Origin of the sequence: Campylobacter sp. 2352 PW (genome assembly GCF_024723575.1) — a bacterium.
Taxonomy (GTDB): Bacteria; Campylobacterota; Campylobacteria; order Campylobacterales; family Campylobacteraceae; genus Campylobacter_D.
In genome coordinates this window covers 57,672-171,886 of sequence record NZ_JANQCX010000001.1, presented here as the reverse complement: position 1 = coordinate 171,886, position 114,215 = coordinate 57,672, and the positions used below count along the sequence as shown (strand labels likewise).

124 protein-coding genes, 1 pseudogene and 1 riboswitch (2 of these 126 cut by a window edge) are annotated in these 114,215 nt (G+C 29.2%); of the genes and pseudogenes, 92 read left to right on the top strand and 33 right to left on the bottom strand.

The window, feature by feature from the left end; all coding sequences use genetic code 11:
• Positions 1–785: the 5' portion of an apolipoprotein N-acyltransferase gene (locus CAMP5121_RS00895; protein WP_337214527.1), read on the bottom strand. 538 nt of this gene lie to the left of the window's left edge; 785 of the gene's 1,323 nt are visible here — the first part of the coding sequence; it begins with the start codon at positions 783–785; its stop codon lies beyond the left edge, outside the window.
• Between CAMP5121_RS00895 and yajC the strand changes: the two genes are divergently transcribed.
• The 13 genes from yajC (at position 755) to hpf (ending at position 14,824) form a co-directional block, all read left to right on the top strand.
• Positions 755–1,030: a preprotein translocase subunit YajC gene (gene yajC, locus CAMP5121_RS00890; protein WP_012661754.1), complete on the top strand. Its 276-nt coding sequence runs from the start codon at positions 755–757 to the stop codon at positions 1,028–1,030. The genes CAMP5121_RS00895 and yajC overlap by 31 nt on opposite strands.
• On the top strand, positions 1,023–2,603 hold the full coding sequence (gene secD / locus CAMP5121_RS00885; protein ID WP_337214526.1) for a protein translocase subunit SecD: 1,581 nt from the start codon (positions 1,023–1,025) through the stop codon (positions 2,601–2,603). The genes yajC and secD overlap by 8 nt, the downstream gene beginning before the upstream one ends.
• A complete protein-coding gene (secF, locus tag CAMP5121_RS00880) occupies positions 2,603–3,574 on the top strand; it encodes a protein translocase subunit SecF (protein ID WP_337214525.1) in 972 nt (323 codons plus the stop codon). The genes secD and secF overlap by 1 nt, the downstream gene beginning before the upstream one ends.
• A gap of 2 nt (positions 3,575–3,576) precedes the next feature.
• Entirely contained in the window at positions 3,577–3,918 is a 342-nt protein-coding gene (locus CAMP5121_RS00875) for a DUF6394 family protein (RefSeq protein WP_039618681.1), read from the top strand.
• An 8-nt stretch (positions 3,919–3,926) separates the two neighbouring features.
• Positions 3,927–6,356, top strand: a complete 2,430-nt coding sequence (leuS, locus tag CAMP5121_RS00870) for a leucine--tRNA ligase (RefSeq protein ID WP_337214524.1) — start codon at positions 3,927–3,929, stop codon at positions 6,354–6,356.
• Positions 6,353–6,850, top strand: coding sequence for an LPS assembly lipoprotein LptE (lptE, locus tag CAMP5121_RS00865; RefSeq protein ID WP_039668573.1), 498 nt, complete (start codon positions 6,353–6,355; stop codon positions 6,848–6,850). The genes leuS and lptE overlap by 4 nt, the downstream gene beginning before the upstream one ends.
• 1 nt (position 6,851) lies before the next feature.
• Positions 6,852–8,219 (top strand): hypothetical protein, encoded by a 1,368-nt coding sequence (locus tag CAMP5121_RS00860; RefSeq protein ID WP_173787453.1) that lies wholly within the window; start codon positions 6,852–6,854, stop codon positions 8,217–8,219.
• A 1-nt stretch (position 8,220) separates the two neighbouring features.
• Positions 8,221–9,390 carry a Mur ligase family protein gene (locus tag CAMP5121_RS00855; RefSeq protein ID WP_337214523.1) on the top strand — a complete coding sequence of 390 codons (1,170 nt, stop codon included), beginning with the start codon at positions 8,221–8,223 and terminating at the stop codon, positions 9,388–9,390.
• A complete protein-coding gene (locus CAMP5121_RS00850) occupies positions 9,377–10,288 on the top strand; it encodes a M23 family metallopeptidase (RefSeq protein ID WP_263678820.1) in 912 nt (303 codons plus the stop codon). Before CAMP5121_RS00855 ends, CAMP5121_RS00850 begins: the two co-directional genes overlap by 14 nt.
• Positions 10,216–10,620, top strand: coding sequence for a bactofilin family protein (locus tag CAMP5121_RS00845; RefSeq protein WP_263682088.1), 405 nt, complete (start codon positions 10,216–10,218; stop codon positions 10,618–10,620). Before CAMP5121_RS00850 ends, CAMP5121_RS00845 begins: the two co-directional genes overlap by 73 nt.
• Positions 10,610–13,549 carry a DEAD/DEAH box helicase gene (locus CAMP5121_RS00840; RefSeq protein WP_337214522.1) on the top strand — a complete coding sequence of 980 codons (2,940 nt, stop codon included), beginning with the start codon at positions 10,610–10,612 and terminating at the stop codon, positions 13,547–13,549. The genes CAMP5121_RS00845 and CAMP5121_RS00840 overlap by 11 nt, the downstream gene beginning before the upstream one ends.
• Positions 13,546–14,226, top strand: a complete 681-nt coding sequence (locus CAMP5121_RS00835) for a 3-methyladenine DNA glycosylase (RefSeq protein WP_337214521.1) — start codon at positions 13,546–13,548, stop codon at positions 14,224–14,226. Before CAMP5121_RS00840 ends, CAMP5121_RS00835 begins: the two co-directional genes overlap by 4 nt.
• Positions 14,227–14,305: 79 nt before the next feature.
• Positions 14,306–14,824, top strand: coding sequence for a ribosome hibernation-promoting factor, HPF/YfiA family (gene hpf, locus CAMP5121_RS00830; protein ID WP_012661742.1), 519 nt, complete (start codon positions 14,306–14,308; stop codon positions 14,822–14,824).
• A gap of 29 nt (positions 14,825–14,853) precedes the next feature.
• On the opposite strand, the gene CAMP5121_RS00825 is transcribed toward hpf, so the two are convergent.
• Positions 14,854–17,397 carry a hypothetical protein gene (locus tag CAMP5121_RS00825; RefSeq protein ID WP_337214520.1) on the bottom strand — a complete coding sequence of 848 codons (2,544 nt, stop codon included), beginning with the start codon at positions 17,395–17,397 and terminating at the stop codon, positions 14,854–14,856.
• Between the two features lie 162 nt (positions 17,398–17,559).
• Between CAMP5121_RS00825 and groES the strand changes: the two genes are divergently transcribed.
• The 3 genes from groES (at position 17,560) to CAMP5121_RS00810 (ending at position 20,157) form a co-directional block, all read left to right on the top strand.
• Entirely contained in the window at positions 17,560–17,820 is a 261-nt protein-coding gene (groES, locus tag CAMP5121_RS00820; RefSeq protein ID WP_337214519.1) for a co-chaperone GroES, read from the top strand.
• Between the two features lie 13 nt (positions 17,821–17,833).
• Positions 17,834–19,471: a chaperonin GroEL gene (gene groL, locus CAMP5121_RS00815; protein ID WP_070256698.1), complete on the top strand. Its 1,638-nt coding sequence runs from the start codon at positions 17,834–17,836 to the stop codon at positions 19,469–19,471.
• 116 nt (positions 19,472–19,587) lie between these two features.
• Positions 19,588–20,157, top strand: a complete 570-nt coding sequence (locus CAMP5121_RS00810) for an NUDIX domain-containing protein (RefSeq protein ID WP_337214518.1) — start codon at positions 19,588–19,590, stop codon at positions 20,155–20,157.
• 7 nt (positions 20,158–20,164) lie between these two features.
• Here CAMP5121_RS00810 and CAMP5121_RS08115 read toward each other — a convergent pair whose 3' ends face one another.
• From CAMP5121_RS08115 to rpmB, 5 genes and pseudogenes are all read right to left on the bottom strand, one after another.
• Positions 20,165–20,512 carry a CZB domain-containing protein gene (locus CAMP5121_RS08115; RefSeq protein ID WP_442863277.1) on the bottom strand — a complete coding sequence of 116 codons (348 nt, stop codon included), beginning with the start codon at positions 20,510–20,512 and terminating at the stop codon, positions 20,165–20,167.
• Positions 20,513–20,611: 99 nt separating this feature from the next.
• A pseudogene (locus CAMP5121_RS08110) lies at positions 20,612–20,896 on the bottom strand (methyl-accepting chemotaxis protein); the annotation flags it as partial.
• A gap of 429 nt (positions 20,897–21,325) precedes the next feature.
• Entirely contained in the window at positions 21,326–21,541 is a 216-nt protein-coding gene (locus CAMP5121_RS00800; protein ID WP_012661736.1) for a YdcH family protein, read from the bottom strand.
• 47 nt (positions 21,542–21,588) lie between these two features.
• Positions 21,589–22,716 carry a potassium channel family protein gene (locus CAMP5121_RS00795; RefSeq protein WP_263706359.1) on the bottom strand — a complete coding sequence of 376 codons (1,128 nt, stop codon included), beginning with the start codon at positions 22,714–22,716 and terminating at the stop codon, positions 21,589–21,591.
• Between the two features lie 26 nt (positions 22,717–22,742).
• Complete coding sequence (gene rpmB / locus CAMP5121_RS00790; protein ID WP_039664221.1) at positions 22,743–22,937, bottom strand: 50S ribosomal protein L28; 195 nt, start codon at positions 22,935–22,937, stop codon at positions 22,743–22,745.
• A 143-nt stretch (positions 22,938–23,080) separates the two neighbouring features.
• Between rpmB and rpe the strand changes: the two genes are divergently transcribed.
• From rpe to thiC, 3 genes are all read left to right on the top strand, one after another.
• Positions 23,081–23,728: a ribulose-phosphate 3-epimerase gene (gene rpe / locus CAMP5121_RS00785; protein ID WP_337214516.1), complete on the top strand. Its 648-nt coding sequence runs from the start codon at positions 23,081–23,083 to the stop codon at positions 23,726–23,728.
• A complete protein-coding gene (locus CAMP5121_RS00780) occupies positions 23,725–24,489 on the top strand; it encodes a 3'-5' exonuclease (protein WP_337212336.1) in 765 nt (254 codons plus the stop codon). The genes rpe and CAMP5121_RS00780 overlap by 4 nt, the downstream gene beginning before the upstream one ends.
• Positions 24,490–24,521: 32 nt before the next feature.
• A riboswitch (TPP riboswitch) is annotated at positions 24,522–24,625 on the top strand.
• A 45-nt stretch (positions 24,626–24,670) separates the two neighbouring features.
• On the top strand, positions 24,671–25,969 hold the full coding sequence (gene thiC, locus CAMP5121_RS00775; protein ID WP_337214515.1) for a phosphomethylpyrimidine synthase ThiC: 1,299 nt from the start codon (positions 24,671–24,673) through the stop codon (positions 25,967–25,969).
• Positions 25,970–25,996: 27 nt separating this feature from the next.
• Here the strand turns inward: thiC and CAMP5121_RS00770 are convergent, their stop codons facing one another.
• A complete protein-coding gene (locus CAMP5121_RS00770; protein ID WP_263663115.1) occupies positions 25,997–27,814 on the bottom strand; it encodes an ammonia-forming cytochrome c nitrite reductase subunit c552 in 1,818 nt (605 codons plus the stop codon).
• 16 nt (positions 27,815–27,830) lie between these two features.
• Positions 27,831–28,325 (bottom strand): cytochrome c nitrite reductase small subunit, encoded by a 495-nt coding sequence (gene nrfH / locus CAMP5121_RS00765; protein WP_012661729.1) that lies wholly within the window; start codon positions 28,323–28,325, stop codon positions 27,831–27,833.
• Between the two features lie 229 nt (positions 28,326–28,554).
• On the opposite strand from nrfH, the gene CAMP5121_RS00760 reads away from it, so the two are divergent.
• The gene (locus CAMP5121_RS00760) at positions 28,555–30,648 is read left to right on the top strand and encodes an RNA degradosome polyphosphate kinase (RefSeq protein WP_337214514.1); all 2,094 of its coding nucleotides are present in this window, start codon (positions 28,555–28,557) and stop codon (positions 30,646–30,648) included.
• A gap of 20 nt (positions 30,649–30,668) precedes the next feature.
• Here the strand turns inward: CAMP5121_RS00760 and rpoD are convergent, their stop codons facing one another.
• A complete protein-coding gene (gene rpoD, locus CAMP5121_RS00755; protein WP_337214513.1) occupies positions 30,669–32,546 on the bottom strand; it encodes an RNA polymerase sigma factor RpoD in 1,878 nt (625 codons plus the stop codon).
• Positions 32,547–32,681: 135 nt separating this feature from the next.
• Between rpoD and CAMP5121_RS00750 the strand changes: the two genes are divergently transcribed.
• The 14 genes from CAMP5121_RS00750 to purU all read left to right on the top strand — a co-directional run bounded on the left by CAMP5121_RS00750 (position 32,682) and on the right by purU (position 44,542).
• Positions 32,682–33,494 carry a flagellar hook-basal body protein gene (locus CAMP5121_RS00750; protein ID WP_039668554.1) on the top strand — a complete coding sequence of 271 codons (813 nt, stop codon included), beginning with the start codon at positions 32,682–32,684 and terminating at the stop codon, positions 33,492–33,494.
• A 17-nt stretch (positions 33,495–33,511) separates the two neighbouring features.
• Entirely contained in the window at positions 33,512–34,306 is a 795-nt protein-coding gene (flgG, locus tag CAMP5121_RS00745) for a flagellar basal-body rod protein FlgG (protein WP_039626513.1), read from the top strand.
• 169 nt (positions 34,307–34,475) lie between these two features.
• Entirely contained in the window at positions 34,476–37,250 is a 2,775-nt protein-coding gene (napA, locus tag CAMP5121_RS00740) for a periplasmic nitrate reductase subunit alpha (RefSeq protein WP_337214512.1), read from the top strand.
• A 2-nt stretch (positions 37,251–37,252) separates the two neighbouring features.
• On the top strand, positions 37,253–38,002 hold the full coding sequence (gene napG, locus CAMP5121_RS00735) for a ferredoxin-type protein NapG (protein WP_337214511.1): 750 nt from the start codon (positions 37,253–37,255) through the stop codon (positions 38,000–38,002).
• Complete coding sequence (gene napH, locus CAMP5121_RS00730) at positions 37,999–38,790, top strand: quinol dehydrogenase ferredoxin subunit NapH (RefSeq protein ID WP_337214510.1); 792 nt, start codon at positions 37,999–38,001, stop codon at positions 38,788–38,790. Before napG ends, napH begins: the two co-directional genes overlap by 4 nt.
• Positions 38,780–39,298 (top strand): nitrate reductase cytochrome c-type subunit, encoded by a 519-nt coding sequence (locus CAMP5121_RS00725; RefSeq protein WP_263663122.1) that lies wholly within the window; start codon positions 38,780–38,782, stop codon positions 39,296–39,298. The genes napH and CAMP5121_RS00725 overlap by 11 nt, the downstream gene beginning before the upstream one ends.
• Before the next feature lie 4 nt (positions 39,299–39,302).
• A complete protein-coding gene (locus CAMP5121_RS00720; protein ID WP_337214509.1) occupies positions 39,303–40,229 on the top strand; it encodes a WD40 repeat domain-containing protein in 927 nt (308 codons plus the stop codon).
• A complete protein-coding gene (locus CAMP5121_RS00715) occupies positions 40,216–40,551 on the top strand; it encodes a chaperone NapD (RefSeq protein ID WP_263702116.1) in 336 nt (111 codons plus the stop codon). Before CAMP5121_RS00720 ends, CAMP5121_RS00715 begins: the two co-directional genes overlap by 14 nt.
• A gap of 2 nt (positions 40,552–40,553) precedes the next feature.
• Positions 40,554–40,721 (top strand): hypothetical protein, encoded by a 168-nt coding sequence (locus CAMP5121_RS00710; RefSeq protein ID WP_337214508.1) that lies wholly within the window; start codon positions 40,554–40,556, stop codon positions 40,719–40,721.
• Between the two features lie 2 nt (positions 40,722–40,723).
• Positions 40,724–41,896 carry an MFS transporter gene (locus tag CAMP5121_RS00705; RefSeq protein ID WP_337214507.1) on the top strand — a complete coding sequence of 391 codons (1,173 nt, stop codon included), beginning with the start codon at positions 40,724–40,726 and terminating at the stop codon, positions 41,894–41,896.
• Positions 41,897–41,957: 61 nt separating this feature from the next.
• Complete coding sequence (locus CAMP5121_RS00700; protein WP_087699331.1) at positions 41,958–42,206, top strand: hypothetical protein; 249 nt, start codon at positions 41,958–41,960, stop codon at positions 42,204–42,206.
• Positions 42,203–42,640: an effector protein CiaD gene (gene ciaD, locus CAMP5121_RS00695; RefSeq protein WP_337214506.1), complete on the top strand. Its 438-nt coding sequence runs from the start codon at positions 42,203–42,205 to the stop codon at positions 42,638–42,640. Before CAMP5121_RS00700 ends, ciaD begins: the two co-directional genes overlap by 4 nt.
• Positions 42,609–43,718 (top strand): CCA tRNA nucleotidyltransferase, encoded by a 1,110-nt coding sequence (locus tag CAMP5121_RS00690; RefSeq protein WP_337214505.1) that lies wholly within the window; start codon positions 42,609–42,611, stop codon positions 43,716–43,718. The genes ciaD and CAMP5121_RS00690 overlap by 32 nt, the downstream gene beginning before the upstream one ends.
• Positions 43,715–44,542: a formyltetrahydrofolate deformylase gene (gene purU, locus CAMP5121_RS00685; protein WP_257938485.1), complete on the top strand. Its 828-nt coding sequence runs from the start codon at positions 43,715–43,717 to the stop codon at positions 44,540–44,542. The genes CAMP5121_RS00690 and purU overlap by 4 nt, the downstream gene beginning before the upstream one ends.
• A gap of 28 nt (positions 44,543–44,570) precedes the next feature.
• Here the strand turns inward: purU and glnA are convergent, their stop codons facing one another.
• Positions 44,571–46,001: a type I glutamate--ammonia ligase gene (glnA, locus tag CAMP5121_RS00680; RefSeq protein ID WP_337214504.1), complete on the bottom strand. Its 1,431-nt coding sequence runs from the start codon at positions 45,999–46,001 to the stop codon at positions 44,571–44,573.
• 201 nt (positions 46,002–46,202) lie between these two features.
• Here glnA and CAMP5121_RS00675 point away from each other — a divergent pair, with 201 nt between their 5' ends.
• From CAMP5121_RS00675 to CAMP5121_RS00590, 18 genes are all read left to right on the top strand, one after another.
• Entirely contained in the window at positions 46,203–46,910 is a 708-nt protein-coding gene (locus tag CAMP5121_RS00675; protein WP_240379224.1) for a protein phosphatase CheZ, read from the top strand.
• Positions 46,907–48,163, top strand: a complete 1,257-nt coding sequence (locus CAMP5121_RS00670) for a peptidase U32 family protein (RefSeq protein WP_337214503.1) — start codon at positions 46,907–46,909, stop codon at positions 48,161–48,163. Before CAMP5121_RS00675 ends, CAMP5121_RS00670 begins: the two co-directional genes overlap by 4 nt.
• Positions 48,160–48,654 (top strand): 5-(carboxyamino)imidazole ribonucleotide mutase, encoded by a 495-nt coding sequence (gene purE, locus CAMP5121_RS00665; RefSeq protein WP_263663130.1) that lies wholly within the window; start codon positions 48,160–48,162, stop codon positions 48,652–48,654. The genes CAMP5121_RS00670 and purE overlap by 4 nt, the downstream gene beginning before the upstream one ends.
• A gap of 9 nt (positions 48,655–48,663) precedes the next feature.
• Positions 48,664–49,170 (top strand): DUF3972 domain-containing protein, encoded by a 507-nt coding sequence (locus CAMP5121_RS00660; RefSeq protein WP_039668539.1) that lies wholly within the window; start codon positions 48,664–48,666, stop codon positions 49,168–49,170.
• The gene (gene glyQ / locus CAMP5121_RS00655) at positions 49,167–50,027 is read left to right on the top strand and encodes a glycine--tRNA ligase subunit alpha (RefSeq protein ID WP_039668538.1); all 861 of its coding nucleotides are present in this window, start codon (positions 49,167–49,169) and stop codon (positions 50,025–50,027) included. The genes CAMP5121_RS00660 and glyQ overlap by 4 nt, the downstream gene beginning before the upstream one ends.
• Entirely contained in the window at positions 50,017–50,742 is a 726-nt protein-coding gene (locus tag CAMP5121_RS00650) for a Nif3-like dinuclear metal center hexameric protein (protein WP_337214502.1), read from the top strand. The genes glyQ and CAMP5121_RS00650 overlap by 11 nt, the downstream gene beginning before the upstream one ends.
• A gap of 11 nt (positions 50,743–50,753) precedes the next feature.
• Positions 50,754–51,473 (top strand): zinc ribbon domain-containing protein, encoded by a 720-nt coding sequence (locus CAMP5121_RS00645; RefSeq protein ID WP_149062431.1) that lies wholly within the window; start codon positions 50,754–50,756, stop codon positions 51,471–51,473.
• Complete coding sequence (gene waaA, locus CAMP5121_RS00640; RefSeq protein ID WP_337214501.1) at positions 51,470–52,654, top strand: lipid IV(A) 3-deoxy-D-manno-octulosonic acid transferase; 1,185 nt, start codon at positions 51,470–51,472, stop codon at positions 52,652–52,654. Before CAMP5121_RS00645 ends, waaA begins: the two co-directional genes overlap by 4 nt.
• Positions 52,635–53,387: a pseudouridine synthase family protein gene (locus tag CAMP5121_RS00635; RefSeq protein WP_337214500.1), complete on the top strand. Its 753-nt coding sequence runs from the start codon at positions 52,635–52,637 to the stop codon at positions 53,385–53,387. The genes waaA and CAMP5121_RS00635 overlap by 20 nt, the downstream gene beginning before the upstream one ends.
• Before the next feature lie 64 nt (positions 53,388–53,451).
• Complete coding sequence (ffh, locus tag CAMP5121_RS00630) at positions 53,452–54,789, top strand: signal recognition particle protein (RefSeq protein WP_263678739.1); 1,338 nt, start codon at positions 53,452–53,454, stop codon at positions 54,787–54,789.
• A gap of 71 nt (positions 54,790–54,860) precedes the next feature.
• Positions 54,861–55,088 (top strand): 30S ribosomal protein S16, encoded by a 228-nt coding sequence (rpsP, locus tag CAMP5121_RS00625; protein ID WP_012661702.1) that lies wholly within the window; start codon positions 54,861–54,863, stop codon positions 55,086–55,088.
• Positions 55,089–55,090: 2 nt separating this feature from the next.
• The gene (locus CAMP5121_RS00620; protein ID WP_012661701.1) at positions 55,091–55,336 is read left to right on the top strand and encodes a KH domain-containing protein; all 246 of its coding nucleotides are present in this window, start codon (positions 55,091–55,093) and stop codon (positions 55,334–55,336) included.
• Positions 55,326–55,850 carry a ribosome maturation factor RimM gene (gene rimM / locus CAMP5121_RS00615; RefSeq protein ID WP_337214499.1) on the top strand — a complete coding sequence of 175 codons (525 nt, stop codon included), beginning with the start codon at positions 55,326–55,328 and terminating at the stop codon, positions 55,848–55,850. The genes CAMP5121_RS00620 and rimM overlap by 11 nt, the downstream gene beginning before the upstream one ends.
• Entirely contained in the window at positions 55,847–56,551 is a 705-nt protein-coding gene (trmD, locus tag CAMP5121_RS00610; protein WP_337214498.1) for a tRNA (guanosine(37)-N1)-methyltransferase TrmD, read from the top strand. Before rimM ends, trmD begins: the two co-directional genes overlap by 4 nt.
• A gap of 11 nt (positions 56,552–56,562) precedes the next feature.
• Positions 56,563–56,919, top strand: coding sequence for a 50S ribosomal protein L19 (gene rplS, locus CAMP5121_RS00605; RefSeq protein ID WP_012661698.1), 357 nt, complete (start codon positions 56,563–56,565; stop codon positions 56,917–56,919).
• A gap of 2 nt (positions 56,920–56,921) precedes the next feature.
• Entirely contained in the window at positions 56,922–57,275 is a 354-nt protein-coding gene (locus CAMP5121_RS00600) for a cupin domain-containing protein (RefSeq protein WP_263674636.1), read from the top strand.
• 52 nt (positions 57,276–57,327) lie between these two features.
• The gene (locus tag CAMP5121_RS00595; RefSeq protein WP_337214497.1) at positions 57,328–58,668 is read left to right on the top strand and encodes a class II 3-deoxy-7-phosphoheptulonate synthase; all 1,341 of its coding nucleotides are present in this window, start codon (positions 57,328–57,330) and stop codon (positions 58,666–58,668) included.
• Positions 58,662–58,991 carry a Spx/MgsR family RNA polymerase-binding regulatory protein gene (locus CAMP5121_RS00590; protein WP_263668432.1) on the top strand — a complete coding sequence of 110 codons (330 nt, stop codon included), beginning with the start codon at positions 58,662–58,664 and terminating at the stop codon, positions 58,989–58,991. The genes CAMP5121_RS00595 and CAMP5121_RS00590 overlap by 7 nt, the downstream gene beginning before the upstream one ends.
• Here CAMP5121_RS00590 and CAMP5121_RS00585 read toward each other — a convergent pair whose 3' ends face one another.
• From CAMP5121_RS00585 to fliP, 7 genes are read right to left on the bottom strand one after another with little or no spacing between them, the layout of a single operon-like run.
• A complete protein-coding gene (locus CAMP5121_RS00585; RefSeq protein ID WP_337214496.1) occupies positions 58,992–62,006 on the bottom strand; it encodes an efflux RND transporter permease subunit in 3,015 nt (1,004 codons plus the stop codon).
• Between the two features lie 2 nt (positions 62,007–62,008).
• A complete protein-coding gene (locus CAMP5121_RS00580) occupies positions 62,009–62,749 on the bottom strand; it encodes an efflux RND transporter periplasmic adaptor subunit (RefSeq protein ID WP_337214495.1) in 741 nt (246 codons plus the stop codon).
• Positions 62,746–64,002 (bottom strand): TolC family protein, encoded by a 1,257-nt coding sequence (locus CAMP5121_RS00575; protein WP_337214494.1) that lies wholly within the window; start codon positions 64,000–64,002, stop codon positions 62,746–62,748. Before CAMP5121_RS00575 ends, CAMP5121_RS00580 begins: the two co-directional genes overlap by 4 nt.
• Before the next feature lie 44 nt (positions 64,003–64,046).
• The gene (locus CAMP5121_RS00570) at positions 64,047–64,610 is read right to left on the bottom strand and encodes an anthranilate synthase component II (protein WP_337214493.1); all 564 of its coding nucleotides are present in this window, start codon (positions 64,608–64,610) and stop codon (positions 64,047–64,049) included.
• A complete protein-coding gene (locus CAMP5121_RS00565) occupies positions 64,607–66,355 on the bottom strand; it encodes a bifunctional anthranilate synthase component I family protein/class IV aminotransferase (protein WP_337214492.1) in 1,749 nt (582 codons plus the stop codon). The genes CAMP5121_RS00570 and CAMP5121_RS00565 overlap by 4 nt, the downstream gene beginning before the upstream one ends.
• Before the next feature lie 8 nt (positions 66,356–66,363).
• Positions 66,364–67,275: an AEC family transporter gene (locus CAMP5121_RS00560; RefSeq protein ID WP_263678730.1), complete on the bottom strand. Its 912-nt coding sequence runs from the start codon at positions 67,273–67,275 to the stop codon at positions 66,364–66,366.
• A gap of 9 nt (positions 67,276–67,284) precedes the next feature.
• Positions 67,285–68,019 carry a flagellar type III secretion system pore protein FliP gene (fliP, locus tag CAMP5121_RS00555; protein WP_337214491.1) on the bottom strand — a complete coding sequence of 245 codons (735 nt, stop codon included), beginning with the start codon at positions 68,017–68,019 and terminating at the stop codon, positions 67,285–67,287.
• Positions 68,020–68,155: 136 nt separating this feature from the next.
• Between fliP and glmU the strand changes: the two genes are divergently transcribed.
• From glmU to truA, 7 genes are read left to right on the top strand one after another with little or no spacing between them, the layout of a single operon-like run.
• Positions 68,156–69,448 (top strand): bifunctional UDP-N-acetylglucosamine diphosphorylase/glucosamine-1-phosphate N-acetyltransferase GlmU, encoded by a 1,293-nt coding sequence (gene glmU, locus CAMP5121_RS00550; RefSeq protein ID WP_337214490.1) that lies wholly within the window; start codon positions 68,156–68,158, stop codon positions 69,446–69,448.
• Entirely contained in the window at positions 69,445–70,608 is a 1,164-nt protein-coding gene (gene coaBC / locus CAMP5121_RS00545; protein WP_337214489.1) for a bifunctional phosphopantothenoylcysteine decarboxylase/phosphopantothenate--cysteine ligase CoaBC, read from the top strand. The genes glmU and coaBC overlap by 4 nt, the downstream gene beginning before the upstream one ends.
• Entirely contained in the window at positions 70,605–71,225 is a 621-nt protein-coding gene (locus CAMP5121_RS00540) for a hypothetical protein (RefSeq protein ID WP_337214488.1), read from the top strand. The genes coaBC and CAMP5121_RS00540 overlap by 4 nt, the downstream gene beginning before the upstream one ends.
• Position 71,226: 1 nt before the next feature.
• Complete coding sequence (gene uppS, locus CAMP5121_RS00535; RefSeq protein ID WP_263674584.1) at positions 71,227–71,895, top strand: polyprenyl diphosphate synthase; 669 nt, start codon at positions 71,227–71,229, stop codon at positions 71,893–71,895.
• Entirely contained in the window at positions 71,892–72,641 is a 750-nt protein-coding gene (locus CAMP5121_RS00530) for a prepilin peptidase (protein ID WP_337214487.1), read from the top strand. Before uppS ends, CAMP5121_RS00530 begins: the two co-directional genes overlap by 4 nt.
• A complete protein-coding gene (locus CAMP5121_RS00525; RefSeq protein ID WP_337214486.1) occupies positions 72,638–73,663 on the top strand; it encodes an LptF/LptG family permease in 1,026 nt (341 codons plus the stop codon). Before CAMP5121_RS00530 ends, CAMP5121_RS00525 begins: the two co-directional genes overlap by 4 nt.
• Positions 73,663–74,397 (top strand): tRNA pseudouridine(38-40) synthase TruA, encoded by a 735-nt coding sequence (gene truA / locus CAMP5121_RS00520; RefSeq protein WP_337214485.1) that lies wholly within the window; start codon positions 73,663–73,665, stop codon positions 74,395–74,397. Before CAMP5121_RS00525 ends, truA begins: the two co-directional genes overlap by 1 nt.
• Here the strand turns inward: truA and CAMP5121_RS00515 are convergent.
• Positions 74,351–75,229: an EamA family transporter gene (locus CAMP5121_RS00515; RefSeq protein ID WP_337214484.1), complete on the bottom strand. Its 879-nt coding sequence runs from the start codon at positions 75,227–75,229 to the stop codon at positions 74,351–74,353. The genes truA and CAMP5121_RS00515 overlap by 47 nt on opposite strands.
• Before the next feature lies 1 nt (position 75,230).
• Positions 75,231–75,683, bottom strand: a complete 453-nt coding sequence (locus tag CAMP5121_RS00510; protein ID WP_337214483.1) for a methylated-DNA--[protein]-cysteine S-methyltransferase — start codon at positions 75,681–75,683, stop codon at positions 75,231–75,233.
• Between the two features lie 109 nt (positions 75,684–75,792).
• Between CAMP5121_RS00510 and CAMP5121_RS00505 the strand changes: the two genes are divergently transcribed.
• From CAMP5121_RS00505 to CAMP5121_RS00455, 11 genes are all read left to right on the top strand, one after another.
• Positions 75,793–77,040: an ankyrin repeat domain-containing protein gene (locus tag CAMP5121_RS00505; RefSeq protein WP_337214482.1), complete on the top strand. Its 1,248-nt coding sequence runs from the start codon at positions 75,793–75,795 to the stop codon at positions 77,038–77,040.
• A complete protein-coding gene (locus CAMP5121_RS00500) occupies positions 77,037–77,783 on the top strand; it encodes an SDR family NAD(P)-dependent oxidoreductase (RefSeq protein WP_263678716.1) in 747 nt (248 codons plus the stop codon). Before CAMP5121_RS00505 ends, CAMP5121_RS00500 begins: the two co-directional genes overlap by 4 nt.
• Before the next feature lie 16 nt (positions 77,784–77,799).
• Positions 77,800–79,512, top strand: a complete 1,713-nt coding sequence (locus tag CAMP5121_RS00495) for a Na+/H+ antiporter NhaC family protein (RefSeq protein WP_263706314.1) — start codon at positions 77,800–77,802, stop codon at positions 79,510–79,512.
• Positions 79,513–80,553 carry a tRNA (uridine(54)-C5)-methyltransferase TrmA gene (gene trmA, locus CAMP5121_RS00490; protein ID WP_337214481.1) on the top strand — a complete coding sequence of 347 codons (1,041 nt, stop codon included), beginning with the start codon at positions 79,513–79,515 and terminating at the stop codon, positions 80,551–80,553. It begins immediately after the preceding gene.
• A gap of 54 nt (positions 80,554–80,607) precedes the next feature.
• The gene (locus CAMP5121_RS00485; protein ID WP_337214565.1) at positions 80,608–81,030 is read left to right on the top strand and encodes a MarR family winged helix-turn-helix transcriptional regulator; all 423 of its coding nucleotides are present in this window, start codon (positions 80,608–80,610) and stop codon (positions 81,028–81,030) included.
• A gap of 11 nt (positions 81,031–81,041) precedes the next feature.
• Positions 81,042–82,214: an MFS transporter gene (locus tag CAMP5121_RS00480; protein ID WP_337214480.1), complete on the top strand. Its 1,173-nt coding sequence runs from the start codon at positions 81,042–81,044 to the stop codon at positions 82,212–82,214.
• Positions 82,215–82,282: 68 nt separating this feature from the next.
• The gene (locus CAMP5121_RS00475; RefSeq protein ID WP_337214564.1) at positions 82,283–82,642 is read left to right on the top strand and encodes a CoA-binding protein; all 360 of its coding nucleotides are present in this window, start codon (positions 82,283–82,285) and stop codon (positions 82,640–82,642) included.
• A gap of 2 nt (positions 82,643–82,644) precedes the next feature.
• Positions 82,645–83,856, top strand: coding sequence for a threonine ammonia-lyase (ilvA, locus tag CAMP5121_RS00470; protein ID WP_263663163.1), 1,212 nt, complete (start codon positions 82,645–82,647; stop codon positions 83,854–83,856).
• A gap of 47 nt (positions 83,857–83,903) precedes the next feature.
• Positions 83,904–84,395: a PAS domain-containing protein gene (locus CAMP5121_RS00465; protein WP_337214479.1), complete on the top strand. Its 492-nt coding sequence runs from the start codon at positions 83,904–83,906 to the stop codon at positions 84,393–84,395.
• A gap of 79 nt (positions 84,396–84,474) precedes the next feature.
• Entirely contained in the window at positions 84,475–84,966 is a 492-nt protein-coding gene (locus CAMP5121_RS00460; protein ID WP_263678711.1) for a PAS domain-containing protein, read from the top strand.
• Between the two features lie 4 nt (positions 84,967–84,970).
• Entirely contained in the window at positions 84,971–86,350 is a 1,380-nt protein-coding gene (locus CAMP5121_RS00455; protein ID WP_442863276.1) for a methyl-accepting chemotaxis protein, read from the top strand.
• Between the two features lie 14 nt (positions 86,351–86,364).
• Here the strand turns inward: CAMP5121_RS00455 and lon are convergent, their stop codons facing one another.
• Both lon and bamD read right to left on the bottom strand, forming a co-directional pair.
• The gene (gene lon / locus CAMP5121_RS00450; protein ID WP_337214477.1) at positions 86,365–88,743 is read right to left on the bottom strand and encodes an endopeptidase La; all 2,379 of its coding nucleotides are present in this window, start codon (positions 88,741–88,743) and stop codon (positions 86,365–86,367) included.
• The gene (gene bamD / locus CAMP5121_RS00445) at positions 88,743–89,399 is read right to left on the bottom strand and encodes an outer membrane protein assembly factor BamD (protein WP_263663167.1); all 657 of its coding nucleotides are present in this window, start codon (positions 89,397–89,399) and stop codon (positions 88,743–88,745) included. The genes lon and bamD overlap by 1 nt, the downstream gene beginning before the upstream one ends.
• 176 nt (positions 89,400–89,575) lie before the next feature.
• Between bamD and fliW the strand changes: the two genes are divergently transcribed.
• The 6 genes from fliW to CAMP5121_RS00415 are packed head-to-tail and all read left to right on the top strand — an operon-like array spanning position 89,576 to position 92,122.
• Positions 89,576–89,971, top strand: a complete 396-nt coding sequence (gene fliW / locus CAMP5121_RS00440; RefSeq protein WP_263663168.1) for a flagellar assembly protein FliW — start codon at positions 89,576–89,578, stop codon at positions 89,969–89,971.
• Positions 89,971–90,699: a pyrroline-5-carboxylate reductase gene (locus tag CAMP5121_RS00435; RefSeq protein ID WP_263678707.1), complete on the top strand. Its 729-nt coding sequence runs from the start codon at positions 89,971–89,973 to the stop codon at positions 90,697–90,699. The genes fliW and CAMP5121_RS00435 overlap by 1 nt, the downstream gene beginning before the upstream one ends.
• Entirely contained in the window at positions 90,696–90,992 is a 297-nt protein-coding gene (locus CAMP5121_RS00430) for a hypothetical protein (RefSeq protein ID WP_039618527.1), read from the top strand. The genes CAMP5121_RS00435 and CAMP5121_RS00430 overlap by 4 nt, the downstream gene beginning before the upstream one ends.
• A complete protein-coding gene (locus tag CAMP5121_RS00425; protein ID WP_337214476.1) occupies positions 90,976–91,446 on the top strand; it encodes a prepilin-type N-terminal cleavage/methylation domain-containing protein in 471 nt (156 codons plus the stop codon). The genes CAMP5121_RS00430 and CAMP5121_RS00425 overlap by 17 nt, the downstream gene beginning before the upstream one ends.
• Complete coding sequence (locus tag CAMP5121_RS00420) at positions 91,446–91,703, top strand: hypothetical protein (RefSeq protein ID WP_337214475.1); 258 nt, start codon at positions 91,446–91,448, stop codon at positions 91,701–91,703. The genes CAMP5121_RS00425 and CAMP5121_RS00420 overlap by 1 nt, the downstream gene beginning before the upstream one ends.
• Positions 91,700–92,122, top strand: coding sequence for a hypothetical protein (locus tag CAMP5121_RS00415; RefSeq protein WP_263678705.1), 423 nt, complete (start codon positions 91,700–91,702; stop codon positions 92,120–92,122). Before CAMP5121_RS00420 ends, CAMP5121_RS00415 begins: the two co-directional genes overlap by 4 nt.
• Here CAMP5121_RS00415 and CAMP5121_RS00410 read toward each other — a convergent pair.
• The 6 genes from CAMP5121_RS00410 to CAMP5121_RS00385 all read right to left on the bottom strand — a co-directional run bounded on the left by CAMP5121_RS00410 (position 92,104) and on the right by CAMP5121_RS00385 (position 96,963).
• Positions 92,104–92,745, bottom strand: coding sequence for a MarC family protein (locus tag CAMP5121_RS00410; RefSeq protein ID WP_337214474.1), 642 nt, complete (start codon positions 92,743–92,745; stop codon positions 92,104–92,106). The genes CAMP5121_RS00415 and CAMP5121_RS00410 overlap by 19 nt on opposite strands.
• Positions 92,746–92,796: 51 nt before the next feature.
• Positions 92,797–93,057, bottom strand: coding sequence for a 30S ribosomal protein S18 (rpsR, locus tag CAMP5121_RS00405; protein WP_039618521.1), 261 nt, complete (start codon positions 93,055–93,057; stop codon positions 92,797–92,799).
• Positions 93,058–93,067: 10 nt separating this feature from the next.
• Positions 93,068–93,595, bottom strand: coding sequence for a single-stranded DNA-binding protein (locus CAMP5121_RS00400; protein WP_263663174.1), 528 nt, complete (start codon positions 93,593–93,595; stop codon positions 93,068–93,070).
• A gap of 3 nt (positions 93,596–93,598) precedes the next feature.
• Positions 93,599–93,973, bottom strand: a complete 375-nt coding sequence (rpsF, locus tag CAMP5121_RS00395; protein WP_263663175.1) for a 30S ribosomal protein S6 — start codon at positions 93,971–93,973, stop codon at positions 93,599–93,601.
• Between the two features lie 91 nt (positions 93,974–94,064).
• Positions 94,065–95,030, bottom strand: coding sequence for a DNA polymerase III subunit delta (holA, locus tag CAMP5121_RS00390; RefSeq protein WP_337214473.1), 966 nt, complete (start codon positions 95,028–95,030; stop codon positions 94,065–94,067).
• A complete protein-coding gene (locus CAMP5121_RS00385) occupies positions 95,023–96,963 on the bottom strand; it encodes a ribonuclease R family protein (RefSeq protein WP_337214472.1) in 1,941 nt (646 codons plus the stop codon). Before CAMP5121_RS00385 ends, holA begins: the two co-directional genes overlap by 8 nt.
• A gap of 107 nt (positions 96,964–97,070) precedes the next feature.
• Between CAMP5121_RS00385 and ilvC the strand changes: the two genes are divergently transcribed.
• From ilvC to CAMP5121_RS00360, 5 genes are read left to right on the top strand one after another with little or no spacing between them, the layout of a single operon-like run.
• The gene (gene ilvC / locus CAMP5121_RS00380) at positions 97,071–98,093 is read left to right on the top strand and encodes a ketol-acid reductoisomerase (protein ID WP_337214471.1); all 1,023 of its coding nucleotides are present in this window, start codon (positions 97,071–97,073) and stop codon (positions 98,091–98,093) included.
• A 1-nt stretch (position 98,094) separates the two neighbouring features.
• Positions 98,095–99,162, top strand: coding sequence for a divergent polysaccharide deacetylase family protein (locus CAMP5121_RS00375; protein WP_337214470.1), 1,068 nt, complete (start codon positions 98,095–98,097; stop codon positions 99,160–99,162).
• The gene (locus tag CAMP5121_RS00370) at positions 99,149–99,916 is read left to right on the top strand and encodes a DNA-processing protein DprA (protein ID WP_337214469.1); all 768 of its coding nucleotides are present in this window, start codon (positions 99,149–99,151) and stop codon (positions 99,914–99,916) included. The genes CAMP5121_RS00375 and CAMP5121_RS00370 overlap by 14 nt, the downstream gene beginning before the upstream one ends.
• On the top strand, positions 99,913–100,299 hold the full coding sequence (ruvX, locus tag CAMP5121_RS00365) for a Holliday junction resolvase RuvX (RefSeq protein WP_337214468.1): 387 nt from the start codon (positions 99,913–99,915) through the stop codon (positions 100,297–100,299). The genes CAMP5121_RS00370 and ruvX overlap by 4 nt, the downstream gene beginning before the upstream one ends.
• Positions 100,286–101,179 carry an RsmB/NOP family class I SAM-dependent RNA methyltransferase gene (locus CAMP5121_RS00360; RefSeq protein WP_337214467.1) on the top strand — a complete coding sequence of 298 codons (894 nt, stop codon included), beginning with the start codon at positions 100,286–100,288 and terminating at the stop codon, positions 101,177–101,179. Before ruvX ends, CAMP5121_RS00360 begins: the two co-directional genes overlap by 14 nt.
• 189 nt (positions 101,180–101,368) lie before the next feature.
• On the opposite strand, the gene rpsO is transcribed toward CAMP5121_RS00360, so the two are convergent.
• Positions 101,369–101,641 carry a 30S ribosomal protein S15 gene (gene rpsO, locus CAMP5121_RS00355; protein WP_012661650.1) on the bottom strand — a complete coding sequence of 91 codons (273 nt, stop codon included), beginning with the start codon at positions 101,639–101,641 and terminating at the stop codon, positions 101,369–101,371.
• A 175-nt stretch (positions 101,642–101,816) separates the two neighbouring features.
• Here rpsO and CAMP5121_RS00350 point away from each other — a divergent pair, with 175 nt between their 5' ends.
• From CAMP5121_RS00350 to CAMP5121_RS00330, 5 genes are read left to right on the top strand one after another with little or no spacing between them, the layout of a single operon-like run.
• Entirely contained in the window at positions 101,817–102,221 is a 405-nt protein-coding gene (locus CAMP5121_RS00350; RefSeq protein WP_263663184.1) for an Rrf2 family transcriptional regulator, read from the top strand.
• The gene (gene flhA / locus CAMP5121_RS00345; RefSeq protein WP_263678690.1) at positions 102,214–104,373 is read left to right on the top strand and encodes a flagellar biosynthesis protein FlhA; all 2,160 of its coding nucleotides are present in this window, start codon (positions 102,214–102,216) and stop codon (positions 104,371–104,373) included. The genes CAMP5121_RS00350 and flhA overlap by 8 nt, the downstream gene beginning before the upstream one ends.
• A gap of 9 nt (positions 104,374–104,382) precedes the next feature.
• Positions 104,383–105,435, top strand: a complete 1,053-nt coding sequence (locus tag CAMP5121_RS00340) for a DHH family phosphoesterase (RefSeq protein ID WP_039618500.1) — start codon at positions 104,383–104,385, stop codon at positions 105,433–105,435.
• Positions 105,419–105,655 carry a hypothetical protein gene (locus CAMP5121_RS00335; RefSeq protein ID WP_263692475.1) on the top strand — a complete coding sequence of 79 codons (237 nt, stop codon included), beginning with the start codon at positions 105,419–105,421 and terminating at the stop codon, positions 105,653–105,655. Before CAMP5121_RS00340 ends, CAMP5121_RS00335 begins: the two co-directional genes overlap by 17 nt.
• Positions 105,652–106,281, top strand: a complete 630-nt coding sequence (locus tag CAMP5121_RS00330; RefSeq protein WP_337214466.1) for a hypothetical protein — start codon at positions 105,652–105,654, stop codon at positions 106,279–106,281. Before CAMP5121_RS00335 ends, CAMP5121_RS00330 begins: the two co-directional genes overlap by 4 nt.
• Here CAMP5121_RS00330 and CAMP5121_RS00325 read toward each other — a convergent pair.
• Positions 106,270–106,401, bottom strand: a complete 132-nt coding sequence (locus CAMP5121_RS00325; RefSeq protein WP_256374638.1) for a hypothetical protein — start codon at positions 106,399–106,401, stop codon at positions 106,270–106,272. The genes CAMP5121_RS00330 and CAMP5121_RS00325 overlap by 12 nt on opposite strands.
• Positions 106,402–106,639: 238 nt before the next feature.
• On the opposite strand from CAMP5121_RS00325, the gene CAMP5121_RS00320 reads away from it, so the two are divergent.
• The 3 genes from CAMP5121_RS00320 to dnaK are packed head-to-tail and all read left to right on the top strand — an operon-like array spanning position 106,640 to position 109,813.
• Positions 106,640–107,422 carry an HrcA family transcriptional regulator gene (locus tag CAMP5121_RS00320; RefSeq protein ID WP_337214465.1) on the top strand — a complete coding sequence of 261 codons (783 nt, stop codon included), beginning with the start codon at positions 106,640–106,642 and terminating at the stop codon, positions 107,420–107,422.
• A complete protein-coding gene (grpE, locus tag CAMP5121_RS00315; protein ID WP_263708155.1) occupies positions 107,419–107,928 on the top strand; it encodes a nucleotide exchange factor GrpE in 510 nt (169 codons plus the stop codon). The genes CAMP5121_RS00320 and grpE overlap by 4 nt, the downstream gene beginning before the upstream one ends.
• 22 nt (positions 107,929–107,950) lie before the next feature.
• Positions 107,951–109,813: a molecular chaperone DnaK gene (gene dnaK / locus CAMP5121_RS00310; protein WP_039628415.1), complete on the top strand. Its 1,863-nt coding sequence runs from the start codon at positions 107,951–107,953 to the stop codon at positions 109,811–109,813.
• Between the two features lie 30 nt (positions 109,814–109,843).
• Here the strand turns inward: dnaK and CAMP5121_RS00305 are convergent, their stop codons facing one another.
• The 3 genes from CAMP5121_RS00305 to CAMP5121_RS00295 are packed head-to-tail and all read right to left on the bottom strand — an operon-like array spanning position 109,844 to position 111,907.
• On the bottom strand, positions 109,844–110,497 hold the full coding sequence (locus tag CAMP5121_RS00305) for a DNA/RNA non-specific endonuclease (RefSeq protein ID WP_337214464.1): 654 nt from the start codon (positions 110,495–110,497) through the stop codon (positions 109,844–109,846).
• The gene (locus tag CAMP5121_RS00300; RefSeq protein ID WP_257928420.1) at positions 110,494–110,937 is read right to left on the bottom strand and encodes a GatB/YqeY domain-containing protein; all 444 of its coding nucleotides are present in this window, start codon (positions 110,935–110,937) and stop codon (positions 110,494–110,496) included. The genes CAMP5121_RS00305 and CAMP5121_RS00300 overlap by 4 nt, the downstream gene beginning before the upstream one ends.
• Positions 110,938–110,947: 10 nt before the next feature.
• Positions 110,948–111,907 carry a Ppx/GppA phosphatase family protein gene (locus CAMP5121_RS00295; RefSeq protein ID WP_337214463.1) on the bottom strand — a complete coding sequence of 320 codons (960 nt, stop codon included), beginning with the start codon at positions 111,905–111,907 and terminating at the stop codon, positions 110,948–110,950.
• Positions 111,908–111,962: 55 nt separating this feature from the next.
• Between CAMP5121_RS00295 and CAMP5121_RS00290 the strand changes: the two genes are divergently transcribed.
• The 3 genes in view from CAMP5121_RS00290 to CAMP5121_RS00280 are tightly spaced (at most 46 nt apart) and all read left to right on the top strand, a layout consistent with a single transcriptional unit that may run on beyond the window.
• On the top strand, positions 111,963–112,730 hold the full coding sequence (locus tag CAMP5121_RS00290; protein ID WP_263702061.1) for a pyridoxine 5'-phosphate synthase: 768 nt from the start codon (positions 111,963–111,965) through the stop codon (positions 112,728–112,730).
• A complete protein-coding gene (gene pdxA / locus CAMP5121_RS00285; RefSeq protein WP_337214462.1) occupies positions 112,727–113,827 on the top strand; it encodes a 4-hydroxythreonine-4-phosphate dehydrogenase in 1,101 nt (366 codons plus the stop codon). The genes CAMP5121_RS00290 and pdxA overlap by 4 nt, the downstream gene beginning before the upstream one ends.
• Before the next feature lie 46 nt (positions 113,828–113,873).
• Positions 113,874–114,215, top strand: the 5' end (the start) of a protein-coding gene (locus CAMP5121_RS00280) for an inorganic phosphate transporter (protein WP_263702059.1). 1,179 nt of this gene lie beyond the right edge of the window; only the first 342 of its 1,521 coding nucleotides appear in the window; it begins with the start codon at positions 113,874–113,876; its stop codon lies off the right edge, out of view.

The following is a 114,215-nucleotide window of genomic DNA, read 5'->3' as shown; positions in this document are numbered from 1 at the left end:
AAGGCAAAAGCTGTTTCAGGAAAAATAATTGCTTCTTTGCTTTCTTTTATGGCCTGATTGATTTGATAAAATATATCTTTAGAATGAGTTTGTAAATTTTCTTGTATGAATTTTTGATCTTGGGAGATATTAGTTTGAATTAATTTATAGTCTAAATTTAGTGTTTGTGGTTGTTTTTGATTATACTGAGCTCCGATTAAAATAAGAATTAGAATAATTGCTATTTTATAATATCTTGAAATGTATTTTTCATAATAAAAATAAGCAATCAAAAACATAGCTACAATGCCTTGATAACTTGCATCAAAGATTCCATATACACTTAAAACACCCCAATTTAGCCAATCAAATCCAAAAGGATGAACAAAACTAAGTAAAAAAATTCCACAAAGTCTTAAAAAATCATATTTAAGAAAAAAACATACTAAAAATAATAATCCATAAATTAATCCGATTAAGATAATTTCTAAAGGAATTAAATAAGCTAAATTAAAATAAATTGATGATAAAGCTATCCACCAAAACCATAAAATTCCTATAAAAAAACCGGTGTAAAAATATCCTGCTTTACTTTTGTTTCTTAGTAATAAAATTAAACCATATATGCTTAAAAATGGTGAAATAAATTCAAAAAGTAAATTTTCAAAAAAAGAAAAATAAATAAAATTTGACAATAAAAGTGCAGAAAAAAAGGCTTTTATTATTTTAAAAGTGGTAGAATTAGAATTTATGAACTTTAAAAAAAGGGGAAGAAATGGCAGAAAACGGAAATATTTGGACTTCATTGTTGCCTCTCATTGTGCTTTTTGCGATTTTTTATTTTTTGGTTATCAGACCACAACAAAAACAAGCAAAAGACCACAAATTAATGGTTTTATCTTTAGAAAAAGGAGATAAAATCATCACAAATGGTGGGATAATTTGCGAGGTGGTAAAACCAGAAGAGGATTTTATCAAAGTTAAGCTTAATGATGAAAATGTAGTTGTAAAAATTTCTAGAGATTTCATAGCAAAGAAAATTGATGCGTAGTGGAAAAATTACTTATAGAAGTATTATTTTCTTTGTAGTTTTTCTTATAGGATTAATTTTTTCCATACCTTCTTTTATGCAAACCCAAAGTGGTGCTAAGATCAACCTGGGACTTGATTTGCAAGGTGGTTTGCATATGTTATTAGGTGTAGAAGTAGAAGAGGCGGTTAAATCAAAGGTTAAATCCATAGCCTCTTCTCTTAGTTATTCTATCAATAAAGAAGATATTATTGTTGATAAAATCAAAGTAAATGATGCTAGTATTGAATTTAGTTTATTAGATGAAAATGATATAGCTAAGGTTGATTTGTTATTAAAAGACATCAAAGGCTTGGCTATTACACATGAAAATTTACACTACACACTTTCTTTAACCCAAGAAGAAATTAAATTAACTCATGAGCAAGCTATTTTACAAGCTGTAGAAACCATTAGAAACAGACTTGATCAATTTGGCCTTGCAGAGCCAAATGTAGCAAGATCAGGTGAGGATAAAATTTTAGTCGAACTTCCAGGTATTAAAACTGCTGCAGATGAGGCTAGAGCTAGAGAGCTTATCGCAAAAGCTGCACATTTGCAATTAATGGAAGTGGATGATGTTAGAATGGATCAGGTAAATAATCTTACTCCAGCTCAAGCTGCTGAATATGGAGATTTGATTTTTGAAGATGCAAAAAATCCTCAAATTAAATATCTAGTAAAATCTATACCTATTCTTGATGGCTCTATGTTAACAGATGCAAAAGTAGGCTTTGCACAAAGTAATAATCTTCCTGTGATTAATTTTACCTTAAATTCAGAAGGTGCTAAAAAATTTGGAGACTATACAGGAAATAATGTAGGCAAACGCTTAGCTATAGTTTTAGATAATAAAGTATATTCAGCTCCAAGAATTAATGAAAGAATAGGCGGGGGTAGTGGTCAAATTAGTGGTAGCTTTACTGTAGAAGAAGCTCATGATGTGGCCATTGCTTTAAGAAGTGGGGCACTTTTAGCACCGGTTAAAATGCTTGAAAAAAGAAGTGTTGGACCATCTTTGGGTGCTGATAGTATTAAAATGAGTATGATAGCCCTAGCAGGTGCTTCTATATTAGTTATTGCATTTATGGTGATGTATTATGGTATAGCAGGAATTTTTGCTAATATTGCTTTAGTGGCAAATATTTTAGTGATTATTGCTGTAATGGCTATGTTTGGTGCAACCTTAACTTTACCTGGTATGGCAGGACTTGTGCTTACTGTGGGTATGGCAGTAGATTCTAATGTTATTATTAATGAAAGAATTAGGGAGTTATTGCGAGAAGGTGCTAGTATAAGGCAAAGTGTTGAAAATGGTTATAAGCATGCAATGAGTGCGATTTTAGATTCTAATATTACTTCGCTTATTACTTCAGTGGTGCTTTATGCTTATGGAACAGGTGCGGTAAAAGGTTTTGCGGTGACTTTAAGCATTGGAATTTTAGTTTCAATGATTACTTCTATTGTTGGAACTCATGGTATGTTTGAAATGTTTATGAACCGTATGGAAAAAAGCAATAATACAAGATTATGGTTTGGATATAGGAGACCTTAATGCAATTTTTTAGTCAAAAACATGTTTATGATTTTATGAGAATGAGATTTGCAGCCATCTCTTTGTCTTTTATTTTATTTTTTGGTTCTATTTTTGTCCTTTTTACTAAGGGTTTGAATTTTGGTATTGATTTTACCGGTGGAACTTTGGTACAACTTCAATATGAGCAAAAAGCACCCTTGGCTGAAATTCGTAAAGCTTTATCTATAAATGAAAATTTAAAAGGAGCTAGTGTTACCGAATTTGGTAGTGCTAATGAAGTGATTATTCGTTTTTCAGGAAGTAGCGATAGCTTGGGAAGTGATATTGGAGTAAGTATTGCAAATTTGTTAAAAGATACAGGTAAATTTGAAGTGCGCCGCGTGGATGTAGTAGGTCCAAAAGTAGGAGATGAACTGCGTAATAAAGGTCTTATGGCGGTTGGAATTTCTTTGATTGCTATTTTGATTTATTTGGCAGTGAGATTTGAATGGCGTTTTGCTATGGCTTCTATTGTGTGTGAAATTCATGATATAGTCATTACTTTGGGTGCTATTGCATTATTTGAAATAGATGTAAATTTAGATATTTTGGCGGCTGTTTTAACCGTACTTGGGTATTCTTTAAATGATACGATTATTATTTTTGATAGGATTAGAGAAGGTATTAAAACAAGTAAAAATTCAAAACTTGATCTAATTATCAATGAATCAGTTTCAGCTACTTTATCAAGAACTACTTTAACAACGGGTTTAACTTTAATCACCGTTGTAGTGCTTTATTTCTTTGGTGGATCTATGATAGAAGGTTTTGCTCTAACTATGATAGTAGGTATTGTAGCAGGTACTGCAAGTTCTATATTTGTAGCAAGTCCGGCGCTTTTATGGTTTAAATTCAGCGTTGCGCAGTATCGCCAAAAAGAATTAGAAAAAGTAAAGAAAAAACAAGAAAAAGAGAAATTAAGAGCAATGTATGAAAAAGGAATGGTATAAAAATGAATTGGGGTAAGGTTATTTATATCTTTTTTGCTCTAATGAGCTTAACTACAACCGCAGGATTTTTATATGATCAAAATGAAGTTGCTTTATTTATTGCAGCTTGTGTGAATTTAATTTCTACTTTATTGAAAATTGGGGTTAGAAATTTCTTAGCAGCTGAATTATTTGCTAGTTCTTTGGTAGCTGATTTGCATTTAATTCCAGCTTTTGCTTTAATACAAATTAATCCAGAAGCTAATGTTATGGTTTATACTTTAGCAATTGGTGCTTTGATAGCTAATATCTTTTCAATGATTTTAGTTATAGTTGATTCAGTAAAAAATCAAGAAGAAAATTAGGAGTTAAAATGGCATATGAAGCAGGTAAAATAGAAAAAAAATGGCAAAAAATTTGGCAAGAAAAAGAATATTTTGAACCAAAAGATGATTTTTCTTTACCAAAAAAATACATTTTATCTATGTTTCCATACCCAAGTGGTAGAATTCATATGGGACATGTGAGAAACTATAGCATAGGTGATGCTATGGCTAGGTATTATAGAAAAAAAGGTTTTAATGTCTTACATCCTATAGGTTTTGATAGTTTTGGTATGCCTGCTGAAAATGCTGCAATTAAACATGGTATCCATCCTAAAAAATGGACTTATGAAAATATTGATTATATGCAAAATGAACTTGCATCTTTGGGCTTTTCTTTTTCTAAAAAAAGAATGTTTGCTACTTCTGATCTTTTATATACTAAATTTGAGCAAGAATTTTTTATCAAAATGTATGAAAAAGGACTTGTTTATACTAAAGAAGCTGAAGTTAATTGGTGTGAGAATGATAAAACAGTCTTAGCAAATGAGCAAGTTGAAGATGGCAAATGTTGGCGTTGTGGACATGAAGTCATTAGAAAAAAAATGCCAGGATATTATGTAAAAATCACTGCTTATGCAGATGAATTATTGCAAGATCTTAAAAAATTAGAAGGAAAATGGCCAAGTCAAGTTCTAACTATGCAAGAAAATTGGATAGGTAAAAGCACAGGGCTTAGTTTTGATTTTGATATAGAAGAAAATGATAAAATCAGTGCAAAAAAAATCAATGTTTTTACCACAAGAGCTGAGACTATTTATGGAGTGTCTTATATTGCTTTAGCACCTGATCATGAAATAGTAAATGAATTAATTGATAAAAAATTACTAGATCAAGATGTTATAGCTAAAATTCAAAATATACAAAACCAAACACCGCGCCAAAGACAAGCCGCACCAAAAGAAGGATATTTTTTAAATCTTTATGTAATCCATCCACTAAGCAAAGAAAAAATTCCTTTATGGGTAGCTAATTTTGTTTTAAGTGATTATGGTAGCGGCGCTGTTATGAGCGTGCCTGCTCACGATGAAAGAGATTATGAGTTTGCAAAAACTTATAATTTGGCTATAAAAAAAGTAATTTATAAAGATGAAAATGACGCACAATGCTACACTTTAAAAGAAGGTGTTTTAACTAATAGTGACGAATTTGATCAACTAGAATGCAATGAAGCTAGGGAAAAAATTAGTTTAAAAATTGAATCTTTGGGTATTGGTAAAAAGGTTACCAATTTTAAAATTCGTGATTGGGGTGTTTCTAGACAAAGATATTGGGGAGCTCCTATACCAATGATTAAGTGTAACTCTTGTGGCATAGTCCCTCAAAAAATAGAAAATTTACCTATTACCTTGCCTGAAGATGTAGTGATAAATGGAGAAGGAAATCCGCTTGATAAGCATGAAACATGGAAAGAGTGCGTTTGTCCAAAATGTGGTAAAAAAGCACAAAAAGAAAGCGATACTTTAGATACTTTCTTTGAAAGTTCTTGGTATTTTGCGCGTTTTGCAAGTGATGATAAAACATGGCAAGAAAAAGCAGTAGATGAAAAAAGTGTTAATTATTGGATGAATGTTGATGAATATATTGGTGGGATTGAACATGCAATATTACATTTACTCTATGCTAGATTTTTTCAAAAAGCACTTAGAGATTTGGGTTATTTAAAAGATGATGAGCCTTTTAATAGGCTTTTAACCCAAGGAATGGTCACTAAAGATGGTGCTAAAATGAGTAAGTCTAAGGGCAATGTGGTTGATCCTGATTATATTATAGAAAAATATGGTGCAGATAGTGCAAGATTGTTTATATTGTTTGCTGCACCACCTGCTAAAGAACTTGAATGGAATGATAGTGCATTAGAGGGCGCGTTTAAATTTATCAATAGGCTTTATGAAAAGGCTATGAGTTTAGAATGTGGAAAATTGCAAGAGATTGATCATCAAAGTTTAAATAAAGAAGAAAAATATGCTAGATTAAAAGTATATGAGGCTTTGAAAAAATCTTTTGAAGTTTATGAAGAAAGCTTTGCCTTTAATACCTTAATAGCTGCATGTATGGAAGCTTTAAATGCCTTAAATACTATAAATCATAAAGAAGTTTCAAAAGAAGCTTTTTATATTATTTTAAATATCTTAGAGCCTATCATCCCTCATGTTTGTTTTGAGCTTAGTGAGTATTTGTTTAAATGTGAAAATTTTAAAGTATTAAAAATAAAAGATGAAGTTTTTGTAAAAGATAGTTTTAATATAGCTATTAGTGTTAATGGTAAAAAAAGAGTACAAATTGAAATAAATTCAGAAGCTAAAGAAGATGAGATTTTAGCTTTAGCTAAAGAAAATGTCGCAAAATGGCTAGAAGGAAAAACTATAGTAAAAGAAATTTATATTGATAAGAAATTGGTTAATTTGGTGATTAAATGAAAAAATATCTAGTGCTGTTTTTTGCTTTTTTCATCATAGCTTGTGGATATATTCCCTCTTCGCAGATGGCAAGTAGGGTTTTGGGTGAAAATGTATTTTTAAAAATCAATATTAGCAAACAAGATCCTGAAAACAGTGTTTACATAACAGACATTCTAAGAGAAGCCATGCTTAATAAGCTTGGTAGAAAAATCACAGATGAGTATAATGCAGATAGTTCTATTATAGTCACGATGAAAAAGTTAGAATTTCATCCTATGGTTTATGATAAAAATGGTTATGTGATTAATTATAAAGCAGAGCTTTATTTGGAGTTTGTGTTGCGTTATAAAAATGGCAAGGAAGAAATTGTAAATACTAAAGGAAGTTATAATTTTGATATTAATCCAAACTCTATCATCAGTGATCAAGCAAGATTTGAAGCGATTAAAAATGCATCAAGTGAAGCTTTTGATGAATTTGTTTCTATTATAGCTATTAGGGGTTATAAATAAAATGGCAAGTCATATCAATGAAATTGCAAAAGAAACATTGATAAAACTAAAAGAGCGTAAGTTATATCCAACTCCTGAAAATTATAGCGAGGTGTTTGAAGAGTGTGCTAAAAAAGCAGGAGTGATGAGTTCAAATAAAGCCAGAATAGAAAAATACACCAATCTTTTAGATGATTCTTACAAGCAAGAATTAAAAGGAAAAAGTATTCGAACTATTGATGAGTTTTTGATGTTTTTAGTCTCTAGGCTCAATAGACAGGTAAGTAGAAAATATGAAGATGTTTATGCTTTGCTTGGCTTAATCATTCAACAACTTAGTATTAGTAAAGATAAAAAAATCAAAGAGCTTGCTCAAATTACTCAACACAGATTATCCCAAGCTATGGATTTAGAAACCATATATCTTTTAAGAGCTAAATGGAAAGAACTTGAAAAATCTTATGAAGATGGAGAACTTTTAAAAAAATTAGAAGAATTTAATATCCGAGCTTTTTTGGATTTTCATGCTTTAATAGAAAAACTTATCACTATGCTAAAAGAACGTTCTTATGAAAAACAAGCTGAACTTTTACTAGCTTCTTTAGAACCTTTATTTGGTGAGAGTAAAGAAGTAGAGCAATTTAAGCAAAAATTAAAAGAAAATCCTAGATTGATTGCTAGAAAAGAATTTGCACATGAATATTGTTTGATGCTACAAAAAAAAGAAGCAATAGATAAATACTATATACAAAAAAATCTTTCTTTTTTCAATCAGCATTTAGAAAGCCTAAATGAAATGGTTTCAAAGCTTTATGATAATAGCCAAGAAGATGTGAAATTTATTAATGCTTTAACTAAAGATGAAAATGGTAATGTGCAGGTTAATTTTGATACATTAAAAGATAAGCTTTTGTATGCAAACGAGCAAATAGCTCAAATTAAAACTCAAATTCAAGCTACAAGCGATGATGAGCAAAGAGAACAATGGAGTCTTGCTCAAGAGCTTAAAAAACTTGATGAAAATTATAAGCTTTATGCGGTTAATTATGCTTTATCTTTCTTTAAAATCAATAATATAGAACATGTTATTAATGCTTATGGCATTGATAGTTTTAAAACTATTAGTGGGAAGTTTAAAAAAATCCTCAAAGATTTATGTAAAAATTTAGCTGAAATTTGGATTTTAGATGAAAGTTCTTATTTAATTGTTTTTCCGGGTAAAAGCTTAGAAGATGCTCAAATCTTTACGGAAAAAGCTTTGAAACTTATAGATGATTATAAATTTATTTATAAAGAAGAAGTAGTTAGACTTGTTTTATCATCTTCTTGTATAGAAAAAAAAGAATTTCCAGATGGCGATATTTTAAAAGAATTAATGCAAAAAGCTTAGTATGAATTTCCAGCAAACACTTTCACAAAAAACCATGCATGTGCAAAAAATCAGTAGATTTTTTATGTTTAGTATGTATGAAAAATATAAAAAATTTATCCCAAAAACTAAAAATATTCAAATTATTGGCACTAATGGCAAAGGAAGCACAGGTAGATTTTTAGCCCTTTTACTCTTAGAGCAAGGATGTAAAGTAGGGCATTATACAAGTCCACATATTTTTGAATTTAATGAAAGATTTTGGTTAAATGGAAAAATTACAGGCAATGAGCTTTTAGAAAAAGCACACGAAGAATTAGAAAGTGTTTTTTTAGATGATGTGAAAAAACTTAGCTATTTTGAGTATGCTACATTTTTAGCATTTTTTGTTTTTAAAGATTGTGATTATGTGATTTTAGAAGCTGGAGTAGGTGGAGAGTACGATGCTACAAGTGTTTTTGAGATAGATTTTAGTATTTTTACTAAAATAGGTTTTGATCATCAAGATTTATTGGGTAAAAACTTAGATGAAATAGCAAGAACAAAATTAAAAGCCATGAGTGCTAAAGCTTTAATTAATCATAAGCAAGAAACAAAAGTATTAAATTTGGCTCAAAAAATAGCAAAATTAAAACAAGCTAGTTTAGATATTAGTGCGTTAGATGAAAACAAGGCTATTTATCCTTATGTGCAAAAATATATTCAAAAATATAATTTAGCAACTTTTTTAAAAGATAATCTTTTTTTAGCCTTAGAAGCTTTTTCTAAAATTTGTGCCAAAAATGAAAAAGAATTGATTTGCAGCATTAGTAATTTGCCAAAACTTGATTTAAAAGGAAGGTGTGAGCAAATAAGTCAAAATATTTTTGTTGATGTAGGCCATAATGAAATGGCAGCTTTAACTTTAGCTGAAATTTTCAAGGAAAAAAAAGTTCATTTGGTTTATAATTGCTTTTTAGATAAAGATTCTTATAAAATTTTAAGAGCTTTAAAGCCTATAATAAAAATAGTTGAAATTTATGAATATGAAAGCAAAGACAGACCTTTAGCAGGCTCTGTTTTGCTAGAAAATTTAGAAAAATTAGATATTGCTTATCAAAAATTTGAACAAATAAAAAAAGATGAGTTGTATTTAGTTTTTGGTTCTTTTGTATTGGTAGAAAATTTTTTAAGAGGCTATAATGAAAGATAAATTTACGTTAACTATCACAGATGTAAATGGTTCTAGACATTTTTTATTAAGTCAGATCATAAAAAAAGTAATTATTTATTTTACTACTTTTGTTTTTGTTGTTATAGTTTTGGGTGCTTTATATATTAATTATTTGGCAGATAAGCGTTCAGAGCTTTTAAAAGAGCAAGAAACATTGTCAGCAAAAAATACTAAATTATTTTCTCAAAATGAAAGTATGCAAAAAAGTTTAGAGGAAAAAACAGCCTTGTATGATGAACTCCAAACTCAACTTGCAGATATTGAAGAAAATTTAGGTTTAAAGCAAGATGAGGGTTTGGATATACCAGAAAGATTGGAAAAAGTTAAGCTTACTAACGATCAAGCCTATTTATTTTTAACACAAATTCCAAATGGCCATGTGATAGAAGATAATGGAGTCACAGGTAATTTCGGATGGCGCCATCATCCTATATTAAATAAAAAAGAGTTTCATCCAGGTATTGATTTAAGAGCAGCTTTAAATACTCCTATTTATGCACCGGCAAATGGAGTAGTTGAATATGCTGCATATAGTAATAATGGTTATGGTTATTCAGTGATTTTGATCCATAATTTTGGCTTTAAAACGGTATATGCACATATGATGCGCAAAGATGTTGTTAAGGCAGGGCAATTTGTAAAAAAAGGTGATTTGCTTGGATATACAGGAAATACCGGTCTTTCTACGGGACCACATTTGCATTATGAGGTTAGATTTATTAATAAACTTTTAGACCCTAAAATTTTTATAGATTTAAACCGAAAAAATTATGAACAAATATTTGATAAAGAAAGGAGAGTTCCATGGCAATCTTTAATAAAGGCTCTATTGCTACAGTATCCGAAACTACAGTCATTTCAAACGGAGCAAAAATAGAAGGAAAATTTTATTTTGACTCTATGCTTCATTTAGATGGAGAGATTACAGGTGTGATTGATTCTTCTAATGTGATAGTGATAGGTAAAAGTGGTGTTTTAAAAGGACAAGTTAAGGCAAGTAAGATAGTGATTAATGGGGTTTTTGAAGGAGAAATGCAAGTTGATTCTTTGGAAATTTTATCCGGTGGTGTGCTTAATGGTAATATCATAGTTAAACAATTAAGCATTGAAAATGGTGGAAAATTTAATGGAAGCAGTAAAATAATTGAAAAAGACGAAGAACTTGCAACTATTGATGTGAGCATAGAAAATTCAGAAAATGCAAGCTAAATTATATGAATATTTATTAAGTAACAAAACTGAGTTAATAGTTTGTGAGAATGATAAAGAAGCAGATGAGTTAGCTCAAGTTTGTTTATTTTTAAATTTAAAAACTTTCGTTTTACCTGATTTTAGAGCAGAATTTGGTAGTGACTTGCGCTCTTTTTCTAAAGAGCTTTTTGAAATTTGTAAAGTTTTAAATGCTTATCACAAAGAAGATGAAAATAAAATTTTAATTTCTCCTATAAAAACAATTTTGCAAAAACTCCCCGGAAAAAAGCATCTAAAAAACATTATTCTTAAAAGAAATTCACTTCTTGCTTTAGAGAAATTTAAAGAAGAAATTTTACATAGTGGGTATGAGTTTGTAGATATAGTTCAAGATAAGGGTGAGGTTTCAATACGCGGGGATATTATAGATATTTTTGCGATTAATGAAGAACAACCTTTTAGAATTTTGCTTTTTTCAGATGAGATAGAAAGTATAAGATATTTTGATATACATACGCAAAAATCAATCCCAAATGAACTTTCAAAAATTGAGATTTGTCCATTTTTAAGTGCTTTTAATCAAGAGCAATATGAAAATCTACAAGAAAAAATTCAAAATTTTCAAAGTCAAAGCATTGTTAATGATGTTAATTCTTTAGGCTTTTGGTGTGTTGATGATTTTTGTGATTATTTAGATTTAAATTTTGTGAGTATAAAAAATTTTGATATAAATGATTTTGAAGAAGATATTAGTAAAATTAATCAAAATATTTTACCTGAACCAAGATTTTGTAAAGATTTAGTAAGTTCTTATAATCATGATTTTTTCACTTTTCACAAAGATAAAAAAATTACTATTTTGGCAAAAAATGAAGCTTTGTTTAAAGCTTTAAATTTACAAGAATTTTCAAATATTAAATTAAAAATATCTCAAGAAAGAATCAACCTAATCACTCAAGATGAGCTTATTATCTCTTTAAATAAAAAAGAAAAAAGTAAAAGAGTTAGAAAAGCAAGTTTGGTAATAGATGAGCTTAGAGTCGGGGATTTTGTTGTACATGAAGATTATGGTATAGCTAAATTTTTAGGTCTTGAGATTATTATAATTGCAGGAGCAAAAAAAGAATTTGTCGCTCTTGGGTATTTAAATAACGATAAGCTTTTATTGCCTGTTGAAAATTTATATATGATTGATAAATATATCGGTGCAAGTGGTGGCGTGCCTTTACTTGATAAGCTTGGAAAAGGAAGTTTTCTAAAAATCAAAGAAAGATTAAAAGAAAAATTATTTGCCATTGCTTCAAATATAGTTTCTTTAGCAGCGACTAGAGCTTTGATAAAAGCAAAAGAATTAAAAATTTCTCAAGAATTACAAGATGAATTTATCAATAAAGCAGGATTTTTTTACACTAAAGATCAAAGTCAAGTTTGTCAAGAAATCACTCAAGATTTAAAAAGTATGCAGGTGATGGATAGGCTTTTAAGTGGCGATGTGGGTTTTGGTAAAACAGAAGTTGCTATGAACGCTATATTTACTTGTGTAAAAAGTGGTTATACGGCTTTATTTTTTGTGCCAACTACTTTGCTTTCAGCCCAGCATTTTAAAACCTTAAAACGAAGATTTGATTCTTTTGATATAGAGGTTTTTAAGCTAGATCGTTTTACTAGTGCTAAAGAAAAAAAACAAGTTTTAGCATTTTTAAAAGAAAATAAGCCTTGTGTAGTGGTAGGAACGCATTCTCTTTTAGGGGTTGAGTGTGAAAATTTAGGTTTAGTTGTGATAGATGAGGAGCATAAATTTGGTGTAAAACAAAAAGAAAAACTCAAAGAATTAAGTAAAAATTCACATATTCTATCTATGTCGGCAACGCCTATACCAAGAAGTTTAAATCAAGCTCTTAGCTCTTTAAAGTCATATAGTGTTTTACAAACTCCACCTGAGGATCGTTTGGATGTGCGTACCTTTGTTAGAGAAAGTCATGACGCTTTGATTAAAGAAGCTATTTCAAGAGAATTAAGAAGAGCAGGACAGATTTTTTATATACACAATCATATAGCAAGTATTGATGGGTGTAAAAAATATCTTTTAGATTTGTTTCCAAATTTAAAAATTTTAATCTTGCATTCTAAAATTGATGCAAAAATTACTGAAGAAGAAATGATTAAATTCGAAAATAAAGAATATGATTTATTGCTTTGTACTTCTATAGTTGAAAGTGGTATTGATTTGGCAAATGCAAACACTATCATAGTAGAAAATTCAGATAGTTTTGGTATGGCTGATTTGCACCAACTTAGAGGAAGAGTAGGGCGTAGTGCTAAGCAAGGATATTGTTATTTTTTGATTGAAGATAAGGAAAAAATCACAAAAGATTCTTTAAAAAGACTTACGAGTTTGGAGAGTAATTCTTATTTAGGCTCAGGAAGCGTACTTGCTTATCATGATTTAGAAATTCGTGGTGGTGGAAATTTATTAGGTGTGGATCAAAGTGGACATATAGAACAAATTGGTTATAGTTTATATCTTAAAATGTTAGAAGATGAAATTAATAAGCTAAGCAAAAAAGAAGAAATTAAAGAGAAAAAAATAGATCTAAAGCTTAATATCAATGCCTTTTTAAATAGTGAGTATATTGGTGAAGATCGTTTGAGATTAGAGCTTTATAGAAGACTTAGTAAATGTATGAGTGTTAATGAAGTCTATGAAATAGAAAGTGAGATGAATGATCGTTTTGGTAAGCCTGATATTTTTACTAAGCAGTTTTTGGATTTAATCATCATAAAAATTTTAGCTAGCAAGCATTATAAACTAGTGAGTAATTATGAGCAAAATATTTGTTTTGTAAAAGATGATGAGAGTAAGGAAGTCATTAAGGCAAAAAGCAAAGACGATGATGATGTGATCGAGGCTATTTTGATGCATTTAAGAAAGAGTGAAAAAGCATGAGCGGATATGAAATTTTTAAAGCTTTAGTTAATGCAAATATCAACTATAACGATTTTGAATGGCTAGAAAATAATACTTTAAGCGAGTTTGAAATTTTAATTTCTGTAGTTTTAACCCAAAATACAAACTGGAAAAATGTATTAAAAGCTTTGACAAATTTAAAACAAGCAAATATTACTAAGATAGAAGATTTATTAACTTTAAGCACTCAAGATTTAGCGCTTTTAATAAAGCCAAGTGGATTTTATAATACCAAAGCAAAATATATTAAAAATTTCGCTCAAAAATATTTCCAAGATTTTAATTCTTTTGAACTTTTTAAAGAAGAAGTAGATAGAGAATGGCTTTTGAGTGTTAAGGGTTTTGGTCAAGAAAGTGCAGATGGAATTTTAAATTATATATGTAAAAAAGAAGTTTTGGTAGTTGATGCTTATAGTGCAAAAATAGCTAATTATTTAGGTTATGAGTGTCAAAGTTATGATGAATTAGCAGATTTTTTAAAAAAAGGCATAGCTAAAAATCAACAAGAATTATGTGTTTTACTAAAAAAAGAATGTAAACTATACGAGCTTTATCAAATTTTTCATGCTTTAATTGTTTCTTTTTGTAAAACACACTTTCAAGGTAAAAAACTTTCAGTAGATGGCGCACTTATTTTAGATCCTTTAAAATTTTAAATTTATTTTTTATTTAAAAAGTTATTTTTTTTACGATTAAAGTGCTATAATGTATTTAACTTCATAAAAAGGAGAAGTAATGAATACAAGTATAGTTGGAAAGCAATTTGAGCTAACTGAGTCTATAAAAGAGTATGTGGAAAAAAGCTTTGATGCTTTAAGTAAATATGGCTTAGATGTGATTTCTGCGCGTTGTGTTATAAGTGCTGATGAAAGGCATGGAAAGAAAGGATTTTGGGCTGAATTTAGCATTAACTTAGCTGGTATTAATACAGTGGTTGTAAAGCAAAAAGATAAAGACTTATACGCTGCTATAGATTTAGCTATTGATAGAATTTCTAAGGTTTTAAGAAGATTACATGATAAAAACATTACCCATAAGCATCAAGATGAGATAAAAGAAAATTTAGTATTGCCAAGTGTGATTGAGGAAGATGAGATAGTTCCAACAGAACTTGAGCTATATAAACCTTTAGAAATTGAAGAAGCATTAGAAAAGCTAAAAGCAAGTAAGGATATATTTTTAGTTTTTAATGACATAGATGCAAAAATGAGGGTGCTATATAAGAAAAAAGATGGTAAATTTGGTTTATTTTAAAAAATCTAGCCTTTTTAAGGCTAGATGTATTAGAAGAGTTTGTTAAAGATTTTATCTATTGCTTGATCTACTTTTTTACCTGTGTTTTTAGCACCATCACTAGCATTTCCACCTATTGTATTAACAATAGAATTTACAACACTTTTTGTATCAAGACTTACTTTAGGATCTTGTGTTGTTCCTTTTATAATTCCTTTGAAATTTACTCTATCAATAACGATATTAAAAGGAATGTTTAATTTAGTGCTTTTTGTATCAACTTTGCCTTTGCTGATGTTTATATTACTTCTATCAGCCACTAGGTTTAAATTTAAATCTATAAGATTTTTATTGATATTTATTTTAGCTTCACCGTTGCGATATACATCTTGAGTGATATCTTTTTGTAAAAGTAGCATTAAAGCACTTGTGATGAGGTTTTTCTTAAGTTGTCCATCGGCTAAGTTCATTAGCACCACACCACTTTCTTTTAAAAGATTATAGTCAATACTTAAATTTGATTTTGCTTGGTAATAATCAGGCAAATCTAAGCTTTGAGCTAAATTTGAAAGATCAGTATTTTGCATTTTAGCGTTAAAAATATTATTTTTTAAAGTTGCATTTAATGAGCCGTTAAATATATTTTTACTATTAACGCTTGCATCAATTAAAGCGTTTTTAAAATCAAATTTTCCTTCAAAATCAGCCTTGCCTTTTAAGTTTCTATCGACTAAAAATCCTAGTTTAGAAAAATCTTGCAATGAAATATTATAAGTACTTGCTAGAGCCATTTGATTAAGATCAAAATTTCCTTTTAATGAGTTAATATTTGCAAATGAACTTAGAGCTTTAGCGTTAAAATTAATGATTGATTTAGAAATTTTTCCATCAAGATTGATTTTTGCTGAAGTATTCTTTGGAAATTTTTTATCCAAAAGCTTGGATAATTCTACTTCATTAAAAGAAGAATTGATAGTGGCTTTAAAATCACCGTTAATATTGTTAAAATCAAGTGTTTTTAAATCAATATCAGCATTTACATCGCCAAATGCTAAAACTTTTTGTCCAATTAAAGGGAAAAGTTGTTCTAATTTTATATTATCAATCTTTGCTTGTAAACTTTTTCCATTAGATTTTGCATTGATAAGTCCTTGCATGATTTTAATATTTGCATCAAGATTTTGAATTTGATTTGCCTTAAGATCAACTTTGGCATCTAAATTTAAAGGTCCATTGAGATCTTGTTTGGTTAAAGGTTTTAATTTGTTAAGATTATCTACAAAAGCACTAATTTGTGCTTTTAAATCTTTGTTTGTAAGATTATAAGAGCCTTTTAGCTGAGGTATTTTTGCTATGTTTGAATCAAGCAAAGCTTCATAATCAATCAAAGAATTTTTCGCATTTGCTTTAGCTTGTAGATTAAAAGTTGTTTTTGGAAAATCAATATTGCTTAGTTTTTTAAATTCTACAACATTTATATTTGCATTGTTTAACCTAGTATTTAGATTGAAATTTTTAAAATCAAGTCCTTGCGCTTTTAAATCTAAAATTAATTTAGAATTAATAAAAGCAGGCATAGAGATAGTCTTTAAAAGCTCTGCTACTTCAATATTAGTTGTATTGATATTAAGATTATTATTTTCTAAAATAGTTTTTAAGCTACCACCAAATCCCAGCAAGTTAGCATCTAATTTTTGTAATTGATTGTTTGCAAAAAGTAAATTACCTTGAATTTGACTTTTGCCTTGGAGTTTCATTTTAGCTAAAGATGAAAATTGATTAAAATCATCTATTTTGATGTCAAAATCACTAGCTAAGCTTTGTTTTGCTATATCATAAATACTTTTTTGTGTATAAAGTTTGAAGAAGTTGCTTAAAATTTCACTTTTAGATATAACTTCATTGTTTTGGATTAAAGATCTTATTTCACCTTTTATATAGCTTTGTTTTGGTAGGCTTAGATTGAAATCTTTTTCAATGAGAGTATTGTTGATAGAACTTGTGTAAAAATTAATCAAAGCATTACCATTTGGTTTTAAATCTTTAGCTTGTATATCACTTATAATACTAATTTTTCCTTGAGCATATCTTGGTAAATTAGCAAAATCTAAAATTTGAGCTAAATCTATATTTTTTCCAATAAATTCAAGATTTATAGGAGAAAAATCAACGATTTTTGCATCTAAACTAAGATTAGAATCAAACAAAAATCCATTACCTTTTACTGAAAAATCGCTACTTTTACCTACAACATTACCCTTAAATGTAAAATCTTTATCGCTTTTTAAGCCAAGTTCTTGAATATAGTTTTGTTTAAGTCCTAAAAGATAGTTTAAATCAAATCCTAGTCTTAAAGGCGATATACCACCTTCTATATTAGCAAAAAATTTATCATCAATATTTGCTTTAATGTCAAGTTGCGAAAAACTAATTTTGAAATTTTCAAATTTAACATTTATACCACTTTTTTGAGCAATTATCGTTTCGATTCTTGGCTTTAAAAAAGCATTACCCATACTTGTAAATAATAATGTATATATAGCTAGCAATGCCACACATACTACGCCTAAAAGAATGTAAAGAATTTTTTTCATGAGAAACCTTTATAATGATATATCATAAAAATTTAGTGTAATAGACTAAACTTATATGATATATTTTACTTAATTTATTGACAATTAACTTTCTTTAATGTATAATTCTATCACTCAAAAACAAAGAGTGCTAAAAATGGCACATTTTAGAAAGGATAAAAAATGAATTTTCAACCTCTAGGAAAGCGTATTTTGGTAAAACGCTTAGAAGAAATGAAAACTACTGCTTCTGGGATTATTATACCAGATAATGCTAAAGAAAAACCATTAAATGGTGAAGTTGTTGCAGTAAGCAAAGAAATAGAAGATGTTAAAGTAAATGATAAAGTAATGTTTGCAAAATACGGCGGAGCTGAAATTAAACTTGATAATGAAGAGTATTTGGTTCTTAATATTGATGATGTTTTAGGGATTATTAAATAAAAAAGGATAAAAAATGGCAAAAGAAATATTTTTTTCAGATGAAGCAAGAAATAAACTTTATGAAGGTGTTAAAAAATTAAATGATGCAGTAAAAGTTACTATGGGACCACGTGGTCGTAATGTATTAATTCAAAAAAGTTTTGGTGCTCCAACTATCACAAAAGATGGTGTGAGTGTGGCTAAAGAAGTAGAATTAAAAGATTCTTTAGAAAATATGGGTGCTTCTTTAGTTAGAGAAGTAGCTAGTAAAACAGCTGATCAAGCAGGCGATGGAACAACAACGGCAACAGTTTTAGCGCATGCTATTTTTAAAGAAGGTTTGAGAAATATCACAGCAGGTGCTAATCCTATCGAAGTTAAAAGAGGTATGGATAAAGCTTGTGAAGCTATAGTAGCTGAACTTAAAAAACTTTCTCGTGAAGTTAAAGACAAAAAAGAAATCGCTCAAGTTGCAACAATTTCTGCAAATTCAGATGAGAAAATCGGAAATTTAATCGCTGATGCTATGGAAAAAGTTGGAAAAGATGGTGTTATCACTGTTGAAGAAGCAAAATCAATCAATGATGAATTAAATGTAGTTGAAGGTATGCAATTTGATAGAGGTTATTTAAGCCCATATTTCATTACAAATACTGAAAAAATGACAGCTGAATTGCAAAATCCATTTATTTTGTTATTTGATAAAAAAATTGCTAATTTAAAAGATTTATTACCAATTTTAGAGCAAATTCAAAAAACAGGAAAACCACTTTTAATTATAGCTGAAGACATTGAAGGTGAAGCTTTAGCAACTTTAGTTGTAAATAAATTAAGAGGTGTTTTAAATATTTCAGCAGTTAAAGCTCCTGGATTTGGCGATAGAAGAAAAGCTATGCTTGAAGATATCGCTATTTTAACAGGTGGTGAAGTGATTTCTGAAGAGCTTGGAAGAACTTTAGAAAGTGCTAGTATCCAAGATTTAGGTCAAGCTTCAAGCGTGATTATTGACAAAGATAATACAACTATTGTAAATGGTGCAGGTGAAAAAGCAAATATTGATGCAAGAATTAATCAAATCAAAGCTCAAATTGCTGAAACAAGCTCAGATTATGATAGAGAAAAACTACAAGAAAGACTAGCTAAGTTAAGCGGTGGTGTAGCGGTAATTAAAGTTGGTGCTGCTACTGAAACCGAAATGAAAGAGAAAAAAGATAGAGTTGATGATGCATTAAGCGCTACAAAAGCTGCTGTTGAAGAAGGTATAGTAATAGGCGGTGGTGCTGCATTAATCAAAGCAAAATCAAAAATCAGCTTGAATTTGCAAGGTGATGAGGCTATTGGTGCTGCTATTGTAGAAAGAGCTTTAAGAGCACCTTTAAGACAAATTGCTGAAAATGCTGGATTTGATGCTGGTGTAGTTGTTAATACAGTAGAAAATAGCAAAGAAGAAAATACCGGTTTTGATGCTGCAAAAGGTGAATATGTAAATATGCTTGAAAGCGGTATTATTGATCCTGTTAAAGTAGAAAGAGTGGCTTTACTTAATGCAGTTTCAGTAGCTAGTATGCTTTTAACAACTGAAGCTACAATTAGTGAAATCAAAGAGGATAAACCTGCTATGCCTGATATGAGTGGCATGGGCGGTATGGGAGGCATGGGCGGTATGATGTAATACCATTTTTTTGCTGCTTTTGAGTTGCTTTTTATATAAAGCAACTCACTCTTTTTTATTTTTCTGCACTGATTTTTATTTTTGTTATAATAGATGTAAAATTATAAGGATTTTACATGAAAAACTTACAAGAAGAACAATTTTCCAACTCAAAATACATTAAACCTAAAAGATATACTTATATAGGCAAAGATAATAAAAAATATACTTGGGATTTTATAGAAGCATTAGATAGTGTTTCTGTTTTTTTATATCATACTCAAAAAGATTCTTTTGTCTTTGTAAAACAATTTAGAATTCCTTTATGGGATTATCAAAAACGTAATAACTTAAAATTAGATGAGATGGGATTTAGCATAGAGCTTTGTTCAGGACTTGTTGATAAAAATTTGAGTTTAGACGAAATAGCTAAAGAAGAATGTATTGAAGAGCTAGGTTATGCTCCTAGGGTTGTAGAAAAAATAGGAGAGTTTTATACAGGTTTTGGTTCAGGTGTAAGTAGACAGTTTTTATTTTATGCTGAAATTACCGAAGATGATAAAACTGGTCATGGCGGTGGAATTGATGGAGAGGATATTCAAGCAGTATGGATAAAAAGAAAAGACTTTGAAAAATTTTCCAAAGAAAATCCTATCAAAACCCCTTTACTTGAATATGCGTATTTGTGGTTTAAAGGTAAGAATTAATCTTACCTTATTTTTCTTCTTTATTTTCAATGTTTGGGTCTTTTTCATCAAGCATTTCTTTAAAGATTACAAATAAATCTTCAGAGGCTTTTTCAGCATTTGAGCATTTATCTAGAATTTGATTTTGAACTAATTCATTACCTGTGTTTTCATTATGTGCCAAGGCAACAGCTTGGTTGATATTTTCATGCACCTTTTGGTGTGGTAAATTTAACTTACCAAAAGCTCTTCCACCAGAAAATCTTTCTTTGCCCACACCTACAATCCATTTTGCAAGTCTACAACTTAAATGATCAGAGAGTGCTTTGCCTGAAGCATGAATGATTTCATTATAGCCATTTAGTTTAAATGCGATATGATCTAATTTTGCTAAAGATATAAAAATTTCAGATGTGATACTTTTAGCGTGTGAGCTAGTTGAATTTGCATTAGAGATTAATTGAGCAAAATTACTAGAGAATTTTATAATATGTTCATTTGATTCTAATGATACTTTTTCTACTTGTTCACTTTGTCCATACATTTCATCTGCATTTTGTTTTAATAGATTAATATTTAATTCTACTTCAGAGGTTGCTTTTTGTGTTTTTTCAGCAAGTTTTCTAACTTCATCAGCAACAACAGCAAAGCCTCTTCCGTGCTCTCCTGCTCTAGCAGCTTCAATAGCAGCATTTAGCGCTAATAGATTGGTTTGATCAGATACATCTTTGATTAAATTAATAACATTAGTGATCTCATCAACACTGCGGTGTAAATTACCCGCTGTATCTCTTGAGCGATTGGCTGATTCAATAATGCTTTGAAGTGAAGATATAATTGAATGCGTAATTGCATTTAATTCTTGCATATCTTTTAATGATGAGTCAGAATACTGGGAGATCATTTCAGCTTTATTTACATTTTCTTGCATATCGCCTTGCACATTTGAAATGCCTTTTAATACTCCATTTAACAACATCTCCAAAAGACGAGTTTCAAGTGCAGTTTTTCCATAATCTTCTTGAAGTTGCTTTTCGTATTTTTCAATCAGTTCTTGTTTTTCTAAAAGAAGTTTTTTGTTTTCTTCTTCTAGCTCTTTGATTTTATTTTGTAAGTCTTCAAAGTCTTGTTTTGATTGACTTTTTTTTCCAAACATAGTTTTTCCTTGAAAGTTAAAATTAGAAAGAAATTATTTTTTATAATTTGATAAATAAGTGTTTAACTCATCTTTTAATCTTAATTTCTCTTTTTTAAGATTTGCAATTTCCAAGCTATCTAGATGAATTCTACCTTCTTCTGCGTCTTTGATTTTGTGATCAAGTTCATTGTGCTCTTCAAACAATTTATCAAAGTGCATGTCTTTACCTTTTAGCTCAGTAATTAAATCTCTAAATTCATGTAGCATATAAGCCTCCTTTTTAAAATTAATATTTGATTATAGCTTAAAATAAGTTAAATATATTTTAACTCATCGGGTTTTTGCTTGTTTTTTATAATCTTTTTGGCTATTTTTATGCTGTCTGCTGTACCTACGATTAATAATTTTGCTCCAGTACCTATTAAAGTATCACCTCTTGGCATAGGTGTGAATTTTTTATTTTCTAAAATTCCTACTATACTTACGTTTGCCATATCTCTTAAATGAATTTCTTTTAATCTTTTAAATCTCACCCACGATTCATCAGGAATTTTAACCTCTTCTAAATCAATAGGACTATTTTTTTTATAAAGATAATTTTCTAATAAATTTTCCATATCTGGTCTTGCTGACATCGCACTAAGTCTTTGTGCGACTAATTTTGTAGCAGAAACAATAGAATTTGCTCCAAGTTTTTTAAGTTTTTCTGTTTCATCTTCATTGCTTGAACTAGCTAGTATAAAATAAGGATTAATTCTTTGTAGTTCTTTTTCAAATAATCTTACTGAGGCAATGATAGCAATATTATCTGCTATGTTATTACTAAGGGTTATTACGCCTTTTGCGCTAGAAAGATTGGTTTTTAAAAAGGCTGTATTAGTATGAGGTGCGCTTTCTATATAATAAGGATAATTATATTTTTCGGCAATCTCGCTGAAATTTTCAACTTCATCAACCACAACAAAAGGAATATGATTTTCTCTAAATTGCTGTGCTAATTCTATGGTAAAATCATTATGGTAGCATATTACAAAATGATTTTTTAATCTTGCAACTTTATGCAGCATTCTTCTTTCCTTGATGATTTTAGACAAAACACCTTTTTTTACTATTTCTATTACTAAACCCATACAAAAAGTAAATATTGTAAAAGTTAATAGTACATATACAACAGTAAAAATTCTACCTGCTGTTGGTATGGGATTAACTTCAGTATAACCCAAAGTGGTAAAAGTCATACCGGCTTGATAAATAGCATCGTTAAGGTTATAATTACTTGTGAGCATATAACCAAAAGCCCCAATTAATGTCATAACAACAACGGCAATAAGAGGAATTCTTAAAAATTTAAGTTGCTCATAAAGCTCATCATTGAGATTAATTGGAGGTTTTGGAGAGGGAGACCAATTGAGGAATTTTTGTAGCTTTTTTAAAAAAGACATAGTAATTCCTCATTTATATTTAAGGATTATTTACTACTTTGCTTTTTAAGTGTTCTTAAAGTTGAAGCAGCAACTCTAACTTTTCTAGTGGTTCCATCTTCTAAAGTAATACGAACTGTTCTTAAATTTGGCAAAAAGCGTCTTTTTGTTTTATTGTTAGCATGGCTAACATTGTTACCTACCATAGGTCTTTTTCCTGTAATTTGGCAAATTCTTGACATAAATTTTTCCTTATGAAATAAAAATAATTTTTAACATTGTATCTAAAACAAGCTTAAAAAAATCAAATATTATCAAAAATACATAAAGAAAATTTGATAATAAGTATGATAAAATTATTTTTTACTTTTATTGGAGATATAAAATGTATGTAGCGCCAAGTTTATTGTCTGCAAATTTTTTAAATTTGGAAAATGAGATTAAAGATGTGTGTGAAGCAGGGGCTGATTTGTTGCACATTGATGTGATGGATGGGCATTTTGTACCAAATCTTACTTTTGGTCCTTGTGTGATTGAAAATATTTCAAAAATTACTTCAGTACCTTTAGATGTGCATTTAATGGTGCATAATGTTAGTAGTTTTGTAGATTTATTTATCCCAATAAAGCCAAAATTTATTAGTTTTCATTTAGAAGCTGAAAATCATCCTATTAGGGTGTGTGAGTATATAAGAAAAAATAGTATTCACCCTGCTATTGTTTTAAATCCACATGCTCCGGTTTCAAATATAGAGCATATTTTAGAATTTGTAGATATGGTGCTTTTAATGAGTGTTAATCCAGGCTTTGGCGGGCAAAATTTTTTACCTTTAGTGTATGATAAAATTAGACAGTTAAGAGAAATGATAGATAGGAAAAATCTTAAAGTTTTTATAGAAGTAGATGGTGGGGTAAATGGTTTAAATGCGCCTGATTTAGATGAAGCAGGAGCTGATATTTTAGTCGCAGGTAGTTATATCTTTTCCTCACAAGATAAAAAAACAGCAATTAATTCTTTAAAGCTTGAATTTTGAGTCAACAACAAATCGATGATTTAATCATCAAGCTAAGTAAAGAAAACAAACCTTTTCCTTGGGTTTTAAAAGAACTTGCAAAAATAGAAGAATTAAATCATTATGAGTTTGATTTATATATTTTTGAGCTTTTAGGACTAGGAGTGGAGCTTAATGCGCAAAATTGCTTGTGCTTAAAAAGTAAAAATACAAAAATAAAAGATGAGATTTTTTGTGTAGTAGATATCGAAAGCACTGGTGGGATAAAAAGTGGTCAAATTTTAGAAATAGGTGCGGTTAAAATTCAAAATTATAAAGAAATTGATAGATTTGAGAGTTTTATAAAAGTAGAAAGCATACCTGAAAATATTACAGAATTAACCGGGATTAGTTTGGATATGGTAGAAAATGCACCTTCTTTAAAAACTGTGTTAAATGATTTTAAATTGTTTTTAAAAGATAGTATTTTTGTAGCACACAATGTGCGTTTTGATTATCATTTTATATCTAAAGCTATGTATGAAAATGATTTTGGGGTGCTTTTAAATAGAAGATTATGTACTATTGATTTAGCTAAAAAGTGTATTGAAAGTCCAAAATACGGTCTTGATGCGCTAAAAGAGTTTTTGTGCATTGAAAGTAAGCATCATAGAGCCTTAAGTGATGCTTTGGCTGCAAGTGAAATTTTAAAATACTGTCTTAAAAAAATTCCTTTTTATATAAAAACTACCGAAGAATTGTTACATTTTAGCAAGCAAGCTAAAAATCAAATAAAAAAATAAACTTTGTTTTGTATTTATTGCTATACTTGCTTTGCATAAATGACGGGAGCTTGTGATACAGGCTGAGAGTAAGCTAAAAGCTTAGACCGCACCAGAACTAGGTAATGCTAGCGTTGGGATAATTTATCAACTACTCACATACCCTTCATTTATCCAAATTTTATTTTAAGGATAAATTTAAATGAAAACTCAAATGTCTTATGCAAAAGAAGGAATTTTTACAAAACAAATGCAAATTGTTGCGCAAAAAGAGCAAGTAAGTGAAGATTTTTTGCTTGAAAATATAGCATGTGGAAAAATTATCATTCCTGCAAATATCAACCATAAAGTACTAGACCCAAATGGTATTGGCTATGGACTTAAAACAAAGGTAAATGTAAATTTAGGTGTTTCAAATGATTGTGTAGATTATAGTGAAGAAATGAAAAAAGTAGAATTGGCTCATAAATTTAATATAGAAGCTATTATGGATCTTAGTAATTATGGTAAAACTAGTCGTTTTAGAGATGAGTTAATTGCTACTTCAAAAGCTATGATAGGCACTGTGCCTGTTTATGATGCGGTTGGATTTTTAGAAAAAGATTTAAAAGATATTAAGGCAAAAGATTTTTTAGATGTAGTATATCATCACGCTAAAAGTGGAGTGGATTTTATGACAATTCATGCAGGGATAAATTCTCGTGCTGCTAGGGTTTTTAAAGAGTGTGATAGGATTACTAATATAGTTTCAAGAGGAGGTTCAGTTCTTTATGCTTGGATGCAAATGAATGATGCTGAAAATCCATTCTATGAATATTATGATGATTTACTCGCTATATGTAAGGAATTTGATGTGACACTTTCTTTGGGCGATGCGCTAAGACCTGGTTGTACTCATGATGCAAGTGATGGAGCTCAAATTGCTGAACTTATCGAACTTTCGTTATTAACTAAAAGAGCATGGGCTCAAGATGTGCAAGTAATGATAGAAGGACCTGGCCATATGGCTATTAACGAAATAGAAGCTAATATGCAACTTGAAAAAAGAATTTGCAACGGCGCGCCTTTTTATGTCTTAGGACCATTGGTTACTGATATAGGTGCAGGATATGATCATATAAGCGGAGCGATCGGTGGAGCAGTTGCAGCGGCAGCTGGTGCTGATATACTTTGCTATGTAACTCCTGCTGAGCATTTAAGACTTCCAAATTTAGAAGATGTAAGAGATGGTATAGTAGCGACTAAAATAGCAGCTCATGCAGGAGATATAGCCAAACTTCCTAAAGAAAGAAAAATAGATGATGAAATGAGTAAAGCTAGACAAGATATTGATTGGGAAAAAATGTTTAAATTGGCAATTGATGGAGAAAAGGCTAAGAAAATGTTTAATGAAAGAAAGCCTGAAGAACTTAATTCTTGTTCAATGTGTGGAAAAATGTGTGCTATGAACACTATGAATAAAATTTTAAAAGGTGAGGATGTAAGTTTGATAAAAGAATAAACCCTCGATTATGAGGGTTTAGTTTGATTAATCTATTACTTTATAATTATAAGGTTTTAGATTTTTATCATCTTCAAGAAGTTTTGCTGGTGGATTACCATTTACTTCTTGGTGTTTATAGTAGCGGTCTCCTGCTTTGTTGCCATTTAGATCTACTTTATAGTGAATTTCACCTGGATTTAATTTTTGAATATCTTCAAAACCTAAATTTGAAGTTTTGAAATCTTTAATACCATTTTTGGCCGCAATTTCTACTAATTTAGTTTGTCCTTGTCTTGACATATCAACTGATTGTAAAAGCATTCTTGAAGCTTCTCTAGGATTGTGGAATCCTGTTGAGTTTTCAGCACCTACAAAGTCTGCTCTTACTTGAGATTTTCTATGAAGTTCTAATACTTCTTTTAATTCAGCTGAAATTTTAGCATCATCTGCTTTGCCATTAGTTTGGAATTTAGGCATTTTTCCAAGCTCTGCGCGAATAGTTTCTACATCTTTAATCAAGCTTACTAAAGAATATTCAGCTGTTCTTAAATCATGAGCTACTGAATTTTGAATATCTTTTACTTGTTTAGCTAGATAGCTTTCGCTTTGAGTATGGCAAGTTTTACAAGCTGAATTAATATCAACTAAAGGCGAGGTGATGTTATGGTTGGTAACTTTTTTTGCACCTTTTCTAATATAAGGCATGTGACAATCTGCGCAACTTACACCATTTGCAGCATGTACTCCACCACTATAAAGCTCGCTTTCTGGGTGTTGAATTTTCAACATAGGTGCTTTAGTGATTTTATGAACCCAATCACTTGGGAAATTTTCTCTATTTTTTTCATAATAATCATCAAACATTTCTATTCTAAATGGCTCACCTTTTTTCCACTCACTCCATGGATAGGTTAACTCTATACCATCAACCTCAATTTCAATTGGTTTATTTCCATCTCTCCAAGAGTCAAATTCATCATAAGTTTTTTGTGTACCATTCCACCATTTTTTAGAACTATCATTAGCAATACTTTCACCGATAGTTTTTACTTTAGTACCTGTTGGTTTGAAATAATACTCAACGTGACATTGAGAGCATACTAAAGTTCTCATCTCGCTTCTTGAAGCTTTAATGCCTTGTTTTTCATCTGCCTCATAGCCTCTTGAAATTAATGCGTTGATTAAAGCTGGTCTTGTAAGTCTTAAACTCATATCTGTTGGGTTGTGACAATCTGCACATGTTACACCCATTCTTTTTCCACCATGAGGTCCACTGTGCTCAGGTGAGTTTTCTTTAGCTCCATTTACCGCAGGAACTGTTTTAATCATAGTCCAATATTTTGCAGAGTTAAATGCCACCCAATCACCTTTTGCAGTGTTGTTTAAAAGCCAAGGAGTCCATCCGCTATGACAATTCATACAAGCTGTTGGTTGACCACCAAATCCTGCAAAGCCATGTGCATTTAAGAAATCTTTGTTATTTCTAGCTGTATCCATTTGATCTACTTGAACCCAAAAGTGTCCTCTTTCTTCATTTGCATCAATGCTAAATGGATAACCCGCCCAAAGAACAGTTAGTTGTGGATAGCGGATTAGTTTTGAATAAGCTAAATTTCCACCAAATTCTGTTGCATTAGGTGCTTGTTTTTCCACTGCTGTATGCATATCTAAATAATCAGGAAAATTCTTTCCCCAATAATCAAAAGTAGGGTTTTCATCGCCAAGTTTTACAATTTCTTGAGAAATGATTCCACCTACTGAATCATTTGTTTTAGCTGTGATATCTTGATTTAACCACAATACGCCCGCAATAGCTACTATAGTAGCACTTATAGCACTATATAAAATGCCTTTATTATTCATTAATTACTCCTTTCATTTAAAATCCTCTCTTATGACCAACACCTTGGTGACAAGATACACAACTTAAGGAATTATCTTTATGTGGATCTAGAGTAGGGTTGATAGTGTTGCTCGCAATTTCTTTATGACATTCTATGCAGTTATTTTGGACTATTTCTTTACTTTTTGCATTTGCACTTAAATGTGTAGGTAAAGAATCAAGTTTAAAAGTAAATGCATAAGCATGTCCTAAACCACTTTGAGCTTTAGCAATCCATTTTTCAAAAAAGCTATGTGGTAAATGACAATCATTACAGGTTGCTCTTGGTTTACCATCAACTTCTTTAGAGTGTGAAGCTTTTAAATAATCATTATAAACTTCGTTCATAATATGACAATTATTACAGCTTTCACTAGCATCGCTAAAATAAGAAGTGCCTTTAGCATTATGGAAAGTATACATTCCAACTCCTGCTAAAATTACAAGCAAGAAGAGGAAAACAGCAAAAAGTTTTGAGTTTGCTTTTTTCAAAGTCTCTCCTTTGAATGAAGTTTAAGTTACAAGAACTTAAGTATAATTATATTATACTATAAAATCTTAAAAAGTAAATATAAATTTATTATTCATTTATAATTTTTTTAATAAGATAAAAAAAGTATTATTTTTTATATAAATTTATTTACTATTATAAAAATAAAATAAATTTTAATAAAAGAAATACTAAAATATTACATACTAGAAAATAAGGCAGGTGTATATTATGCAAATTCAACCATCAATGTATATTAATAGAGAACTTTCTTGGCTTGCATTTAACTCCCGTGTTTTAGATCAATGTTCTAAAGATCTTCCTTTGCTTGAAAAACTTAAATTTATAGCTATATATTGTACAAATTTAGATGAGTTTTATATGATAAGGGTAGCTGGATTAAAACAGCTTTTTATAGCAGGAATAAGCACAGCAAGTAATGATGAAATGACCCCACTTGCACAGCTTAAAGCTATTAGAAATTATTTACATGAAGAAAAATATGTAGTAGAACAGTATTTTACTAAAATAACTCAAGATTTAGAAAAAGAAAATTTATTTATTCGTTTATATGAAGAACTTGATGAGGATTTAAAACAACAATGTAATGAGCATTTTTTCTCTAATATTTTTCCTGTAATAGTGCCTATTGCGGTTGATGCAACTCATCCTTTTCCGCATTTAAATAATCTTTCGTTTTCTTTAGCGGTAAAGCTTTGTGATCCTATGCATCCTGAACTTTTAAAATTTGGTATGATACGTATACCTAGGGTTTTACCAAGATTTTATCAAGTAAGCTCTAATATTTATGTGCCTATAGAAAGTATAGTGCGTCATCATACTGAACATATTTTTCCTGGTTATAAGCTTTTATCGTCTGCTGCTTTTAGGGTAACTAGAAATGCAGATATGGAAATAGAAGAAGAAGAGGCTGATGATTTTATGTTGATTTTAGAGCAGGGTTTAAAGCTTCGTAGAAAAGGTGCTTTTATACGCTTGCAAATAGAAAAAGGCGCAGATGAACAGTTGATTGAATTTTTAAGTTCTCATATGAATATTTTTCATAAAGACATTTATGAATACAGCATACTTTTAAATTTACCATCACTGTGGCAAATCATTTCTAATAAAGAATTTACACACTTGCTAAACCCTGTGTATACGCCAAAGATTTTACCACCTTTTGGAGATAATGTATCTATTTTTAGTGCAATTGATAAACAAGATATATTGGCTATACAGCCTTATGAAAGTTTTGAGCCTGTGTATCAATTTATCAAAGAAGCAAGTAAAGATCCTAAGGTTATTTCTATAAGAATGACTCTTTATAGGGTAGAAAAAAATTCAAACATAGTCCAAGCTTTAATTGATGCAGCAAGTGATGGTAAGCAAGTTACAGTAATGGTGGAATTAAAAGCACGCTTTGATGAGGAAAATAATTTGCACTGGGCAAAATCATTAGAAAATGCAGGAGCTCATGTGGTATATGGAATCACTGGTTTTAAAGTGCATGCAAAAGTAGCTCAAGTGATTAGAAAAGAAGGGGATAAATTAAAAATTTATAATCACTTAAGTACAGGCAATTATAATGCAAGTTCAGCTAAAATTTATACTGATGTGAGTTATTTTACTTCTAAAGAAGAATATTCTCAAGATACTACAACTTTTTTTCATATACTTTCAGGATATAGTAAAAGCCGTCGATTAAAGACTTTATCAATGAGTCCAAAGCAAATCAAAGAACGAATTTTAGATATGATAGCTACAGAAGCAAGTCATGGAAAAGATGGGGTAATCATAGCCAAAATGAATGCTTTAGTAGATGGTGATGTGATTAAAGCTTTATATGATGCTTCAAACAAGGGTGTTAAAATAGATCTTATTGTGCGTGGAATTTGTTGTTTAAGACCTGGAGTAAAAGGGTATAGTGAAAATATAAAAGTTAGAAGTATAGTTGGAAAATATTTAGAACATGCTAGAATTTTATATTTTAAACACACTGAGCCAAATTATTTTATTTCAAGCGCTGATTGGATGCCAAGAAATTTAGAAAGAAGGCTAGAATTAATGACTCCTATTTTTGATGAGCATTCGCGTGCAAAATTAGCCCAAATTTTAAAACTACAATTAAGCGATAATGATTTAGCTTATGAGTTAAACAGTGAAGGAAGATATCGTAAGATTACTTTAAATGAAGCAGAAAAAATTAATAATTCTCAACAAATTTTAGAAGAATATATTAGTAGAATTTTTAATACCTTGAAAAAAGATACTGATCATAGTAGAGCAGCGCATTTAGCAACGAAGCTTTTTAGGGATAGCTAATCCTTGCTTTTTAGCAAGGATTATTTCCAACCTTCTATATAATTTTTAAGTTTTCTACCAACTTTTGGGTGTTTGAGTTTTTTTATGGCTGAGCTTTCTATTTGTCTTACTCTTTCTCTTGTGACATTTAGTTCTTTGCCGATTTCTTCTAAGGTTCTATCACTTTCATCATCCATTAAACCAAAACGCATTCTAATAACAGCTTTTTCTCTGTCATTAAGCTGATCTAAAACTTCATCAATTTGTTCTTTTAAATCATCTTTTAAGATGTGATCCATAGGTGAAATTGAAGTTCTATCTTCTACAAAATCTCCAAATTTACCATCATCTTCATTGCTAATAGGTGCTTCTAGAGAAATTGGTTCTTTAGTGATTTTAATCACTTGTTTTACTTTATCTACGCTAAGTCCTACTTCTTTAGCAATAATACTTACATCAGGTTCTTTACCTTCTTTTTGTAAATATTCACGAATGATTTTATTGATTTGATTAATAGTTTCTATCATATGAATAGGAATTCTAATTGTTCTTGCTTGATCAGCAATAGCTCTTGAAATGGCTTGTCTAATCCACCAAGTTGCATAGGTTGAAAATTTATAACCGCGTTTGTATTCAAATTTATCTACCGCTTTCATTAAGCCTATATTGCCTTCTTGGATCAAATCTAAAAACGGTAATCCACGGTTAGTATATCTTTTAGCAATGCTTACAACCAAGCGTAAATTTGATTTTGCCATTCTGGTTTTAGCTTCATCTGAGATTTTTTTACCGCGCTTTATTTGCTCTAGAATTTCTTTTAGTTGATCTTTTTCTAAATCAAAAGAATTTTGGCTAGCCTCTTTAGTTTGAATGAGTTTTTTAATCTCCATATAAGTGCTTACCATCGTAGTTTCTAGTGCGCGTTCAGCGATTTCTTCTTTGCTAAGTTTTGTAATATCTTTTAAGATATCTTGGTGTCTTTGTTTTAATTCTTCTGAAAACATTGGCAAGCGATATTCTAAGCGTTTTAATTCTTTGTCAAATTCCTCATCGCTTTTTAAAGCTGTTTCCATGGATTTTACTATTTCAGAGATAAGTTTTGAAGTTGGACCTAGATCCATTAGTTTTTCTTTTAATATATTTTTCTTAAAAGCAATTATGAGTTTATCTAACAATTCATCATCATTTTTTTCTGCATTAATAGTAGATATGGTTTTTAACCATTCTTTTTTTGCTTTTTCTAAGGCCTTAAAACTTTCTATAACTTTTAAGGTTCTTTCGTCTTCTTTTTTACTTGCTTTTTTAGGTTTTTTTTCACTTGAGCTTTCATTTTCCTCGTTTTCATTTTCTTCTTCAGAGTCTATTTCGTCATCACTTTTATCATCATCACTTTTATCATCATCTTCAAAGCTTTTAAAAAGCTCTTTTACTCTTCTTTCTCTATTGATTAAAGGTTCTTTATAATCAAGTATAAAATCTATCAAATAAGGCACAGAACAAAAAGCATCAATGATAATGTCTTCACCTAGCTCAATTTTTTTAGAAATTTCAACTTCCTCGTCCTTGTTTAAAAGAGCAATTTGTCCCATTTCTCTTAAATACATTCTAACAGGAGAGTCTGATCTACTCCATTCAAGCAAATCGTTTTCATTGGCTAAATCAAATTCATTTTCTAAACTTGTATCTTGTAATTTTTGTTTTTCTTCTTGTAGTTTTTTTGCTTCTTCTAAATTTCTTTTTTTAGCAATTTCAGCTGAAGAAATTAATTCTACTTTATGTTTATCCATTAAATCGCGGATTTTTTTTGCACTTGTTGCATTTGGAAGCTTTGCAAAATACTTGACAAGTTTTTCATATGTGATATAATCTTTGGAATTTTCTTTGAAAAGTTCTTCTAAAACATTAGTTTCATTAGCCATGGATACCCCTTGTATTTAAGTAATGAGTGTAAAACTAAATATTATGCCTAAAAATTAATTAAAAACAAATAAAAACATTTTGGAATAGCTTTTGCTTTATCGTGTAGAAAATTAAGATTTTAGTTAGGAAAAACAATGCAAAATGGGTATTATCAAGCCACTGGTGCTATGGTTACGCAGTTTAATCGCTTAGATGTTGTAACTAATAACCTAGCAAATGTAAATACAAGTGGCTATAAAAGAGATAATGTTGTTATTGCAGATTTTAAAAGGATTTTTAAAGAAACTCAAGATGAGTTACCTATACAAAATCATACAAGAGATGCTGCAAGATTTGTAAATACAACTATAGATAGGGTTCCACAAGTTAATCACGTCTATACAAATTTTAGCGTAGGTTCTATGAAAATGACGCATAATCCTTTGGATTTAGCTCTTACTCGTGAGGATACTTTTTATTTAATTAAAACAAATAATGGTGAGGTAAGATTGAGTCAAGATGGAAATTTCCAGCTTGATGATGAGGGATATTTGGTAAATCGTCAAGGGTATAGAGTTTTAAGCAGTGATTATTTTAACAATCCTGAAAACGATGGTATACGCATAGGAAATTCCACTTCTTTTATTAATGTGGATAAAAATGGAATCATCAGTGCATCTAATCAAGATATAGCAAGATTATTCGTAGCGCAAGTTGATGATTTAAGAGATTTGCAAAAAGATGGCGATAATATGTATAAAATCGATAATTTAAACAAAATTAGAGATTTGCCAAATTCAAATGCCATTAAGCAAGGTTTTACTCAAGGTTCAAATGTTAATCCAGTTACAGAAATGGTAGGATTAATCGAAGCAAATAGAATGGTTGAGATGTATCAAAAAGTTATGACATCTCATATGGATGATTTAAATCAAGAAGCTATTAATAAATTAGCAAGTACTAAATAAAACTAAGGATAGATAAAATGTTAAGATCATTGTACACAGCAGCATCAGGGATGGTATCACAACAAACACAAATTGATGTAACTTCAAATAATATTTCAAATGTTAATACAGTAGGTTACAAAAAATCGCGTGCGGAATTTGCAGATTTGATGTATCAAACGATGAAATACGCAGGTACTTCAACCTCAAGTACCACAAAACACCCAAGTGGTATAGAAGTGGGTCTTGGTTCAAGAGTGACAGCTGTGAGTAAAATTTTTAGTGAAGGTAGTTTAAAACAAACATCAACTTCAGGTCTTGATATGGCAATCGCTGGTAATAATGGCTTTTTCCAAATTCAAATGCCTGATGGAACTATAGCTTATACTAGAAATGGTCAATTTACCAAAGATGCTGAAGGAAATATTGTAAATTCAGATGGTTATAGACTTTTGCCGGAAATGACTATACCTGAGGATGCTACAGCTATTAACGTAGCAAGTGATGGAACGGTTTCTGTTATGCAACCAGGAAATACAGCTGAAACTCAAATAGGTCAAATTGAGCTTGTAAATTTTATTAATCCAGCGGGCTTGCATGCTTTGGGAGATAATCTTTTAGTAGAAACTGATGCAAGTGGAGCGCCTATTGCAGGTATAGCTGGAGAGAATGGATTTTCTGTAATCAAACATGGCTTTGTAGAGCTTAGTAATGTTCAGCTTGTAGAAGAAATGACAGATCTTATCACAGGGCAAAGAGCTTATGAGGCAGGCTCAAAAGCAATCACTACAAGTGATGATATGCTTGGTATAGTAAATCAATTAAAACGCTAGAATTAACTAGCGTTTTATAATATGCAAAAAATATTAAAAAATACTAAAAAACTCCTATTTATAAATACTTGTAAAATATTCTCTATTATAATTTAAATTTAAACTAATCATAGTAATATTTTATTTATGTATTCTTTATATACATAAATAAACAATAACGAGGGATATAATGAACAGAAGGGACTTCATTAAAAATACCGCTATTGCTAGTGCTTGTGGTGTTGCAGGCCTTAGTGTTCCAAGTAGTGTACTTGCAAATACTGAGAATAAATGGCGTTGGGATAAGGCTGTTTGTAGATTTTGTGGTACAGGCTGTGGAATTTTAGTTGCAAGTTTAGATGGTAAAATTGTCGCTGTAAAAGGAGACCCAGCAGCTCCGGTAAATCGTGGATTAAATTGTATTAAAGGTTATTTTAATGCAAAAATTATGTATGGAGAAGATCGCTTAGTAACACCTTTACTTCGTGTAAATGCAAAAGGTGAGTTTGATAAAAAAGGAAAATTTCAACAAGTTTCTTGGCAAAGAGCTTTTGATGAAATGGAAAAACAATTCAAAAAAGCCTACAAAGAAAAAGGTGCGGAGGGGATTGGAATTTTTGCAAGTGGTCAATATACTATACAAGAAGGATATGCTGCTGCAAAATTAGTAAAAGCTGGTTTTAGATCAAATAATATAGACCCAAATGCACGTCATTGTATGGCTAGTGCTGTTGTTGGTTTTATGCAAACTTTTGGGGTTGATGAGCCTTCTGGTTGTTATGATGATATAGAGCTTACTGATACTATTATTACTTGGGGTGCAAATATGGCAGAAATGCATCCGATTTTATGGTCAAGGGTAAGTGATAGAAAATTAAGTAATTTAGATAAAGTTAAAATCGTAAATTTATCTACTTTTTCTAATAGAACTTCTCATATAGCAGATACTGAAATCATTTTCAAACCAAATACTGATTTAGCTATTTGGAATTATATCGCTAGAGAGATTGTTTATAATCATCCTGAAGCTATGGATAAAGAATTTATTGAAAAACATTGTATTTTTACAACAGGTTATGCTGATATTGGTTATGGAATGAGAAATAATCCAAACCATCCTAAATTTAAAGCAAGTGAAAAAGATACCGTAGTAAAACAAAATGCTATTATTGTAGATGAAGAAGAAGCAGTATCTTTGGCTTATTTGGGTGTAAAAGCAGGCGATAAATTTGAAATGAAACACCAAAATGCTCCTGATGCGCATTGGGAAATTTCATTTGAAGATTTCAAAAAAGCTTTAGAGCCTTATACACTTGATTATGTTGCTAAAGTTGCTAAGGGTAATGAAGATGAAAGCATAGAAGAATTTAAGAAAAAACTTCAAGAATTAGCAAATTTATATATAGAAAAAAATAGAAAAGTTGTAAGCTTTTGGACTATGGGCTTTAATCAACACACAAGAGGTACTTGGGTAAATGAGCAAGCTTATATGGTGCATTTTTTACTCGGTAAACAAGCTAAGCCAGGAAGTGGTGCGTTTTCATTAACAGGACAACCAAGTGCTTGTGGAACTGCAAGAGAAGTAGGGACTTTTTCACATCGTTTACCTGCTGATATGGTGGTTGCAAATCCTAAACACAGAGAAATTAGTGAAAAAATTTGGAAAGTTCCTGCAAAAACGATTAATCCAAAACCAGGTGCTCCATACTTAAAAATCATGAGAGATTTAGAAGATGGAAATATCAAATTTGCTTGGGTACAAGTAAATAATCCTTGGCAAAACACTGCTAATGCAAACCACTGGATAGCAGCAGCTAGAGAAATGGATAATTTTATCGTTGTGAGTGATTGTTACCCAGGAATTAGCGCTAAGGTGGCAGATTTAATTTTACCAAGTGCTATGATTTATGAAAAATGGGGTGCTTATGGTAATGCTGAAAGAAGAACTCAACACTGGAAGCAACAAGTGCTGCCTGTAGGTGAAGCTATGAGTGATACTTGGCAAATCATGGAATTTGCAAAACGCTTTAAATTAAAAGAAGTTTGGGGCGAAACTAAGGTAAATGATAAGCTTACCCTACCAAGTGTTTTAGAAGAAGCTAAAGCTATGGGTTATAGCGAAGATGATACTTTATATGATGTATTATTTGCTAATAAAGAAGCAAAATCTTTCAAAGCAAACGATTCTATTGCAAAAGGATTTGATAATTCTGAAGTATTTGGTGATGAGAGAAAAGTTATAGGTAGTGATGGTAAAGAATTTAATGGATATGGATTTTTTGTACAAAAATATCTATGGGAAGAATACCGCAAATTTGGTTTAGGTCATGGGCATGATTTAGCTGATTTTGATACTTATCATAAAGTAAGGGGTTTAAGATGGCCTGTAGTAAATGGTAAAGAAACTCAATGGAGATTTAATACCAAATTTGATTATTATGCTAAAAAAGCCGCTCCAAATTCAGACTTTGCGTTTTATGGTGATTTTGCTAAAGAATTACCAAAAGGAGATTTACTAGCTCCACAAACTAAAGAAAAATATAGTTTAAAAAACAAAGTAAAAATTTTCTTTAGACCATTTATGAAAGCACCTGAAAGACCAAGCGAAGAATATCCATTCTGGTTATGTACTGGTAGGGTTTTAGAGCATTGGCATAGTGGAACTATGACCATGAGGGTTCCTGAGCTTTTCCGTGCAGTACCTGAAGCACTTTGTTATATGAATGAAGATGATGCTAAGGCTATGAAAATTAATCAAGGTGATATTGTATGGGTAGAATCACGTCGTGGTAAAGTAAAAGCTAGAGTAGATTTTCGTGGTAGAAATAAACCCTCTAAAGGCCTTGTGTATGTACCTTGGTTTGATGAGAATGTATATATAAACAAAGTTACACTAGATGCAACTTGTCCGTTGTCTAATCAAACAGATTTCAAAAAATGTGCCGTAAAAATTACTAAAGCATAAAAATGAAAAATAGAAGAGAATTTTTAGCCTTTGCTTTTAAGCTTTTATGCATAGGAAGTGGAAGTGCATTTTTGGCAAGTTTAGCATTTAGCTCAAATCAGGAGTATTTTTTAAGACCTCCTGGGGCAGATGATGAAAAAGAATTTTTATCAAAATGTATACGATGTGGACTTTGTGTAAAAGCCTGTCCTTATGATGTTTTAAAGTTAGCAAATTTAGAAAATAGTGCTAAAAATGGTACACCTTTTTTTGTAGCAAGAGAAAATCCTTGCAGGTTATGTGAGGATATACCTTGTATAAGGGATTGTCCTACAAATGCTCTAGATCATAAATATTTAGAGCAAAAAGATGGAATTTATAAAACAAAAATGGGTATAGTTATAATTGATAGTGCAAGTTGTGTTGCTTATTGGGGAATTCAATGTGATGCATGTTATAGAGCTTGTCCTCTAATAGATAAAGCATTAAAACTTGAAACAAAACGCAATGAAAGAACAGCAAAGCATGCATTTTTACTACCTGTGGTAGATCATGAAGTGTGTGTTGGATGTGGGATTTGTGAAAAAGCTTGTATAACACAAAAAGCAGCCATTAAAGTTTTGCCTAGAGAATTTGTTTTAGGAAAAGCTGGGGATAATTACATCAAAGGTTGGGATGAAAAAGATGAAAAGCGTTTGCAAGATGTAAACACAGATAAAAATTTCAATAAAAATAAGGCTAAAGATTATCTTAACAATGGAGAATTGCTATGAAGTATCTTATTTTAAGAAGAATAGTGCAATTGTCTATTTTAACTTTTTTTTCTTTTGGTGTATTTAATTTTATATTAAAAGGAAATTTAAGCTCTTCGGTTTTATTTTCTTCGGTGCCACTAAGTGATCCTTTTGCATTTATTCAACTTGCTTTGGCAAGTTTGCAAGTAGATTTGATGGCTTTAAGTGGTGCTTTGATAGTATTTTTATTTTATGCTATTTTTGCTGGAAGAGCATTTTGTGCTTGGGTTTGTCCTGTCAATATCATTACTGATTTTGCTTATTTTATTAGAAATAAATTAGGTTTTAATCAAGCAAGAGTTTTTAATGTAAATAAAAATTTGCGTTATTATGTTTTAGCTTTTGTTTTGATTTTTTCTTTTCTTTTTTCTTTTCCTGTTTTTGAGGAATTTTCTTATATAGGAATAATCCAAAGAGGGATTATTTTCGGCGGTGTTTCTTGGCTTTTTATGGCTTTGATCATTTTTTGTATAGATACATTTTTTAGTCCAAGGTTTACTTGTTCGCATTTTTGTCCTTTAGGGGCTTTTTGGGCTTTAAGTTCGCATTTTTCATTGTTAAAAGTAAGATATAGCTTACAAAAATGCACTAAGTGTTATAAATGTCTTGGAGTGTGCCCCGAAAAACAAGTGCTTTGGATGATAGGTAAAGAAAATCAAGATGTAAAATCAGGTGAGTGTATAAGATGTGGAAAATGTATTGATATTTGCGGTGATGATGCTTTAGGTTTTAGTATAATAAATTTAAGGAGAGAAAATGAAAAATAAAATCTTTTTATCCTTAGCAGCAGCTGTTTTAATAAGTGCTTGTGGGCTTGCTGTTAAAAGTGTTGATTCAAAAGATATAGGTTTAAGAAAAACAAGTTTAGAAAGTGAAAATGTAGAATTATTGGATGCAAAATATTCTCAAGCAGTGGCTGGTGAGTCTGTTTTGATTGAAAGATCGTTTGAAAATGCTCCGCCATTAATCCCGCACACTTTAGAGGATATGCTTCCAATTACTAAGGATAATAATATTTGCTTAAGTTGTCATGATAAGACTATTGCTAAAGATGTTGGAGCTACACCACTTCCAAGTAGTCATTATTTTGATTTAAGAAAAAACAAATCTACTAAAGATATGATAAGTGATGCAAGATTTAATTGTACACAATGTCATGTGCCACAAAGTGATGCTAAACCTTTGGTAGGAAATAGCTTTGAAGCAAAATTTAAAAGCGAAGAATCAAAGAAAAAATCTAATCTTTTAGATGTTTTAAATGAAGGTGTAAAATAAAATTATGAAAAAAATGTTTTTAATCTTACTAATGAGTATTTATGCATTGAGTTATGAGCTTAAGCTTGATTCAAATTTAAACGCTTTAAAGCTTGCTGATAATAGTTTGCTTATAGGACTTGATAATGGAGAGATAAAACAATATTTCCTTAAAGATAAAAAAATGCAAAAAATCACTCAGCTAGATAAGATTAAAAATTTTTACGAAGAAAATCTTAGCCCCAGAATTTATAGTATTGATTACTTAAATGGGGCTATTTTGATTTTAAGTGAAGGTGATTTTGGAAGTAAAAAATTATATGTTTATAAAAATAAACAACTTTTAAGCTATGATTTAGCTAATGATGGAGCAAAAAAAGCTTTGTTTTTAGATGATAATACTATTTTATTAGCCTTGCTAGGTTCTAATATAGAGCTTTTTGATCTAAAAACAAAAAGCGTTGTAAAAAATTTTACTTTTTCTAGTTCAAGCTTAAGTGATGTGGTTTTAAATGAAACTAAAACTCAATTAGTGGCAGGTTTTGAAAGTGGCGAGCTAATGCTTTTTGATGTGAAGAAATGGCAAAAAATAAAAAGTTATAAGAATATTCACAAGGATAATATTTATCAACTTGATTTTAAAAACACAATTATTGCAAGCTGTAGTACTGATAGAAAATTAGGCATAGTGAAAAATGATCAAGAAAAAAACATAGAAAGAGATTTTTTGATTTATACTTGTGCTTTAAATAAAGATGGCTCAATAGCGGCTTTTGGAGATAATGAAAAAAATGTTATAGAACTTGTAAATACTAAAAACCTAAAAACAATAAAAAGATTCCAAAATAAAGATTTTTTGCTAGAATATCTTATATTTTTAAATGAGCATAAGCTTATTAGTGCAGGTTATGAAGATAAAATTATATTTTGGAGTATAGATGAATCTTTCTAGTGTGTTGATTTTAACCAAAGAAGAAAAAGTAGAAAAACTCAAAGAGCAAATTCAAAAAACACCTTGTTGTAGTGTGGAATTAGCTCAGGATGAAAAAATTATAGTAGTAATAGAAAGTGAAAATTTAGATGATGAGTTAAAAGCATATAAACAATTAGAGCAGCTTGATGGGGTAGTGAGTATTAATATGGTTTTTTCTTATCAGGATTTAGACGAAGAAAGAGAAAAAATTTTAAAAGCAAATTTTGAGGCAAATGCTTTTGATGAGAATTTAAAAAAAGATAATATAGAATACTATGGCAATGTCTTTAGAAAGTATTGATTATGGTTTTTTTGATTCCTTTGATTTTTATCATTTCTTCTGTTTTTATTATTGATCATTTTTATTTTTCTAAGGAAAATGAAGTAGTAAAACAACAAAAGCAAATAGAACAAAAAAATATTAAGCAAGGTAAACAAAAATACCTTGAAAATATATTAAATCAAAAATAATCATGTATACACAAATTTCATATAAAAAATTCTTTTGGATTAATATTTTAGTTGTAATTACCCTTGCTTTAAATTTAAGAGCGCCTATAACCTCTATAGGTCCTATGATAGAATATATTCAAGAATATTATAAGATAAATTCAGCTTTAGCAGGAATGCTTACAACTTTACCTTTGATAGCCTTTGGGCTTATATCTTTTTTCGTGGCGTATTTTTCGCAAATTAAAGCTTTGTTTTTTGCTTTGTGTTTAATTGTTTTTGGAGAGTTTATTAGAAGTTATGGGGGTAATATAGGTTTATTTTCTGGGGTTTTTCTAATTGGGGCAGGCATTGCAATAGCTAATGTTTTATTACCTTCTTTTGTAAAAGAAAAATTTGCAAAAAATGCTTATAAAATAATGGGTTTATATGGATCAATTATAGGTTTATCTTCAATTGCTGGAGTGGCTTTATCGCTTCCTTTGCTTAAAATTTTTGAGGTGCCTCAAGCTATGTTTTTTTGGGTTGTTTTAGCTTTGATTGCTTTGATTTTTTATTTTCCGCATTTGAAAAACAAAAGATTATTGCGTCCTAAGAAGAAAAACATCAATAAAATAAATCTTTTTTTGAATTTAACAGCTTGGAAAGTTACTATTGTAATGGGACTGCAAAGTTTTTTATCTTATAGTCTTTTTGCTTGGCTTAGTGTGATGATAAGTGAAAAAGGTTTTGAAATTGATTTTGGTTCTAATGTTTTATTACTTTCTCAAATCATAGGTATGCCTGTGGCGTTTTTATTACCTATTGTTTTAGGAAAACTAAGAGCTCATGCTAAGGGTTTTGTTATTATAATATTGGGTTTTTTATATGTTTTAAGTTTTATTTTGGTGTTTTTTTGTGATGTAAAATTAGTATTGTTGTTAGCAGCTATTTTCTTAGGTTTTGCATCTAGTGGGGTTTTTACAATTTCATTATTGTTTATTGCTATAAAAAGTTCAACTTCTTTTATAGCAGCTAAACTTTCTGCCATGTCACAAGGCATAGGGTATTTAATAGCAGCTCAAGCACCTTGGATTATAGGTATGCTCCATGATAGTTTTGGAAATTTTACTTTAGGCTTTATCATGCTTATTACAGTAGCTATAATACTTAATATTTTTGTATTTTTAGCATATAAAGCTCCTGTGATTAAGTAAAAATTAAAATAAATTAAAGTCTTTTTTGTTAGAATTTTGACATTTTATTTTTTGTGAGTTGATAATGCGATATACAGTAACAGAAGCTTCTATTTATGAGGCGCAAGGTTTAAAAGATGAAGCTTTGGAGATTTATAAAAATATATTAAAGCAAGATCCGCAAAATAAAAATGCCATTGATGCTATAAGGCGTTTAAGTGGTTTGCGTTCTAATCATGAAGATTTAAATTATGATATGCTTGATTTTTTTGTTAATATGAAAAGCGAAGAAGAAGTTAATGAATTTAAAAGGTGGTTAATAAAACTATGAATATAGAAGATTTAGCAAAAATGGCCATAAGTGAAGTTAATTCAGAGTTAGATAATAAAAAAAGTAAAAATGATGAATTTACTCCTATGGTAGAGGAAATTACTCAAGAAAAAAATACTAATATCCAAGAAGATAAAATAAAAAAAGAGATTAATCAAGTTGCGCAAGAATTGATCCAAGAATTAGATGATTTAGAAGTAAAAGTTAAAGAAGATAAACAAGCTATGATTATTAAGGTTGAAGCTTTAGAGGAAAAAGAAGAAAGTATTATAAATAATGAAGAATTTTTCTTAAAAAATATCAGAGAGCGTATTTTGGTTTTATTTGAAGGATTAAAAAATACTAAAGATGAGCATATAGAAAAAAGACTAGATATTACAATTACTTTTTTAGAGTTTTTACTTGCAAAGATTGAAGATAGACTTAAAAAATGATCATGATTTTTTAAGAATTAAAAATATACTTAAACCTTACACACAAAGAGCTTATTTGGTAGGTGGTTGTGTAAGGAATTCTTTTTTAGATTTATCTAGTGATGATTATGATATAGAAATTTATGATATTGAGCCTAAGCTTTTTGATGAGCTTATGCAAAAACTTGGTGCAAATGGAGTAGGAAAAAGTTTTTTTGTATATAAATACAAAAAATTTGATTTAGCTCTAGCGCGTTATGAAAATAAAATTTCTACAGGCCATAGAGGTTTTGAGGTTAAAGTTTGTAATGATGAACAAGAAGGAGCTAAAAGAAGGGATTTTACCATTAATGCATTGATGGTAAATATTTTTGATTTTAAGTTTTTAGATTTTTTTAATGGTTTGCAAGATTTACAAGCAAAGATTATAAGACATATTGATGATATAAGTTTTGTTGAAGATAGTTTAAGAGTGCTTCGTGGAATTTCTTTTGCATGCAGGTTTGACTTAACAATTGCAAAAGAAAGTTTAAAATTAATGCAAACTATGGATATAAGTGATTTATCTAAAGAGCGTATTAATAATGAACTTTATAAAATTTTTAAAACTTCAAGACTAAATAAAGCTTATGAGTATTTCAAAATTTTAAAGTTAGAAGAAAAAATATTTTTTTATCAAAGCTGTAATGAAGAATTTGAAAAACTTTTAGAGCATAGTCAAAAATTAATTTATGATGAGGCTTTGTATTTATATTTGTATTTGAATTTTTTTCATATAAATAAAGAGGAATTTTTCAATAAAACAAAATTAAAAAAAGAACTATTAAAAAAATGTGAACAAGAATTTATTTTAGGTAAAATTGATGATTTTAATTTAGCTAAAATTGCTTTAAAAATACCACTTTGCAAATGGCTTGGACTTTGGGATAATGAGCGTATGGCACAAGCAAAGAAATTAAATTTATATTATCATGCTTTTAAAAGTAAAATTAGTGCAAATGATTTACTAAAGGAAGGATTTAGTGGGAAAGAGCTTGGAATTGAGCTTGAAAAAAGAAGATTACAAGAATTAAAAAACTATATAAAGGAGCAAAAATGAATGAATATATTTTAAAAATTTCAAGTAGTGATGAAAAAGGATTGATTTATAGAATTTCAGATGTTATTTTTAAATATAGAATCAACATTATAAAAAATGATGAATTTGTTGGAGAAAATCGTTTTTTCTTTAGAGCGCATTTAGAAGGTGAGCTTGATATAAAAGCTTTTAAAGGAACGCTTGAGGCTATGCTTCCTGATAATGCACAAATTGAAATTACACCAAAGAGAAAAAAAGATATTATTGTTTTAGCTACCAAAGAAACTCATTGTTTGGGTGAATTACTTATCCGCCAATTTAGTGGGGAATTTAACGCAAATATTAAAGCAGTTATTGCAAATTATGAGATATTAAAACCTTTAGTGGATAAATTTAACATACCTTTTCATACTATTTTAGCGCAGGATTTAAGTAGGCAAGAGCATGAAGAAAAATTACTAGAGTGTTTAAAACAATACGAGTTTGATTATATTGTTTTAGCAAAATATATGAGAATATTATCTCCATCTTTTGTGGAGCATTTTGAAGGAAAGATTATTAATATCCACCATTCTTTTTTACCTGCATTTATAGGAGCTAATCCTTATAAGCAAGCTTATGAAAGAGGGGTAAAGATTATAGGCGCAACAGCGCATTTTGTAAATAATAACTTAGATGAGGGGCCAATTATCACCCAAGATGTTATACCAGTTACTCATGAATATTCTTGGCAGGCTATGCAACAAGCAGGACGTAATGTGGAAAAAAATGTTTTTTCTAAGGCTTTGGATTTGGTCTTTGATGATAGGATTTTTATACACGAAAATAAAACGATAGTGTTTTAAATTTTTGATGCCAAAAAGGCATCAAAAATTAGCAAGAATAACAAGTTTTAAACTCATATGCAGTTGGTCTAGCTTCTACAGGCCATACTTGGGTTTCAAATTTCATATGTTGATAATCATCAATAAACACATCACTCATAACAGGTTTTAAGAAAGCATTTTTTCTAATGAGTGCTTCTAAAGATCCTCTTAAAGTGTGAGGTAATTGCTCTATACCTTTTTCTCTAATCTCATCTAGGGTTAGTGCAAATAAATTTTCATCCATAGGGCCAACCGGTATGGTTTTGTTTTTAATACCATCAAGTCCTGCCATAAGTAAGCTTGTAAAAGCCAAGTAAGGATTAGAAGTGCTATCAGGAAATCTAATTTCTACTCTTGCGCTTTTTTCGTTAATACCATAAGGAACGCGACAACTTGCAGAGCGATTTTGACAAGAATAAGTTAAAATGCAAGGTGCTTCAAAACCTGGAACTATTCTTTTATAGGAATTTGAGCTAGGATTGGTAAATGCGGCAACACTTCTTGCATTAGCTAAAATTCCACCGATGTAATTAATCGCACATTCGCTCAATTTTCCATAGCCTTCTTTATCATAGAATAAATTTACTCCATCTTTCCAAAGACTCATATGTACATGCATACCACTTCCATTATCTCCATAGAGTGGCTTTGGCATAAAGGTTGCTGTTTTTCCATTTAAATGTGCTACCATTTTTACTACATATTTGTAAATTTGTACATTATCAGCAGCTTCAACTAAATTTCCAAATTCTACACCAATCTCAGCTTGTCCTTGTGCTACTTCATGGTGATGTACGAAAGTTTTTAAACCCACTCTTTCTAAAACTTGCACCATTTCAGCTCTAATATCCACGCTAGAATCAATAGGACTTACAGGAAAATATCCGCCTTTATTTCTTGGGCGATGTCCGTTATTGTAACTATCTGTGAAATCTTTATTATCATTCCATTCACCTTCTTCAGTATCTACTTCATATTTTGCACAATGAGAAGAATCAACTATTTTTACATTATCAAAAATAAAAAATTCATTTTCAGGACCAAAATAAGCTGTATCGGCGATATTGCTTGTACTTAAGTGTTGCATTGCTTTTTTGGCAATACTTCTTGGACATTTTTCATACATTTGATCTTTATAAATATCATATACATCACAAATTACTATGATAGTAGGATCTGCTGTAAATGGATCTAAGAATGCGCTTTCTACATCAGGTTTTAAAATCATATCCGATTTTTCTATAGGTTGCCAACCGTGTAAAGAGCTTGCATCAAAAGGAATTCCATTTTCAAAAGTTTTATCATCAATTGCTTTTATATTGTAAGTAATATGGTGCCAAGTGCCTATCATATCAGTAAATCTAAAATCAACAAATAAAACCTCATGTTCTTGACAATAACTAAAAAACTCACCAATGTTATTTACAAACTTACCCATTTCCTCTCCTTTTTAATAGGTATTAATTTATTTTTTAAGATTGTAGTATATTTTTATTAAATTAAGTTTAAATTAATATTTTTTTTATGGTCAAATACAAAAAAATATTAATTTATATAATTAATTAACAAAATTAATATTGGTTTATATTTTTTTATAATATAATTTCACATTAGTTTTTTATATTAAAAAGGTGTAAAAATGACTCAAGAAGAATTAGATGCTTTAATGAATAGCACTGAAGATTTAGATCTTGATTCTGTAGAAGAAACAGAAACAAAGCCTGAAACAGAGTATGAAGATGAGGAAAAAAATAAACAAATTGTTGATGCAATGATTAATGGTGATTATAAAGCAAGAGCAGATATGGCATGGCCACCACCACCACCTAGCAAAGAACATAAAGTTGTGCATCAGCTTGATGATGTTACAAGAGATAGTGAAATCAAAGCTACTGAAATGATGGAAAAGTTAGAAATTATTAATGATTTCTTTGCAAATTCAGAAAATGAGCTTTGTGTAATTAGTGATGCTCTGAATAAAAATATAGAAATTTTTGAAAAGCTAAATGCAAAATTTCCTAATGTTGTAAGCTTTAAAGAAGCTATAGAAACTAACAATAATGCTAAAAATATTATAGATGAAATCACGGGTTGTTTACAAACTGGACAAGATGAGGTTATGATGGCAATGGATGCTATGCAATACCAAGATATTCACCGTCAAAAAATCGAACGTGTTATTAATGTTATGAGAGCTTTAAGTAGATATATGAGTAGTTTATTTGAAGGTAAAATTGATGATGAAAAACGCGTAGGATCGGCTGTGCATATTGAAGGTGATACAACTACAGATGTTGTAAGCAATGATGATATTGAGGCATTAATCGCAAGTTTAGGCAAAAAATGATTATTCCTGAAATAGTAGCTCCTGCGGGAAATTTTACAAAATTAAAAATAGCGTTGGCTTATGGAGCTGATGCTGTTTATGCGGGAGTGAGTAATTTTTCATTAAGAGCAAGAACTGCTAGGGATTTCAATTATGAAACTTTTAAAGAGGCTATTGATTATACTCATACAAGAGGAAAAAAAATTTATGTAACCATTAATGGTTTTCATTTTAGTTCACAAATTGAGGGTTTAAAAAGGCATATTTTAAAATTAAAAGAAATGAAACCTGATGCTTTTATAGTAGCTTCTGTAGGTGCTATGCGTTTAGTTAAAGAACTTGCACCTGAAATCAATCTTCATGTATCCACTCAAGCTAATATTTTAAACTATTTAGACGCTCAAGTCTATAAAGACATTGGAGCTAAGCGTGTTGTTATAGCAAGGGAGCTTGGTTTAAAAGATGCAAAAGATTTGAAAAACAATTGTGATATCGAGCTTGAAAGTTTTGTGCATGGCTCTATGTGCTTTGCATATTCTGGTAGATGTTTAATAAGCTCAGTACAAAGTGGACGCATGAGCAATCGTGGTTCTTGCGCAAATGATTGTAGATTTAATTATGAGCTTTATGCGAAAAATCCAGAGACAAATACACTTTTTAGATTAGAAGAAGATGAAAATGGCACACATGTATTTAATTCTAAAGATTTAAATTTAAGCTCATATATTCAAAAGATCATGCAAGAAAATTGTATTCATGCTTTTAAAATAGAAGGAAGAACAAAAAGTGAGTATTATGTAGCTTTAACTACAAGAACATATAAAATGGCAGTGCAAGATGTATTGGAAGACACTTTTGATGCTGCTAAATATGAAAAAGAAATCCATACTTTAAAACACAGAGGTTTTACGGATGGATATTTAGTCTCAAGAGCCTATGAAAAAACCGATTCTATTAATCACAATACAAGCATAGAAGAAGGAACTCATCAAGTGCATGCTATTAGTGAAGATGGTGAGTTTTTTAAATGTAAAGGCAAGATAGAATTAAACAAAGAATATGAAATTTTAGCTCCGGTTAATTCTAATATAGAATTAGGAGAAAATAAACTAGGTTTAATCTATGAAAATGATGGTAAGAAATTTATAGTTTTTAAGCAATTATTGGCCAAAAATAATAAAGAATTTAGTGAAATTCATAGTGGTAATGAAAATGAAATTACTTTACCGTTTAAGCTTCCAGAATTTAGCTTTTTAAGAAGGAGTGTTGAATGAAATTTGTTTCTATATTGATGGGAAGTAAGAGTGATTATGATGTAGTGAAAGAAGCTTTGGGAATTTTGGAAAAATTTGATGTTAAATATGAAATTTTAATCACTTCAGCACACAGAAGTCCTCAAAGAACCCAAGAATACATCAAAAATGCCGAAGAAAAAGGTGCAAAAGTATTTATTGCAGCAGCAGGTATGGCGGCGCATTTAGCAGGAGCTGTTGCAGCACATACAACAAAACCTGTTTTAGGCATACCTATGCCAGGAAGTAATTTAGCAAGTATGGACTCTTTATTTTCTACTGTGCAAATGCCAAGTGGAATTCCTGTAGCAACTTTGGCTATAGGCAAAGCAGGGGCTATTAATGCAGCTTATTTAGCTGTACAAATTTTAGCTATAGAGGATGAATCTTTAGCGCAAAAATTATTAGAAGATAGAAAAAAACAACAAGAAAAATTAATTCAAGATTCTAGTACAATTGAAGTTTTTCTTTAAGGAGTATTTATGCAAACTTACTTGAAGTTAAAAGAATTTTGTCAATTAGTGCATTTATCTGAAGATGTTGTAAAAGGAATGATGGCAAATGGTGCTTTAAATTTCAAAGAAGAAGAGGGTGAAATTTATATTGAGGCTAATCAAGGAACATTTAGTGTGGTTCCAACAAGCTCAAAGCAACCTGCTATGGTAAATTCTATGACTTTAGCAGGAGAAAGTTTTGTAGAAAAAACCATAGGAACTATTTTAAACTTACACGAAAAAGTTCTTGATGCTAAAGATGAGACCTTAGAAGCTTTAAAGGGTGAGAATAAATTTTTAAAAGATGCTCTTTATTCTATGCAAGAACTTTATGATGAAGATAGAAAAACCATAGAAAATCTTAACGAGCAACTCAAATATGCGCGCAATGAAGTGGAATTTCTAAAAAGAAAATACAAAATGATGTGGAATAAAACAGTAGAGTTATATGCAAATTCACCTGAAAAGCCAGAAGAAATAAAGGAAGAAAAATGACTTTTTCTCAAATGATATTAAACTTACAAGAATTTTGGCAAAAACAAGGTTGTGCCATTATGCAACCTTATGATTTTCCAGCAGGTGCAGGGACTTTTCATCCTGCAACTTTTTTAAGAAGTTTGGGTAAAAAACCTTGGGCAGCTGCTTATGTAGCACCAAGTAGAAGACCAACTGATGGAAGATATGGTGAAAATCCTAATAGACTAGGTGCTTATTATCAATTTCAAGTTTTGATTAAACCAAGCCCTGATAACATCCAAGAATTATATTTAAAAAGTTTAGAAAATTTAGGTTTTGATTTAAAATCACATGATATTCGTTTTGTTGAGGATAACTGGGAGAGTCCAAGTTTAGGTGCTTGGGGTCTGGGTTGGGAAGTTTGGCTTGATGGCATGGAAGTAACACAATTTACTTATTTTCAACAAGTTGGCGGTATAAGCGTAGATTTAGTAAGTGCTGAAATTACCTATGGCTTAGAAAGACTCGCAATGTATTTGCAAGATGTAGATAATGTATATGACATAGTTTGGAATGAATTTAACGGTGAAAAAATTACTTATAAAGATGTTCATAAGCAAGGTGAGTTTGAATTTAGTAAATATAATTTTGAAGTAAGTGATGTTAAAACTTTAAATGTGCAATTTGAAAATGCCTATAATGAGTGTAAAAATGCATTAGAAGCAAAGCTTGCTTTGCCTGCATATGATTATTGTATGTTAGCAGCGCACACTTTTAATTTGCTTGATGCAAGAGGAGCTATTTCAGTAACTCAAAGACAAGACTTTATGCTTAAAATTAGAGAATTATCTAAAAATTGTGCTTTGGTGTATAAAGAAAGTTTAGATGAAAATTAAAGAAATTTATGATTATTTGGATACTATTAGCCCATTTAGTACGCAAAGTTCATGGGATAATAGCGGCCTATTACTTGGAACTTTAGATCAAGAAATAAATCAAATTTATCTTGCTCTTGATGTGGATATGCATTTAATTGAAAATGCACGTGAAAATTCACTTTTTATAGTTCATCATCCTTTGATTTTTAAAGGTTTAAAAAACTTAAGCGGGGTGTTTTATCCGCAAAATATTCTTACTAAAATGATACAAAAAAACATAGCTTTAATTGCTATGCATACGAATTTTGACTTAAGTCATTTAAATGCTTATTTTGCTCGTGAAATTTTAGGTCTTAAGATTAAAGAACAAAATGAGTTTTTAATTTATTGTGATGTTGATTTTAAATTTAGCGATTTAATTAATCATGTGAAAAAAAGTTTAAAGCTTGATTGCATAAGAGTTGTAAATGCAGGTAATGAGAAAATTAAAACTTTAGCAATATGCACAGGTAGTGGAGGAGATTTAATTTCTAGTGTTAAGGTAGATTGCTTTTTAAGCGGAGATTTTAAATATCATCAAGCTTTGGAAAGTTATCATAATAAACTTAGTTTGATTGATATAGGACACTATGAAAGCGAATCTTGTTTTGGTAAAATTTTAGCAAAAGATTTGCAAAAATTTCATTTAGAAGTTATAATATCAGTTTCAAAAAATCCATTTCAATATTTTTAAGGAAAATTTCAATGAGTAAATATTTAGAACAACTTATAGCTTTATCGCAAATTGATAAAGAACTTGATGGTTTTGCAAATAAAGTAGAAGATGCTACAAAAGATTTAAAAGAAAAACGCAATTTACTTGATAAAACAGAAGAAGAAATTGCAGGTTTTGAGAAAGATATTAAAGATATAGAAAATCAAAAAATTCAAAACAACAATCATATTGCAGAATTTGGTGTAAAAATAAAAGAAATAGCCAAAAAAAGTGCAGCGGTAAAAACCGAAAAAGAAGCAAATGCTTTAAAAATTGAAGAGGATATAGCCAAAGAACAACTTGATGCAGCAAATGAAGAAATTGAAAGATTGGATAAAATTTTAGAAAATAAAGAAAAGTTTATACAAGAATTGCAAGCTAAAAGAAGCGAACTTGAAAATGAAGTGGATCAAATCGATGCTCAAACTAAAACTGTTTTAGTGGATATTGAAAAAGAAAGATTACAAATTTATGATAAAAAGGTAAAATTAGTAGGTGAAATAAATCAAAAAGTTTTAACTTTTTATGAAAAAATTAGAAAATGGGCGGGAAATACTGCAGTAGTTCCTGTAAAAAAACATGCTTGTTATGGCTGTTTTATGAGAATTTATGATAAAACTTATTTGGCTGTTTTAAAAGGTGATGAAATCATAACTTGCCCACATTGTGGAAGAATTTTATACAAAGAAAAAGAAGAAAATCAAAATTGATTTTTTTTTATTATATTTTTGCTGTGATTATATATATAATTGCAGCTCCTTTTTTATTGATTTTAAGTTTTTGTAAGGAAAAGTATAAAATATCATTAAAATCAAGATTCTTTCTTTACAAAAATTTAAGGCAAAAACAAGGTGATGTGTATTTTCATGCTTGTTCTTTTGGTGAAATTAAAAGCCTTATTCCTTTAATAAAACTTTTTCCAGCTTGTAAAATTTCAACCATAACTCAAACTGGTTTTAGTGAAGCTTTAAAATATTCTAAAAAAGTAAATTTTTTCCCTTTTGAGATTTTTGTACCTTTTTGGATGAGACCTTGTAAAGTTTTGGTTATTTTTGAAGCAGAGCTTTGGCTTATGCTTGTGTTTATGGCTAAATTTTATAATGCAAAAGTTGTTTTATTAAATGCTAGAATTAGCGATAGATCTTTAAAAAACTATAAGCGTTTTAGCTTTTTTTATCGTTTGATTTTTAAATATATTGATGTTGTGTTTGCGCAAAGTCAAAAAGACAAAGAAAGATTAGAATGCTTGGGCGCTAAAAATGTTATAGCATATAAAAATATCAAAGCTAATATAAAACAAGAACAAGTGAAAAACTATTCCAAGCCCAAAGCTAGGATTATTATATTTGCTAGTACACATGAAAATGAAGAACGATTATTACTTAATGAAATTAATTTAGAAGAAAACGATAAATTGATTATCGCCCCAAGACATCCAGAGCGTTTTGGCGAGGTTGAGGGAATTTTAAAAGATTTTTGTCAAAAAAACCACTATAATATGCAAAAATTTTCAGACTTTACATTAAGCGAAAATAATTTTGCAAATTTTTTTAATGCCAAATGTTTATTGCTAGATACTTTAGGTGAGCTAGAAAGTTTTTATAAGATTAGTGATGTGGTTTTTTTATGCGGCTCTTTTGTAGATAATATAGGTGGACATAATCCTATAGAGGCAGCCAGATGGAATAATGTTATTATCTCAGGGAAATATTATTTTAATCAAGAAAGTTTATATCAAGAAGTTGATGGTTTGTATATTTGTGAGAGTGCAAAAGATATAAATGTTTTTTTAAAGCAAAAACTACCACAAGCACAACTTAAAGAACAAAGTGATTTAAATGAAATTATATTAAGTATAAAAGAAGGTTTAGATGCAAGAAAAAGCTTATAAATTGCTTGCAATGCAAGAAAAAATTTCTAATAACGCAGCAAAGGATTTGATTGACAAAGGCTGTGTTTTTGCTATGGGTAAAAAGGTTGTTATAGCTAGGGCTTTGATGAGTTCTAAAACAAGATTTGTTGTGCAAAAAATAAAAAAAGCAAAAATACTTTTTGAAGATGATAAAATCATAGCTTTAAATAAGCCTTATGGAGAGATTAGTGAGAATTTAGAAAGTGTTTATAATGCTAAATTAATCAACAGACTTGATAAGGAGACAAGTGGAGTTTTGCTTTTAAGTAAAGATGAGGAATTTAGACTAAAATGTATTCAAGAATACAAAAAACAAAATGTTTATAAAAGTTATTTAGCTATTGTTGATGGAGTGATTGCTGAAGAACTTGAAATTTGTGAAAAAATAACTACTATAAAAAATAAATCCGGAGCCTTTAGTAAAATCGATAAATTTGGCTTAGAAGCTCATACTCAGGTTATACCTTTAATGGTAAATGCTAAAAAAACCTTAATAAAAGCAGTCATTAAAACAGGTAGAACACATCAAATTAGAGTGCATTTAAATCATGTAAAACATGGTATTATAGGTGATGAAAAATATGCAAAAATTAGCTCTTCTAGAATGTATTTGCATTCATATGAAACGCATATTTTTGATTATCAATTTAAAGCCTTACTTGATGAGAGCTTCAATGCTTATGGTTTTGAAATAAAAAATTTAAATTTTTAAAGGCGTTTAAAGCTAAAAGGGTTTATAATTTAGCTTTTTAAAATTTTAATAAAGGGAAAATAAAGTGTTTGAAATAGTTAGTGAGTCATTTAAATCCGCAGTTAATAAACTTCGTTTTGTTGATGATGAAAAAGCTTTAAAAAATGCTCTTGATACTTTAAAAAAAGCCCTTTTAAAAGCAGATGTACATCATAAAGTTACTAAAGAATTACTTACTTTAGTAGAAAATGATGTAAAAATTAATGGTATAGGTCAAAAACAATTTTTAGACTCAATTAAGAAAAACTTAGAAGAAATTCTTAGTGTTAAAGGTAAAAATCAAGGTTTTGTATTTGCTAGTAAGCCACCTACGGTTGTTTTGATGTGTGGTCTGCAAGGTGGTGGTAAAACTACTACTACGGTAAAAATTGCTAATTATTTAAAGTTAAGAAATAAAAAAGTACTAATTGCTGCATGCGATTTGCAAAGATTAGCTGCAGTAGAACAGCTAAGACAACTCACTCAAGCTAATGAGCTTGATTTATTTTTCATAGAAAATGAAAGTAATCCTTTAAATGTTGCTAAACAAGCTTTGGAAAAAGCAAAAAATTCTATGTATGATGTTTTGCTTGTAGATACTGCCGGCCGTTTAGCAATTGATACGGCTTTGATGAATGAGCTTAAAGATGTAAAAGCTATTTTAAATCCTGATGAAGTATTTTATGTAGCTGATGCTATGAGTGGTCAAGATGGAGTTAAAACAGCAAGTAGCTTTAATGAAGCTTTAGAAATCACTGGGGTTATTTTAAGTAAATTTGATGCAGATACTAAAGGTGGTGTTGCGCTAGGTATAGCAAAACAAATTGGTGTGCCTTTAAGATTTATTGGTGTTGGTGAGAAAGTAGCTGATTTAGAAGTATTTATCCCTGATAGAATTGTTAATCGTATCATGGGTGAGGGTGATTTGGCGACTTTGGCTGAAAAAACTGCCACTATTATAGATGAAAAAGAAGCAAAAAAACTTAATAAGAAAATTAAAAAAGGTGAATTTAATTTTAATGACTTTTTAAATCAAATGGAAAGTGTTAAAAAACTTGGTAGTATGAAATCAATCATTGGTATGATACCTGGTTTATCATCTATGGCAGCAAATATTAAAGATATTGATTTGGATAATTCCAAAGAAATTATTCATATTAAGGCAATGATTTCATCAATGACACCAAAAGAAAGAGAAAATCCTGATTTGTTAAATAATGCAAGAAAGCGTCGTATTGCAGAGGGTGCTGGTTTATCTCAAATGGAAGTAAATCGCTTTTTAAAACAATTTAGTAATGCAGCTAAGTTGGCAAAGAAATTTTCAAACAAAAAAGGAATGGAAAACTTTATGAATATGTTGCAGCAAGCTAAAAGACCGCAATAATTAAAGCTTTTTTATGGATATATGAGTTAAAATATCTATAACAAAATTTTAATTTTTTTAGGAGTATTAAAATGACAGTAATCAGACTTACAAAAATGGGACGTAAAAAAAGACCATTTTATCGTATAGTTGTAACTGATAGTAGAAAAAGACGTGATGGTAGCTGGATAGAAAGCATTGGATATTACAATCCTATGGTTGAACCTGAAGTGGTAAAATTTGATGCTGAGCGTTTAGCTTATTGGAAAAGCGTAGGTGCTAAATTAAGCGATAGAGTAGCAGCTATTACAAGCAAATAAAAATGGTTGAAAATTTTTTAAGAGAATACGCAAAATTAATTGTTGATTTTCCTGAAAAAGTTGATATACAAAGACAAAATTTAGAAAATAATTTTGCTGAAATTATCATTTATGTCGATCCATCTGATACTGGTAAGTTGATCGGAAAAAATGGAAAATTAATCAACGCAATAAAAACAGTCATTATGGCTTATAAAGTTAAAGATGCAACTTCATATCGTATAACGGTAAAAGCCATTGAAGAATGATTTGATCCAAGTTGCTAAACTTGGGAAAAGTGTTGGTTTAAAAGGTTATGTAAGATTACATAATCTTAGTGATTTTTATGAGCAGTTTAAAATAGGTGCTAAATTTTTTGATATTAATCAAAAAATTTACACCATAAAGGCTTTTGATAAAACTAGATCTTTAGTTTTATTTGAAGGTTTTGAGAGTGTTGAAGCTGCCAAAACCTTAACTAATATTACTCTTTTTCAAACTATTGAAGCTACAAAAGAAACTTGTAAATTAAAAAAAGATGAGTATTTTTATTTTGACATAATTGGATGTGATATTATTGAAAATGAGCAAAAATTAGGTGTAGTTGAAGACATTTTAGAAAATGGAGCAGGATTTTTATTTTGTATAAAATGTGATGAAAAACTACAGACAAAGATTAAAAACTTTTATATTCCTTATGTTGATAAATATATTCAAAAAGTTGATGTAGAAAATAAAAAGATATTCACACGATCTGCTTTGGATATTTTAGAAAATTCATGAAATATACTTTTGTAAGTTTATTCCCAGAGCTTATTGAGCCTTATTTCCAAACTTCTATTTTAGCAAGAGCAAAAGAAAAGGGGATATTAGAATTTACTTTTGTTAATCCTAGAAATTTTACCACAAACAAGCACTTTAAAGTAGATGATTATAAAATAGGAGGAGGCGCAGGGCTTTTGTTGCAAGCTCAGCCTTTGTATGATTGCTTAAGGCATATTAAAAAGCAAGATAAAAATGTTCATTTTGTTTTTCTTTTGCCTTGCGCTAAGACTTTTAAACAAACTGATGCTAAAAGATTAAGTAAGAAAGATCATATTTGCTTTGTAAGTAGTAGATATGAGGGTTTGGATGAGCGCATTGTGGAAGAATTTGCTAATGAGGTATTTTCTATAGGTGATTTTATACTTACAGGTGGAGAGTTGGCGTCTTTGGTGATGTGTGATGCTATTAGCAGAAATATTCAAGATGTTCTTGGAAATAGCGAAAGCTTAAGTGAAGAAAGTTTTGAAAATGACTTATTGGAAGCCCCATCGTTTTCCAAACCTTTTATTTTTGAAAAGGAAAATAAAAAATTTTATGTGCCTTCAGAGTTTTTAAAGGGAAATCACGCTAAAATCACAGCTTTAAAAACTACTTTGGCGTCTTGCAAAACGAAATATTTTCGTCCTGATTTGTATCAAAAGCATGAACGCAAATTTTAAGGAATATCGTTATGAAAAATAAATACATTGAACAATTTGAGCAAAAACAAATTGAAGGTAAAAATGTTCCAGAATTTCGTGCTGGAGATACTTTAAGACTTGCTATTCGCATTAAAGAAGGCGATAAAACAAGAATTCAAAATTTTGAAGGTATTTGTATAGCACGTAGAGGAAATGGTGTAGATGAAACTTTCATCGTACGTAAAATCGGCGCTAATAATGTAGGCGTTGAAAGAATTTTCCCTATTTATAGTGAAAGTTTAGAAAGCATTACAGTATTAAGAAGAGGTCGTGTGCGCCGTGCTAGATTATTCTATCTAAGAGATAGAAGAGGTAAGGCTGCTCGTATTAAAGAACTTAAAAAATAAAAGTGAAATTTAGAACTCAAATATATGAAGTAATTTCCTGGGAACAAGAAATTCAAAACGGCATAAATATATCTAAGAAAATAGAAAATGCTTATGCTAAAGAAATCTGCATAACTATGTCAAAAGATAGCTTTATGAAAGATCATAAAGCACCTTTTGATATTACTATACAAGTATTAAAAGGCTCCATTGATTTTGGAGTTTTAAACCAAAAAATTCTACTTAAAACACTAGATAGCATAAGTTTAAAAGCTCATGAAATCCATAATCTTTTAGCGTTAGAAGATTCTATAGTGCGCTTAACTTTGTATAAGCAAGATAGTCTTGAACGTGTTGAAAGTGTTTTAAAATCTTAATTTAAGTCTCATTTTGTATAATTTTAGCTTACTAAAATGAGGAAGTTAAGCTATGAAATGGACTAAAGATTCTTGGAAAAATTATAAAATTCAGCAACAACCACAATATCCTGATGAAAATGAATTACAAGAAGTTGTTAAAAAATTAGAAAAATTACCACCGCTTGTTTTTGCAGGCGAGGTGGATAAATTAAAAAAATCCCTTGCTAAGGTTGTAAATTCTCAAGCATTTTTACTCCAAGGAGGAGATTGTGCGGAGAGTTTTGTAAATTTTGGCGCTGATAATATAAGAGATATGTTCAAAGTTATGCTTCAAATGGCTATAGTGCTTACTTTTGCAGGATCTTGCCCTATAGTTAAAGTAGGGCGTGTTGCAGGGCAGTTTGCAAAGCCAAGAAGTAGTGATTTTGAAGAAATTGAAGGAGTAAAGCTTCCAAGTTATCGTGGGGATATTATCAATGGTTTTGAATTTAATGAAAAATCAAGAATAGCTGATCCTAAAAGAATGCTAGAAGCGTATTATCAAAGTGCTACAACTTTAAATTTATTAAGAGCTTTTTCAAGAGGTGGTTTAGCGGATTTAAGAGTAGTGCATAAGTGGAATTTGGGTTTTTTAAAAAAGGCAGAGCTTGGGAGAAAATATGATGAACTTAGTGAAAAAATCACTCAAGCCTTAGCTTTTATGCAAGCTTGTGGTATCACTGATACTCCAAATCTTTCTCAAACAGCCTTTTATACTTCTCATGAAGCCTTGCTTTTGCCTTATGAAGAGGCTTTAACTAGGGTAGATAGTTTAAGCGGGGAAATTTATGATTGTTCAGCACATATGCTTTGGATAGGTGAGCGTACTAGAAAAGCAGATGAAGCACATGTGCATTTTTTAAGTGGAGTGAAAAATCCACTTGGTGTTAAGCTTAGTGCTAATTATGATTTAGATGAGATTAAAAAGTTAGTAAGTATTTTAAATCCGCATAATGAAGCAGGAAGATTAAATTTCATTATTCGTATGGGATGTGATAAGATAGAAAATGCCTTGCTAAAATTATTTAAAGAGTTAAAACAAGAAGGATTTAATATACTTTATAGCATAGATCCTATGCATGCAAACACAGTTAAATCAGGTAATTTTAAAACAAGAGAATTTGATAAAATCATTCAAGAAGTGCGTGCGTTTTTTGAAATAGCTATGAGTGAGGGAGTGTATCCTGGTGGGGTACATCTAGAGATGACAGGGCAAAATGTAACAGAATGTGTAGGAGGTTCTTTAAATATCACTCAAGAAGAACTTTCTAAACGTTATGAAACACAATGTGATCCAAGATTAAATGCTGACCAAGCTTTAGAATTAGCATTTATCATAGCAGACTTAGTTAAAAAGGCAAGAAAATGTTAAAATTTTATGGTATTAAAAATTGCAATAGTGTTAAAAAAGCTATGGATTATTTAAATTCTAAGCAAATTGAATTTGAATTTTTAGATATTAAAAAGCTAGATGAGGAAACTTTAGATTTTTGGCTTAGCAAAAGGAGTGTTTTAGAGCTTGTAAATACAGCGGGTATGAGTGCTAGAAAATTAGGCTTAAATAAAGAAAAACTTCAAAATTTAAACCAAGATGAAATTAAAGCAATGATTTTAGAAAGTCCAACACTCATAAAACGCCCATTAATTGTAAAAGATGATGAAGTTTTTATAGCTAAAGAATATGAGAGTTTTTAATTAAATTTTCTCTCTTTGGTAGATTTTTTTAATTTTCACATCTAAATTATGAGCAAATTTAAATAAAGCTGGCACTACTAAAAGTGTAAGTAAGGTTGAGCTAATAAGACCAAATATAATAGCAATGGCCATAGGAGAATTTCCTTCAAAACCAGAACCCCTTGAAAGTGCTAGTGGAAGCATGGAAAAAATCATCGCAAAAGTTGTCATTAAAATGGCTCTTAAACGACTTTTTCCTGCATAAATTAGCGCTTTTTCTACTTCCATACCTTCATCGCATTTTTTATTAGCTACATCTACTAATAATATAGCATTTTTTCCTACCATTCCAAAAAGCAAAATAATAGCCACAAGCACAAATAAAGAAAAGTGATTTCCTGTGATAAAAATTCCAAAACAAGCTCCACCAAAAGCCAAAGGCATGCTTATCATGATGATTAAAGGAAGTATTAAACTTGAATACAAAGAAGCAAGGATTAAATAAATCAAAATCATTCCCAAAGATATAGAAAACAAAAATCCACTAATGGTATCATCTAAAAAGTCCAAAAAGCCAGAATAAGCAAAAGATAGGTTATTTTTTCCTAAAATATAAGCTAAATTGGACTCAAAAATTTTTCTTACTTCACCTAAAGAAATGTTTTCTATGCTTGAAGTGAGTTTTATACTAGTAGTTTTATTGTGTCTGTTAATCAAAGAAAGATCTTTTTTATAAGAAAAACTAGCAATACTAGCAAGTTTTATACTTTCATTGTTATGATTTTTAAGTTCTATTAGCTCTAAACTAGTTGGATTTTGCTTAAAAGCTTCATCAAAGCTAAGGATAATTTCATCTTTAAAATTTTTATAATCCATATTTCCAATGCTTAAATTTCCAAAGGAATAAGCCAAGACATAAGCAAGTTCTTGAGGGTTAATACCAAGTTTGGCAGCTTTTTCTCTATTGATATTAATAGCAATTTCTTCTTTTAAATCCCCTTCATTATCATCTATAGCAACAAAGCCTTCGTGTTTTGAAAACACTTCTTTCATTCTATTAATAGCTTCTTTTATTAGCTTTAAATCATCACCTAAAATTTGAATTTGAACTGGATCTTCAATGCCTGCTCCTTCTATTTTAGGGAGTTCTAAAACTTTTATCTTTAAGCCTTCATAGGAGTTTAATTTTTCTTGAAAAAGGCTAATAAGCTTAGGTTGTCTGAATTTTCTTTCATTTAAAGGTTTTAATTTTACATAAATTTTTGCTTTTTTAATTTCTTTTGCGTCATTATATCCTATAAGTAAATATGCATAAGCAACACTTGGATCTTGCTTTATATTTTCATATACTTTTAAACTTTTTTCTTTCATAGCTTCTAAAGATAAGTCGTTTTTGCTTTCTAATAAAACTTGTATTTCACTATCTTCTTCTATAGGTAGAAAATCTAAGCCTATTTTAGGAGCTAAAGAAAAACATAAAATAATTACAACAAGCGTTGATAAGATAAATTTAATTTTATTAGCTAAAACTTTATAAAGTAGCTTTTCATAAAATAAGTCAAGTTTTATAAATAAAAATTCACTTTTTTTATAAAATGTGCTTTCGCTAGTATTTAAAAATCTAGCACTTAAGGTAGGTATTAAAAATACACTTACAAGATAGCTTATAATCACACCAGAAGCAACGCTAGTAGCTAATACATTAAAAAATAAACCAGGAACTGAATTCATATAAGCAATAGGTATAAATACACACAATAAAACCGCACTAATGCTTAAAACGCTAAAGCCTATTTCTTTGATTCCTTCAAATGAAGCTTGTAAAGGAGGGAGTGTTTTTGCTTTTTTGGCTATACTTTCAATAATAACTATAGCATCATCTATAAAAATTCCTATACTTAAAGTAAGAGCTATGATGGTTAAGCGATTAATATCATAACCTAAAAGATTAATGAGAAAAAAACTAGAAATAATTGAAGTTGGTAAAACAATAAAAGCTAAAATAGTCGCACTGATATTTCTTAAAAATACATACACTATTAAAAGTGTCAAAATCACGCCAAAAACCATATCAAAAATAACTTGATTGATATGTTTTAAGATATTTTGGCTTTTATCATAAACTATTTTAATTTCTACCTCATTGCCTACTATTGTTTGTAATGTTTTTAAAGAATTTTTGATATTTTCTATAACTTTTAAGGAGTTGTAACCAGAAATTTTATTAAGCTCAAGCAATACCCCATTTTTTGTATCAAGCATTGCAAACTGCTTTTGATCTTCTAAGCCATAGCTAATATTTGCTATGTCTTTTAAAAATATTCCACTAAAAATGCGTATATTTTCCAACTCTTTTAAATTTTGTGCTTCAAAATATCCTTTGATGGTGAAATTATCTTTTGAATTTTCAAACTCACCTAGATATTGTTTAAAATTATGACTTTGGATGATTTTAGCTACATCAAGTGCATTAATGTGGTATTTTTGCAAGGCATTAGGCAGGAGTTTGATTTGAACTTGTGGTTTTAAAAAGGCTATATCATTGATCGTTCCAACTCCTGAAATTTTCTGTAAAAATGGTTTTATATCATTGTCAATCTTACGCATAAGTTTTAAATGATCTTTGGAGCTTAAAAATAATGATACAACAGATCCTGCATCAGGGGATATTTTTTCTAAGGTTGGCTTTGCTGGAAGATTAATAGTATTAAGTTTATCTCTAATATCATTTGCAGCTACTTCTAAGTTTTTGCCTAGTTCAAATTCAACAACAGAAATAGAAAAATTATTATAACTTGTAGAATTGATATTTTTTATCCCTTGTACATCTGAAATTGCATTTTCTATTTCTTTGGTTATTTTAGATTCTATGAATTTTAAATCTCCATTCGCAGTGGTGGTAATTTTAATCAAAGGAATATCTACTTTTGGATAAAGATTAATGGGCATACTAAAAATAGAAAAAGTACCAAAAATCACTAAAGCGATAAAAAACATCAAAACAGCAATAGGATTATTAATAGCAAAACGATACAAGATTAATCCTTGGTGATGATTTTTCCTTCTCCAAAAGAACCTGGAGTAAAGTTTAAGGCCTCAACTTCTGCATAAATTTTTCGTGTTTTTATGTCTATACTTGGATAAATAAGTGTGATTTTACCTTGATATTCTTTTTCATTTGAGTCTATTTTATAAATAAAAATATCATCAATTTTTACCTTATCTTTAAATTTCTCATCAAAACTTAAAAGCAATTTTACTTTTGGATAAGAAAAAAAATCAAATAAAACATGAGAAATTCCCCTAGCTCCATCGCCTATGTCGATATATTTGTTAGAAATAATCCCATCATAAGGTGCTTTTAGAGTTTTTTTATCAATTAAGTCTTTGTAATGTTGTATATTTAAAAAGGCTTTTTGTTGCAAGCTTTGTGCTTTTTGAAACTCAAATAAAACATTTTCATAACTTTGCTTATCTATAACTTCTTGTACCTTTTTAAATTTTTCTAAAGAACTTTTAGCATGTTCTAGTGCAAGAGTGGCAAGTTTGTGTTCATTTTGTGCTAATTTTAAGGCTATTTGCTCACTAGAATCTTCAAGTTTAAGTAAAACTTGATCTTTTTTTACCTTATCATTAACATTCACATAAATTGCTTTAACTATACCAGCACTTTGCAAGGATAATTTTGATTGATTTTGTGCAAGCACATCAAAACTAGCATAAATTTCTTCAGCTTTTAAAGTGAGTAGAGAAAATAAAATTAAAAATACTAATTTCATTCTAAAACCTTTGTTTTTATATCAATTCCAGCTGTAAAATAATACCTTGCTTTCGTGATTTCATATTCATTTTTAGCTAGTTCAAGCTGACTTTGACTTTTGTATTTTAATTCTAATACATTTAGGTATTCTACATATGAGCAAAGTCCTGCGGTGTATTTTTTCTCAATGGCCTCAAAAGCTAAATTAGCTGCTTTGAAACTTGCATTTAATGCTTTTATTTTAACTTTAGAAATTTCAATTTCTTGTAAAAGATTATCTAGTTCTATATCTACTTTTCTTTTAGTTTTTTCAAGCTCTAATTGAGTGATTTTACTTGTATATTTTTGAGCTTCTAGAGCTTTTTGATTAGCACCAAAATCAAAAATTTTCCACTCAAAAGCTAAAATAAAACGATTGCTTTGTCCATGTTCTTTTAAAAAGCTTTCGCTTGTTGATTTTAGCTCATGTGGTAATTTAGGATTATAGTTCATATCATAAAAACTAAAACTATTTTGTAAAAATATTTTTGGAAACAACTCAGCTCTAGCAGAGTCTATTTTTAAATTTTCTAAATTTAATTTTTCTTGCATAAGGGCTATTTCATAGTTTTTGTTTTTTTCTGCACTTGGTTCTTGTAAAATATTTTGAAAAGAAGGCGTAAAATGCGTTTTGCTAAGATTATAAATTTCATTTTTTAATTCATATAGTTTTAATTCATTTTGAGCCAATTCATAAGAGCTTAACTCAAATTTTGCTCTTATGCTCTCAAGCTCACTTTGGCTAGCAAGTCCAGCTTGGTAAAAATTTTCTAAGCGCTTGAGTTGATTTTGCAGAGTGATTTCTTTTTGTTTATCACTTGCTATAATACTTTCTAAACTAAGATAATTAAAATACAAAACACTAGCACTAAGCGCTATATAATTTGCCATGTTTTCTTTTTCAAGATGAGCAAGTTGTTTTAGACTTTGCATGCTAGCGATTTTTGCTTCTCTATTACCCCCATCAAAAAGCAAAAATTTAAGCGAAAGAGTACTCATTAGACTTTCTTGAGGTTCTATGATAAAGCGATCTTTGTTTGAGCCAAGATAAGAAACACCTAAATGTAAACTTGGCAAATAAGCATTTTGCACGCTTTCTTGTTCTAAAATACTTTTTGAAAATTGAAGTTGCTTTTGTAAGTAATTTTCATTGTTTAAACTTAAATCTATAAATTCTTTAAGATTATTAGCTAGCAAAAATAAGGGCAAGAAAAGTAAATATAAAATTTTCATTTTTAAACTTTTTGTTTTATTATAGAAAATATAACTTAAAGTAATTATAAAGCAAGAAAATTTTTAAGTAGCTTTTTACCATTTTGACTTAGTATGGCTTCTGGGTGAAATTGAACTCCATAAATGTCGTATTTTTTATGCTTTAAAGCCATGGTGATATTATCTTCACTTTGGGCTAAAATTTCACATTTTTTACCTATATGGCTAACATAAAGAGAGTGATATAAACAAATTTTAAAATTTTGTTCAAGATTTTTAAAAAGTGGGTTTGGTTTAAATTTTATAGTTTTTACATTACCATGAGTTGGGTTTGGAAGTTTAGAAATTTTACCACCAAAAATATGTGCTATGCATTGGTGTCCTAAACAAATTCCAAGAATTTTTTTATCTTTTTTAAAATATTTTATAGCTTTTAAGCTTAGCTTTGATTCTTTTGGAGAATTTGGTCCAGGGGAGATTAAAAGATGAGTAAAATCATATTTTTTAAGTTTTTTTGGGTTTTTAAATTTATCGTTTTTGATGATTTTATAAGTAATATTTAATTCTTTTAAATAAAAGGCTATAGTGTAGGTAAAAGAATCATAATTATCTATAATCAAAACTCTCACAAAAACACCCTTTTTAAGCCTCTTAAAGAATTAATAGCATAAATTTCTTTAGCATTTAAAAGCGCATCTTTAGTGATATCTTTTTCTTTGATGAGCTTGTGTTTTAAGAGTGCTTGTCTATAAATGCCATTGAGGCAGTTTTTGGCATAAGGAGTAAAATACTCATCATTTAAATTTATGATAATATTAGTTCTTGAACCCTCACAAAGTATGCCTTGCTCATTAAAAAAAACTATGTCATAGCAAATATTTTCTTTCCATAGATGAGAATTTGCTTCATATAAACTACGCAGAGAAGTTTTATGGTGTGTTAAAAGATTTACTTTTACGATATCTTTACTTATGAGTAGTTTTTTGCTTGAATTTTCTTGTATATTGCTAAAATCAAACTCATAAAGGCCATTTTTGAAAAGTTTTAATTTAATAGCTTTTGAGCCTTTTTGAGTAAAATTACTTTTTGTAAAAAAATGATGATGATTGAAAACAAAATTATTAAAATTTTGTAAAGATTTAAAATGAGATTTTTTATCTTTACTCTCTAGTATATTTTTAAAATCATGTATTAATCTTTGAGTATCAAAGCCAAAAAATTTAGCTGAGTTTAAAATTCTTTGTAAATGTTCTTTGAAAAATAAAATAGAATGATTTTTATAATACATTGTTTCAAACAAGTAAAAGTTAGGTTCTAAAATTTTGCTTTTTAGTTTTAATTCTTCAAATTCATCTTGTTTTTGTGAGTCCCATACAAGCCCACTTCCCACACCATATCTTAAAAAATCATCATTATTTTTTTTCTCTAAAGTGCGTATGGCTACGCTAAATTTTGCTTTGTTTTTATGGATTAAACCTATCGCACCACAATAAATCCCGCGTTTTCTTTGCTCTAAATTTTCTATGAGTTTAATGGTTTCTATTTTGGGTGCGCCTGTGATGGATCCACATGGAAAAAGGGCTTTGAAAATTTTAAAATAATCATTTTTTTGCTTTAATTTTCCGCTTATTTTTGAAATGAGTTGGTGTAAGGTAGGGTAGGTTTTAACCTTAAAAAGTTCGCATTTTAAAGAATGTTTTTTGATGAGTTTTGAAATATCATTGCGCAATAAATCAACTATCATTACATTTTCGCTAATGGTTTTTTCATCGCATTTTAAAAAGTTTTTTAGATTTTCATCTTCTTTTGGATCATTTGAGCGTTTGATTGTACCTTTCATGGGTTTTGTGATGATTTTTTTATTTTTGATTTTAAAAAAAAGCTCAGGTGAAAATGAAGCTAGTTCTAAAAATTCATTTTTCATATAAGCTTTATAAGGGGTATTTTGCTTAGGATAAAGGCTTAAAAAACTCTCATACATATTAAGATTTGATTGTAAATGTAGTTCTTGAGTGAGATTAACTTGATAACTTCGACCTTTAGCTATAGCATCTTTAACTTTGTCAAAGTTTTCAAAATACTTTTCTTGGTTTAAATTGGATGAAAAACTTGGATAAAAGTCTAAATTTTTTTCTTCACTTGTAAAGATTTTTCTTGTTTTAAAAGCAAAAAAATATAAAAAAGGTTCTTTGCTTTTATAATTTTTATCTTCTAGATATTTATAAAATTCATATTGGATATAACCTAAAAAATAATATTGATTTTTATATTTTTCTATAGCTTTAAAAGCTTTTTTGCTTTCTTTTTGAGTGTGAGCTTTAAGAGTGAAGACAAGATTATCATAAAGATATTTTCCAAATATAGCAAATGCCATTTATATCCTTAGCTTAGAAAATATACCCAAATAGGTAAAGAAATAAAGGCAAAAACTATACCAAAAGCTACAGAACTAACCGCTAAATTCGTATCAAGTTTTGCTTTCATAATCATAGCTGCAACCATTGTCATAGTAGGCATAGCTGATTCAAGTAAAGCAATGATGGAGCTAGGATTTAATTTGAAATTTAAAAGCTTTAAAAGCACTAAAAAGATTAAAGGTGTGAGTATCATTTTACCAAAAATGACTATTATAGTTGTTTTATAAGAAGTTTTTATACTTAAAAAGCCTAAATTTAAACCTATGGCAAAAAGTGCTATAGGTGTGGCACTAGCTCCAAGCATACGCAAAGGTTCAAAGATAAAATCAGGAAGTACAGTAAACTTAAAACAAAGTCCTAAAATCAAAGCAACAAAAGGTGGAAAAGTAAAAACTTTTTTAAGATTTTGCAAAAAGCTTACCTTTTGCTCGCTAGCTAAAGAGATGATAAAGGGAGCAAGTAAAGCTACGGGCAAAGAAGTAGCAAGCGCATCATAAAGGATAATCTCTCCCAAAAAATGAGGATCTTGATAAATTCCACTAATGATAGGTATACCTACAAATAAAGTATTTCCAAAGCTAGAAAGTAAAAAAATACTTACAAGAGTGCTTTTGCTAAATTTAAAGCAAAGAGCTAAAAATACACAACATAATGCTGAAACAATAGCACAACCCAACCCAAGCAATATAATAACAATCAAAGAAAAATCAAAATTTAAATGATAAGCACGCTCAAAAATCAAGCAAGGCAAGGCAAAAATAATAGCAAAATCTAAAAAAGCGCGCGCTTGTTTTTGTTTTAAAATTTTGATTTTTTTAGCAAAATATCCACCAAAAAGCAAACAAAATATACTAAATAAGGAAGAAAAAATATACATTTTATTCTGCTAAGTTAAAAAGCTTTTGACTAAATTTTGTATGAGTAAATTCCATCCATCTACAAGCACAAATATCAAAAGTTTAAAAGGCATAGAAATCATAACAGGAGGTAGCATCATCATACCCATAGCCATTAATACCGAGCTTACCACCATATCAATAACCAAAAATGGCAAGAAAAGTAAAAAGCCTATTTCAAAAGCAGTTTTAAGCTCGCTTATCATAAAGGCCGGTATTAAAACTGTTAAAGGCACATCATCTATGGTTTTTGGATTTTCTAAATTTCTAATCCTATAAAAAAGCGCTAAGTCTTTTTCCCTAGTGTTTTTTAGCATAAAATCTTTAAAAGGCTTAACGCCTTTAGCAAAAGCTTCTTCATAGCCTATTTGTTCAGCGATATAGGGCTTTATACCTTCATTGTATGATTTTGTAGCCACAGGCTCCATAATGAAAAAAGTTAAAATCAAAGCTAAGGTAACCAAGATAGTATTTGGTGGCATAGTTTGAGTACCAAGGGCTGTTCTTAAAAAAGAAAATACTACAACAAGTCTTAAAAAAGAAGTCATTACAAAAACAATGGTAGGAGCAAGAGCTAGTATAGTTAAAACTATAACTATATTTAGGGTTGTTACGAGTTGTTGTGGGCTATTTGGAGCACTAAGGCTTAAATTTACAGTTGGTATAGTTGCTTCAGCGCCTAAAAGAGCCAAGCTTGATAAAAATAAAGCTAGTAAAACCCTCAAAATATTTCCTTGGTTAAAATTAAAAGCGTTATTTTAGCAATTTTACTCTTAAAAGAATAAAAATGATTTTATAAAAATAAGAATTTTTACTTTAGCTTGTTAAAATAAGCAATAATTTTTAAAACAAAGGTAAATTATGAAAATTTCTGTGCTTATTTTGGCTGCTGGACTTGGCACGCGTATGAAATCACAAAATCCAAAAGTACTTCAAAAAATTTGCTCAAAAGCAATGATTTTACATATTTTAAAACAAGCATATAAGATTAGTGATGATGTGTGTGTGGTGCTTTCTCATCAAAAAGAAAAGGTTGAACAAGTTGTTTTAGAGCATTTTCCAAATACACGTTTTTTAGAACAAGACTTGCAAAATTTTCCAGGTACTGCAGGAGCTTTAAGGGGTTATGAGAGTAAGCATGAAAAAGTATTGATTTTATGTGGCGATATGCCTTTAGTTAAAGCAGATGATTTAGAAAAAATAGCTTTAAATGAGAGTGATTTTAATGTGGCAGTTTTTGAGGCAAAAGATCCAAAAAGTTATGGAAGAATAGTATTAAAAGAAAATAAAATTCAAAAAATAGTAGAAACAAAAGATGCAAGCAAAGAAGAACTTGCTATAAACATCTGCAATAGTGGTGTTTATGCTATAAAAGCACAAATTTTAAAAGAAGTATTGCCTTTGATAAAAAATGATAACAAAGCCAAAGAATATTATTTAACCGATACGGTTTATTTAGCAAAAGAAAAGGGCTATGAAATCGATGCAGTGTTTGTAAATGAGCAAGATTTTATGGGGGTAAATGATAAAGTAGAGCTTTGCCTAGCTCAAGATCTTATGCAAGAAGCGATTAAAAAAGAATGGATGAAGCAAGGCGTGATTTTTCACATGCCTGCGACGACTTTTATTTCAGATGAGGTTGAGTTTGTAGGTGAGTGTGAAGTATATGAAAATGTGCGTATAGAAGGAAAATCAAAAATCATTAATTCTATCATTAAAAGTTCAAGTGTGATTGAAGATAGTATAGTGGAAAATAGCGATGTAGGGCCTTTGGCGCATTTGCGTCCAAAATGCCAGCTTAAAAATACCCATATAGGAAATTTCGTAGAATGTAAAAATGCTTTATTAAATGGAGTTAAAGCAGGGCATTTGAGTTATTTGGGTGATTGTGAGATAAATGAGGGAACTAATATAGGTTGTGGTACTATCACTTGTAATTATGATGGGGTTAAAAAACATAAAACTAAAATAGGTAAAAATGTTTTTGTAGGTTCAGATACGCAATTTATCGCTCCGGTTGAAATAAAAGATGAGGTAATCATCGCAGCAGGAAGTACTGTGTGTAAGGATGTAGAAAAAGGCTCTTTACATATCAATAGAGCAAAAGTGCAAATCATAGAAGATTTTTACTATAAAAAATTAGGTAAAAAATGAAAACAATCTTACTAGCAGTAAGTGGAAGTATAGCCTTTTATAAAGCTTATGAGCTTATTTCTTTATTAAAAAAAGAAGGTTTTAAGGTTAAAGTTTTGCTAAGCTTGGGGGTTTTAAAATTTGGTACTAAGCTTAGCTTTGAAGCTTTAGCAGATGAAATTTTATGTGAAGATAATGAAAGTTGGCAAAATATTAATAATCATATAGCCTTTAGTAAGACTTGTGATTGTGTGCTTTTTGCGCCTGCTAGTATAAACTCTATTAATAAATTAAACCATGGTATAGCAGATAATTTATTTATTCAAACTTTAATAGCAGTAGATAAAAATAAACCATTTTTAATTGCACCCGCTGCAAATACAAATATGTATTTACATTTTAGTACTCAAAATTCTTTAAAAAATTTAAAAGAACAAGGCTATATTATCATTGATCCTATAGTTAAAACTCTAGCTTGTAAAGATGAGGGTTTGGGGGCTTTGGCTGAGCTTGATAGTATTATAAATGCTTTAAAAAGAAGTCTAATGCAGGAAGATTTTTTTAAAGATAAAAGTTTTATTGTAAGTGGTGGTGGCACTAAAGAAAAAATTGATGATGTAAGATGTATTAGTAATTTTTCAAGTGGAAAAATGGCAAAGGCGGTTGCTGATGCTTTGTATTTTTTAGGTGCTAAAGTAGTGTTAGTTAGCTCAGTAGAGTTTAAAACACCTTATAAATTAGAAAAATTTAAATCTTCTTTAGAATTAAAAGAAAAATTGCAAAAATACAAAGAATTTGATGCTTTAATTATGGCTGCTGCTGTGAGTGATTTTACTCTAAAAGCTTATAAGGGTAAGATTAAGAAAAATGAGCATTTAAACGGACTTGATTTAAAATTAAAGTTGAATGAAGACATCTTAAAAAATTTAGATTTTAAAGGTAAAAAAATAGGCTTTAAGATGGAATTTGATGCGCAAAATGCTTTAGAAAATGCTAAAAAATCTTTAGTTAATAAAAATTTAGATATGGTGTGTTTAAATGTCTTAAATGAGCAAATGAACTTTGGAGGTGATGAAAATAGCATTTGTTTTATCACTAAAGATAGCATTTCTCAAAGTTCTAAACAAAGCAAAGAAAAACTTGGTTTTATTTTAGCACAAGAATTAAGGAAACTTTGGTGAATATCATCAATTCAACCTTACCTGTAAGAATGCAAATTTTAGAAAAACGTGCATATAATCGCTATGTATTGCTTTTGAACACTAAAAAGCTTGAAACAAAAAGTTTGATAGAGCTTGAAGTAGGGGAGGAGTATTTAGCTGAAGTTTATGAAAATAAAGGCGTGATTTCTTTTAAAAATCTTTTGAAAAAGCCTAAAATTAGACTTTTTGAAGAAGGGGCTGAACTTATAGAAAAGCTTTTGCAAGAAGGTGATGAAAAAGCTTGGTATAAAAAATTCATTATCCAAAGACTTATGGAAAGTAAAAGTGCGTATGAGTTTGAAATTTATAAGGAAATGTTTTTTGCATTTTTTGAAGGAATTTATCATATACCTTTTGTTTATGAGGGAAATAGGACTTTGTTTGAAGCTAAGAAAAATGGAAATATTTTAGAGGTGTATTTGTATTTTGAAATTTTTGGTGCTTTAAAAATTATAATTGATAATGGTAAAATCACACGCATACAAACACCTTTTGCCAAAGTAGCGCATTTTTTAAATGAGTATTTTAAATTTGAAGTAGTTAATACGCTTAATCCTATGTTTGTTTTTAAAAGATTGATGGATATAAAGGGATAGAATGAATGAGTTAAAACATCTTGCTGTGGTAATGGATGGCAATAGAAGATGGGCTAGAAAAAATGGACTTTTAGAAAAAATTGGCTATAGTCAAGGTGCTAAGGTTGTTGAAAAAATCATAGAAGTATGTATAGATGAAAAAATTCAAAATTTAACCCTTTATGCTTTTAGTACAGAAAATTGGCAAAGACCAAAAGAAGAAGTGGAGTTTCTTTTTAAACTATTAAATAAATATCTTGATGAGTCTTTAAATAAATTTGTAGCCAATGAAGTGCGTTTTAAAGCCATAGGAAATTTAAGTCTTTTAGATGAATTAACCTTAAAAAAAATACAAAATTTTCAAGAACAAACTAAAAACTACACAAAATTATGCGTTAATTTGGCTATTTCTTACGGAGGTAAGGATGAAATAGTTAGAGCGGTTAAAAAGGTGATTGAAAAAAATCTTGAAATTAATGAAGCAAATATACAAGCAAATCTTGACTTAAGCGAGGATGTGGATTTGTTTTTAAGGGTAGGGAGTGCTAAAAGAATTTCAAATTTTTTATTATGGCAATCAAGTTATGCAGAAATTTATTTTAGTCAAACCTTATTTCCTGCACTTACTAAAAAAGAAATCGCAAATATTATTACTGAGTTTAAAAAACGCAAAAGAACTTTTGGTAAATGATATTTTTCTTTTTATTACTAGGGCTTTGTATGGGTTCTTTTGTCAATGTTTTGATTTTAAGAACGATTAATAAAGAAAGTATAATAAGTCCAAGATCAAAATGTCCTAAGTGTCTTAAAACTTTGAAATTCTATCATCTTTTTCCTTTGTTATCTTTTGTATTTTTAAAAGGTAAATGTGCTTTTTGCAAAGAAAGAATTTCTTTGATTTATCCTTTTAATGAATTTATTTGTGCGTGTTTGTTTTTCTTTGCTTTTTATTTAATCGAAGATGTTTTTCAAATTTTAATTTTTGCTTGTATGCTAGCTATGTTATTAGCGCTTTCTTGGATGGATTATTATTTAAAAGCAGTGAGTGAGCTTTGGCTTTGGATTTTATTTATTTTAGCTTTTTGTTTTGATTTTTTACAAAATGGCTTAAATTTAGAGGATTTTCAAGATAGCTTTTTATTTCACGTGTGTTTTGGGGCGGGGTTAATTTTCATACTAAAAAGTGTAATTAATTTTATTAAAAATTTTAAAAAAAGAGATGAAATTTTAGAAAGTTTAGGGGAAGGTGATGTTATAATAATAGCTTTGATTTTTGGAATTTTTGGCTATGAAAAAGGCTTTTTGATTTTATTTATTGCAAGTTTTTTAAGTCTTTTGATGTTTATAAAAATAGCCAAGAAAGATTATCAAATACCTATGATTCCTTTTTTATTTTGCGGAATTTTGATTAATCTAAGTATAGAAAGTATATTATGAAGCTAGTTTATAAGTATTTGCTTAATCAGTTTTTAAGCACAATGTTGTCTTTGTTTTTTACTTTATTTATTATTGTTTCGATTATATTTTTTATACAACTTGCTAAAATTACTGCTTATATTGAAATTACTTTTTTTGAATTAATCAAATTATATATTTATCTTTTACCAAAGATATTGATTTTTACTTTACCCATATCTTTTTTCATAGCTTTGACTTTGGCCTTTTATAGGCTTTCTAGGGAAAATGAAAGCACGGTGTTGTTTGCTTTGAGTATAGCTCCAAGCATGATAGCAAGTTTTTTTGCAAAAATTGCAGCTTTGGTAAGTGCTTTTATGCTTGTGGTGGTTTTGGTTTTTATACCTATATCTTTTGAACTTTTTGATAATTTTGTAGATTATAAAAAAATTAGCGCTAAAGTAAGCATAAAAACAGGAGAATTTGGACAAAGATATGGGGAATGGCTTGTTTTTATTGATGCTAAAAATTCTGATGAAACTTATAAAAATATCATAATGTATCATCCAAAGAAAAATCTACAAGATAAAGAACAAGTGATTTTAGCCAAAGAAGGAAAGTTAGAAACAAATGATGGGGTTATTACTTTTAAGCTAGATGAGGGAAAGGCTTATGAGATTAAAGAAGAAGATTGGCATATTTCTAGTTTTAAAAATTTATTAATTAAAAGCAAGCTTTCTTCTAAAGAATTAAATACTCAAAGTTTTTATGGGTATTGGTCTGATGTAACAAGCAATAAAGAAAAAGCAAAAGAATTTGTTATTTATATTCTTATAGCTTTATTTCCTTTAGCTAGTGTGCTTTTTGCACTCTCTTTTGGTATAGTAACTTATCGTTATGAAAAAGGTTTTGCTTATTTTGGAATTTTTGTGATTATTTTTGCTTATTTTACGCTTTTGATTAGTTTTTATAATCCTCCTTTCGTAGCTATTGCTGTGATTTTTTCAAGCTTTTTAATTACTTCTTTGTTTTATTTTAAAGCAAAAATTGCAAGTAAGTATTAATGCTTTTAAAATTAACTTTTTCTTATGATGGTTCTAAATTTCAAGGTTCAGCCACCCAGCCACATAAGCTTAGTGTCCAAGATACCTTAGCACAGGCCTTGTCGCATTTGGGTATTTATGAAAAGCCTTTATTTGCTTCAAGAACTGATAAAGGTGTACATGCATTTAATGCAGTCGCTTGTGTAAAAGCGGGAGAACATTTTAAAGATTTTGTATATTTAAAAAATAAAATCAATCATTTTGCACACCCATTTATACATATAAAGCATATCCAAAGAATGCAAGAAAATTTCCAAGTGCGTTTTGATGTGCAAAAAAGAGCATATCGCTATATTATAAGTCATGAAAAATACAATCCTTTTTTAGCTTCTTATGTACATTTTTATCCAAAAATAAATATTAAATTAGCCAAGGAAATTGCATTTTTATTTGAAGGAGAGTATGACTTTAAACTTTTTCAAAAAGAAGGCTCTGATAATAAAACAAGTATAAGAAAAATGTATAAAACTAGAGTTTATGCTTATAAAAATTACACTGTGTTTTATTTTGAAGCAAATGGCTTTTTAAGATCACAAATTAGAATGATGATGGCAAGCATTTTAAAAGTATTAGAAGGAAAAATGAGCAAAAATGAGCTTTTAGAGCAAATTAATGCTAAAAAAGCTCATTGTAGATTTTTAGCTCCTGCTAGTGGTTTATATTTGAGTAAGATTTCTTATTATAATAATGCATGATTTTTTTATGTATAAAAAATGAAAAAAGAATGATTAAAGTCCCCATACAAAAAGGTAGCAGCTCTACATCTACTCCAAAAATACTCATATTGATAAAAATACTTATAGGTATAATGGCATTATTCATCAAGGCTAAAACCCCACTATCTACTTCCGTAGAGCCTTTATTCCATAAAAAATATCCAAGTCCTGAAGCAATAGTCCCAAGATAAATCAAGGCTATCCAAGAACTTAAATTGGATGGTAAATTATTATAATCTCCAAAAAATAAAAAAGCAGGTAAGGTTATACTGGTTGCGCCTAGATAAAAATAAGCAAAAGCTTCTTTTTGGCTTAAATTTGTATTTTTTTCTAATAAAATTTTATAAAAACTTTGTCCAGCTCCAAATACTAAATTAGCCCCTTGAATAAGTAAAAAGCCATATAAAAAATTAGAGTTAATATTATCAAATTTAACTACAAAAGCACCCATAATACATATAAAAATACTTATGAAATATAAATATCTAAGATTTTTTGAAAAAAGCCCATAAAAAAGCACAACGTAAAAAGGTGTAAAAATCGTAAAAAGTGCTACTTCGCTTACACTTAAATATAAAAAAGAATGATAATAAAATAAATTCATCACGCCAAGTTGCAAAGCTCCAATGCTTATGAGTTTTAATTTTAAATGCAAATTTATCTTAAAATTTAAAAAAGGTAAAAATACCAATAAAGACAAAAAAACTTTTGCAAATGCTGCAAAAAAACTATCCATTTCTAAGGTGATAAAATGTCCAATTAATGGAAAAGAAAAAGCCCAAATAAAACTTGCTAGTAATAAACTTGGCATTTTAAAGCACGCCTTCTAATTTAAGTAAAGCCTCTTTGATAAATAAACCACCATTGTATCCACCTAAGTGATTTTTAGCTACTACTCTATGGCAAGGTATAAAAATTGCAAGTTTATTTTTAGAATTTGCATTGCCTACTGCTCTAAAAGCTTTTGGATGATTGATAAAAGAAGCAATTTCTTGATAAGTTTTAGTTTGTCCATAAGGAATTTTTATCAAAGCTTTATATACCTTTTGTTCAAATTCGCTTCCCTGAAGAGCTAGGGGAGTGCTAAAAGTAAAAAGCTTTTTGTTAAAATAAAGGTCTAGTTCTTCTAAAGCTTGTTCTAAAACAGGGTGTTTATCTTTGGTAAAATCAGGCTTATATATAGCAAAATCAACATTAATAAGCTTATCTTTATCACTTTGTAAAAGAATATAAGCAAAACTAGCTTTATAAAAACTTTGATACATATTTTTCCTTATTTAAAAGCAAGCATTGTATGAATTTTAAATTAATTAATTGTTATTAAAGCAAAAATTTAGTTAAAATAGTGATTTAATTTATATTCAAGGAAAATATTTGAAGATTTTATTATTTAGTTTGATTATAAGTTTAAATGCTTTAGCTTTGGATTATACTTGTGAGTATGTTAAGGAAAATAAGGCTGATTTTTTTAAAGAGTTTGAGCCAAAAAATACACAAGATTTTTCTCAAGTGGATTTAAATTGCGCTTTTTCTTTAAAAAATCATCAAATCACAAAAAGATTATATGAACTTGCTAATGAAATTAGAGGAAGCAATAGTGCTTGTATGGGTGGAGAATACTTTAGTGATTTGAGAAAATTTGATTTTAAATTATTAGAAATTGCACTTGATCCACAAGGCTATCAAAAGACTTTACAAGATCCTATAATACTTGAAGAAAAATTTGCAAAATTAAAAGCGTATTTTAGATATTGGGCTTATCAAAGCATTGGAAATTTTAAACTTTTTAAGGAATTTTGGAAAGAATATAATAATGCGATTAATCCTTTAACAAGATATTTTCAAAAGGAATTTAATTTAGATAAAGCAAGTGCAATTTATTTTGCTAGTAATGCTTTGAATGAATTTTTAAACTGGGCGGTTGGCGAGACTAAAATCTTTAAAGATATTTCAGATTTTGAAAAATTTGTAGCTAATAAAAATAATTCTTTAGAGCAGATTAAAGAGTATATTTATACTAAAAAAATTAGTAATTTAGAATTAAACAATGGTTTTAAATCAGCCTTGTTAAATAATAGAGAAAGTGAGATTATAAGAGAATTTATTAAATTGGGTGTAAAAATAAATGAAGGTTATGAGTCTGCTTTATTTTTTGCACTAGATAATGCAGAAAATGTTAAGCTTTTGCTTGAAAATGAAGCGGTGGTTGATTATAAAAATTCTTTTGGAAAAACACCTTTGTTTTATGCTGTTGAATATAACAACTATAAGATTGCCAAGCTTTTGCTTGAAAATGGTGCAAATGTAAATCAAAAATACATTAATGATAATGAAAAACTTTCTATTGCCAGTATGGGAAGCAATACGCCATATTTTATCACCTTATGTGCGCTTGAGCATACTTCTAAAAATATCTTTATGCATGGAGCAAATTATGCTGATGTAAAAATGCTTAAGTTGCTTATAGATTATAAAGCTAATTATAAAGAAATAGATGATTTAGGATTTAATGCTCTTGATTTTGCTATCATTGCAAAAAAAGAAGAAAATATTAAATTTTTAAAAAAACTTGGTTTAAAAGAAAATGAAAATTTGATGTTATATGAAGAGGCTAAACCATGAAAATTGCTTTAATAACAGGGGTAAGTTCAGGTTTTGGATTAGAAAGTTTAAAAGCTTTGATAGAGCTTGATTATAAGGTTATAGCCATAGCAAGACGCAAAGAAAGGTTAGAAAAACTACAAGAGCTTTATGGGGATAAAATTTATCCTATCGTGCTTGATGTTAGGGATAAACAAGCGGTTTTTACAGCAATTGAAAATTTACCTCAAGATTTACAAAATATTTCTTTACTTGTTAATAACGCAGGTCTTGCTTTGGGTTTAAATGAGTTTGATTCTTTGGATATTGAAGATATTGAAGCCATGGTAGACACTAATATCAAAGGCTTTTTATATATAGCAAGAGCTACTTTACCTTTACTTAGAAAGGCAAAAAATGCTCATGTGGTTAATCTTGGTTCAATTGCGGCAAATGTGCCTTATTATGGAGGTAATGTTTATTGTGGAACTAAGGCTTTTGTGGCACAATTTTCTAAAGCTTTAAGAACGGATTTGCGCGGAAGTAATATAAAGGTAACAAATATAGCTCCAGGGCTTTGTAAAACTGAATTTAGTGAAGTGAGATTTAAAGGTGATATTAAAAAGGCTGATGAGGTTTATGAAAATACTAAATATATTAAAGCTGAAGATATAGCAAAAATTATTACTTTTATTATTAGCTTGCCTGAGCATATTAATATTAACGAAATTGAACTTATGCCTGTGACTCAAACATGGGCAGGAACTTTTAGCGAGAAAATATAAAAACTTAAGGAAAAATATGAAAATTTTTTATTTATTATTAGCTCCTTTATTGTTATTTGCTGATGCACAAGCAAATGCAGAACTTTTTGGAGTTTGGACGCTTTTACCACCGGTGATAGCTATTATTTTAGCTTTTATTACTAAAGATGTAGTGCTTTCGTTGTTTATTGGTGCATTAAGTGGTACTTTTATGCTAGGACTTATTGAAAATAGCATTTATCATGCTATCATTGCTTCTTTTACAGGCTTTATTTCTAAAGTGGTAAATGCCATGGCAAGTCCTGGTAATGCAGGAATTTTACTACAAGTTTTAACCATAGGTGGGGTTGTAGCTCTTATTACTAAAACAGGTGGTACTAAAGCTGTGGCTGTTTGGCTTTCTACTAAAGCTAAGCAGGCAAAAAGCTCACAATTTGCTACTTGGTGTATGGGGATTTTTATTTTCTTTGATGATTATGCTAATTCATTAATTGTAGGTCCTATCATGCGTCCAGTGACAGATAAATTTAGAGTAAGCCGTGAAAAACTTGCTTTTATTATGGATGCAACCGCAGCGCCAATTACTGGTCTTGCTATCATTTCTACTTGGATAGGACTTGAAATTTCTTTAATTCGTAGCGGATATGATTTAATCGATAATGCAACTTTTGCGCATCTAGGTATAGTAAAAGAAGAAATCAATGCTTTTGAAATCTTTGTACAAACCTTACCTTATAGATTTTATAATCTTTTTATGCTGATTTTTGTTGTTTTAACTATTTATACAGGTAGAGAATTTGGACCTATGTTAAAAGCTGAGCTTAGAGCTAGAGCGGGTAAATTTTCTCATGGTCATGAGCAAATTGATAATATAGAAGATAAGGTTTTAGAGCCAAAAGAGCATGTGAAATTACAAGCTTCTAATGCTATTATACCTTTAGCTGTTTTGATTGTATTTTCATTTATAGGTTTTTATTTTAGTGGTTATAATGCTCTAGATGATGCGAGTATTAAAGCACAAATTGATGCAGCACCATTTAGTTTATTTGCTTTTAGAGAAACTTTTGGCGCAGCTGATGCTTCGGTTGTATTATTTCAAGCAGCACTTTTAGCTACCATAGTAGCTATTATTTTAGGAATGTATAGAAAAATATTTACTTTAAAAGAAGCTATTGCAGTTTGGACTCATGGTTGGAGAACTATGATTATGACTGTGATTATTTTACTTTGTGCATGGTCATTAGCTTCTGTGATTAAGGATTTAGGAACTTCTAAATATTTAATTGATTTATTTTCAGATAAAACACCTATTTACTTGCTTCCTACAGCAATTTTTATTTTTGCTTCTATTATTTCTTTTTCAACAGGGACTAGTTATGGGACTATGGGTATTTTAATGCCTTTAGCTATTCCTTTAGCTATGGCTGTTGGGGTTCATAATGAATTAAGTGGAGCAGAGTTGCACCAATATATGATTATTAATATTTCAGGGGTTTTAACAGGAGCTATTTTTGGAGATCATTGCTCGCCAATTTCTGATACAACTATACTTTCATCTATGGGAAGTAAGTGTGATCTTTTAGCTCATGTTAGCACGCAAATGCCTTATGCTTTGAGTGTTTGTGCTATTAGTATACTTTGTGGTTATTTACCGGTAGCACTAGGACTTAATGTATGGCTAGGGCTTGTTTTTGGAATCTTAGCTATGATAGCTTTACTTTTTGTAGTTGGCAAAAAGGTAGATGCATAGATGCATTTTGAAGAAAAAATTGCTTTAAATAAAGCATTGTTTTCTTCTTTATATGATAAAGAAATTCAGTGCTTTAAATCACCTTTAAAAGCTTATAGAACTAGGGCAGAATTTTCTATATATCATCATGAAAATGGGGAAATTTCTTATGCAATGTTTAAAAGTAAGAAAAAAATTCCTATTGAGAAATTTGATATAGCAGATGAAAAAATTCAAGACCGTATGCCTATTTTATTAAATAATCTAAATGAAAATTTAAAACATAAGCTTTTTGGAGTAGAATTTTTAGCTACAAAATTAGATTTAAGTATAACTTTGCTTTTCCATAAAAATATAGAGTTAATTGTACAAGATTTACAAGAATTAGCAGAAAAATTAAATCTCAAACTCATAGCAAGAAGCAGGGGTAAAAAACTTGTATTTAATGGAGAAAATTTAAGACAAGCTTTAAAAATTAATACAAATGAATTTTTATATGAGTTTAATAATGATTGTTTTATCCAGCCTAATACTTTTATCAATGAAAAGATGATTGAATGGGTTGTATCTTGCATTGGAAGTGATTTTAAGCAAGATTTATTAGAGCTTTACTGTGGTTATGGAAATTTTACCATAGCTTTAGCAAGAAATTTTAACAAAGTTTTAGCAACTGAAATTTCTAAAAAAAATATCGAATTTGCTTTAAAAAATTGTGTTTTAAATTCTATTGAAAATATAACTTTTACAAGGCTTTCTAGTGAAGAGTTAAGTCAAGCTTTGAAAAAAGAAAGAGAATTTAACCGTTTAAAAAACATAGATTTAGATAGCTTTAAAATATCTCATGTCTTAGTTGATCCTCCAAGAGCAGGGCTTGATCTAAGCGTGATTGAACTTATTAAAAATTATGAAAATATCATTTATATTTCGTGTAATCCTATCACTTTAAAAGAAAATCTTGAAATCTTGTGTCAAAGTCATGAAATTTTAAATTTAGCCTTTTTTGATCAATTTGCTAATACTCCTCATCTTGAATGTGGGGTGCATTTAAAAATAAAAGCTTAGTATAAGTTAGAATTTATACAAGCTTTGTTATTATAAAAATAGTTGATTTAATCAATTAATTTTTATAAAGGATTTCTTATTTTATTTCAAAAAATTACTTATACAAATAAAAAAATACTCTATAAAGTCAATGAAATTTTAAAACCCTTTGGATTAAAATCAAGTGATTGGAGGGTTTTTGTATATTTAAATCAGCATGGCTACAGTACTTTAGCTCCAATATGTGAGTTTTATCAGATGGATAAAGCTATACTTTCTAGAGTTGTTTCTAAATTAGTAAAACTTGAATATATACAGTTTTTAAAAGCAGATGATAAAAGAGAAAAAATCATTACTTTAAGCACTAAAGGTAAGGAAATTTTTTTAGATGCAAATGCTTATATAAGAAAATATGAAAGAAATATTTTAGATATCTTAGATGCAAAAGATCAAGAAAGACTTTTAAAATTACTTGATTATATCAATGAGAAAATTTAAAAGGTTTTTTCATGGGATTAAGTAAAAAATATAATTTATTTAATATAAATTTTTTCTGTATTTTTGGGATAAATTTTGCTATTTGTCTTGTTTTTTATATGAGTACTATTTCTAGTACAGATTATGTTTTAGGTGTTTTAAACCTTCAAACTAGCACCGCAGGTCTTATTATGGGAGCTTTTGTTATAGGCGCTTTGCTATCTAGACTTTATTTTGGTTCTATAATTGATGATGTTAATATAAAAAAGGTTATAGTGTTTTCGCTTTTGTTTTATCTTTTTATTAATTTAATGTATTTGAAATTTTATAATGTATATTTTTTGATTTTGATACGCTTTTTAACAGGGATTTGCTATGGAATTTGTTCTTGTGCTTGTGGGACAGCTATTGCTAGGATAATACCTAGCAATAAAAGAGGAGTTGGTATAGGATATTATGCTACAAGTGTTGTTTTAACTTCAGCTTTAGGTCCTTTTTTGGCCATAAAACTTGACTCTATCAATCAATTTTGGCTTAGTTTTTTAATAGCTTGTTTGAGTATTGTCTTTGCATTGGTTTTGTCTATTTTTTTAAAAGTAAGAAGATTTAAAAAACATCATCATATAAAAAGAAAATTTAGTATTTATAATTATTTTGAAAAATCAGTTTTAAATTTAGCCTTGGTAACCTTTTTGCTTGCATGCCCTTTTGGCGCTATTATAGCTTATATGAGTGCTTATACCCAAAGGTTAAATTTAGCTTTTGCTGGATCTATGTTTTTTGTGATATATGCTGGATTTTCTATGATTTTTAGACCACTTGCTGGTAAAGTGTTTGATAAATATGGTGCTAATATTGTGATGATTTTTTCCTTTTTGAGTTTTATAGTATGCTTGCTTTTACTTGCTTTTGCATTAAATTTTTATATGATTATTTTAGCTGGAGTTTTTTGTGCGTTAGGTTATGCTAATGCTACTTCAAGTGCTCAAGCTTTAGCTATAAAACTTGCACCTAAAGAAAAAATGGGCTTGGCTAATTCTACATTTTTTATAGCCTTAGATTTTGGTATAGGAGTAAGTCCTTATTTGCTAGGCATTATAGAGCCAAGTATAGGTTTTACTAATGTTTATGCTTTTTGTGCTTTATTAGTTGCAATGGCTTTGATTTTGTATTGTTTATTGGTTACAAAAAAAGCTTCTTATTAATTTGATTTTAGATACAATGCTTTAAAAAGGAAAAAGCATTGTGTGATAGTTATAAAATACTAAGTACTATGAAAAATATAGCCATCATAGGACTTAGCCCTAATCAAGATAAACCTTCTCATTTTGTAAGTAAATATTTACAAGATTTAGATTATAAAATTTTTCCCATCTATCCTAAAGAAGATTTTATTTTAAATGAAAGAGTTTATAGAAACTTAAAAGAAATCCCTTTTGAAGTTGATACGGTTGTAATGTTTAGAAAAGCAAGTTTTGCAAATGAAATTTTTGAGGATCTTTTGAGTAAAAAGATTAAAAATTTTTGGATGCAACTTGGCATTGCCAATGAAGAAATAATGCAAAAATGTAAAAAATATGGTATAAATTGCGTTCAAGATCGTTGCATTAAAATAGAACTACAAAAAGGATAATCATGGTTGAATTAAATAAAATTTATCAAGCAAAACAAAAAATTGCAGATTTTGTATTAAAAACCCCTTTTGTGCACTCTTCTTTTTTGAGTGAGTTTTTGGAAACTGATGTTTTTTTAAAATGTGAAAATTTGCAAAAAACAGGTGCTTATAAAATCAGAGGAGCTTATAATACAATAGCTAATTTAACTAAAGAACAAAAACAAGCAGGTGTAATAGCTGCAAGCGCAGGAAATCATGCGCAAGGAGTAGCAATTAGTGCTAAAAAATTTGGCATAGAAGCTGTGATTGTTATGCCTGAAGCTACGCCTTTATTAAAAGTAAGTGCGACTAAAAATTTAGGCGCAAAAGTGATCTTAAAAGGAGATAATTTTGATGAGGCTTATGCTTATGCGCTAAATTATGCCAAAGAACATCATTTAAATTTCATTCATCCTTTTGAAAATGAAAGTATTATAGCAGGACAAGGCACTTTAATGCTTGAAATGCTTGATGAAATAAGTGATTTGGATATGATTTTAGCTCCAGTTGGTGGGGGAGGTTTGATTAGTGGAGTGGCAAGTGCTGCTAAGCAAATTAATCCTGCTATAAAAGTTATCGGAGTGAGTGCTAAGGGAGCTCCTGCGATGTATGAGAGTTTTAAAAGTAAAAAAATGATTAATTCAAAAGCTGTTAGAACTATAGCTGATGGTATAGCAGTGCGTGATGTGAATAAAATTAATTTTGATATTATTCTTGAATGTGTTGATGATTTTATTCAAGTTGATGATGAAGAAATAGCTAATGCGGTATTGTATTTACTTGAAAAACACAAAATAACAGTTGAAGGAGCAGGAGCATCAGCAGTAGCTGCACTTTTGCATAAAAAAATAGATTTAAAAAATCATAAGAAAATCGGTGTGGTTTTAAGTGGTGGAAATATTGATGTACAAATGTTAAATATTATTATAGAAAAAGGCTTATTTAAAGCTTTTAGAAAAATGCTTATTAATGTTACTTTAGTTGATAAACCAGGGGCTTTAAGTGCTTTAAGTGATGCAATTAAGGAAGCTCAGGCTAATATAGTTAAAATTGACTATGATAGATTTTCAACCAAGCTTGAATATGGTGATGCAATGATTTCAATTACCTTAGAAACTAAAGGAAAAGAGCATCAAGAATTAGTTAGAAAGATACTTTATGATAAAGGTTTTAATTTTAATGAAATTTTATGATATATTAAATATAATATTTTTTAAATAAAACCAAAAAAAGGGTAAAAGTGTCACAAGAGAAAATTTTAGAACCAGATACACTAATAACTTCTAAAACAGATTTAAGAGGAGATATCATTTATGCTAATGATGATTTTTTAAAATATGCTGGTTATAAAATGAATGAGATTTTGTATAAACCACATAATATTGTGCGTCATCCTGACATGCCAAAAACGGTTTTTAAATGTTTGTGGAATTATATACAAGATGGAAAAGAAATTTTTGCCTTTGTAAAAAATAAAACCAAGCAAAATGATTATTATTGGGTTTTTACTAATGTTACAGCTTCATTTGATAATCAAGGAAATATTATAAATTATTATTCAGTAAGAAGAAAACCTAAAAGAGAGGCCATATCGGTTATAGAGCAAGTTTACAAGGTTTTACTAGAAGCTGAAAAAACTGGAGGTATAAAAGCTGGAGTGAATGAACTTATGAAGATAGTTAATTCTTATGGTATGAGTTATAATCAGCTAATTTTAGAGCTTCAAAAATAATTTTATAAAAATATTTAAAAAATGTTTTTACAAAAAAAGTATAATCAGTCTGATTAATTTAAATTTAAGGAATTTATCTATGTCTTTGGAAAAAGTTCTAACTTCAGATGTTTTAATAACATCAAAAACCAATTTAAAAGGTGAAATTATTTATGCCAATGAGGATTTTTTAAAATACTCTGATTATAAAATTGATGAAATTTTATATAAACCTCATAGTATTATGCGTCATCCTGATATGCCAAGAACTGTTTTTAAATATTTATGGGATAATATTCAAATGAAAAGAGAGGTTTTTGCTTTTGTAAAAAATAAAACAAAATTTAATGATTATTATTGGGTTTTTGCAAACATAACTGCTTCTTGTGATTCTAATGAAAATATTTTAAATTATTATTCAGTAAGAAGAAAGCCTAAAGCAGAAGCTGTTAAAACAATAGAGGAAATTTATAAAGTTCTTATAAGAAAAGAAAAGGAAGGTGGTATAAAAGCAGGACTTGAAGAACTAAATGCTGTAGTAAAATCTTATGGGATGAGCTACAATGAATTAATAATGCAAATTCAAAAATAAAAGGATGTTGATGAAAAATATAGTATTAGTTGGTATTGGTCTGGGTATTTTATCTTGTGCAAATTCTATATATTTTATGGATTTTATTTCTTTTGGGTTTTCTTTGGCTTTATTTTTATTGTTTGCTTTTGCTTTTGTTGTTTTAAAAAAAGAAGATCAATTTAGTGATAAAATCTTAGATCTTAGCAGAGAATTAAAAAATGGTAATTTTGATTCAAGAATTGTATACATTAAATGTAGCAATAAAAAACTTAAAGAAATTGCAGATAATCTTAATAATACTATAGATGGCTTAGAAGCTTATTTGAGAGAAATTAATACCTCGATTGCTTGTTCTCAAAAGGGTGAGTATTTTAGAAGAGCTATTCCTGAAGGTTTAAAAGGAATTTTTGTTCATAATATTAACTTTATCAATAAAGCTTTAGATGATATAGAAAAAACAGGAAAATCTGTTTTTAAAAATGCTTTATCAAGAGAATTGATGGATTTGAGTTTAAATAGCCAAAATAAAAATTTAAATGACTTATCTTCGGCTTTAAATGGTATTATTAAGTTGATGAGGGAAGTTTTTGGTGATATTAAAATAATATCAGATACTGCTCAAAAGAATGGTTTAGAAGTGGGCAATTTGCAAGATTCGATTTCTTCTATGATGCAAGTGGCCGATGAGAGTAAAAAAGCTGTTGATACTTTTGCATCTAATGCTCAGAGTATTAATGCAATTGTAGAAGTTATTAGAGATATAGCAGATCAAACTAATCTTCTTGCGCTAAATGCGGCTATTGAAGCTGCTCGTGCGGGTGAACATGGAAGGGGTTTTGCTGTGGTTGCAGATGAGGTAAGACAACTTGCTGAAAAAACACAAAAAGCAACTGGCGAGATTACCTTGGCGATTCAAGTAATGAATCAAGAAATTGGCTCAATACAAGAAAATAGTGAAAAGGTATTTGATATCGCAAATTCTTCTAATAGCAAAATCGCTGATTTTAGTGAAGCATTTAGAGAATTAGAGGATAAAAGTTCTCATTTAGGAAAAGAATTTGTTAATTTTGCTTCTGATTTGACTTTATCGGCTATGAAAATAGATCATATTTTATATAAATCAGATGTTTATCTAACTCTTAATGGTTCTCAGCAAAATCTACAAAATCTTGATCCAATCTCTAGTCTATGTAAAGATGAAGATGCAAAAAGTATTTTCTGTCCTTTAATCTCTCAAAATGAAATGGATTCCAAGAGTGAAAAAATACAATACTCTGCAAATAAAGCTATAGAAATAGCTAAAAAAGAAAATATTTCAAAAGAAGATTATGATTCAATTATTAGTGACATAAGAGAGTTGGAAAAAGATAGTAAATTAATTATGGATAAACTAGAAGCTTAATAAGCTTCTAGTTTTTACACAAGAGCTATTTTTAATACTTCATTTAAAGTTTTTACCCCAATTATTTTCATATTTTTTATTACTTCCTCTGGGATATCTTTTAAATCTCTTTCGTAGTTTTTATGTGGAATAATAGCCGTTTTAATATCAGCTTTATAAGCAGCAATTAATTTTTCTTTTAAACCACCTATTGGTAAAACATTACCCATTAGGTCAATCTCTCCTGTCATTGCAACATCAGATCTTACTTTTTTGTCACTAAAAATAGAGGCAATAGCTGTAGAGATTGTTATACCTGCACTTGGCCCATCTTTTGGTGTTGCGCCATCTGGAACATGAATATGAAGATTGTATTGATTGTAAATGCTTTCATCTTTTTTATAAAAAAGATTTTTTGGTGTTTTGATTTGTTCTTCATCAATTAAATTTTTAATAAGACTTTGAGCAATTTTTGCTGATTCTTTCATAACATCACCCAAACTTCCTGTAAGAGTTAACTCACCTTTGCCTTTGATTTTAATAGCTTCTATTTTTAAAACATCTCCACCCACTGCAGTCCATGCAAGTCCATTTACTTGACCGATTTTATTTTCTTTTTCATGTTTTTCTATTTCAAAGACTTTTTTGTTTAAAAAATCTTTTAAATTTTCAGTATTAATTTGAATGTGTTTAGTATTTTCCTCTAAAAGAAGTTTTTTAACGCATTTTCTGCAAACTTCAGCAATCTTTCTTCTTAAATTTCTTACACCTGATTCTCTAGTATATTCACTGACTATTAATTCTATGGCTTCATCATCAAAACTAATTTCTTTTTCTTTAAGACCATGTTTTTTTATTTCATCAGGTATGAGGTAGTTTTTAGCTATTTGGAATTTTTCTTGAGGGGTGTAAGAGCTAAGCTCTATAAATTCCATTCTATCTTTTAAAGCAGGTGGGATTAAACTTGCATCATTTGCTGTGGCTATGAAAATGATTTTACTTAAATCGATGTTGAAATTTAGGTAATAATCTCTAAATTTAGTATTTTGTTCAGGATCTAAGATTTCAAGCAAAACTGCACTTGGATCTCCTCTATGGTTGCGACTTAGTTTATCAATCTCATCAAGCACTACTACAGGATTACTTTGTTTAGCTTCTATAAGTCCTTGTATAATGCGTCCTGGCATAGCTCCTATATAGGTTCTTCTATGCCCTCTTAATTCATTTACATCTTCTAAACCGCCTAAAGCTATGCGTACTAATTCTCTTTTTAATGCTTTTGCGACTGAATTTGCCAAAGAAGTCTTACCAACACCTGGAGGTCCAACTAAACACAAGATAACTTTTGCACCATCTCTATCTTTAATTTTGCGTTTTTCTAAAAGCTCTTTTACTGCAAAATATTCTTCAATACGTTCTTTTGGTTTCTCTAGGGCATAGTGATCACTATTGAGTTGTAAAGATACATCTTTTAAATTTAGTTTTTTCTTTGAGGAGTGCTCAAAAGGTATATCTAAAACCGTTTCTATGTAAGTTTGCACCATAGAGGCTTCTGAGTTATCTTGATGAATTCTTTCATATTTTTGAATTTGTTTTTTGATTTCTTTATAAGCTTCTTCATACATAAAAGCTTTTTTCTTTTCTAATTTTTTATTATATTCTTCTACTTCGCTTTCTTTTTGTATGTCACTTCCAAGCTCTCTTTGAATTTGCTTGAGCTGTTCTTTTAGGAAATATTCTTTATTGACTTTATCTATTTTAGAATGAACTTTGTTTTTGATTTCTTTTTGAATTTTATTTGCTTCAATTTCTTTAGCTAAATAATCAATTAAATTTAAAAGCTTGGTTTCTAAATTAGTTTCGATGAAAAATTCATACGCTTGTTGTTTTTTGATTTTAATGGAATTTAGTATTAAATCACAAATTCTACCAGGCTCGACATCTTCTTCTATGGTTCTTAAAAGATCGGGTGGAAAATAATGACTCACAGTAGATAAAGCTTTAGCTTTTTCTCTTACTACTTCGATGATTGCTTCTTTTTTTGTGCTGCATAATGGTTCTTGGTGGATTAAATCAACTAGAGCAAGTAAGGGGTCATCTGAAATTTTTTCAACTATCTTAGCTTTGGCATAACCTTGAAATAAAATTTTAATTCTACCATCAGGCAATGGAACTTTTCTCATAATGGTTCCAATAACCCCACAATCATAAATTTCATCAAAACCACGTCCACCTTCAATCTTAGATGGTGCTACAAAAATCATGCTTTCATTTTGTAAAGCAGTATCTAAGGCTTTGATATTTTGCATATCATTTAAAAAAATTGGTGTTATCATAAAAGGGTATAAAAAAAGCTCATCTTCCACAAGAACAGGAAGTTTTGTTGGATAGTTTTGAGTGTTTTCTAATTTCATTACATTATACCTTCTTCAAATATTTTTCTATACCATGGAAGTTCTGGTTTAATCATATCGATTTTATTAAAATCGGAATTTTCTATTTTTTGCTTATAAATCTCATAGCTTTGCTCTCTATTTTTTTTATGATATAACTCTGCTATGCTGGTATCAAGATAAAAAACTGCAAGATTAAATTTAGTAAGCATGGTGTCAATTAAATCATTATATTGCACATTAGGATAGCTTTGATTGTATTCTTTGATTTCTTCTATTGTTTTTAACATTAGTGCTTGATTACGATTTGGAACAGCAAAAGAGTCAAATTTGGCTTTGATTTTTAAATATCTTATATAAGCTACATTTTGTGAATCACCAAATTTATTTAAGTATTCATCAAGATAAAAATTTGCCATTTCATACTCTTCTTCACTAATGTGAGCTTGAGCCAATATAAGCAAAGTCTGTTCTAATAATGGATCAGCTATATGTTCAGCTGCCATTGAAGTATAATGTTTATCAGCTGCTTCAAGATTTTTTTCTTGTAAATCTTTTATAATTTGTTGATACCATTCCATCGAACTTAGATTATACAAATCTTCGGCTTTTTTTGAGCTGCATGCCCCTAAAAATAAACCTGCAATAATAAGCGAAAAAATAAAAAGTTTTTTCATGATGTTACCTTGTAAATTTATATAGTTTATAATTATAGTGTTTTTATGTTTATGAAAATGTTAATTTTTGAATTAAAATTATAATCAAAAAGTTTTAATTAGCATAATTTAAAAAGTTGGAACTAAAATTGCTTTATGAGTTGTAATTTCTTAGTCAATAGATTTTAGGAGGCAAAATGAACTTAGAGGTTAAATGTCCTATTTTGGGGTTTGAAGATACCAAAAATATGAACTTTTATAAAATAGATGAGGTTTTTTATAGACTTAAAAGCCTTGATGGTAAAGATTTTTCTTTTGTGATGATTGATCCTTATATGATCCGTCCCGATTATGATTTTGAAGTACCTGATTATTATCAAGAATTATTAGCTTTAAATGAACAAACTAATTTTGGTGTATTTGTTATTGTCGCTATTAATGAGCCATTAGAAGAATCTACAGTTAATTTTTTAGCGCCTGTTGTGATGAATTATGATAATAATTCTTTAGTACAAGTGATTTTAGATACAAGCAAATATCCTAATTATTTTCAATCTGAAAAGATTTCAGCTTTTATTAAACAAGCAAAATAATGTCTGAAATTTATATTTTAGGAAATGGCGCTATGGCAAGTGCTATAGCTAAAGGTTTAAAAGATACTTATAAAGTAGTTATTGTTGCTAGGGATTTAAAAAAAGCTAGTAGCTTAAATTTAGAAGTTTTATCTTATGAAGAATTTGATTTAGAAGATAAAAATGTTATTTTAGCATTTAAACCTTATGCTTTAGAAGAAGTAGCTGTTAAATTAAAAGGCAAGGCAAGATGGCTTATTTCAGTTTTAGCAAATACTACTTTTGAGCAACTTCATTGTGTTAATGCGCAAAATTATATAAAAATCATGCCAAATACAGCAGCTGAATTTAAAGCCTCAGCGACTGCGTATTTGATGGAAAATGATTTATATAAAGATGAAATTTTATCTTTGTTAAATACTTTTGGTAAAGCCATAGGTTTGCAAAATGAAAAAGAATTTGATGTGGCTATGGTTTTAAGTGGCTGTGCTCCTGCGTTTTTGGCTTTGGTAGCAGAAAGTTTAGCAAATGCAGGTGTGAAAAATGGTCTAAAAAATGAGCTTAGTTATGAGCTTACTCGTGCTTGTTTTGAAAGCTTTAGTGCTTTATTTAATCATACACATCCTGCTATTATTAAAGAAAAAATTTGTTCTCCAGCAGGAGTGACTATAAGAGGAGTTGAGGCTTTAGAAAAAAGAGCTTTGCGCGGTGCTTTTTTTGAAGCTTTTAATGTAAGTTTAAACAAATGAAGCAAGCTTTTAGTCTCCTAGAGCTTGCTTTTTGTATTGTAATTTTATCTTTTGTTTTTGGATCTTATTATCTTATATTTGCAAATAAATCTTTAAATATTATATGGCAAAATCAAATCCTTTTTAATGAAGAAAAAGAATTATTTATGCAAAATCCTTCATATAAAGCAAAAGAAGTAAATATAAATACTTATAACTTTTTAGAATACACTAGTGATGAGTTTAAACTCAAATCTTTAAAAATAAAAGATTTATCCTATAAAGAAGCCTTTATAGATGAAAAAAGCTTTTAGTTTATTAGAGCTTGTGCTAAGCCTTGTTATCTTGGGTGTATTGATTGTTATCTTAAGCAATCCGGCTATACATCTTTATAATCATAGTTACAAAATTAAAAATTCCAACACAGTATTTTTAAATTTAAATCAAACTTTGCTTAGTATGGAAAAAATTTATCATTCTTGTTTAAATGCGACATTGACAAGTAGTTCTTTTGAGTGCTATATGAGTGCAAATGATGATATTTTTTATGATGTATCATTGAAAAAATTAAACTTTAGTGGCATTATTTTAGAAAACAATGAAAGTTTTTTTAGCCCAAAAAGCAATTTACATTTTATAGAAAATGGAAATTCTAAAGGAATTGTAAGTAATTATAAAGATATCCATAGCGAAAAAAAGTTAAAAATATATGCTAATGATTATATGTATTTTTATGATATAAAAATTCAAAAATTTATAAAGCATTAGTGAATGATAGAGAGAAAATCCATTTTAATAATGAGAAATTTAGTGGATTTTATACTATTTTATATGCTTATGTTAGAGTATATTTAGAAAATGAAAATATTTATATGCAAATAGATGATTTAAATCATAACAAACGATCTTTTTTACTAGCTCAAAATATTTCAAAGCTTATTTTCAAGCAAGATGATAAGGCGCTAAAAGTTTTAATATGCGATAAAAGTCAAAATGAATGTTTATTTAAGTGGATGTTTTTATGAAAAAATCGTTTGCTATGGTTTATACAATATCTTTTATTTTATTTATCTCTTTTGTTATGGTATTTATAATAAAAATTTCTTCATATTCTCCAAGAATTATGAAAGATTTAACTCTTTATACTCAAGGAAAGATTTTGCTTTATGATACAAAAGAGCTTTCTAAATATTTTTTATATCAAGCCTATTTAGAGGGTAAAGAATGTTTAAATGAATATAATTTTGAATATAATAATATAAAAATACGAATTGATTATGCTTATCCTTTGGGTGAGTGTAAAGGATATAAATTGATAGCAAATGATGCTAATGCAAAAAGCATTATAGCGGTAAATATTAGTGTGTTGCTAAATGATAATAAAGCGGTAAATGAAGAAGTGTTTTTACAAAAAAGTTTTTTTGTTTATCCTAAATTAGATTGAATGTAAGTTTGAACTCCAATAGCTATCATTTTTACCCCCATAGCCATAATAAAAACTAAAGCAATACGTGAAAAAACATAAAGTACAAGCTTTCCTATGACTTTTTCAATGGTAGCTGAAAAGTGAAATAAAGCAAAAATAAAAGCAAAGGTAAGTAGTACAGAAGCTATAGCTATAGCTAAATTTTGATCTTCTGAAATAACCACTATCGTTGAAAGTGTTCCAGGTCCTACTAGCATAGGAAATGCCATTGGAACTATACTTTTTTTCAATAATTCTTTATGACTTAATCCTTGATAATGTTGAAATTGAGAACTTGATGGAGTAAAAAGTAAGTTTCTAGTACTCATAATGATTAAAATCAAACCACCCGCAACTCGTAAATCATTAATATCTATTTTAAATAAATATTTCATAATAAACGGTCCAGAAAGTAAAAAAACTAAAACAATACAAAATGCAGTATAAATGATATTTCTAAAAAGTTTTTTTCTCGTATCAGCATCTAAGCCCTCAGTCATTGCGATAAATTGTGGAAGATTTCCAAAAGGATTTAAGACTGCTATAATAGCAACAGAAGCAAGTAAAATAGCATAAATTTCAGATTCTATATCTGAAAACATAAGACAACCTTTTATTTTCCCAAGCTTTTAAGCTTGGGATTGATTTAATAATTATAGTCCCTCAAAAGGATTAGTAACAACTTCTTTTCTATCTACGATATAAGGGATAAGTGCTACATGTCTTGCACGTTTAATAGCAACTTCAACCATTTCTTGGTGTTTTTTGCTAGTACCTGTTAAACGGCGTGGCATGATTTTAAATCTTTCTGATAAAGCATGTTTTAGCAATGCTGTATCTTTATAGTCTATAAAATCAACTTTAGCTTCTGTATATTTGCAATATTTACGTGAATATTTTCTTTTTTCTGCCATGTTTTTTCCTTTAAAATGGTAATTCTGTATCATCATCATATTTATCAATATCAATTTCCTTCATAGGAGCTTCCTTTTGAGGATTTTGATAAGTATTAGATGGGTTTGTTCTAGTTTGTACTTGAGCATAAGGGTCAAAACTTTGTTGTTGGTTAAAATTTTGATTATAGCCATAATTTTGATTGTCAAAATTGTTTTGTTGATTATTTTGTACAGTTGAACCTAGCATTTCTAAATTCTCAACTTGAATGCTGTGTTTTGATCTATTTTGTCCATTTTGATCGCTCCACTGCTCAAATCTCAAACGACCTTCAATTAAAACTTTACTACCTTTGTTAAGGTATTGATTAGCAATCTCTGCTGTTCTACCAAAAAAACTAATGTCGATAAAGCAGGTTTCTTCTCTTTTTTCTCCTGTATTTGTACTAAATCTTCTTGTTACAGCTATAGCAGAAGAGCCTATCGCGCTACCTGATGGAGCATAGCGCATCTCTATATCCCTTGTAAGATTACCTACTAAAACGACTTTATTAAACATTAATTAGCCTTCTGTATTTTCACTAGCTTTGATTTCTTTTTTATTTTGTTTGATACCTTTGCTTAGTTTTTCCCAAGCTGCAATTTCTTTTTTATTTTCATATTTTACGATTAAAAATCTAATTACTTCTTCAGTGATTCTTAATACCCTTTCAAGCTCTGCTATTAAATTTGTAGGAGCTTTGAAATAAATCACAAAATAAGTTCCTCTTTCGTATTTTTTAATTTTATACGCAAGTTTTCTTGTTCCCATTGGAACTACGCTTTCAATTTCTGCGCCATTTTTTGTAAGGACTTCTTTTACGAATTCCAACTTAGCACTTACTTCTTCTTCTGTAAGTGTCGGTTTTAATATGAATAAAACTTCATAATGTCTCATTTAATTTCTCCTTATGGATATAAAGCCTAAAATTTTTAGGCAAGGATTTTGCATAAAATGCAAATTTTATTTTACCATAAGTTTTCTTAATTTAACTTTTTAATATGGAGCTAAGTTGTAAAAGTGTTGCGATTAAAAACTCTTTTTTTTCTATTTTAGAATTCTTTTTTAATTCATATTCGCAATTACAAAGTGTTAAAAAGATATATTTATATTGTGATATTTTGATCACAAGAGCTTGTTTTTGAAGATTTTGTGCCACAGAAATAGGCGGGGTATAGCCTAAAATTTCTTTTAAGTCTAAATTTCCATAAATTTTAACATGTAAAGCAATTTTAAAAAGTCTATAAAAATTTGCATATAAGGCGTTAATCAGTGCTATTTCATTATAATTTTCTAAAATATTTTCAAGTTCGTTTCTTAAATCTTGTTTTTGCATTAATTTATCAAAAAAACTTTCAAAGCTAATAGTACTTAAGCTATAACAATGCTCTTGAATAATTTTTTCATCGATATTTAAACCACTAAATTTATTTAACTCATTAGCTGCTAAATATAAATTCTCATTAAAATTATAAAAAAGAGCATAAAGGGCATTTTGAGTGATGTTAATATTTAATTCTTTAGCTTTTAAAGCTAGTAATTCCATACCTTCTTTAGCTGAATTTACCTTATAAAATCTACAAAAATTATTAGCAAAAATTTTTTCCGCTTCGCTTTGTTTGGAGCTTTCATCATAAATTTCAAGTAAAAAACAATTATCTTGTGAATTTTGACAAAGTTGTAAAAGTTGTTTGAGTTCTTTACTTGGGATTTTCTTTTGAGTTTTGATTTCTAGCAGTTTTCTCTCACTAAATAAGGAAGCACTAGATAAATAATCATAAGCTTGCTTAAAATCATATTCTTCAAAATAAAATCTTAAACTCTCATCAAAAGAGTATTTGTCTTTAATAAATTTAGCATAAAGCTCTATTTGGAAATTATCCGCTCCATAAAGTAAGAAAAAATTAGGAAAACTATTGCTATTAAGTAAGCTTTGGAGTTGATTTTTATACATTTTGGTTTCTTTCTAAACTAAAATGCTTGGTAATTTTGCCAAAAATTTTAGCACTAACAATATCTACTTCAGTGATTTCTACTTCTACATTTTCTAATAAATTTGCCCTTGAACCTATGATGGTAATCAAAGCTCCTTTAATTTCATCATTTAATTTTACTTGTAATGAACTTTGATTTTCTACCACTAAAGCCTTAAATCTTTTTCCTATATTTTCTTTTGCCCATCTTGCAAATTTTCTATCCATGAAATGCCAAGCAACTTTATCCGCCTCTCTTTCTAGTAAGCTTAATTCCTCACAAGTGCTTTGTATATTTAAAAGTAAATAATTAAACATTTTTTCATCATTGTTGATTTTGGCTTTTAAAAGTCTATGTAAAATAAGATCAGAATACCTTCTAATAGGACTTGTAAAATGGGTATATTTATCAAAACCTAAGCCAAAATGTCCAGCATTTTCACTAGAATATTCTGCCTTTTTTTGTGCTTTGATGATGAGCTTATCTACTTCTTCTCTTATATTTAGCTCATTTGCTAAGACTTGAATGTCTTTAAATAATTCTATGACATTATTTTTAGGATTAATATCTATACTAAGCGTCGAAAGATCAGCTAGTAATTGATCTATTTTTTTATAATCAGGACTTAAGTGATTTCTAAAAACTCCTATATCAATGAGTTTTGCTGCAGCTTTATTAGCTAAAAGCATACAATCTTCGATTAAATTATGCGAGGCCGTGTCATTTTCAAGGCGTGTTTTTATGAGTTTATTATTTTCATCTAAAGTCATTCTTAGCTCTTGGGTTTTAAATTCACAAGCATTTCTTAATCGTTTTTTGCGTAAATTTTGAGTGATTTTAAAAACTTCATAAAGCCAATTAATTGCACCTAAATCTTCTTGCGTTTGTAAATACTCATCAACTTCATCATAATTAAAACGGCGTTTTGAGTTAATAATAGCCTCAAAAAGCTCTTCTTTAACCACTTCATTATTTTGATCTAAGCTTATTTTAAAACAAAATGCTAATCTATCTTCATTAGGTTTTAGTGAGCAAATATTTTCACTCAAAGCTCTTGGCAACATAGGTATAGCAATATGAGGAAAATAAATCGAAAAGCCTCTTGATCTTGCTTCTTTATCAATGGCGCTATAAGCATGCACATAAGCGCTTACATCAGCTATGGCTACATAAATGGCATGTTCATTTTTATCATAATAAATTGCATCATCAAAATCTTTTGCATCAATTGGATCAATGGTGCAAAAATTTAAATTTCTAAGATCTTTTCTTGATGGATACATACTTGCATCAACTTTATCTCCATAAGCTTTTGCTTCATTTTCACATAAATTATCAAAAATTGCATTTTTATTAAAAAGTGCTAAGGAAATTTTTTCATCTACAAAATCATCATCAATATGCCCTATCACTTCAGTGATATTATTATCATGATTTTCTATTTTTAAAATAGTTCCTAAAGGCAGAGCTTTTAAGGATTTTTGAGAGGCTTTTAAGGCACATGTAAGTCCTGTTTGAATATTTACTCCAAGGACTGCTTCGCCGTATTTTTTAGTCATAACCAAAGATGTTTCATAGGCTCTTTTAAGTATTAAAATAACTTTAGCACTTGGGCGCTTTTTTTTAAGAGGGAGTAATTTTGCCACAACTATATCAGCATAATTTGCTCCTTTTAAATTTTTATTTTCTATGAGCAAATCACGCTTAAAAGCAGGATCAAAACTTTCTAAAAATCCCGTTCCATTAACAGAAATATCAATTTTACCAAAAGTTAAGCCATCTTTTAAATAGTATTTGTTTTTATAAAATTTAATAATATCACAAGTTAATAATTCTCTAATTATTTGCTTGTTTTTATTGGTAATTTCATTAGCATTTAGACCATAACTTAGTTGATTAAATAATTCTTTCATAAGACTCTTTATAGTAATTTTTCAAAACTTAAATTTTATCATAAAAGGATTAAATTTATATTTTTTAGTTATAATCTTTGCTTTAATTTTAATTTTAGGAGTGCATAATGGCTGTATCAATTTATTATGATAAAGATTGTGATATTAATTTAATAAAATCAAAAAAAGTAGCTATTATAGGTTTTGGCTCTCAAGGTCATGCTCATGCTATGAATTTAAGAGATAGTGGTGTAGATGTTATCATAGGCTTAAAAGAGGGTGGGCAAAGTTGGGCAAAAGCTCAAAAAGCAAATTTTATAGTAAAAAGTGTAAAAGAAGCTACTAAAGAAGCAGATTTGATTATGATTTTAGCTCCTGATGAAATTCAAAGTGAAATTTTTAATGAGGAAATTAAACCTGAATTAAAAACAGGTAAAACTCTAGCATTTGCACATGGATTTAATATCCATTATGGACAAATTGTTGCTCCAAAAGGTATAGATGTGATTATGATAGCTCCTAAAGCTCCAGGTCATACTGTAAGGCATGAATTTAGTATAGGCGGGGGTACTCCTTGTTTAATTGCTATCCACCAAGATGAGAGTAAAAATGCTAAAAATTTAGCTTTAAGTTATGCTAGTGCTATAGGTGGTGGTAGAACAGGTATTATAGAAACAACTTTTAAAGCTGAAACTGAAACAGATTTATTTGGTGAGCAAGCAGTACTTTGTGGAGGACTTAGTGCTTTAATTCAAGCTGGTTTTGAAACCTTAGTTGAAGCAGGGTATGAGCCTGAAATGGCGTATTTTGAGTGTTTGCATGAAATGAAATTAATTGTAGATTTGATTTATCAAGGTGGTATTGCTGATATGAGATATTCTGTTTCTAATACTGCTGAATATGGAGATTATATCACAGGGCCTAAGATTATTACCAAAGAAACTAAAGAGGCTATGAAAGGTGTTTTAAAAGATATACAAAATGGAAGTTTTGCTAAAGATTTTATCTTAGAAAGAAGAGCGAATTTTGCAAGAATGCATGCAGAGCGTAAATTAATGAATGATTCTTTGATAGAAAAAACAGGACGCGAACTTCGCGCTATGATGCCTTGGATTAGTGCTAAAAAATTAGTTGATAAAGATAAAAACTAATTTGAAAACTATAAACAAAAAATACAAAGTGCTTTTAGCACTTTGTCTTGTTGTAATTGGAATTTTTCTTTTTGCATTTGGAGCTTTGTTTTTAAAAAAAGAAGAAAATAAAGGTTTAGATTACAATCAAACAATAAACAAAAAAGAATCATTACTACCCACAAAAGAGCAAGAAAATAATTTTAGTTTTAATGATATAAATTTGACTTTAGAAAATGAAAATTTAGAATTTTTAGATAAAAATATTAGTGAAATTTTAAATTTAAACCCTGTAAATACAGAGTTAAATCAAACTAAAGAAGATAATCAAACTTCAATTTTAAAAGTAATAGATCAAAATGCAAGCAAAGAATCAAAAAATGAAGAGCAAAATATATCAGATAAAAATGAGGATAATAAAACTCAAATTCTAATACAAAAAAATACCAAACCTCGTTTAGCAATTATCATAGATGATATGGCAAGTCACACTCATGTAGATATGCTTAAAAAAACAAATTTAAAATTAATCCCATCTTTTTTCCCGCCTGATAAACGCCATCCTTATACAGCTGAGTTTGCAAAGGATTTTGACTTTTTTATGGTGCATTTGCCCCTTGCTGCTATAAAATATGACAAGGCAGAATTAAATACTTTACACCCTAGCGATGATATGCAAAAAATAAGCAAGCGTGTAGCTTTTGTAAAAGAGCAATTTCCAAGAGCAAAATTTATTAACAACCACACAGGAAGTTTATTTACTGCAAATAAGCAGGCTATGGAAAAATTATTTAATGCTTTTAAACAAAACGATTTTATTTTTGTTGATTCAAGAACCATAGGAAAATCTAAAGCAAAAAACTTAGCAAATCAGTTTAATCAGCCTTATATAGCTAGAGATGTTTTTTTGGATAATGAAGATGATATAACATATATTAAAAATCAACTCAAACAAGCAGTAGAAGAGGCAAAAAAGAAAGGTTTTGCTATCGCTATTGGTCATCCAAGAGAAAAGACTTTTAAAGCTTTGGTACAAAGTAAAGAATTGCTAAAATCAGTTGAGCTTGTGTATTTAAATGAAATTTATTGAAAATATTGAGGATTTTAAAAATCTTTTAAATCCACCTTCAAAGATTTATTATAAAGGCAATTTAGAGCTTTTAAATGCTAGAAAAGTAGCTGTTATAGGTTCTAGAAAAATGAGTGTTTATACCAAAAATTGTCTTGTTGAATTGGTGACTTTGTTAAAAAAAGCTAAGGTTTGTGTGGTAAGTGGCGGGGCTTTGGGGGTTGATATCCAAGCAGCTAAAATAGCTTACCCTCAAACCATAGCTATATTTGCTAATGGGCTTGATGAGATTTATCCAAAAGCAAACACAAATGAAATTTTAAATATTTATAAAAATGCATTAGCCTTAAGTGAAAATGAAGGAAATTACAAGGCAAAGCCCTATGATTTTTTATTAAGAAATAGACTTATTATTGCTTTAAGCGAGGTTGTTATAATAGCTCAAGCTGATTTAAAAAGTGGTTCTATGCAAAGTGCAAGACTTGCTTTAGGTATGAATAAACCTATATATGTATTACCTCATAGGAAAAATGAAAGCGAAGGAACAAATTTGCTTTTAGCTACAAAAAAGGCAAATTTAATTCATGATTTTGATGAATTTGTAAAAATGTTTGGAGAGCTTCATTATGAGCAAAGTGAAGATGATTTGTTAAGTTTTTTAAAACATGAAGATGATTTAGAAAAAGTTTTGAAAAAATTTGGCGATAGAGTTTATGAGTATGAACTTGAGGGTTTGGTAGAAATATCTGGAGTGAAAATAAGATCTTGCATATGAAAACTTTAGCATTAGATATAGGCTTAAAGCGTATTGGTGTTGCTTTGTGTGTTAATAAAAGTATAGCTATGCCACTTGAAGCTATTATTAGAAAAAACCGTAACCAAGCAGCAAATGAGGTAAAAAAGTACATCAAAGAGTATGATATAAATACTTTAGTAGTAGGAATTCCTTTAGGTGGATCTAGTGAAGATGAAATGCGAAAAAGGGTGGAATATTTCATATCTTTACTTGATTTTGACAAAGAAGTTTTTTTTGTCGATGAGAGTTTTAGTTCTAAAAATGCACAAGAACTTGGCATGGTGAATTTAAAGAAAAAAGATGGCAAACTTGATTCTTTAGCTGCGTATTTGTTTTTAAAGGATTTTTATGGCCTTACTTGATTTAAATACAGCTTTAGATGAAATTTATACAAAAGAGCAAAAAGAACAAATCCTTCAAAGTTTTAATCAAGAAAAATATATTAATATTTTTAGAAATTCCTTGCTTGTTGATAATGATGAATTAGAAGAAATTTTAAATAATGAAAATATAGAATTTGAAAAAATTGATCTATATTGTTATAAAATTCCATGTATCTTCAAAAGCAAACTAAGTTCACTGAAAGCTTTTAATGAGGGCAAGTTTTATATACAAAATTATTCTTCGTATTTATGTGCTAAAGCTTTGGGTGTTAAAGCTGGTGAGAGTGTATTAGATATGTGTGCAGCTCCTGGTGGAAAAAGTTTAAATTTGGCTAATTTTATGCAAAATGAGGGTTATTTGGCAAGTTGTGAATTATCTAAAACACGTTTTTTTACCTTAAAAAAAACTATGGAAAATTATCAAGTTAAAATTGCAAAATGTTTCTTAAAAGATGCACGCATTATAGGCAAGGCTTGTCCTTTGAAATTTGATAAAATTTTACTTGATGCACCTTGCTCAACTTTTGCAAAAATAGGTTTTGAAATCCAAAAAAACACAAAAGAAATTAAGCAAATTGCAAATTTGCAAAAAAAGCTTTTGCATTCAGCATTATTAGCTTTAAAACATGGCGGAGAATTAGTATATAGCACTTGTACATTTTTAAGAGAAGAAAATGAAGCAGTTTTAGAAAATGCATTAAGAAATGAAAATTTTAAATTAGAATTGCTTGATTTTAATTTGGTTAATGTTGATTTTATATGTGCAAAGAGTGATGAATTTGATTTATCATTTGCTAAAAGAGTTTTACCAGATGACTATGCAGATGGGTTTTTTATAGCAAAAGTGAAAAAATATTAAAAATCAATAAAATTAAATGTGAAAAATGTTTTTTAGTTTAAAACTTAAAGTGCTATTTTTAGGTGCTTAGAAGGTAAATTCACACTGTGAAACTCTTGTGAATAAAACGATGAAATTTTGAAAACTTAAATTAAAGTAGTAGTAAATAAATGTAATAAAAAATATATTAAAGATAAATAAGCACGAAGCTTATTTATCTCTTAAGTTTAATTCGCTAATTAATTTAGAATAAGCTTGATAATCTTTTCTTTTTAGATAAGATAAAAGTCTTTTTCTTTGACCAACAAGCTTTAAAAGACCTAAGCGAGAAGAAAAATCTTTTTTGTAGATTTTTAAATGTTCTGTTAAATCTGAAATTCTTGCGCTTAAAAGTGCGATTTGAACTTCTGGAGAACCTGTATCTCCTTCTTTTCTAGCAAATTTTGCAACTATTTCTGCTTTTTTAGCCGAATCTAAAGCCATAATAGACCTCCTGAGCGGTATTAAAATAAAAAGTGTAATTATAACTAAAAAACCAAAAAGAATGCTGAAATTTAAAAAATATGAAATTTAATATTTATCGATACTTATTTTTGATATAATAAAAATTTTTATTAATAACCAATAATATATTTTATTTATAACTTGAAAGGAACAAATGTTATTTACCAAAGCTAGCGAATATGCTTTATTATCTTTAATTCATATAGCAAAATCCCAAGAACCACAAGATGTAGATACTATGTCAAATGTCTTAGATATACCTAAAAGTTTTTTAGCAAAAATTTTACAAGCTCTTGCTAAAGATGCACTTTTGAAGTCTTACAAGGGAGCTAAGGGTGGTTTTGCGCTTATTAAGCAGCCGAGTGAATACACTTTAAAAGAAATTATCAATAGCGTAGAGAAAAAATCTATTAATGTTTTTGAATGTAGTAATGGAATTTGTCCTTCTCAAAAAGAGGATAATTGCAAAATTATGCCAGTTTTAGTGAAACTTCAAAATAAGATAGATGATTTTTTAGTTTCTATTACCTTAGAGGATATTATTCAAAATAATGGCTAAAAGAGATATTTTTAGCTTAGTATTGCCTTGGGTTGCTCCGCTTGTTGCACCTATTTTAAAGGCAAAAAGTTTAACTATAGTAGCCGTAATTATTGCAATTTTAGCAATTATTATAGTGCCTTTACCAAGTATAGTTTTAGACTTTTTTCTTGCTTTAAGTATTGCCATTTCAGTTTTAATTATTTTAATTTCTTTGTATATACCAAAGCCTACGGATTTAACAACTTTTCCAACGTTGATTTTGATCATCACACTTTTTAGGCTTTCACTTAATATTGCTACAACGCGTATGATTTTGAGTGAGGGTCATCAAGGTCCAGCAGCTGTTAGTGATATAGTAGCAAGTTTTGGTGAATTTGTTGTTGGTGGCAATTATGTTATAGGTATGGTTGTTTTTTGTATTTTGGTTTTGATTAATTTTATGGTTGTAACCAAAGGTAGTACAAGGGTTTCTGAGGTTCAAGCAAGATTTACCCTTGATGCAATGCCAGGTAAACAAATGGCTATTGATGCGGATTTAAATGCAGGTTTGATTGATGAAAAAACTGCACGCGCAAGACGCCAAGAAATTATAGCCGAAGCAAATTTTTATGGAGCAATGGATGGTTCTTCTAAATTTATAAAAGGGGACGCTGTTGCTGGGATTATCATCACCATTGTAAATTTAATTGGTGGGTTTATGATAGGTTATTTTCAGCATGATATGGAGCTTGGAGAATGTGCTTCAACTTATACTATATTAACAATAGGTGATGGACTTGTTTCTCAAATTCCTGGGCTTATCACTTCAACAGCAACTGCAATTATCATCACGCGTGCTAGTAAAGATGAGGATAATTTTGCTGAAGGTTCTATTAATCAGCTTTTAGGAGAATACAAAACACTATTAATTGTAGGTTTTGTTTTATTTATTTTTGCTTTAGTACCTGGTTTACCGCATTTTTCTTTGGGTTTTATGGCTTTGGTGTTTTTGGGTCTTGGTTATATGATAAAACAAGTGCAAGAAGGTAAAATTCAAATCAATACAATTTCGGCTAAAAAATCCCAAGAAGCTGATGAGCAAGAGCAAGCTAAACCTCAAAAACGCAGTGAGGAAGAAATTTTAAAAGAAGAAGAAAACAAAATCACAGATATTTTAAAATTAGAAATTTTAGAATTAGAATTAGGCTATGGACTTATTAAATTAGCAGAAAGTGAATTAACAGAGCGTATTAGATCAACAAGACGCAATATAGCTCAAAGTTTAGGCTTTTTGATGCCAAAAATTAGAATTAGAGATAATTTGCAATTAAAGCCTAATGAATATACTTTCAAGCTCAAAGGTGTGGGTATAGCTAGTGCTGAAATTTATCCAGATAAATATCTGGCTATGGATAGTGGTTTTATAACTGAACCTATCGAGGGTATAGCTACTAAAGAACCTGCTTTTAATTCTGATGCTTTGTGGATTGAATCATCTTTAAAAGATGAGGCAACGCTAAATGGTTATATTGTAATTGATCCAGCAAGTGTGATTTCAACCCATATGAGTGAGCTTATAAAAGCTAATGCTTCAGAGCTTTTAACTAAACAAGAGGTTCAAAATTTATTGGATAAAATCAAAAATGATTATCCTATCGTGGTAGATGATTGTTTAAGAGTTGCTAGCATAGGTTTAATCCAAAAAGTTTTAAAAGCTTTACTTAAAGAGCATATTCCTATTAAAGATATGCTTACAATTTTAGAATCAATTAGTGATATAGCTGAAGTAAGTAAGAGTTTGGATATGATTATTGAGCATGTAAGAGCTTCTTTAGCAAGAGCAATTACAAATTTATATGTGGATGAAAAAGGGCAAATTAGCTTTTATATTTTTGATGCTGCTGCTGCTGCAAAATTAATGGAGCATGTGCAGTTTAAAGATGGTTCGTATCATTTAATGATAAATGTAGCTCAAACTGGTGCTTTAGTAGAAGCTTTAAAAGCTGAACTTGCAAGTGTAGCAAATACAAGAATTAAACCTTTCTTGCTTTGTGTTGAGCCACAACTTAGAAAATTTATTGCTGATATTTGTTCTAATTTTGGTATTAATATTACGGTTTTGAGTTTTGCTGAGATTGCAGAAAATACCAAATTTGAAACAGAAGGTATCATAAAAGTTGATAATTTATAAAGGAAAAATATGAAAATTTATCATCTTTCACATACAGATTTAGACGGCTATGCTTGTCAGTATGTGCTAGATTTTTATTTTAAGAATTGTTATTTTTATAATTCTAATTATGGTAAAGAGATTAATGAAAATTTTAATGTGATTTTTAAAAATATAGAGGAAGATTTAAAGCAAAATCCTAATGAAGAATTTGTGATTTTAATCACGGATTTAAATTTGACTTTAAGCCAATGTGAAGATTTTCAAAAAGCTATAGAAGGCAAAAAAATCAAACTTTTACTTTTAGATCATCATCAAAGTGGCTTAGAATGTATGCAAAAATATCCTTGGTATTTTTTAGATGATAAAAGATGTGCTACTAAGATTGTTTATGATTTTTTTAGTAAATGTTATGGTGAAAATAAGGCTTTGTCAGAATTTGTGGATGTGGTAAATGCAGTAGATATTTGGTTGAGTGAAGATGAGAATTTTGAGCTTGGAAAAGTACTGCTTGGTATGGTTTCTGGAGCAAAAGAAATCAATAGGGTAATGTTTGCACAAGAAAATATCAAATATCTTTTTTATCTTTTTGATGTTTGTAGAAAATACATTCATCAAAAAAATGCTCATATTAATTTAGATGATGATTTGCATGGCTTAAAAAAATCTTTTTTTAAAAAAGAAAATGATGACACCTTAAGCAATTTAATTTCTAAATTTGTGGTAGAAAGACTAAGTGTAAATAAAGAAAAATTTAGTGTATTTTATAAAGGAAGTAAAGGTTTATTAACTTCAAATATAGGCAATACTTCTGTAATTGGAAATGATTTTTTAATGCAAAATCCCGATTTTGATTTTTTTGTTGATCTTAGTTCGAGAAAAACCTTAAGTTTTAGAGCAAATAATAAAATCGATGTGAGTTTGATGGCTAAAAGCTTGGTCAATGGGGGAGGGCATAAAAACGCTAGCGGTGGATTGTTTGCTGCGTATAAAGATAGCTCTAATTATGATTTCATAAAAGCACAATTTGTAGATTTAATTAAAAGCAAAGAATTAAAGGAAAATAATGAAAACAAATCATGATTTTAAAGAAGAAATAGAAAATTTACAATATGAATTAAGCATAGTTTTAGAGGCAATGCTTTTGTTTGCTGGGGTAAAAAGAGTAAAATTAGAAAAAGCAATTGGACTTTATATTGATTGTATTGATGAGGTTTGTCAAAATACTCAAAAAGAAGGAGTTGATGAGATCTTAGAAGTAGTAGAGTACTTAAAAAATCACCATAAAGATTTATTTGAATGAAAATTTTATTATTGCTTTTTGCGGGAATTTTTTCTTATGCAAATATCTATGAAGATTTAAGTGATTTTGCTTACAATAAACAAAACACGCTAAATTTAAGCTCAAGTCAAGCTTTATTTTTAGAATACAAACAAAACAAACAAGCTTGTGTGGATATAGTACTTGCTAAAGATAAGGCTTTTGTGGTTAAAATTTATCCATTATGTGAAAATTTAAACGAAAAAAGTCTAAATGAGTACTTAAATACGCAATTTATAAGCTTATACACTAAAGATTTATCAAAACTAAGAAAAGAAATTGTTGATATTAAAAATATAATGCGTGATTTTATGATTTATTATACCTTACATCAATCTTTTGCAAATGAAATTAAAAAAATGAGTAAAAATGATAAATTACAAGCGTATAAACTAGATGAGAAAAAAGGTGGAAAAATTCTTTACAAGGTTAATAATCAAGCTTGTGTAGTTTTTGATTTATATTTAGATGAAAATTTGCAAGCTAGTATGCAAATAAGCGGAATGGAAAATTTAGATAAAACTTGTATGGAGTTAATCTCATCTCCTGATTTTAAAGACTTATCTTTCACAAAAGAGGGTATGAAAAAATATAAATTAAAAAACTAATCTAAAAAATCTTAAATAATATAATTTTAAAATTCTACTTAAAGCCATTTTTTTTCTTTCTATATTAGAAAACACATAAGCTTCTAGATCTTGCTTTTCTCTTAAAGTAAGATTTTTCATTATTATAAACCTTTTAAAAAATATTGCTAGATGCAATTATATTATCTTTTCTTTTAAAAAAACTGAAAAATAAATTTTTATATATTATATATAAATAACTAAATAAACTTTAGTTATATAGACTAAATAATTTTAAATATTTTTATTTAAAAATAACTTGACATTATTATACTAAAGTTGTATAATTATTTTGTCACTTAAAAACATTGAGTGCTAAATTAAAAACTAAGGTTTTATAGTGAAGTCTTATAGTAAAAAAGATTTAATTTTAAAAACCATCATTGAGACCTATCTAGAGGGTAATAATCCTGTGGGTTCTAATGAGTTAAATCATAAAGTTAGCATACCTGCTTCTACTATAAGAGTTTATTTTAAAAAATTAAGTGATGAGGGTGTATTAACACAACTTCACATTAGTAGTGGTCGCATACCAACTTTTACTGCTATGAAGGCTTATTGGTATGAGCAACTTTGCGAAGATGAGATTGTGATTAACGATCTTGCTTTGCTAGAGTTTTTGCTTGATAAGTTTGAAATTTATACCTTAGTTTATGGTGGTGATGAGCTTATTTTGCAAGATATTACTAAGGTTAATGATAAATTTATCATACTTGATTTTGGACAAAATGAGTTGGTTTTAAGATTTAGTCAAGATAGTTTAATTTTCTTACAAAGACTTATAGGACTTGATCTAAAAAGTATTGAAAATTTAGCTTTTAGGGTTGAGTTTAAAGAGTTGTCAGAGAAAATTGCCATGTTAAAAGATGCTATGGTTTATTATAGATATAATGAGAGTAAAGCTTATCAAATTTATCAAAATGATGAATTTGCTAAGCTTTTATCTCCTCAAATTGGATTTTATTTTAACGATAAATTGCAATTTGATCCTTTATTTGAAGAGGGTTTTATGGGGTTAAAGCTTAAGAGTACATTTTTAGGTAAAGAATCTAATATGGTTTTTGCCGGTAGTGTGTATTCTGATTTTAAAACAATGTTAAATATTATAAAGGAGGCTGCGTGAGCGAAGAAAAGCAAAATGAGCAAATGCAAGAAGAAACAGTGGAAAATTCAGAAAGTCAAAACAATGAATTAGAAAAACTTCAAGCAGAGTATAATGAGTTAAAAGATACTTATTTAAGAGCAAATGCTGAATTTGAAAATATCAAAAAAAGAATGGAAAAAGAAAAAATTGCAGCAACAATTTATGCAAATGAAAGTTTTGCTAAAGATTTGCTTGATGTAGTTGATGCATTAGAGGCGGCTATTAATGTAGAAGCCAATGATGAATTAAGTTTAAAAATCAAAGAAGGGGTTCAAAACACTTTAGATTTGCTTTTGAAAAAACTTGAAAAACATATGGTTAAGGTAATAGAAGCAAATGGTGAGTTTGATCCAAATTTACATGAGGCGATGTTTCATGTTGAAAGTGCTGATCATGAAAGCAATCATATCGTTCAGCTTTTACAAAAGGGCTATATGATGAATGATAGAGTGATTAGATCAGCAAAAGTTAGTGTTGCAAAATAAAATTTAATAAAAAGGATAAAAAATGGCAAAAGTTATAGGTATAGATTTAGGTACAACAAATTCTTGTGTGAGTGTATATGAAAGAGGTGAGAGTAAGGTTATCCCAAATAAAGAAGGTAAAAATACTACTCCTTCAGTAGTTGCTTTTACAGATAAAGGTGAAGTTTTAGTTGGAGATAGTGCTAAGCGTCAAGCTGTGACTAATCCTGAAAAAACTATTTATTCTATAAAAAGAATTATGGGTTTAATGATCAATGAAGAAGCAGCAAAAGAAGCTAAAAATCGCTTACCTTATCATATCACAGAAAGAAATGGGGCTTGTGCGATTGAAATAGCAGGTAAAATTTATACTCCACAAGAAATTTCAGCAAAAGTTTTAATGAAATTAAAAGAAGATGCAGAGGCTTTCTTGGGTGAAAAAGTAGAAGATGCGGTTATTACTGTTCCAGCGTATTTTAATGATGCACAAAGAAAAGCTACAAAAGAAGCAGGACAAATTGCAGGATTAAATGTATTAAGAATTATCAATGAACCAACTGCAGCAGCTTTGGCTTATGGACTTGATAAAAAAGAAAGTGAAAAAATTGTAGTTTATGATTTAGGTGGTGGTACATTTGATGTTACTGTGCTTGAAACAGGTGATAATGTTGTAGAAGTTTTAGCAACCGGTGGTAATGCATTTTTAGGCGGTGATGATTTTGATAATAAATTAATCGACTTTTTAGCAAATGAGTTTAAAGATGAAACAGGTATTGATCTTAAAAACGATGTAATGGCTTTACAAAGATTAAAAGAAGCAGCTGAAAATGCTAAAAAAGAATTAAGTTCAGCTAATGAAACTAATATTAATTTACCATTTATCACAGCTGATGCAAGTGGTCCAAAACACTTAACTAAAACTCTAACAAGAGCTAAATTTGAAAGTATGATTGATGGCTTAGTTGCTGAAACTATTAGTAAGATTAACGAAGTAGTAAAAGATGCAGGGCTTGATAAAAGCGAAGTAAAAGAAATCGTTATGGTGGGTGGTTCTACCCGTGTTCCACTGGTACAAGAAGAAGTTAAAAAAGCTTTTGGAAAAGAGCTTAATAAATCAGTAAATCCTGATGAAGTTGTTGCAATAGGTGCGGCAATTCAAGGTGCGGTTATTAAAGGTGATGTTAAAGATGTATTATTGCTTGATGTTACTCCACTTTCTTTGGGTATTGAAACTTTAGGTGGGGTGATGACTAAAATCATCGAAAAAGGTACAACTATACCAACTAAAAAAGAGCAAGTTTTCTCAACTGCTGAAGATAATCAAAGCGCAGTTACTATCAATGTTTTACAAGGTGAGAGAGAATTTAGCCGTGATAATAAATCTTTGGGAAATTTCAATCTTGAAGGAATTCCACCAGCACCTCGCGGTATGCCACAAATTGAAGTAACTTTTGATATTGATGCAAATGGTATTTTAACAGTTAGTGCAAAAGATAAAGCTACAGGTAAAGCTCAAGAGATTAAAATCACAGGTTCAAGTGGACTAAGTGAAGAAGAGATCAATAACATGGTAAAAGATGCAGAGCTTCACAAAGAAGAAGATAGAAAACGCAAAGAAGCAGTAGAAGCTAGAAATGCTGCTGATAGCTTAGTGCATCAAGTAGAAAAATCTTTAAGTGAGCTTGGAGATAAAGTAGGTGATGATGATAAAGCAAATATTCAAAAAGCTTTAGATGAGTTAAAAGAGACATTGAAAAATGCTAATGCTTCTAAAGAAGAAATTGAAAGCAAAATGAAAGCTTTAAGCGAAGTTTCTCATAAATTAGCAGAAAATATGTATAAAAAAGAAGAGCCAAATGCTCAAAAGAAAAAAGACGATGATGTAATCGATGCTGAAGTTGAGTAAAAACTAAACTAGAAGCCTTGCGCTTCTAGTTTAATCAATATATTTTTTACAATCTTCCTTAAAATAATTTCTATCAAATCTTGCAAAATTATCATTATTTGGCACTTTATAACATTCGCTGAAATTTTTAGCCTTAAGAATTTTGACATAAAAACTAGGAATAGCTATGTTGTTTTTAATGCGTTTTGGCTTATCATCATAAAGTACTAAATTTAAGACCTCTAATTCTTTATTTTTCTTTGCTAAATATCTTTCTCTTTGTTCGATTTCATTCCAAATTTCTGCATTAATATCTTTTTTTTGCGGAGTTATGTTGCTCATTAAAAAAGTACTAAGTTGAGCTTGTGGGGTCGCATTCATGGATTGATTTGGCACGACATGCCCTCTTGTATAACCACTTCTTAGATAATCCTCCCAATAAGTTCTATATTTTTTAGGAATATTGGTATCTTCTTGAAATCTTGGGCGTTTTTTGATGTGTCCTTGATTTAAAATTTTAGCTTCTAGTTTATAAGCAATAGCCTTAGTGCTTTTATAATTATAATCATAACAATTAATATAATAATATTTATCCATCAATAAAGAGCAGTCTTTAAAATAAGCTTTAAAGCTAGGATGTAATTCATATTGAGTATAAGCAAAAGAGCTTAAAGCTAAGGCGCAAAGCGTTAAAACTTTTTTCATGCTAAAAGCTTTCTTACCATTTCATTAAGTCTTTTACCATCAACGCTTGCGCCAAAAGCTGCTTTAGCTTCTTTCATCAAAATACCTTGTTCTTTTAAAGAGCTAATTTGTAATTTATTTATAAGTTTTTTTAGCTCGCTTTCTAATTCCTCATCGCTAAGTTGTTTTGGCAAATAAGCACTTAAAATAGCTACTTCTTGGAGTTCTTTTTGTGCTAAATCTTCTCTAGAGCCTTTAGAAAAAGCCAAAGCTGCTTCATTTCGTTTTTTAATCTCGCTCGCAATGATTTTGTATATTCTTTCATCACTAAGCGTAATTCTCTCATCAACTTCTATTTGTTTAAAGCTAGCATTAAGAGTTCTTAAAGTGTTTCTTTTAAAATCATCTTTATTACGCATAGCTTCTTTAATATCTTCTAAAATTTGATCTTTTAAACTCATTTTTTCTCCTTTAAAATTTGATATTTTTAAAATGTGCTATACACACACCTTCTCTAACACCATCATCAATCACAATGAGCTTTTGCTTATTAAATAAAGCAAAAAGTATCATTGAGCCTGCTATGAGGTATTTTTTTCTATTTTCTCCAAGATAAATTTTAGCTTTTTCTTGTTCTAAATTCCAAATTTTTAAAGCAAAATCAAAAAAATCTTTGCGTTTGAGTATTTTACCATTTACACTTTCTTCTAAGTAATCTTTGTATTTTATGTTTTGTTTATAAGCACAAAGTGTGGTGGGTACTCCTGAATTTAGTATGAAAAAATTTCCTTTTAATTTTATATCTTTACTAAGATTAAAAGCTTTTAGGGCAAGTTGTTTTAAATGTGCAGGGTAGGGGCTTAGATGAATTTTTAATTTTTCATCTTTAATACGTGCAAGATTTTGCGGGTATTTTTTAAAAAATCTTACATAAGCACTTGATTTTATAGCTTTAAAATGCATTCTTTCATAAAAACTAATGATTCCAAAATCATAACTTTTGCTAAACTTATCATTTGAAATTTCACAAGAAGCACCGCCCAAATCACAATAACTTAAGTCTTTTCTAAAAAGTTTAAGAGCTTTAAGACGCTCTTGCATACCTAAAACGCTTAGTTTTGCTTCGGTTTTTACATCGATTAATTTTATATCAAGTTTAAATTCTTTTTGAATTTTTTCAAAAATAAGCTTAGTATTTTTTGCTTTTCTAAAAGCAGCTGTGGCGACTGCTTTAGCTTGACTTAAGTTATAATTTTTTTCTTTTAAGATTTTCAAGGCGCTAAAAATTCTTTCTATAGCTTCATCACTAATGGTGTCATTTTGCATATTTTTAGCTGCCCCTATGATAAATTCTTCGCTTTTTAATTTATTAAAATTCTCATCCATCAAAACAGCTCTCAATGTATTTGAACCCATATCAATACTTAGCACTAGCTCTCCTTAAAAAATTTAAAGTATAATAGCAAAAAACTTATAAGGAAAACTTATGCTTTTAGGGGTTAATATCGATCATATAGCAGTTTTAAGAGAAGCTAGAAAAGTAAATGATCCTGATTTGCTTGAAGCTGCGTTTTTGAGTGCAAATTTAGCTGATCAAATCACTATCCATGTGAGAGAAGATCGTCGCCATGCTAATGAGTTTGATTTAGAAAATATTTTAAAATATTGCAAATGTGTAGTGAATTTAGAATGCTCTATTGATATGATAGAATATGCTCTAAAATACAAACCCTCACGCGTTACTTTAGTGCCTGAAAAAAGACAAGAACTTACAACAGAAGGTGGTTTAAATTTAGACAATGAAAAACTACAAGAAGCTATTAATGTTTTAAAGCAAGAGCAAATCGAAGTTTCTTTGTTTATTGATCCAAATTTAGAAGATATTAAAAAATCATCTTCTTTAAATGCTGATTTTATAGAGCTTCATACAGGCTTATATGCTAATATTTATAATGCATTATATACCAATATCAATCAAACTTCTTATGCATTGCCTGAATTAATTTTAAGTAAGAATGAACTCAAAAAGCTTTTAGAAAATGAACTTCAAAGATTAAGACAAAGTGCAAGTTTGGCTAAGAGTCTAAATTTAAGAGTGGCAGCTGGACATGGGCTTAATTATAAAAATGTAAAAAATATTGTAGATATTTTAGAAATAGAAGAGTTAAATATAGGCCAAAGTATAGTAGCAAGATCGGTTTTTGTAGGCTTAGAAAAAGCTATATTGCAAATGAAAGCTTTGATTAAAAGATGAAAAAAATTGCTATTAGCATAGGGGATTTAAATGGTATAGGTATGCAAATTTTATTAGCTTGTCATGATGAGCTAGTAAAAATTTGCGAACCTTATTATTTTGTGCATTATGAATTATTTCAAAAAGCAAATAAACTTTTGAAAATAAATCCTAAATCTAAAATCAATTTAGTTGAAATTTCTAATGCTTCAAAACCACATTTTATCTTTAAAGAAGAAAAAGAAAATTTTTTAATTTATGAGTTTTCATATCAAGCTAGTAAAATTATTGATTTTGATTTTGAGTTAAATCCTGCGAATTTAGACGCTAAAAGCGGGGTTTATTCTTTTTTAAGTTTTGAAGGAGCTAGTTATTGCACGCATTTATTTTTAGATGCTTTGGTAACTTTACCGATTAATAAAAAGACTTGGCAAATGGGGGGAGTGAGTTATAAAGGTCATACTGAGGCACTAAGAGATTTTTTCAAACAAGATGCTATTATGATGTTAGGGTGTGATGAGCTTTTTGTGGCTTTATATACTGAGCATATGGCTTTAAGAGATGTTTTTAAAGAGATTAAGGCTTTTGAGCTTGCGCAATTTTTAATTAATTTTTATCAATGCACTTTATTTGAGAAAATTGGAGTTTTAAGTTTTAATCCTCATGCAAGTGATAATGGTGTAATAGGTGGAGAAGAAGAGCAGGAAATAAAAAAAGCTATAAGAATGGTAAATGTATTTTTAAAAGATTACGCGTTGAATTTACAAAATTTAGAAAATGAAGATTTTTTAAGTCAAAAAGAAAAAGAACTTTCTTATAAGGAAAATATTTATTTAAGTGAGCCTTTGGTGGCTGATAGTGCTTTTACCCCTTTTGCGTTAAATAAATGCAAGTATTTAGTGAGTATGTATCATGATGTAGGCTTAGCGCCTTTAAAGGCTTTGTATTTTGAAAAAAGTATTAATGTAAGTTTAAATTTACCTATAATTCGCACTAGTGTTGATCATGGTACAGCTTATGATAGGGCTTATAAAAATGAAAAAATAAACTTACAAAGTTATATGCAAGCAGTGAAATCTGCTTTGCAATTTTTAAAGATCAAAGAAAAAACTAAGTAAAAGTTACTAAAATTAATTCATTAAAATTAATTCTTAAGGAGAATGCTTGAGTAAAGATAATGCTATTGCATTTTTTATTTTTATTGTGAGTGTTTTATGCTTTTTTGTTTGGGGATATAATTATATTCCTAATAATTCCATGATATTATTTATCCTTGCTAGTATATTTGGTATTTTCATGGCCTTTAACGTTGGTGGTAATGATGTAGCAAATTCATTTGGTACTAGCGTAGGCGCTAAAACAGTTACTATAAAACAAGCTTTGATTATTGCAGCGGTGTTTGAATTAAGCGGGGCTGTGTTTGCAGGTGGGGAAGTAACAAATACTATAAGAAGTGGTATAGTAGTTTTACCTGATGGGATTAATCCTATGGTATTTGTATGCGTA

Excerpts from the sequence above, each read along its gene's own strand:
- yajC (WP_012661754.1), top strand. The coding sequence starts at position 755 with ATGGCAGAAAACGGAAATATTTGGACTTCATTGTTGCCTCTCATTGTG.
- secD (WP_337214526.1), top strand. The coding sequence starts at position 1,023 with ATGCGTAGTGGAAAAATTACTTATAGAAGTATTATTTTCTTTGTAGTT.
- secF (WP_337214525.1), top strand. The coding sequence starts at position 2,603 with ATGCAATTTTTTAGTCAAAAACATGTTTATGATTTTATGAGAATGAGA.
- CAMP5121_RS00875 (WP_039618681.1), top strand. The coding sequence starts at position 3,577 with ATGAATTGGGGTAAGGTTATTTATATCTTTTTTGCTCTAATGAGCTTA.
- leuS (WP_337214524.1), top strand. The coding sequence starts at position 3,927 with ATGGCATATGAAGCAGGTAAAATAGAAAAAAAATGGCAAAAAATTTGG.
- lptE (WP_039668573.1), top strand. The coding sequence starts at position 6,353 with ATGAAAAAATATCTAGTGCTGTTTTTTGCTTTTTTCATCATAGCTTGT.
- CAMP5121_RS00860 (WP_173787453.1), top strand. The coding sequence starts at position 6,852 with ATGGCAAGTCATATCAATGAAATTGCAAAAGAAACATTGATAAAACTA.
- CAMP5121_RS00855 (WP_337214523.1), top strand. The coding sequence starts at position 8,221 with ATGAATTTCCAGCAAACACTTTCACAAAAAACCATGCATGTGCAAAAA.
- CAMP5121_RS00845 (WP_263682088.1), top strand. The coding sequence starts at position 10,216 with ATGGCAATCTTTAATAAAGGCTCTATTGCTACAGTATCCGAAACTACA.
- CAMP5121_RS00840 (WP_337214522.1), top strand. The coding sequence starts at position 10,610 with ATGCAAGCTAAATTATATGAATATTTATTAAGTAACAAAACTGAGTTA.
- CAMP5121_RS00835 (WP_337214521.1), top strand. The coding sequence starts at position 13,546 with ATGAGCGGATATGAAATTTTTAAAGCTTTAGTTAATGCAAATATCAAC.
- hpf (WP_012661742.1), top strand. The coding sequence starts at position 14,306 with ATGAATACAAGTATAGTTGGAAAGCAATTTGAGCTAACTGAGTCTATA.
- CAMP5121_RS00825 (WP_337214520.1), bottom strand. The coding sequence starts at position 17,397 with ATGAAAAAAATTCTTTACATTCTTTTAGGCGTAGTATGTGTGGCATTG.
- groES (WP_337214519.1), top strand. The coding sequence starts at position 17,560 with ATGAATTTTCAACCTCTAGGAAAGCGTATTTTGGTAAAACGCTTAGAA.
- groL (WP_070256698.1), top strand. The coding sequence starts at position 17,834 with ATGGCAAAAGAAATATTTTTTTCAGATGAAGCAAGAAATAAACTTTAT.
- CAMP5121_RS00810 (WP_337214518.1), top strand. The coding sequence starts at position 19,588 with ATGAAAAACTTACAAGAAGAACAATTTTCCAACTCAAAATACATTAAA.
- CAMP5121_RS00800 (WP_012661736.1), bottom strand. The coding sequence starts at position 21,541 with ATGCTACATGAATTTAGAGATTTAATTACTGAGCTAAAAGGTAAAGAC.
- CAMP5121_RS00795 (WP_263706359.1), bottom strand. The coding sequence starts at position 22,716 with ATGTCTTTTTTAAAAAAGCTACAAAAATTCCTCAATTGGTCTCCCTCT.
- rpmB (WP_039664221.1), bottom strand. The coding sequence starts at position 22,937 with ATGTCAAGAATTTGCCAAATTACAGGAAAAAGACCTATGGTAGGTAAC.
- rpe (WP_337214516.1), top strand. The coding sequence starts at position 23,081 with ATGTATGTAGCGCCAAGTTTATTGTCTGCAAATTTTTTAAATTTGGAA.
- thiC (WP_337214515.1), top strand. The coding sequence starts at position 24,671 with ATGAAAACTCAAATGTCTTATGCAAAAGAAGGAATTTTTACAAAACAA.
- CAMP5121_RS00770 (WP_263663115.1), bottom strand. The coding sequence starts at position 27,814 with ATGAATAATAAAGGCATTTTATATAGTGCTATAAGTGCTACTATAGTA.
- CAMP5121_RS00760 (WP_337214514.1), top strand. The coding sequence starts at position 28,555 with ATGCAAATTCAACCATCAATGTATATTAATAGAGAACTTTCTTGGCTT.
- rpoD (WP_337214513.1), bottom strand. The coding sequence starts at position 32,546 with ATGGCTAATGAAACTAATGTTTTAGAAGAACTTTTCAAAGAAAATTCC.
- CAMP5121_RS00750 (WP_039668554.1), top strand. The coding sequence starts at position 32,682 with ATGCAAAATGGGTATTATCAAGCCACTGGTGCTATGGTTACGCAGTTT.
- flgG (WP_039626513.1), top strand. The coding sequence starts at position 33,512 with ATGTTAAGATCATTGTACACAGCAGCATCAGGGATGGTATCACAACAA.
- napA (WP_337214512.1), top strand. The coding sequence starts at position 34,476 with ATGAACAGAAGGGACTTCATTAAAAATACCGCTATTGCTAGTGCTTGT.
- napG (WP_337214511.1), top strand. The coding sequence starts at position 37,253 with ATGAAAAATAGAAGAGAATTTTTAGCCTTTGCTTTTAAGCTTTTATGC.
- napH (WP_337214510.1), top strand. The coding sequence starts at position 37,999 with ATGAAGTATCTTATTTTAAGAAGAATAGTGCAATTGTCTATTTTAACT.
- CAMP5121_RS00725 (WP_263663122.1), top strand. The coding sequence starts at position 38,780 with ATGAAAAATAAAATCTTTTTATCCTTAGCAGCAGCTGTTTTAATAAGT.
- CAMP5121_RS00720 (WP_337214509.1), top strand. The coding sequence starts at position 39,303 with ATGAAAAAAATGTTTTTAATCTTACTAATGAGTATTTATGCATTGAGT.
- CAMP5121_RS00715 (WP_263702116.1), top strand. The coding sequence starts at position 40,216 with ATGAATCTTTCTAGTGTGTTGATTTTAACCAAAGAAGAAAAAGTAGAA.
- CAMP5121_RS00710 (WP_337214508.1), top strand. The coding sequence starts at position 40,554 with ATGGTTTTTTTGATTCCTTTGATTTTTATCATTTCTTCTGTTTTTATT.
- CAMP5121_RS00705 (WP_337214507.1), top strand. The coding sequence starts at position 40,724 with ATGTATACACAAATTTCATATAAAAAATTCTTTTGGATTAATATTTTA.
- ciaD (WP_337214506.1), top strand. The coding sequence starts at position 42,203 with ATGAATATAGAAGATTTAGCAAAAATGGCCATAAGTGAAGTTAATTCA.
- purU (WP_257938485.1), top strand. The coding sequence starts at position 43,715 with ATGAATGAATATATTTTAAAAATTTCAAGTAGTGATGAAAAAGGATTG.
- glnA (WP_337214504.1), bottom strand. The coding sequence starts at position 46,001 with ATGGGTAAGTTTGTAAATAACATTGGTGAGTTTTTTAGTTATTGTCAA.
- CAMP5121_RS00675 (WP_240379224.1), top strand. The coding sequence starts at position 46,203 with ATGACTCAAGAAGAATTAGATGCTTTAATGAATAGCACTGAAGATTTA.
- CAMP5121_RS00670 (WP_337214503.1), top strand. The coding sequence starts at position 46,907 with ATGATTATTCCTGAAATAGTAGCTCCTGCGGGAAATTTTACAAAATTA.
- purE (WP_263663130.1), top strand. The coding sequence starts at position 48,160 with ATGAAATTTGTTTCTATATTGATGGGAAGTAAGAGTGATTATGATGTA.
- CAMP5121_RS00660 (WP_039668539.1), top strand. The coding sequence starts at position 48,664 with ATGCAAACTTACTTGAAGTTAAAAGAATTTTGTCAATTAGTGCATTTA.
- glyQ (WP_039668538.1), top strand. The coding sequence starts at position 49,167 with ATGACTTTTTCTCAAATGATATTAAACTTACAAGAATTTTGGCAAAAA.
- CAMP5121_RS00650 (WP_337214502.1), top strand. The coding sequence starts at position 50,017 with ATGAAAATTAAAGAAATTTATGATTATTTGGATACTATTAGCCCATTT.
- CAMP5121_RS00645 (WP_149062431.1), top strand. The coding sequence starts at position 50,754 with ATGAGTAAATATTTAGAACAACTTATAGCTTTATCGCAAATTGATAAA.
- CAMP5121_RS00635 (WP_337214500.1), top strand. The coding sequence starts at position 52,635 with ATGCAAGAAAAAGCTTATAAATTGCTTGCAATGCAAGAAAAAATTTCT.
- rpsP (WP_012661702.1), top strand. The coding sequence starts at position 54,861 with ATGACAGTAATCAGACTTACAAAAATGGGACGTAAAAAAAGACCATTT.
- CAMP5121_RS00620 (WP_012661701.1), top strand. The coding sequence starts at position 55,091 with ATGGTTGAAAATTTTTTAAGAGAATACGCAAAATTAATTGTTGATTTT.
- trmD (WP_337214498.1), top strand. The coding sequence starts at position 55,847 with ATGAAATATACTTTTGTAAGTTTATTCCCAGAGCTTATTGAGCCTTAT.
- rplS (WP_012661698.1), top strand. The coding sequence starts at position 56,563 with ATGAAAAATAAATACATTGAACAATTTGAGCAAAAACAAATTGAAGGT.
- CAMP5121_RS00595 (WP_337214497.1), top strand. The coding sequence starts at position 57,328 with ATGAAATGGACTAAAGATTCTTGGAAAAATTATAAAATTCAGCAACAA.
- CAMP5121_RS00590 (WP_263668432.1), top strand. The coding sequence starts at position 58,662 with ATGTTAAAATTTTATGGTATTAAAAATTGCAATAGTGTTAAAAAAGCT.
- CAMP5121_RS00580 (WP_337214495.1), bottom strand. The coding sequence starts at position 62,749 with ATGAAATTAGTATTTTTAATTTTATTTTCTCTACTCACTTTAAAAGCT.
- CAMP5121_RS00575 (WP_337214494.1), bottom strand. The coding sequence starts at position 64,002 with ATGAAAATTTTATATTTACTTTTCTTGCCCTTATTTTTGCTAGCTAAT.
- CAMP5121_RS00565 (WP_337214492.1), bottom strand. The coding sequence starts at position 66,355 with ATGGCATTTGCTATATTTGGAAAATATCTTTATGATAATCTTGTCTTC.
- CAMP5121_RS00560 (WP_263678730.1), bottom strand. The coding sequence starts at position 67,275 with ATGTATATTTTTTCTTCCTTATTTAGTATATTTTGTTTGCTTTTTGGT.
- glmU (WP_337214490.1), top strand. The coding sequence starts at position 68,156 with ATGAAAATTTCTGTGCTTATTTTGGCTGCTGGACTTGGCACGCGTATG.
- coaBC (WP_337214489.1), top strand. The coding sequence starts at position 69,445 with ATGAAAACAATCTTACTAGCAGTAAGTGGAAGTATAGCCTTTTATAAA.
- uppS (WP_263674584.1), top strand. The coding sequence starts at position 71,227 with ATGAATGAGTTAAAACATCTTGCTGTGGTAATGGATGGCAATAGAAGA.
- CAMP5121_RS00530 (WP_337214487.1), top strand. The coding sequence starts at position 71,892 with ATGATATTTTTCTTTTTATTACTAGGGCTTTGTATGGGTTCTTTTGTC.
- CAMP5121_RS00525 (WP_337214486.1), top strand. The coding sequence starts at position 72,638 with ATGAAGCTAGTTTATAAGTATTTGCTTAATCAGTTTTTAAGCACAATG.
- truA (WP_337214485.1), top strand. The coding sequence starts at position 73,663 with ATGCTTTTAAAATTAACTTTTTCTTATGATGGTTCTAAATTTCAAGGT.
- CAMP5121_RS00515 (WP_337214484.1), bottom strand. The coding sequence starts at position 75,229 with ATGCCAAGTTTATTACTAGCAAGTTTTATTTGGGCTTTTTCTTTTCCA.
- CAMP5121_RS00510 (WP_337214483.1), bottom strand. The coding sequence starts at position 75,683 with ATGTATCAAAGTTTTTATAAAGCTAGTTTTGCTTATATTCTTTTACAA.
- CAMP5121_RS00500 (WP_263678716.1), top strand. The coding sequence starts at position 77,037 with ATGAAAATTGCTTTAATAACAGGGGTAAGTTCAGGTTTTGGATTAGAA.
- CAMP5121_RS00495 (WP_263706314.1), top strand. The coding sequence starts at position 77,800 with ATGAAAATTTTTTATTTATTATTAGCTCCTTTATTGTTATTTGCTGAT.
- trmA (WP_337214481.1), top strand. The coding sequence starts at position 79,513 with ATGCATTTTGAAGAAAAAATTGCTTTAAATAAAGCATTGTTTTCTTCT.
- CAMP5121_RS00480 (WP_337214480.1), top strand. The coding sequence starts at position 81,042 with ATGGGATTAAGTAAAAAATATAATTTATTTAATATAAATTTTTTCTGT.
- CAMP5121_RS00475 (WP_337214564.1), top strand. The coding sequence starts at position 82,283 with ATGAAAAATATAGCCATCATAGGACTTAGCCCTAATCAAGATAAACCT.
- ilvA (WP_263663163.1), top strand. The coding sequence starts at position 82,645 with ATGGTTGAATTAAATAAAATTTATCAAGCAAAACAAAAAATTGCAGAT.
- CAMP5121_RS00460 (WP_263678711.1), top strand. The coding sequence starts at position 84,475 with ATGTCTTTGGAAAAAGTTCTAACTTCAGATGTTTTAATAACATCAAAA.
- CAMP5121_RS00455 (WP_442863276.1), top strand. The coding sequence starts at position 84,971 with ATGTTGATGAAAAATATAGTATTAGTTGGTATTGGTCTGGGTATTTTA.
- lon (WP_337214477.1), bottom strand. The coding sequence starts at position 88,743 with ATGAAATTAGAAAACACTCAAAACTATCCAACAAAACTTCCTGTTCTT.
- bamD (WP_263663167.1), bottom strand. The coding sequence starts at position 89,399 with ATGAAAAAACTTTTTATTTTTTCGCTTATTATTGCAGGTTTATTTTTA.
- fliW (WP_263663168.1), top strand. The coding sequence starts at position 89,576 with ATGAACTTAGAGGTTAAATGTCCTATTTTGGGGTTTGAAGATACCAAA.
- CAMP5121_RS00435 (WP_263678707.1), top strand. The coding sequence starts at position 89,971 with ATGTCTGAAATTTATATTTTAGGAAATGGCGCTATGGCAAGTGCTATA.
- CAMP5121_RS00430 (WP_039618527.1), top strand. The coding sequence starts at position 90,696 with ATGAAGCAAGCTTTTAGTCTCCTAGAGCTTGCTTTTTGTATTGTAATT.
- CAMP5121_RS00425 (WP_337214476.1), top strand. The coding sequence starts at position 90,976 with ATGAAAAAAGCTTTTAGTTTATTAGAGCTTGTGCTAAGCCTTGTTATC.
- CAMP5121_RS00415 (WP_263678705.1), top strand. The coding sequence starts at position 91,700 with ATGAAAAAATCGTTTGCTATGGTTTATACAATATCTTTTATTTTATTT.
- CAMP5121_RS00410 (WP_337214474.1), bottom strand. The coding sequence starts at position 92,745 with ATGTTTTCAGATATAGAATCTGAAATTTATGCTATTTTACTTGCTTCT.
- rpsR (WP_039618521.1), bottom strand. The coding sequence starts at position 93,057 with ATGGCAGAAAAAAGAAAATATTCACGTAAATATTGCAAATATACAGAA.
- CAMP5121_RS00400 (WP_263663174.1), bottom strand. The coding sequence starts at position 93,595 with ATGTTTAATAAAGTCGTTTTAGTAGGTAATCTTACAAGGGATATAGAG.
- rpsF (WP_263663175.1), bottom strand. The coding sequence starts at position 93,973 with ATGAGACATTATGAAGTTTTATTCATATTAAAACCGACACTTACAGAA.
- holA (WP_337214473.1), bottom strand. The coding sequence starts at position 95,030 with ATGTATAAAAATCAACTCCAAAGCTTACTTAATAGCAATAGTTTTCCT.
- CAMP5121_RS00385 (WP_337214472.1), bottom strand. The coding sequence starts at position 96,963 with ATGAAAGAATTATTTAATCAACTAAGTTATGGTCTAAATGCTAATGAA.
- ilvC (WP_337214471.1), top strand. The coding sequence starts at position 97,071 with ATGGCTGTATCAATTTATTATGATAAAGATTGTGATATTAATTTAATA.
- CAMP5121_RS00370 (WP_337214469.1), top strand. The coding sequence starts at position 99,149 with ATGAAATTTATTGAAAATATTGAGGATTTTAAAAATCTTTTAAATCCA.
- ruvX (WP_337214468.1), top strand. The coding sequence starts at position 99,913 with ATGAAAACTTTAGCATTAGATATAGGCTTAAAGCGTATTGGTGTTGCT.
- CAMP5121_RS00360 (WP_337214467.1), top strand. The coding sequence starts at position 100,286 with ATGGCCTTACTTGATTTAAATACAGCTTTAGATGAAATTTATACAAAA.
- rpsO (WP_012661650.1), bottom strand. The coding sequence starts at position 101,641 with ATGGCTTTAGATTCGGCTAAAAAAGCAGAAATAGTTGCAAAATTTGCT.
- CAMP5121_RS00350 (WP_263663184.1), top strand. The coding sequence starts at position 101,817 with ATGTTATTTACCAAAGCTAGCGAATATGCTTTATTATCTTTAATTCAT.
- flhA (WP_263678690.1), top strand. The coding sequence starts at position 102,214 with ATGGCTAAAAGAGATATTTTTAGCTTAGTATTGCCTTGGGTTGCTCCG.
- CAMP5121_RS00340 (WP_039618500.1), top strand. The coding sequence starts at position 104,383 with ATGAAAATTTATCATCTTTCACATACAGATTTAGACGGCTATGCTTGT.
- CAMP5121_RS00335 (WP_263692475.1), top strand. The coding sequence starts at position 105,419 with ATGAAAACAAATCATGATTTTAAAGAAGAAATAGAAAATTTACAATAT.
- CAMP5121_RS00330 (WP_337214466.1), top strand. The coding sequence starts at position 105,652 with ATGAAAATTTTATTATTGCTTTTTGCGGGAATTTTTTCTTATGCAAAT.
- CAMP5121_RS00325 (WP_256374638.1), bottom strand. The coding sequence starts at position 106,401 with ATGAAAAATCTTACTTTAAGAGAAAAGCAAGATCTAGAAGCTTATGTG.
- dnaK (WP_039628415.1), top strand. The coding sequence starts at position 107,951 with ATGGCAAAAGTTATAGGTATAGATTTAGGTACAACAAATTCTTGTGTG.
- CAMP5121_RS00305 (WP_337214464.1), bottom strand. The coding sequence starts at position 110,497 with ATGAAAAAAGTTTTAACGCTTTGCGCCTTAGCTTTAAGCTCTTTTGCT.
- CAMP5121_RS00300 (WP_257928420.1), bottom strand. The coding sequence starts at position 110,937 with ATGAGTTTAAAAGATCAAATTTTAGAAGATATTAAAGAAGCTATGCGT.
- CAMP5121_RS00290 (WP_263702061.1), top strand. The coding sequence starts at position 111,963 with ATGCTTTTAGGGGTTAATATCGATCATATAGCAGTTTTAAGAGAAGCT.
- pdxA (WP_337214462.1), top strand. The coding sequence starts at position 112,727 with ATGAAAAAAATTGCTATTAGCATAGGGGATTTAAATGGTATAGGTATG.